At 70.2% G+C, this 110048-nt stretch carries 112 protein-coding genes and 2 tRNA genes (2 of these 114 running past the window's edge); 60 read left to right on the top strand and 54 right to left on the bottom strand.

The features are described from left to right. On the top strand, positions 1 to 244 hold the 3' end of the coding sequence (locus MRBLWS13_RS03550) for a heme o synthase (RefSeq protein WP_349427674.1). 722 nt of this gene lie to the left of the window's left edge; the window shows 244 of its 966 coding nt (coding positions 723-966); its start codon lies off the left edge, out of view; it ends in the stop codon at positions 242 to 244. A 94-nt stretch (positions 245 to 338) separates the two neighbouring features. On the opposite strand, the gene MRBLWS13_RS03545 is transcribed toward MRBLWS13_RS03550, so the two are convergent. After that, on the bottom strand, positions 339 to 755 hold the full coding sequence (locus tag MRBLWS13_RS03545) for a dinucleotide-utilizing enzyme (RefSeq protein WP_349427673.1): 417 nt from the start codon (positions 753 to 755) through the stop codon (positions 339 to 341). A gap of 94 nt (positions 756 to 849) precedes the next feature. Further along, entirely contained in the window at positions 850 to 1806 is a 957-nt protein-coding gene (locus MRBLWS13_RS03540; RefSeq protein WP_349427672.1) for a COX15/CtaA family protein, read from the bottom strand. Between the two features lie 258 nt (positions 1807 to 2064). Between MRBLWS13_RS03540 and sufB the strand changes: the two genes are divergently transcribed. The 7 genes from sufB (at position 2065) to MRBLWS13_RS03505 (ending at position 8740) form a co-directional block, all read left to right on the top strand. Continuing rightward, positions 2065 to 3483, top strand: coding sequence for a Fe-S cluster assembly protein SufB (gene sufB, locus MRBLWS13_RS03535; protein ID WP_308867416.1), 1419 nt, complete (start codon positions 2065 to 2067; stop codon positions 3481 to 3483). After that, positions 3484 to 4671, top strand: coding sequence for a Fe-S cluster assembly protein SufD (gene sufD / locus MRBLWS13_RS03530; protein WP_349427671.1), 1188 nt, complete (start codon positions 3484 to 3486; stop codon positions 4669 to 4671). Further along, complete coding sequence (locus MRBLWS13_RS03525; RefSeq protein WP_349427670.1) at positions 4668 to 4997, top strand: non-heme iron oxygenase ferredoxin subunit; 330 nt, start codon at positions 4668 to 4670, stop codon at positions 4995 to 4997. The genes sufD and MRBLWS13_RS03525 overlap by 4 nt, the downstream gene beginning before the upstream one ends. A 15-nt stretch (positions 4998 to 5012) precedes the next feature. Beyond that, positions 5013 to 5807, top strand: a complete 795-nt coding sequence (gene sufC / locus MRBLWS13_RS03520; RefSeq protein WP_308867413.1) for a Fe-S cluster assembly ATPase SufC — start codon at positions 5013 to 5015, stop codon at positions 5805 to 5807. A 9-nt stretch (positions 5808 to 5816) separates the two neighbouring features. Further along, positions 5817 to 6146, top strand: coding sequence for a metal-sulfur cluster assembly factor (locus tag MRBLWS13_RS03515; protein WP_349427669.1), 330 nt, complete (start codon positions 5817 to 5819; stop codon positions 6144 to 6146). Positions 6147 to 6212: 66 nt separating this feature from the next. After that, the gene (locus MRBLWS13_RS03510; protein ID WP_349427668.1) at positions 6213 to 7373 is read left to right on the top strand and encodes an aminotransferase class I/II-fold pyridoxal phosphate-dependent enzyme; all 1161 of its coding nucleotides are present in this window, start codon (positions 6213 to 6215) and stop codon (positions 7371 to 7373) included. Further along, the gene (locus tag MRBLWS13_RS03505) at positions 7370 to 8740 is read left to right on the top strand and encodes an MFS transporter (protein ID WP_349427667.1); all 1371 of its coding nucleotides are present in this window, start codon (positions 7370 to 7372) and stop codon (positions 8738 to 8740) included. Before MRBLWS13_RS03510 ends, MRBLWS13_RS03505 begins: the two co-directional genes overlap by 4 nt. A 28-nt stretch (positions 8741 to 8768) precedes the next feature. Here the strand turns inward: MRBLWS13_RS03505 and MRBLWS13_RS03500 are convergent, their stop codons facing one another. From MRBLWS13_RS03500 to MRBLWS13_RS03455, 10 genes are all read right to left on the bottom strand, one after another. Further along, on the bottom strand, positions 8769 to 9680 hold the full coding sequence (locus tag MRBLWS13_RS03500; protein WP_349427666.1) for a siderophore-interacting protein: 912 nt from the start codon (positions 9678 to 9680) through the stop codon (positions 8769 to 8771). Then, positions 9664 to 10515 carry an ABC transporter ATP-binding protein gene (locus tag MRBLWS13_RS03495; protein ID WP_349427665.1) on the bottom strand — a complete coding sequence of 284 codons (852 nt, stop codon included), beginning with the start codon at positions 10513 to 10515 and terminating at the stop codon, positions 9664 to 9666. The genes MRBLWS13_RS03500 and MRBLWS13_RS03495 overlap by 17 nt, the downstream gene beginning before the upstream one ends. Further along, complete coding sequence (locus tag MRBLWS13_RS03490) at positions 10512 to 11561, bottom strand: iron chelate uptake ABC transporter family permease subunit (protein ID WP_349427664.1); 1050 nt, start codon at positions 11559 to 11561, stop codon at positions 10512 to 10514. The genes MRBLWS13_RS03495 and MRBLWS13_RS03490 overlap by 4 nt, the downstream gene beginning before the upstream one ends. Next, complete coding sequence (locus MRBLWS13_RS03485) at positions 11558 to 12604, bottom strand: iron ABC transporter permease (protein ID WP_349427663.1); 1047 nt, start codon at positions 12602 to 12604, stop codon at positions 11558 to 11560. The genes MRBLWS13_RS03490 and MRBLWS13_RS03485 overlap by 4 nt, the downstream gene beginning before the upstream one ends. A 22-nt stretch (positions 12605 to 12626) precedes the next feature. After that, complete coding sequence (locus tag MRBLWS13_RS03480) at positions 12627 to 13658, bottom strand: iron-siderophore ABC transporter substrate-binding protein (RefSeq protein ID WP_349427662.1); 1032 nt, start codon at positions 13656 to 13658, stop codon at positions 12627 to 12629. 174 nt (positions 13659 to 13832) lie between these two features. Further along, the gene (locus tag MRBLWS13_RS03475) at positions 13833 to 14480 is read right to left on the bottom strand and encodes a biotin transporter BioY (protein ID WP_349427661.1); all 648 of its coding nucleotides are present in this window, start codon (positions 14478 to 14480) and stop codon (positions 13833 to 13835) included. 123 nt (positions 14481 to 14603) lie between these two features. After that, entirely contained in the window at positions 14604 to 15896 is a 1293-nt protein-coding gene (locus tag MRBLWS13_RS03470; RefSeq protein WP_349427660.1) for an acyltransferase, read from the bottom strand. A gap of 96 nt (positions 15897 to 15992) precedes the next feature. After that, positions 15993 to 16664, bottom strand: coding sequence for a response regulator transcription factor (locus MRBLWS13_RS03465; protein ID WP_349427659.1), 672 nt, complete (start codon positions 16662 to 16664; stop codon positions 15993 to 15995). Beyond that, positions 16661 to 17929, bottom strand: a complete 1269-nt coding sequence (locus tag MRBLWS13_RS03460; RefSeq protein WP_349427658.1) for a sensor histidine kinase — start codon at positions 17927 to 17929, stop codon at positions 16661 to 16663. Before MRBLWS13_RS03460 ends, MRBLWS13_RS03465 begins: the two co-directional genes overlap by 4 nt. A gap of 26 nt (positions 17930 to 17955) precedes the next feature. Further along, on the bottom strand, positions 17956 to 18564 hold the full coding sequence (locus MRBLWS13_RS03455; RefSeq protein WP_349427657.1) for a VTT domain-containing protein: 609 nt from the start codon (positions 18562 to 18564) through the stop codon (positions 17956 to 17958). Between the two features lie 164 nt (positions 18565 to 18728). On the opposite strand from MRBLWS13_RS03455, the gene MRBLWS13_RS03450 reads away from it, so the two are divergent. Further along, positions 18729 to 20327, top strand: a complete 1599-nt coding sequence (locus MRBLWS13_RS03450; protein WP_349427656.1) for an ABC-F family ATP-binding cassette domain-containing protein — start codon at positions 18729 to 18731, stop codon at positions 20325 to 20327. 109 nt (positions 20328 to 20436) lie between these two features. On the opposite strand, the gene MRBLWS13_RS03445 is transcribed toward MRBLWS13_RS03450, so the two are convergent. The 4 genes from MRBLWS13_RS03445 to MRBLWS13_RS03430 all read right to left on the bottom strand — a co-directional run bounded on the left by MRBLWS13_RS03445 (position 20437) and on the right by MRBLWS13_RS03430 (position 22502). Then, the gene (locus tag MRBLWS13_RS03445) at positions 20437 to 21333 is read right to left on the bottom strand and encodes an SURF1 family protein (RefSeq protein WP_349427655.1); all 897 of its coding nucleotides are present in this window, start codon (positions 21331 to 21333) and stop codon (positions 20437 to 20439) included. Continuing rightward, positions 21330 to 21560 (bottom strand): hypothetical protein, encoded by a 231-nt coding sequence (locus MRBLWS13_RS03440; RefSeq protein ID WP_349427654.1) that lies wholly within the window; start codon positions 21558 to 21560, stop codon positions 21330 to 21332. Before MRBLWS13_RS03440 ends, MRBLWS13_RS03445 begins: the two co-directional genes overlap by 4 nt. After that, positions 21557 to 21919, bottom strand: coding sequence for a DUF3099 domain-containing protein (locus MRBLWS13_RS03435; RefSeq protein WP_349427653.1), 363 nt, complete (start codon positions 21917 to 21919; stop codon positions 21557 to 21559). Before MRBLWS13_RS03435 ends, MRBLWS13_RS03440 begins: the two co-directional genes overlap by 4 nt. Positions 21920 to 21986: 67 nt before the next feature. Continuing rightward, a complete protein-coding gene (locus MRBLWS13_RS03430) occupies positions 21987 to 22502 on the bottom strand; it encodes a DUF4190 domain-containing protein (protein WP_349427652.1) in 516 nt (171 codons plus the stop codon). A gap of 126 nt (positions 22503 to 22628) precedes the next feature. Between MRBLWS13_RS03430 and fabG the strand changes: the two genes are divergently transcribed. Further along, positions 22629 to 23339 (top strand): 3-oxoacyl-ACP reductase FabG, encoded by a 711-nt coding sequence (fabG, locus tag MRBLWS13_RS03425; RefSeq protein WP_349427651.1) that lies wholly within the window; start codon positions 22629 to 22631, stop codon positions 23337 to 23339. Positions 23340 to 23410: 71 nt separating this feature from the next. On the opposite strand, the gene MRBLWS13_RS03420 is transcribed toward fabG, so the two are convergent. The 3 genes from MRBLWS13_RS03420 to MRBLWS13_RS03410 form a co-directional block, all read right to left on the bottom strand. Further along, positions 23411 to 24118, bottom strand: a complete 708-nt coding sequence (locus MRBLWS13_RS03420) for an alpha/beta hydrolase (protein WP_349427650.1) — start codon at positions 24116 to 24118, stop codon at positions 23411 to 23413. Positions 24119 to 24190: 72 nt separating this feature from the next. After that, on the bottom strand, positions 24191 to 24832 hold the full coding sequence (serB, locus tag MRBLWS13_RS03415) for a phosphoserine phosphatase SerB (protein WP_349427649.1): 642 nt from the start codon (positions 24830 to 24832) through the stop codon (positions 24191 to 24193). Between the two features lie 43 nt (positions 24833 to 24875). After that, entirely contained in the window at positions 24876 to 26120 is a 1245-nt protein-coding gene (locus MRBLWS13_RS03410; protein WP_349427648.1) for a glucose-1-phosphate adenylyltransferase, read from the bottom strand. A gap of 48 nt (positions 26121 to 26168) precedes the next feature. Here MRBLWS13_RS03410 and glgA point away from each other — a divergent pair, with 48 nt between their 5' ends. The 3 genes from glgA to MRBLWS13_RS03395 all read left to right on the top strand — a co-directional run bounded on the left by glgA (position 26169) and on the right by MRBLWS13_RS03395 (position 28536). Continuing rightward, on the top strand, positions 26169 to 27362 hold the full coding sequence (gene glgA / locus MRBLWS13_RS03405; protein WP_349427647.1) for a glycogen synthase: 1194 nt from the start codon (positions 26169 to 26171) through the stop codon (positions 27360 to 27362). Between the two features lie 9 nt (positions 27363 to 27371). After that, positions 27372 to 28157: an ABC transporter ATP-binding protein gene (locus MRBLWS13_RS03400; protein ID WP_349427646.1), complete on the top strand. Its 786-nt coding sequence runs from the start codon at positions 27372 to 27374 to the stop codon at positions 28155 to 28157. Positions 28158 to 28278: 121 nt separating this feature from the next. Continuing rightward, positions 28279 to 28536: a type B 50S ribosomal protein L31 gene (locus tag MRBLWS13_RS03395; RefSeq protein WP_194415598.1), complete on the top strand. Its 258-nt coding sequence runs from the start codon at positions 28279 to 28281 to the stop codon at positions 28534 to 28536. A gap of 116 nt (positions 28537 to 28652) precedes the next feature. Here the strand turns inward: MRBLWS13_RS03395 and MRBLWS13_RS03390 are convergent, their stop codons facing one another. Further along, a complete protein-coding gene (locus MRBLWS13_RS03390; RefSeq protein ID WP_349427645.1) occupies positions 28653 to 29384 on the bottom strand; it encodes an exonuclease domain-containing protein in 732 nt (243 codons plus the stop codon). An 88-nt stretch (positions 29385 to 29472) separates the two neighbouring features. Between MRBLWS13_RS03390 and MRBLWS13_RS03385 the strand changes: the two genes are divergently transcribed. Next, positions 29473 to 30372 carry an alpha/beta hydrolase gene (locus MRBLWS13_RS03385; protein ID WP_349427644.1) on the top strand — a complete coding sequence of 300 codons (900 nt, stop codon included), beginning with the start codon at positions 29473 to 29475 and terminating at the stop codon, positions 30370 to 30372. On the opposite strand, the gene MRBLWS13_RS03380 is transcribed toward MRBLWS13_RS03385, so the two are convergent. Further along, positions 30332 to 30886, bottom strand: a complete 555-nt coding sequence (locus MRBLWS13_RS03380) for a CGNR zinc finger domain-containing protein (protein ID WP_349427643.1) — start codon at positions 30884 to 30886, stop codon at positions 30332 to 30334. The genes MRBLWS13_RS03385 and MRBLWS13_RS03380 overlap by 41 nt on opposite strands. A gap of 75 nt (positions 30887 to 30961) precedes the next feature. Here MRBLWS13_RS03380 and MRBLWS13_RS03375 point away from each other — a divergent pair, with 75 nt between their 5' ends. Beyond that, complete coding sequence (locus MRBLWS13_RS03375) at positions 30962 to 31954, top strand: DMT family transporter (RefSeq protein WP_349427642.1); 993 nt, start codon at positions 30962 to 30964, stop codon at positions 31952 to 31954. Positions 31955 to 31979: 25 nt separating this feature from the next. On the opposite strand, the gene MRBLWS13_RS03370 is transcribed toward MRBLWS13_RS03375, so the two are convergent. Both MRBLWS13_RS03370 and MRBLWS13_RS03365 read right to left on the bottom strand, forming a co-directional pair. Then, complete coding sequence (locus MRBLWS13_RS03370; RefSeq protein WP_349427641.1) at positions 31980 to 32804, bottom strand: alpha/beta hydrolase; 825 nt, start codon at positions 32802 to 32804, stop codon at positions 31980 to 31982. A 94-nt stretch (positions 32805 to 32898) separates the two neighbouring features. Beyond that, a complete protein-coding gene (locus MRBLWS13_RS03365) occupies positions 32899 to 33369 on the bottom strand; it encodes an Lrp/AsnC family transcriptional regulator (protein WP_331907206.1) in 471 nt (156 codons plus the stop codon). Positions 33370 to 33534: 165 nt separating this feature from the next. On the opposite strand from MRBLWS13_RS03365, the gene pdhA reads away from it, so the two are divergent. Genes pdhA through MRBLWS13_RS03350 form a run of 3 tightly spaced genes read left to right on the top strand, consistent with a single transcriptional unit; the run spans position 33535 to position 37090 of the window. After that, positions 33535 to 34665: a pyruvate dehydrogenase (acetyl-transferring) E1 component subunit alpha gene (gene pdhA / locus MRBLWS13_RS03360; RefSeq protein WP_349427640.1), complete on the top strand. Its 1131-nt coding sequence runs from the start codon at positions 33535 to 33537 to the stop codon at positions 34663 to 34665. 2 nt (positions 34666 to 34667) lie between these two features. Further along, on the top strand, positions 34668 to 35678 hold the full coding sequence (locus MRBLWS13_RS03355) for an alpha-ketoacid dehydrogenase subunit beta (RefSeq protein WP_349427639.1): 1011 nt from the start codon (positions 34668 to 34670) through the stop codon (positions 35676 to 35678). Then, complete coding sequence (locus MRBLWS13_RS03350; protein ID WP_349427638.1) at positions 35678 to 37090, top strand: dihydrolipoamide acetyltransferase family protein; 1413 nt, start codon at positions 35678 to 35680, stop codon at positions 37088 to 37090. Before MRBLWS13_RS03355 ends, MRBLWS13_RS03350 begins: the two co-directional genes overlap by 1 nt. Positions 37091 to 37128: 38 nt before the next feature. On the opposite strand, the gene MRBLWS13_RS03345 is transcribed toward MRBLWS13_RS03350, so the two are convergent. Together MRBLWS13_RS03345 and MRBLWS13_RS03340 are read right to left on the bottom strand one after the other, a co-directional pair. Then, complete coding sequence (locus MRBLWS13_RS03345; RefSeq protein WP_349427637.1) at positions 37129 to 38877, bottom strand: alkaline phosphatase family protein; 1749 nt, start codon at positions 38875 to 38877, stop codon at positions 37129 to 37131. Between the two features lie 93 nt (positions 38878 to 38970). Then, positions 38971 to 39567 (bottom strand): TetR/AcrR family transcriptional regulator, encoded by a 597-nt coding sequence (locus tag MRBLWS13_RS03340; RefSeq protein ID WP_349427636.1) that lies wholly within the window; start codon positions 39565 to 39567, stop codon positions 38971 to 38973. Between the two features lie 138 nt (positions 39568 to 39705). Between MRBLWS13_RS03340 and MRBLWS13_RS03335 the strand changes: the two genes are divergently transcribed. From MRBLWS13_RS03335 to MRBLWS13_RS03315, 5 genes are all read left to right on the top strand, one after another. Continuing rightward, the gene (locus MRBLWS13_RS03335; RefSeq protein WP_349427635.1) at positions 39706 to 41310 is read left to right on the top strand and encodes a carboxyl transferase domain-containing protein; all 1605 of its coding nucleotides are present in this window, start codon (positions 39706 to 39708) and stop codon (positions 41308 to 41310) included. Positions 41311 to 41357: 47 nt separating this feature from the next. Further along, entirely contained in the window at positions 41358 to 43436 is a 2079-nt protein-coding gene (locus MRBLWS13_RS03330) for a biotin carboxylase N-terminal domain-containing protein (RefSeq protein WP_349428973.1), read from the top strand. A 14-nt stretch (positions 43437 to 43450) separates the two neighbouring features. After that, entirely contained in the window at positions 43451 to 44602 is a 1152-nt protein-coding gene (locus MRBLWS13_RS03325; RefSeq protein ID WP_349427634.1) for an acyl-CoA dehydrogenase family protein, read from the top strand. 100 nt (positions 44603 to 44702) lie between these two features. Further along, positions 44703 to 45143, top strand: coding sequence for a MaoC family dehydratase (locus MRBLWS13_RS03320; RefSeq protein ID WP_349428972.1), 441 nt, complete (start codon positions 44703 to 44705; stop codon positions 45141 to 45143). Further along, on the top strand, positions 45140 to 45949 hold the full coding sequence (locus tag MRBLWS13_RS03315; RefSeq protein WP_349427633.1) for a CoA ester lyase: 810 nt from the start codon (positions 45140 to 45142) through the stop codon (positions 45947 to 45949). The genes MRBLWS13_RS03320 and MRBLWS13_RS03315 overlap by 4 nt, the downstream gene beginning before the upstream one ends. Before the next feature lie 18 nt (positions 45950 to 45967). Here the strand turns inward: MRBLWS13_RS03315 and MRBLWS13_RS03310 are convergent, their stop codons facing one another. Then, on the bottom strand, positions 45968 to 46591 hold the full coding sequence (locus tag MRBLWS13_RS03310; protein WP_349427632.1) for a histidine phosphatase family protein: 624 nt from the start codon (positions 46589 to 46591) through the stop codon (positions 45968 to 45970). A gap of 38 nt (positions 46592 to 46629) precedes the next feature. Continuing rightward, on the bottom strand, positions 46630 to 47475 hold the full coding sequence (locus tag MRBLWS13_RS03305; RefSeq protein ID WP_349428971.1) for a Sir2 family NAD-dependent protein deacetylase: 846 nt from the start codon (positions 47473 to 47475) through the stop codon (positions 46630 to 46632). Between the two features lie 90 nt (positions 47476 to 47565). Between MRBLWS13_RS03305 and MRBLWS13_RS03300 the strand changes: the two genes are divergently transcribed. Together MRBLWS13_RS03300 and MRBLWS13_RS03295 are read left to right on the top strand one after the other, a co-directional pair. After that, complete coding sequence (locus MRBLWS13_RS03300; protein ID WP_349427631.1) at positions 47566 to 48339, top strand: methyltransferase domain-containing protein; 774 nt, start codon at positions 47566 to 47568, stop codon at positions 48337 to 48339. Positions 48340 to 48368: 29 nt separating this feature from the next. Then, positions 48369 to 49172, top strand: a complete 804-nt coding sequence (locus MRBLWS13_RS03295; RefSeq protein ID WP_349427630.1) for an RNA methyltransferase — start codon at positions 48369 to 48371, stop codon at positions 49170 to 49172. A 41-nt stretch (positions 49173 to 49213) separates the two neighbouring features. Here MRBLWS13_RS03295 and MRBLWS13_RS03290 read toward each other — a convergent pair whose 3' ends face one another. Both MRBLWS13_RS03290 and MRBLWS13_RS03285 read right to left on the bottom strand, forming a co-directional pair. Continuing rightward, entirely contained in the window at positions 49214 to 49903 is a 690-nt protein-coding gene (locus tag MRBLWS13_RS03290) for an SDR family oxidoreductase (protein WP_349427629.1), read from the bottom strand. 1 nt (position 49904) lies between these two features. After that, positions 49905 to 50795 (bottom strand): SGNH/GDSL hydrolase family protein, encoded by an 891-nt coding sequence (locus MRBLWS13_RS03285; protein WP_349427628.1) that lies wholly within the window; start codon positions 50793 to 50795, stop codon positions 49905 to 49907. Between the two features lie 227 nt (positions 50796 to 51022). On the opposite strand from MRBLWS13_RS03285, the gene MRBLWS13_RS03280 reads away from it, so the two are divergent. From MRBLWS13_RS03280 to MRBLWS13_RS03270, 3 genes are all read left to right on the top strand, one after another. Beyond that, positions 51023 to 52858: a DEAD/DEAH box helicase gene (locus tag MRBLWS13_RS03280; RefSeq protein WP_349428970.1), complete on the top strand. Its 1836-nt coding sequence runs from the start codon at positions 51023 to 51025 to the stop codon at positions 52856 to 52858. Between the two features lie 179 nt (positions 52859 to 53037). Beyond that, on the top strand, positions 53038 to 54126 hold the full coding sequence (locus MRBLWS13_RS03275; RefSeq protein ID WP_349427627.1) for a VIT1/CCC1 family protein: 1089 nt from the start codon (positions 53038 to 53040) through the stop codon (positions 54124 to 54126). 81 nt (positions 54127 to 54207) lie between these two features. Beyond that, a tRNA-Leu gene (locus MRBLWS13_RS03270) sits at positions 54208 to 54292 on the top strand. A gap of 59 nt (positions 54293 to 54351) precedes the next feature. On the opposite strand, the gene MRBLWS13_RS03265 is transcribed toward MRBLWS13_RS03270, so the two are convergent. Both MRBLWS13_RS03265 and MRBLWS13_RS03260 read right to left on the bottom strand, forming a co-directional pair. After that, a complete protein-coding gene (locus tag MRBLWS13_RS03265; RefSeq protein WP_349427626.1) occupies positions 54352 to 54954 on the bottom strand; it encodes a response regulator transcription factor in 603 nt (200 codons plus the stop codon). After that, entirely contained in the window at positions 54951 to 56162 is a 1212-nt protein-coding gene (locus MRBLWS13_RS03260; protein ID WP_349427625.1) for a histidine kinase, read from the bottom strand. The genes MRBLWS13_RS03265 and MRBLWS13_RS03260 overlap by 4 nt, the downstream gene beginning before the upstream one ends. A 178-nt stretch (positions 56163 to 56340) precedes the next feature. Here MRBLWS13_RS03260 and MRBLWS13_RS03255 point away from each other — a divergent pair, with 178 nt between their 5' ends. From MRBLWS13_RS03255 to MRBLWS13_RS03245, 3 genes are all read left to right on the top strand, one after another. Then, positions 56341 to 56883, top strand: coding sequence for a small multidrug efflux protein (locus MRBLWS13_RS03255; RefSeq protein ID WP_349427624.1), 543 nt, complete (start codon positions 56341 to 56343; stop codon positions 56881 to 56883). A gap of 87 nt (positions 56884 to 56970) precedes the next feature. Beyond that, positions 56971 to 58272, top strand: coding sequence for a M20/M25/M40 family metallo-hydrolase (locus tag MRBLWS13_RS03250; protein ID WP_349427623.1), 1302 nt, complete (start codon positions 56971 to 56973; stop codon positions 58270 to 58272). 58 nt (positions 58273 to 58330) lie between these two features. After that, complete coding sequence (locus tag MRBLWS13_RS03245) at positions 58331 to 59152, top strand: undecaprenyl-diphosphate phosphatase (RefSeq protein ID WP_308867361.1); 822 nt, start codon at positions 58331 to 58333, stop codon at positions 59150 to 59152. A 140-nt stretch (positions 59153 to 59292) separates the two neighbouring features. On the opposite strand, the gene MRBLWS13_RS03240 is transcribed toward MRBLWS13_RS03245, so the two are convergent. Then, positions 59293 to 60168 carry a PAC2 family protein gene (locus MRBLWS13_RS03240; RefSeq protein WP_349427622.1) on the bottom strand — a complete coding sequence of 292 codons (876 nt, stop codon included), beginning with the start codon at positions 60166 to 60168 and terminating at the stop codon, positions 59293 to 59295. A gap of 91 nt (positions 60169 to 60259) precedes the next feature. On the opposite strand from MRBLWS13_RS03240, the gene MRBLWS13_RS03235 reads away from it, so the two are divergent. The 9 genes from MRBLWS13_RS03235 (at position 60260) to lnt (ending at position 70258) form a co-directional block, all read left to right on the top strand. Then, complete coding sequence (locus MRBLWS13_RS03235) at positions 60260 to 60967, top strand: HAD family phosphatase (RefSeq protein ID WP_349427621.1); 708 nt, start codon at positions 60260 to 60262, stop codon at positions 60965 to 60967. After that, positions 60964 to 61989 (top strand): tRNA (adenine-N1)-methyltransferase, encoded by a 1026-nt coding sequence (locus MRBLWS13_RS03230; protein WP_349427620.1) that lies wholly within the window; start codon positions 60964 to 60966, stop codon positions 61987 to 61989. The genes MRBLWS13_RS03235 and MRBLWS13_RS03230 overlap by 4 nt, the downstream gene beginning before the upstream one ends. A gap of 9 nt (positions 61990 to 61998) precedes the next feature. Continuing rightward, positions 61999 to 62964 (top strand): FKBP-type peptidyl-prolyl cis-trans isomerase, encoded by a 966-nt coding sequence (locus MRBLWS13_RS03225; RefSeq protein WP_349427619.1) that lies wholly within the window; start codon positions 61999 to 62001, stop codon positions 62962 to 62964. A gap of 44 nt (positions 62965 to 63008) precedes the next feature. Further along, entirely contained in the window at positions 63009 to 64025 is a 1017-nt protein-coding gene (locus tag MRBLWS13_RS03220) for a WYL domain-containing protein (protein WP_349427618.1), read from the top strand. After that, positions 64022 to 64984, top strand: a complete 963-nt coding sequence (locus MRBLWS13_RS03215) for a WYL domain-containing protein (protein ID WP_349427617.1) — start codon at positions 64022 to 64024, stop codon at positions 64982 to 64984. Before MRBLWS13_RS03220 ends, MRBLWS13_RS03215 begins: the two co-directional genes overlap by 4 nt. 67 nt (positions 64985 to 65051) lie before the next feature. Continuing rightward, entirely contained in the window at positions 65052 to 65297 is a 246-nt protein-coding gene (gene tatA / locus MRBLWS13_RS03210) for a Sec-independent protein translocase subunit TatA (RefSeq protein WP_349427616.1), read from the top strand. A 66-nt stretch (positions 65298 to 65363) separates the two neighbouring features. Beyond that, complete coding sequence (tatC, locus tag MRBLWS13_RS03205; RefSeq protein ID WP_308867689.1) at positions 65364 to 66125, top strand: twin-arginine translocase subunit TatC; 762 nt, start codon at positions 65364 to 65366, stop codon at positions 66123 to 66125. Beyond that, the gene (locus MRBLWS13_RS03200) at positions 66122 to 68644 is read left to right on the top strand and encodes a DEAD/DEAH box helicase (protein ID WP_349427615.1); all 2523 of its coding nucleotides are present in this window, start codon (positions 66122 to 66124) and stop codon (positions 68642 to 68644) included. Before tatC ends, MRBLWS13_RS03200 begins: the two co-directional genes overlap by 4 nt. Positions 68645 to 68692: 48 nt before the next feature. Next, positions 68693 to 70258: an apolipoprotein N-acyltransferase gene (lnt, locus tag MRBLWS13_RS03195; protein WP_349427614.1), complete on the top strand. Its 1566-nt coding sequence runs from the start codon at positions 68693 to 68695 to the stop codon at positions 70256 to 70258. 23 nt (positions 70259 to 70281) lie between these two features. On the opposite strand, the gene MRBLWS13_RS03190 is transcribed toward lnt, so the two are convergent. The 4 genes from MRBLWS13_RS03190 to MRBLWS13_RS03175 form a co-directional block, all read right to left on the bottom strand. Next, positions 70282 to 70665: an RNA polymerase-binding protein RbpA gene (locus MRBLWS13_RS03190; protein ID WP_349427613.1), complete on the bottom strand. Its 384-nt coding sequence runs from the start codon at positions 70663 to 70665 to the stop codon at positions 70282 to 70284. A 126-nt stretch (positions 70666 to 70791) separates the two neighbouring features. Next, on the bottom strand, positions 70792 to 71568 hold the full coding sequence (locus MRBLWS13_RS03185) for a glycerophosphodiester phosphodiesterase family protein (RefSeq protein WP_349427612.1): 777 nt from the start codon (positions 71566 to 71568) through the stop codon (positions 70792 to 70794). After that, positions 71565 to 72563: an SPFH domain-containing protein gene (locus tag MRBLWS13_RS03180; RefSeq protein ID WP_349427611.1), complete on the bottom strand. Its 999-nt coding sequence runs from the start codon at positions 72561 to 72563 to the stop codon at positions 71565 to 71567. Before MRBLWS13_RS03180 ends, MRBLWS13_RS03185 begins: the two co-directional genes overlap by 4 nt. Next, positions 72560 to 73054, bottom strand: coding sequence for an NfeD family protein (locus tag MRBLWS13_RS03175; RefSeq protein WP_349427610.1), 495 nt, complete (start codon positions 73052 to 73054; stop codon positions 72560 to 72562). The genes MRBLWS13_RS03180 and MRBLWS13_RS03175 overlap by 4 nt, the downstream gene beginning before the upstream one ends. A gap of 42 nt (positions 73055 to 73096) precedes the next feature. Here MRBLWS13_RS03175 and MRBLWS13_RS03170 point away from each other — a divergent pair, with 42 nt between their 5' ends. Together MRBLWS13_RS03170 and MRBLWS13_RS03165 are read left to right on the top strand one after the other, a co-directional pair. Further along, the gene (locus tag MRBLWS13_RS03170; RefSeq protein ID WP_349427609.1) at positions 73097 to 73870 is read left to right on the top strand and encodes an SDR family oxidoreductase; all 774 of its coding nucleotides are present in this window, start codon (positions 73097 to 73099) and stop codon (positions 73868 to 73870) included. A 3-nt stretch (positions 73871 to 73873) separates the two neighbouring features. Next, a complete protein-coding gene (locus MRBLWS13_RS03165) occupies positions 73874 to 75859 on the top strand; it encodes a S9 family peptidase (RefSeq protein WP_349427608.1) in 1986 nt (661 codons plus the stop codon). Positions 75860 to 75929: 70 nt separating this feature from the next. Here MRBLWS13_RS03165 and MRBLWS13_RS03160 read toward each other — a convergent pair whose 3' ends face one another. Then, a complete protein-coding gene (locus MRBLWS13_RS03160) occupies positions 75930 to 76487 on the bottom strand; it encodes a DUF308 domain-containing protein (protein ID WP_194415527.1) in 558 nt (185 codons plus the stop codon). Positions 76488 to 76672: 185 nt separating this feature from the next. On the opposite strand from MRBLWS13_RS03160, the gene MRBLWS13_RS03155 reads away from it, so the two are divergent. Genes MRBLWS13_RS03155 through MRBLWS13_RS03145 form a run of 3 tightly spaced genes read left to right on the top strand, consistent with a single transcriptional unit; the run spans position 76673 to position 78257 of the window. Then, positions 76673 to 77266 carry a sulfite oxidase-like oxidoreductase gene (locus MRBLWS13_RS03155; RefSeq protein ID WP_349427607.1) on the top strand — a complete coding sequence of 198 codons (594 nt, stop codon included), beginning with the start codon at positions 76673 to 76675 and terminating at the stop codon, positions 77264 to 77266. After that, on the top strand, positions 77263 to 77988 hold the full coding sequence (locus MRBLWS13_RS03150; protein WP_349427606.1) for a ferredoxin reductase: 726 nt from the start codon (positions 77263 to 77265) through the stop codon (positions 77986 to 77988). The genes MRBLWS13_RS03155 and MRBLWS13_RS03150 overlap by 4 nt, the downstream gene beginning before the upstream one ends. Beyond that, on the top strand, positions 77988 to 78257 hold the full coding sequence (locus MRBLWS13_RS03145; protein WP_349427605.1) for a DUF6510 family protein: 270 nt from the start codon (positions 77988 to 77990) through the stop codon (positions 78255 to 78257). Before MRBLWS13_RS03150 ends, MRBLWS13_RS03145 begins: the two co-directional genes overlap by 1 nt. An 18-nt stretch (positions 78258 to 78275) precedes the next feature. Here MRBLWS13_RS03145 and MRBLWS13_RS03140 read toward each other — a convergent pair whose 3' ends face one another. Continuing rightward, positions 78276 to 79196: an AEC family transporter gene (locus tag MRBLWS13_RS03140; protein ID WP_349427604.1), complete on the bottom strand. Its 921-nt coding sequence runs from the start codon at positions 79194 to 79196 to the stop codon at positions 78276 to 78278. A gap of 88 nt (positions 79197 to 79284) precedes the next feature. Here MRBLWS13_RS03140 and MRBLWS13_RS03135 point away from each other — a divergent pair, with 88 nt between their 5' ends. Further along, the gene (locus MRBLWS13_RS03135) at positions 79285 to 79731 is read left to right on the top strand and encodes a pyridoxamine 5'-phosphate oxidase family protein (protein WP_349427603.1); all 447 of its coding nucleotides are present in this window, start codon (positions 79285 to 79287) and stop codon (positions 79729 to 79731) included. A 46-nt stretch (positions 79732 to 79777) separates the two neighbouring features. On the opposite strand, the gene MRBLWS13_RS03130 is transcribed toward MRBLWS13_RS03135, so the two are convergent. Continuing rightward, positions 79778 to 80551 carry a DUF899 family protein gene (locus MRBLWS13_RS03130; RefSeq protein ID WP_349427602.1) on the bottom strand — a complete coding sequence of 258 codons (774 nt, stop codon included), beginning with the start codon at positions 80549 to 80551 and terminating at the stop codon, positions 79778 to 79780. A gap of 352 nt (positions 80552 to 80903) precedes the next feature. Continuing rightward, a complete protein-coding gene (locus MRBLWS13_RS03125) occupies positions 80904 to 81329 on the bottom strand; it encodes a MarR family transcriptional regulator (RefSeq protein ID WP_349427601.1) in 426 nt (141 codons plus the stop codon). Between the two features lie 74 nt (positions 81330 to 81403). On the opposite strand from MRBLWS13_RS03125, the gene MRBLWS13_RS03120 reads away from it, so the two are divergent. The 3 genes from MRBLWS13_RS03120 (at position 81404) to MRBLWS13_RS03110 (ending at position 83801) form a co-directional block, all read left to right on the top strand. Further along, positions 81404 to 81811 carry a hypothetical protein gene (locus MRBLWS13_RS03120; RefSeq protein ID WP_349427600.1) on the top strand — a complete coding sequence of 136 codons (408 nt, stop codon included), beginning with the start codon at positions 81404 to 81406 and terminating at the stop codon, positions 81809 to 81811. A 163-nt stretch (positions 81812 to 81974) separates the two neighbouring features. After that, a complete protein-coding gene (locus tag MRBLWS13_RS03115) occupies positions 81975 to 82937 on the top strand; it encodes a hypothetical protein (protein ID WP_349427599.1) in 963 nt (320 codons plus the stop codon). 156 nt (positions 82938 to 83093) lie between these two features. Then, positions 83094 to 83801, top strand: coding sequence for a GNAT family protein (locus tag MRBLWS13_RS03110; protein WP_349427598.1), 708 nt, complete (start codon positions 83094 to 83096; stop codon positions 83799 to 83801). Positions 83802 to 83840: 39 nt separating this feature from the next. Here the strand turns inward: MRBLWS13_RS03110 and MRBLWS13_RS03105 are convergent, their stop codons facing one another. Next, positions 83841 to 84104 carry a DUF6458 family protein gene (locus MRBLWS13_RS03105; protein ID WP_349427597.1) on the bottom strand — a complete coding sequence of 88 codons (264 nt, stop codon included), beginning with the start codon at positions 84102 to 84104 and terminating at the stop codon, positions 83841 to 83843. Between the two features lie 208 nt (positions 84105 to 84312). On the opposite strand from MRBLWS13_RS03105, the gene MRBLWS13_RS03100 reads away from it, so the two are divergent. From MRBLWS13_RS03100 to MRBLWS13_RS03090, 3 genes are all read left to right on the top strand, one after another. Beyond that, the gene (locus tag MRBLWS13_RS03100) at positions 84313 to 85650 is read left to right on the top strand and encodes an MFS transporter (protein WP_349427596.1); all 1338 of its coding nucleotides are present in this window, start codon (positions 84313 to 84315) and stop codon (positions 85648 to 85650) included. A gap of 100 nt (positions 85651 to 85750) precedes the next feature. Next, a complete protein-coding gene (locus MRBLWS13_RS03095; protein ID WP_349427595.1) occupies positions 85751 to 86674 on the top strand; it encodes a pseudouridine-5'-phosphate glycosidase in 924 nt (307 codons plus the stop codon). Continuing rightward, positions 86671 to 87507 (top strand): PfkB family carbohydrate kinase, encoded by an 837-nt coding sequence (locus MRBLWS13_RS03090; RefSeq protein WP_349427594.1) that lies wholly within the window; start codon positions 86671 to 86673, stop codon positions 87505 to 87507. Before MRBLWS13_RS03095 ends, MRBLWS13_RS03090 begins: the two co-directional genes overlap by 4 nt. Before the next feature lie 16 nt (positions 87508 to 87523). On the opposite strand, the gene MRBLWS13_RS03085 is transcribed toward MRBLWS13_RS03090, so the two are convergent. Continuing rightward, positions 87524 to 87970, bottom strand: coding sequence for an SRPBCC domain-containing protein (locus MRBLWS13_RS03085; protein WP_349427593.1), 447 nt, complete (start codon positions 87968 to 87970; stop codon positions 87524 to 87526). Beyond that, positions 87963 to 88352, bottom strand: a complete 390-nt coding sequence (locus MRBLWS13_RS03080; RefSeq protein WP_331905966.1) for a metalloregulator ArsR/SmtB family transcription factor — start codon at positions 88350 to 88352, stop codon at positions 87963 to 87965. Before MRBLWS13_RS03080 ends, MRBLWS13_RS03085 begins: the two co-directional genes overlap by 8 nt. An 88-nt stretch (positions 88353 to 88440) precedes the next feature. On the opposite strand from MRBLWS13_RS03080, the gene MRBLWS13_RS03075 reads away from it, so the two are divergent. Then, positions 88441 to 89010, top strand: a complete 570-nt coding sequence (locus MRBLWS13_RS03075) for a dihydrofolate reductase family protein (RefSeq protein ID WP_349427592.1) — start codon at positions 88441 to 88443, stop codon at positions 89008 to 89010. A 49-nt stretch (positions 89011 to 89059) separates the two neighbouring features. Here MRBLWS13_RS03075 and MRBLWS13_RS03070 read toward each other — a convergent pair whose 3' ends face one another. From MRBLWS13_RS03070 to MRBLWS13_RS03060, 3 genes are read right to left on the bottom strand one after another with little or no spacing between them, the layout of a single operon-like run. Beyond that, on the bottom strand, positions 89060 to 89824 hold the full coding sequence (locus MRBLWS13_RS03070) for an SGNH/GDSL hydrolase family protein (protein WP_349427591.1): 765 nt from the start codon (positions 89822 to 89824) through the stop codon (positions 89060 to 89062). A gap of 42 nt (positions 89825 to 89866) precedes the next feature. Continuing rightward, complete coding sequence (locus MRBLWS13_RS03065; protein WP_349427590.1) at positions 89867 to 91216, bottom strand: MFS transporter; 1350 nt, start codon at positions 91214 to 91216, stop codon at positions 89867 to 89869. Positions 91217 to 91252: 36 nt separating this feature from the next. Further along, positions 91253 to 92296 carry an LLM class flavin-dependent oxidoreductase gene (locus tag MRBLWS13_RS03060; protein ID WP_349427589.1) on the bottom strand — a complete coding sequence of 348 codons (1044 nt, stop codon included), beginning with the start codon at positions 92294 to 92296 and terminating at the stop codon, positions 91253 to 91255. Between the two features lie 91 nt (positions 92297 to 92387). Here MRBLWS13_RS03060 and MRBLWS13_RS03055 point away from each other — a divergent pair, with 91 nt between their 5' ends. After that, the gene (locus MRBLWS13_RS03055; protein ID WP_349427588.1) at positions 92388 to 93020 is read left to right on the top strand and encodes a phosphoribosyltransferase family protein; all 633 of its coding nucleotides are present in this window, start codon (positions 92388 to 92390) and stop codon (positions 93018 to 93020) included. Positions 93021 to 93139: 119 nt separating this feature from the next. Here MRBLWS13_RS03055 and MRBLWS13_RS03050 read toward each other — a convergent pair whose 3' ends face one another. Both MRBLWS13_RS03050 and polA read right to left on the bottom strand, forming a co-directional pair. Next, the gene (locus tag MRBLWS13_RS03050; RefSeq protein WP_349427587.1) at positions 93140 to 94813 is read right to left on the bottom strand and encodes a DUF885 domain-containing protein; all 1674 of its coding nucleotides are present in this window, start codon (positions 94811 to 94813) and stop codon (positions 93140 to 93142) included. Positions 94814 to 94892: 79 nt separating this feature from the next. Then, on the bottom strand, positions 94893 to 97550 hold the full coding sequence (gene polA, locus MRBLWS13_RS03045; protein WP_349427586.1) for a DNA polymerase I: 2658 nt from the start codon (positions 97548 to 97550) through the stop codon (positions 94893 to 94895). Positions 97551 to 97630: 80 nt separating this feature from the next. Here polA and MRBLWS13_RS03040 point away from each other — a divergent pair, with 80 nt between their 5' ends. Beyond that, a complete protein-coding gene (locus MRBLWS13_RS03040) occupies positions 97631 to 98065 on the top strand; it encodes a hotdog fold thioesterase (RefSeq protein ID WP_349427585.1) in 435 nt (144 codons plus the stop codon). A gap of 50 nt (positions 98066 to 98115) precedes the next feature. Here the strand turns inward: MRBLWS13_RS03040 and MRBLWS13_RS03035 are convergent, their stop codons facing one another. Next, on the bottom strand, positions 98116 to 98739 hold the full coding sequence (locus tag MRBLWS13_RS03035; protein WP_349427584.1) for a response regulator: 624 nt from the start codon (positions 98737 to 98739) through the stop codon (positions 98116 to 98118). Positions 98740 to 98786: 47 nt separating this feature from the next. On the opposite strand from MRBLWS13_RS03035, the gene MRBLWS13_RS03030 reads away from it, so the two are divergent. The 5 genes from MRBLWS13_RS03030 (at position 98787) to MRBLWS13_RS03010 (ending at position 101343) form a co-directional block, all read left to right on the top strand. Continuing rightward, positions 98787 to 98869 (top strand) — tRNA-Leu (locus MRBLWS13_RS03030). Positions 98870 to 99030: 161 nt separating this feature from the next. After that, positions 99031 to 99393, top strand: coding sequence for a PadR family transcriptional regulator (locus tag MRBLWS13_RS03025; RefSeq protein ID WP_349427583.1), 363 nt, complete (start codon positions 99031 to 99033; stop codon positions 99391 to 99393). A 2-nt stretch (positions 99394 to 99395) separates the two neighbouring features. Then, positions 99396 to 99764: a DUF1048 domain-containing protein gene (locus MRBLWS13_RS03020; RefSeq protein WP_349427582.1), complete on the top strand. Its 369-nt coding sequence runs from the start codon at positions 99396 to 99398 to the stop codon at positions 99762 to 99764. Further along, complete coding sequence (locus tag MRBLWS13_RS03015; RefSeq protein ID WP_349427581.1) at positions 99761 to 100576, top strand: ATP-binding cassette domain-containing protein; 816 nt, start codon at positions 99761 to 99763, stop codon at positions 100574 to 100576. Before MRBLWS13_RS03020 ends, MRBLWS13_RS03015 begins: the two co-directional genes overlap by 4 nt. Next, positions 100573 to 101343, top strand: a complete 771-nt coding sequence (locus MRBLWS13_RS03010; protein WP_349427580.1) for an ABC transporter permease — start codon at positions 100573 to 100575, stop codon at positions 101341 to 101343. The genes MRBLWS13_RS03015 and MRBLWS13_RS03010 overlap by 4 nt, the downstream gene beginning before the upstream one ends. A gap of 72 nt (positions 101344 to 101415) precedes the next feature. On the opposite strand, the gene MRBLWS13_RS03005 is transcribed toward MRBLWS13_RS03010, so the two are convergent. The 5 genes from MRBLWS13_RS03005 to lgt all read right to left on the bottom strand — a co-directional run. Further along, on the bottom strand, positions 101416 to 101805 hold the full coding sequence (locus MRBLWS13_RS03005) for an SHOCT domain-containing protein (RefSeq protein WP_349427579.1): 390 nt from the start codon (positions 101803 to 101805) through the stop codon (positions 101416 to 101418). A 78-nt stretch (positions 101806 to 101883) separates the two neighbouring features. Then, positions 101884 to 103332 carry a pyruvate kinase gene (pyk, locus tag MRBLWS13_RS03000; protein ID WP_308867311.1) on the bottom strand — a complete coding sequence of 483 codons (1449 nt, stop codon included), beginning with the start codon at positions 103330 to 103332 and terminating at the stop codon, positions 101884 to 101886. A gap of 47 nt (positions 103333 to 103379) precedes the next feature. Further along, the gene (locus MRBLWS13_RS02995; RefSeq protein ID WP_349427578.1) at positions 103380 to 104846 is read right to left on the bottom strand and encodes a glutamate synthase subunit beta; all 1467 of its coding nucleotides are present in this window, start codon (positions 104844 to 104846) and stop codon (positions 103380 to 103382) included. Beyond that, complete coding sequence (gene gltB, locus MRBLWS13_RS02990) at positions 104839 to 109359, bottom strand: glutamate synthase large subunit (protein WP_349428969.1); 4521 nt, start codon at positions 109357 to 109359, stop codon at positions 104839 to 104841. Before gltB ends, MRBLWS13_RS02995 begins: the two co-directional genes overlap by 8 nt. 164 nt (positions 109360 to 109523) lie before the next feature. Continuing rightward, a protein-coding gene (lgt, locus tag MRBLWS13_RS02985; RefSeq protein ID WP_349427577.1) for a prolipoprotein diacylglyceryl transferase crosses the window boundary here: on the bottom strand, positions 109524 to 110048 show its 3' portion. It continues 447 nt past the right edge of the window; 525 of the gene's 972 nt are visible here — the last part of the coding sequence; the start codon falls outside the window, past its right edge; the stop codon is at positions 109524 to 109526.

Below are 110048 nucleotides of genomic sequence, written 5' to 3'. Positions count from 1 at the left end.
CATCCTGTACGCGTGGGCCACCGTGGTGTGCTCGCTGCTGCTGATCCCCGTCGCCGGGATGGGCCTGGTCTACACGGTGTCGTCGCTCGTCTTCGGCGGCTGGTTCATCTACGAGTCGCACGTGCTCTACAACCGCGCGGTGCGCGGCACCGAGCCGCGCCCGATGCGCGTGTTCCACGCCTCGATCACGTACCTCACCCTGCTCTTCGTCGCGATCGCCGTCGATCCGCTGCTGCCGTTCTGACCTCGCGCGCTCGCAGGGCGAGCACTCGATCCATCGGATCCGATACGAGAAGAGGCCGCCCGGCGAACCGGGCGGCCTCTTCTCGTATCCGCGATCAGCGCGCGGCGACAGGTGCCTCGGCGTCGACCGGCTCCGCGTCGACGGCGGGCTCGGCGTCGGCCGCGGCCGGCTCGGTCGGCCGGGGCGCGTCCGCGGCGGTCTCCGCCTCGGAGTCCCAGTCGATGGGCTCGACGACCTCGACCGGCGCCTGCGGGCGCAGGGTCGAGATGGCGGCGATGCCGAGCGCGAGGAGGATGCCGACGATGCCGGCGCCGATGAGGATCCCGCCGAGCTGGGCGACGGACTGGCCGACGTAGACGTCGACACCGGTCGCGGTGCCGTCGGTCAGGGTCGTCGTCATCGAGGCGATCTTGTCGGTGGTGATGAACCAGCCGCCGGCGACGGTCGCCAGCGAGACGACGACGAGGCCCCAGAACGGGATGCTTTGGATGAGACGGGGACGGGTGGACATGTGTCGATCACTCCTCGGGATGCGCGACCCGTGGTGGCCGCGGCATCCCACCCTCGCAAAGGAGTCCGTGCGACGCCAATCGGGTTGCTATGGATCAGCTGTGGACGGCCGCGCGTGCCGGCGCCTTGAGATGCATGACGACGGCCGTCATCGCGGCGACCAGCCCGACGGCGAGCACCATGTGGATGTTGACGAGGACGATCGGCAGCCCGGTGCGCGCCTGCCAGAGTCCGACGACGATCTGCACGAGCTCGATTCCGAGCAGGAGCAGCGTCCACAGGCGCAGGCGCAGTGCCGGGGGAGTGCGCCACGAGCCGGCCACCAGCACGAGGGTGAGTGCGAACGTGATGTAGCCCGGCCACGCGTGGATGTGCTGCATCAGCTCCGGGTTGAGCCCGTTGCGCGCGGCGCCGCCGTCGCCGGCGTGCGGGCCGGAGCCGGTCACGAGGATGCCCACCACGATCGTGAGGAGCACGAACGCCGTCGTGACGTGGGTCACCGCCGCGTACCAGCGGGGGACGGCGAGCACGCGCGGACCCGGCTCGGCGTACACGCGCACCACGAGCACCGCCGACAGCGCCACCAGCAGCACAGAGGCGAAGTAGTGCAGGCCCACGACGTAGGGATTGAGGTTCGTCAGGACCGTGATGCCGCCGATGACCGCCTGCACCGGCACATAGAGGCCGATCAGCAGCGAGAGCCAGAACAGGTCGCGGCGCTCGCGGCGCATGCGGAGGACGAAGAGGAACATGATGATCGCGACGGCGACCAGCACGAAGGTCAGCAGGCGGTTGCCGAACTCGATGAAGCCGTGCACCCCCGAGACCTCGGGGACCGGGACGAATGAGTCCTCGTTGCACCGCGGCCACGTGTCGCAGCCGAGCCCGGAGCCGGTGAGGCGGACGAGGCCCCCGGTGGCGACGATGCCGATCTGCACCACCAGCGTCGCCCACGCGGCCGCGATCACGCGGCGGTCGACGCGATCCGGGAGCCACAGCCAGAAGCGCTGCCGGATTCCCGGGGCCGTCGTGGTGGACTCTTGCGCGGACATGCTGGTCGTCGCCTCCTGGCAGAGGCTCCTGGAACCGCGCGTGACGTACGGGGCGCGTCCGCGTCGGGGTGGAACCTGTAGAATCAAGGGGTCGGTTGCGGTGCAGTTCCCAGCGCCGCGCACCACTGACAGTCTAGGCGCGAAGATCGGCGCCGCTTGAGAGGGCCCGAGAAGCGGCATCCCCCCTCCGGTATCTCCACCGGAGAACACGGATGCCGGGGCGGATCACACCGCTAGGACCCGGAGGAGAACGTGACGATGTCTGATGTGCTGATCGATCGCCCGGAGCTGGACAGCCTGGGTGTCTACGAGTTCGGGTGGCATGATGCCGACGCCGCGGGAGCCGTGGCGAAACGAGGCATCGACGAGTCCGTGGTGCGTGGCATCTCGGCGCTCAAGAACGAACCCGAATGGATGCTGAAGACCCGGCTGAAGGGCTATCAGCTGTTCGGCCGCAAGCCGATGCCGACCTGGGGCGCCGACCTCAGCGAGATCGACTTCGACAACATCAAGTACTTCGTGCGCTCCACCGAGAAGCAGGCGGGGTCGTGGGAAGAGCTCCCCGAGGACATCCGCAACACGTACGAGAAGCTCGGCATCCCCGAGGCGGAGCGCCAGCGCCTGGTCGCGGGCGTCGCGGCACAGTACGAGTCCGAGGTCGTGTATCACCAGATCCGCGAGGACCTCGAGGCCCAGGGCGTCATCTTCATGGACACCGACACCGCGCTGCGCGAGCACCCCGAGTTCTTCGAGGAGTACTTCGGCACGGTCATCCCGGCCGGCGACAACAAGTTCGCGGCGCTCAACACCGCGGTGTGGTCGGGCGGCTCGTTCGTCTACGTGCCGCCGGGAGTGCACGTCGAGATCCCGCTGCAGGCGTACTTCCGCATCAACACCGAGAACATGGGACAGTTCGAGCGGACGCTCATCATCGCCGACGAGGGCTCGTACGTGCACTACATCGAGGGCTGCACGGCCCCGATCTACAAGAGCGACTCGCTGCACTCGGCCGTCGTCGAGATCATCGTGAAGAAGAACGCCCGTGTGCGCTACACGACGATCCAGAACTGGTCGAACAACGTCTACAACCTCGTCACCAAGCGCGCCGTGGCGCACGAGGGAGCGACGATGGAGTGGATCGACGGCAACATCGGCTCCAAGGTCACGATGAAGTACCCGTCGATCTTCCTGATGGGCGAGCACGCCAAGGGCGAGACGCTGTCGGTCGCGTTCGCCGGTCCGGGTCAACACCAGGACGCCGGCGCGAAAATGATCCACATGGCGCCGTACACGCAGTCGTCGATCGTGTCCAAGTCGATCGCCCGCGGCGGCGGCCGGGCCGGCTACCGCGGCGAGGTCCGCGTGGACGCGAACGCGCACCACTCGGCGAACACGGTGCGCTGCGACGCGCTGCTGGTCGATACGATCTCGCGCTCCGACACGTACCCGGCGATCGACATCCGCGTCGACGACGTGCAGCTCGGCCACGAGGCGACGGTCTCGAAGGTCAGCGAGGAGCAGCTCTTCTACCTCATGAGCCGCGGGATGCCGGAGGACGAGGCCATGGCGATGATCGTGCGCGGCTTCATCGAGCCGATCGCCCGCGAGCTGCCCATGGAGTACGCGCTCGAACTCAACAAGCTCATCGAGATGGGCATGGAAGGATCCGTCGGCTAGATGAGCCCCACCACTGAGGCCCCCACCATTCCCGGCGCGAAGGGCCACACCGATGGCGCCGGCGCGTTCGTGCCGGTTCAGACTCGCTCCGAGCGTCCCTGGTCGTTCGACCCCGCCGACTTCGAGGTGCCCACCGGCCGCGAGGTCAACTGGAAGCACACGCCGACCGCCAAGGTCCAGCCGCTGTTCGTCGACGAGGCCGGACCCCACGGCGTCATCGAGGTCGACGTCGACGCCCCGGCAGGACTCGTGCAGGAGCGCCTGACCCTCGGCACGGCGCCCCGCGGCGAGGTGTTCCGCCCCGAGGATCTGCCGAGCGCGATCGCCTGGAAGCAGGAGACCGAGGCGCCGCTGCTGCGCATACCGGCCGGCGCCGAGTACACCGAGCCGATCGTGGTGTCGCTGACCGGCACCGGCGGTCTGGCGCACGCGCACGTCGTCGTCGAGGCGCAGGCGAACTCGCACGCCACCGTCGTGTTCCGGCACACCGGCACCGCCCAGCACGCGCAGAACGTCGAGATCATCGTGCGGGAGGGCGCACACCTGGAGCTCGTGACCGTGCAGCGGTGGGACGACGACGCCGTGCACGTGGCCTCCCACCAGGCGCGCGTCGAGCGCGACGCGACCCTCCGCCACGTCGTCGTCAGCTTCGGCGGCGGCGTCGTGCGCGTCAACCCGACGGTGGAGCTCGCCGGCACCGGCTCGCGCGCCGAGCTGTACGGCCTCAGCTACTCCGACTCGGGGCAGCACCTCGAGAGCCAGGTGTACCTGCACCACAAGGGTGCCGAGACTTCCGGCGACGTGCTCTACAAGAGCGCGCTGCAGGGCGCGGCGGCGCGCACGGTGTGGATCGGCGACGTCCTCATCGGGGCGGATGCCGTGGGCACCGACTCGTACGAGGCCAACCGCAACCTCGTCCTGACCGAAGGCGCGCGCGCCGAGTCGATCCCCAACCTGGAGATCGAGACCGGTGACATCCGCGGCGCCGGTCACGCGAGCGCCACCGGGCGCTTCGACGACGAGCAGCTGTTCTACCTGCAGGCGCGCGGCATCGCCGAGGAGGAGGCGCGACGGCTCGTCGTGCTCGGCTTCCTCGCCGAGATCGTGCAGAAGATCGGTGTCGCAGACCTCGAGGCGGAGCTGTTCGCCGTGATCGAGGAAGAACTCGCCAAGGAGGCCGGCCGATGACCGCGCAGCGCGTGTGCGCCCTCAGCGACCTCGTCCCGGACGAAGCCCGCCGTGTCGAGGTGGACGGCGTCGCGATCGCCCTCGTGATGGACTCCAGCGGCGAGGTGCACGCCATCGGCGATGTCTGCACCCACGGCGACATCTCGCTGGCCGAGGGCTTCGTCGACGGCGAGTCGCTCGAGTGCTGGGCCCACGGCTCGGCGTTCTCGCTGCGCACCGGCAAGCCCCTCAATCTCCCCGCGTACGAGCCGGTCCCCGTGTTCGCGGTCACCGTCGACGGCGACGACGTGCTCGTCGACGCCACCGTCACGCTCGAAGTGAACTGAAGAAGGTACTGAAGAATGTCTGTTCTCGAGATCCGCGACCTCCATGTGACGGTCGAGACGGATGCCGGCACCACGCCGATCCTCAACGGTCTGTCGCTCACGATCCGCACGGGTGAGACCCACGCGATCATGGGCCCCAACGGCTCGGGCAAGTCGACGCTCGCCTACACGATCGCCGGTCACCCCAAGTACACCGTCACGAGCGGCTCGATCACGCTCGACGGCGAGGACGTCCTCGCGATGTCGGTGGACGAGCGGGCGCGTGCGGGCCTCTTCCTGGCGATGCAGTACCCGGTCGAGATCCCGGGTGTGACCGTCACGAACTTCCTCCGCACCGCGAAGACCGCGATCGACGGCGAGGCGCCCTCGATCCGCACGTGGACGAAGGACGTCAAGGCGTCGATGAAGAACCTGCGCATGGACCCCAAGTTCGCGCAGCGCAACGTCAACGAGGGTTTCTCGGGCGGCGAGAAGAAGCGCCACGAGATCCTCCAGCTCGAGCTCCTGCGTCCGCAGATCGCCGTGCTCGACGAGACCGACTCCGGTCTCGACGTCGACGCGCTGAAGATCGTGTCGGAGGGCGTCAACCGCGCCAAGGCGGACAACGACCTCGGTGTGCTGCTCATCACGCACTACACCCGCATCCTGCGCTACATCCACCCCGACTTCGTGCACGTGATGGTGCAGGGGCGCATCGTCGAGGAGGGCGGCCCCGAGCTGGCCGACCGCCTCGAGGACGAGGGCTACGACCGCTACCTGCCCGCGGGCGAAGAGGAGCCCGCCGAGGCTCCCGTCGCCAGCGAAGCGTAGGATCGACGTATGACGGCGACCCTCACCCCCGAGAAGTACGACGAGGTGACCGAGGCTCTCAAGGACGTCATGGACCCGGAGCTCGGGATCAATGTCGTCGACCTCGGCCTCATCTACGACCTCGCGTGGGACGACGAGAACGACGCCCTGGTCATCCACATGACCCTCACGTCGGCCGGCTGTCCGCTCACCGACGTGCTCGAGGAGCAGACCGCACAGGCGCTCGACGAGATCGTCGAGCGGTTCCGCATCAACTGGGTGTGGATGCCGCCGTGGGGTCCGGAGCGCATCACCGACGACGGGCGCGACATGATGCGCGCGCTCGGCTTCGCGATCTGAGGCCCGGCCGTTTCGCACGGTGACACGCGGCGTCGCCATGTCGCCGTCGCTCGATAGGGTCGAATGGTGAGCGTCACCCCCCTGAAAGCACTGCCCCTCGACGAGCTGCGCCAGCGCACGAGCACGAAGTGGCGGAAGTACGGGGAGGACGTGCTGCCGTTCTTCGTGGCCGAGACCGACTACGCGCTGGCACCCGAGATCATGCGGGTCCTGACGCGCGCGGTGCAGCTTGGCGACACCGGATACACCCCTCCCGACCCCGGCGTCCGCGAGGCCTTCGCCGGCTTCGCCGAGCGCCGCTGGGGGTGGAGCGTCGACCCGGCCGACGTGTTCTGGACGGGCGACGTGATGATGGGCGTCGTCGAGATCCTGCGCAAGGTCATCGAACCCGGTGACCGTGTCGTGGTCATGCCTCCCGTGTACCCGCCGTTCTACGACACCGTCGAGGAGGCAGGCGGCGTGGTCGAACGCGTGCCGCTCGCGGCGAGTGACGCCGGCTGGGAGATCGACCTGCTCGGTGTGGAGGCGGCGCTCGCGGGCGGCGCACGCGCCGTGCTGCTGTGCAACCCGCACAATCCCACGGGGAGCGTGCACACGCCCGAGAGCCTGGCCGCGCTGGCGGATGTCGCCGAGGGATTCGGCGCGACGGTGGTCAGCGACGAGATCCACGGACCGCTGACGTACGCGCCGACGGCGTTCACGCCGTTCCTGGCAGCCTCGGAGTTGGCCCGGCGGGTCGGCTATGCGGTGACCAGCGCGAGCAAGACCTTCAACCTCGCCGGCCTGAAGTGCGCGGTGATGGTCGCGGGCGGCGACGCCCAGCGCGCGGCGCTGCGCTCGCTGCCGTGGGAGGTCGAGTGGCGCACCGGCCTCTTCGGTGCGCTCTCGAACGTCGCGGCGTATTCGCCCGAGAGCGACGAGTGGCTGGAGAGCCTGCTGGCCACGCTCGACGCCAACCGACTGCTCCTGGCGGAGCTCCTCGCCGAGCACCTGCCGCAGGCGCGCTACCTGCCGCCCGACGCCGGCTTCCTCGCGTGGGTCGACCTGTCGGCGTACGGCTGGGGCGACAACCCCGCCGTGAAGGTGCTGCGCGACGCGAAGGTGGCGCTGCACCACGGACCCCTGTTCGGCGTCGAGGGCACGGGGCACGTCCGCATCAACTTCGGCTGCGCGCCCGAGCTGCTCCGCGAGGCGGTGGAGCGCATCGGCGCCCTGGCACGATCGTGACGACGGCATCCGAGCCCGCGACGAGCATCTGGCAGGGTCGGTTCGTCTGGGTGACGGTCGGTGCCGTCGCCCTGATCTTCCTGGCGGCGATCCAGTCGCTCGCGGTGACCACGGTGATGCCGGTGGTGAGCGCCGACCTCGACGGTGAGCGCCTCTACGCCGTGGCGTTCGCGGGAACGCTCGCCACGAGCGTCATCGGCATGGTCGCCGTCGGCGCGTGGTGCGACCGCGGCGGGGTTCTCGCGCCGCTGAGCACGGCCGTCGGACTGTTCGTCATCGGGCTGCTCATCTCGGGACTCGCCCTCACGATGCCGACCCTCGTCGCCGGGCGCCTGGTGCAGGGCCTCGGCACCGGCGGGCAGACGGTGGCCCTGTACGTGGTGGTCGCCCGCGTCTATCCGGGTGCGATGCACGGCCGCGTCTTCGCCGCGTTCTCCGCGGCGTGGGTCGTGCCGTCGCTGATCGGGCCGTTCCTGGCAGGAGCGGTGACGGAGTTCCTGCACTGGCGGTGGGTCTTCCTCGGCGTGGCCGCGCTCACGGTGGTCGCGTTCGCGCTGGTGGTGGCGCGCCTGCACGGACTCCCGCTCCACACCGATGAGCCGGCGACCTCGCGCATCGCGCCGCGGCTGGCCTGTGCCGTGGCCCTCGCCGTCGGTGCCCTCGGCCTCAGCCTCGCAGGCGAACTCGGAACGTGGGCGTGGGCGGCGGTGGCGGCATCCGTCGTCGTCATCGCGCTCGCATCGCGGCCGCTTCTTCCGCGCGGCACGCTGCTCGCCGCGCGCGGCCTGCCCAGCGTGGTGCTGATGCGCGGACTGATCGCGGGCGCGCTGTTCGGCGCAGAGATCTACGTGCCGTACCTGCTGATCGATGAGTACGGCTTCTCGCCGACCTGGGCGGGGCTCGGCCTCACCGCGGCCGCGGTGGCGTGGGCGACCGCGGCCGACGTGCAGGGCCGCATCGGCGACCGGATCGGCAACACGCGCATCACGCTGATCGGCACCGCGCTGCTCGTCGGAGCGCTCGTCTTCGCGGGGGCGACGGCTCTGTTCGGACTGCACCCCGCGGTGCTGATCGCGGGGTGGGGGCTCGCGGGTGGCGGAATGGGCCTCATGTACCCGCGTCTGACCGTGCTGACGCTGGCGTACTCGACGGCGCAGAACCAGGGGTTCAACTCATCGGCGCTGTCGATCTCGGACGCCGTCGGCTCGGCGTCGTCGATCGCCGTGATGGGGCTCGTCTTCACCGCGCTGGTGGGGACGGATGCCGGATTCCCGGCCGTGTTCGCCATCGCCATGGTGCTCGCCCTGAGCGCTCTGGTGCCGGGGCTGCGGCTCGGCCACGCGCACGAGGGCTCACGGCCGCGTTAACCGATGCGCGGCGCGGAGGGGTTTCGACTCAATTCTCGGCTCTGCCGAGGCGCCAGTAGCCCATGAAGGCGACGGCCCGGCGGTCGACGCCGCGCTCCGAGACGAGGTGCCGACGCAGCGCCTTGATGGCGCCGGCCTCGCCCGCGAGCCACGCATACAGGCGCGCGCTCTTGAGTGCCGCACCGCCCTTCGCGGTGCGCGGCACCTCCCACAGGATGTCGGTGTCGATGTCGATCTCCTCGACATCGGCGCCCCGGCCCTCCGGTGCGAGGACGGCCGCGGCATCCGTCACCGACGACACGAGGTAGCTGTTGCGGGCGGCGGCCGCGTCCCGCGCGCCGACCCGGTACTCGAACCCGGGGTGCTGCGGAAGGTAGGCGATGTCGTCGTCGTGGGGAACCTCGAGCGCGACGACGCCGCGTGCCTCGGGCGGCAGCTGCTCGAGGATCGCCGCGATCGCGGGGGCGGCCGTCTCGTCGCCGGCGAGCAGGATGCTGTCGACCCGCGCCGGCGGCACGAAGTCGATGCCGTAGCTCACGCCCTCGTGGGCCGTGGTGGGGGCGTAGATGAGGACCTCGTCGCCGACCGCGGCGCGCGCGATCCAGTCGGAGGCCGGTCCCAGCACGTCGTGCGAGACCATGTCGATGTCCACCTCGCACTGCTCGTTGCGAACGTAGCGCGTGGTGTAGGTGCGGAACGGCGGGCGGCCCGCCTCGGGCAGCTCACGCCACTGCGTGTACCAGTCCTCGCCCATCGGCATCGCGTCCAGACCGACGGTGTCGGTGGGAAACACGACCTTGATGCGCTGGTCGAGCCCCGGGTCGCCGTAGTGCGCCAGATCGTCGCCGGCGAAGGTGAAGCGTCGGAAGCTCGGGGTCAGGTCGGTGATCGCCGTCACCCGCACGCGGAAGAACTGGTGGGTGTCAACGGTCGTGGCCATCGGAGGCTCCTGTCTGAACGGGTTCTGGCTGAGCGGCGGTGACGTGATACCGGCCGCGCGGCAGGACGATGGGCGATCCCGACACAGGGTCGGGGACCACCAGTGCGTCGAGGTCGAAGACCTCGCGGATGAGCTCGCTCGTCAGCACGTCATGCGGGGCGCCGCTCGCGACGACCTGGCCCGCGCGCAGCGCGAAGAGGTGGTCGGCGTAGCGGGCGGCGAGATTCATGTCGTGCAGCACCATCACGATCGTGGTGCCGTGCTCGCGATTGAGGTCGGTGAGCAGGTCGAGCACCTCGACCTGGTGGGCGACATCGAGGAAGGTCGTCGGCTCGTCGAGCAGCAGGATGTCGGTCTCCTGCGCCAGGGCCATCGCGATCCACGCACGCTGACGCTGGCCCCCCGACAGTTCGTCCACCGAGCGGTCGGCGAGCTCCTCGATGCCGGTCGAGGCGAGCGCGCGCGCCACCACCTCGTAGTCGTGCGCGCTCCAGCGCGCCATCAGCTTCTGGTGGGGGTGGCGTCCGCGGCCGACGAGGTCTGCGACGGCGATGCCCTCGGGCGCGATCGGGCTCTGGGGGAGGAGTCCGAGCGTCCGCGCGATCTCCTTGGTGGGGCGGCCGTGGAGCGCCTTGCCGTCGAGGACCACCTGGCCCTCGCGCGCCGGGATGAGGCGCGCGAGCGCGCGGAGCAGCGTCGACTTGCCGCATCCGTTCGCGCCCACGATCGCCGTGATGCGTCCGGGAGGGACGACCAGGTCGAGTCGTTCCACGATCGTCCGATCGCCGTACGACAGCGTCAGGCCCTCCGCCGACAGGTTGTGGGATTCGGTCATAGCGAGCCTCCGGCTCGATTCGTCCTGATGAGGAGGTAGATGAGGAAGGGTGCGCCGAGCACGCCGGTCACGACGCCGACCGGGTAGCGGCTGTCGAACGCGAACTGGCCGAGCAGGTCGGCCAGCTGCACGAGCAGCGCGCCGACGAGCGCCGAGGGCAGCAGCAGCGACCCGCCGGGGCCGACGACGCGGGCCGCGATCGGGCCGGCCATGAAGGCGACGAAGGCGATCGGCCCGGTGGCGGCGGTCGCGAACGCGAGGAGTGCGACGGCCGCGACGATGACCATCACGCGCGTCCCCTGGATCCGCACCCCGAGGCTGGCGGCCGCGTCGTCGCCGAGGCGCATGACGTTCAGGTCGCGACCCCGCGACAGCAAGGCCGGCACCAGTACGAGACTCGCGGCCGCGAGCGGCAGCACGGCCGACCAGGTGGCGCCGTTGAGGCTTCCGGTGAGCCACCTCATGGCGGCCTGCAGGTCGTACGAGGGAGCCTTCGACAGGACGTACGTGATCGCGGCGTCGAGCATGGCCGCCACGCCGATGCCGATGAGGATCAGCCGCGTGCCCGCGAAGCCGCCCTTGTTCGAGAGCAGGTAGATCGCGAGGGCGGTCAGCAGGCCCCCCGCGACGGCGAGCACCGAGACGGCGGTCTCGCTGAGCGAGAGCACGACGATGCCGAAGACCGCGGCGGCGCTGGCGCCTGCGGTGATGCCGATGATGTCGGGCGACGCGAGCGGATTGCGCAGCATCGTCTGGAACGTCACGCCGGCGATGCCGAATGCGAATCCGGCGAGGATCGCCAGCACCGCACGGGGAAGGCGCAGCTCGCCGACGGTGAACGAGGCCCCGGGGACGGTCTCGCCGAGGATCACGCGCACGACCTCGTCGAGGCCGTAGAAGGTCTGGCCGATCATGAGCGATGCGGCGAAGACGAGCACCACTCCCACGGCGAGGGTGACCGTCACAATGGTGCGCCGGCGCGCACGTCGCCGACGGCCGCCGGCGACGGCCTGGGCGGTGATCGGAACGAGGGTGTCGGTGCTCACAGTTCCCGCACCTTCTGCCGGCGGACGATCCAGATGAAGAAAGGGGCGCCGATGAGCGCCGTCAGGATGCCGACCTCGATCTCGTCGGGACGCGCGATGACGCGGCCGAGGACGTCCGCGGCGACGAGCAGGCCGGCCCCCGCGACCGCGGAGAAGGGGAGCAGCCAGCGGTGATCGGTGCCGACCAGAAGCCGGCAGAGGTGCGGGATGATGAGGCCGACGAAGGCGATGGGGCCGGCGATGGCGGTCGCAGCGCCGCACAGGATGACGGCCCCCGCCGACGCGATCAGGCGGGTGCGCATCACGTGCTCGCCGAGTCCGGTGGCGACGTCGTCGCCGAGTGCGAGCGAGTTCATCCCGCGTGCACATGCGAGCGTGACGATGGCGCCGACCGCGAGCACGGGCAGGATCGTCGCGATGCGATCCCAGGTCGCGCCGCCGACCCCGCCGATCTGCCAGAACCGGAAGGTCTCGAGCAGATCGACGCGGGGGAGGAGCACCGCGCTCACCAGGGACATGAAGGCGGCGGAGGAAGCGGCCCCCGCGAGCGCGAGCTTGAGGGGTGTGGCGCCGCCGCGCCCGAGCGACCCGACGGTGTAGACGAACACCGCCGCGCCGCCGGCGCCGATGATCGACGCCGCGATGAAGGCGTAGGGGTCGGACATCCCGAAGAACGCGATGCCGATCACCACCGCGAGCGCCGCGCCGCCGGAGATCCCGAGGATGCCGGGGTCGGCGAGGGGATTTCGCGTCACGGCCTGCATCGCGGCGCCGGACAGGGCGAGGGCAGCACCCACGGCGATCGCGAGCACGGTGCGGGGCAGGCGGGCGACGACCGCGGCCTGCGCGACGCCGCTGGTGTCGCCGGAGAGCCCCGCGAGGATGTCGCCCACGCCGACATCGCGGACGCCGAACGCCACCGACGCGACGCAGAGCATCCCGAGCACCGCGAACGACACCGCGAGCCACCCCACTCGCACCGCTGCCGGACGCCGCAGGGCTGCGGCATCCGGCAACGGCGTGCGGGTCTCGGAGACGGTCACCCGATCAGACTTCCCGGAAGGATCAGCCGAGCGCGCCGGCGAGCAGCGCGAAGTACTCGTCGATGCCCCAGCCGATCGACAGCGGCGACGGGTTGGCCGACGCTGCGAGGGGGGTCGACTCCTCGAGGATCGCGATGTGCCCCTCGGCGATGGCAGGGATCTGCGACAGCAGCGGGTCTGCCTGCAGCTGCGCGATGATCGATCCGCTCGCGTCGCCGTACGTGACGAAGACGTCGACATCGGCGAAGCGGTCGGCCTGCTCGGCGCTCACCGAGGTGTAGAACTGGACGCCGTCCGACTCCTCGGCCACGACCGTCGGCACCGGGAGGCCGAGGCTCTCGAGGAAGCCGGGGCGCGTGTCGAGGCTCGTGTAGAAGCCGATCTGGCTGAAGTCCGACGGGTCGATGTACGAGAAGAGCACGCTGGCGTCGGCAAGCTCGGGGTGGTTCGCGAGCGCCGCGTCGACCTCGCCCTGCAGCTCCTCGATGAGCGCGTCGCCCTCGTCGGCGAGGCCGATGGCCTTCGAGTTCAGGCGGATCATGTCCTCGTAGGACGTGCCCCACGCGACCTCGGGGTAGGCGACGACGGGCGCGATCTTCGACAGCGTGTCGTACTCCTCCTGGGTGAGCCCGGAGTAGGCGGCGAGGATCACGTCGGGCTGCGTGTCGGCGACGGCCTCGAAGTCGATCCCGTCGGTCTCGTCGAACAGGACCGGCGTCTCCGCGCCGATCTCCTCGAGCTCGTCCTCGACCCACGGCAGCACGCCGTCTCCGTCGTCGTCGCCCCACGTGACCTCGGCCATGCCCACGGGAACCACGCCGAGGGCGATGGGAACCTCCTGGTTCGACCAGGCGACCGTCGCGACGCGCTCGGGCTTGGACTCGATGACCGTCTCGCCGTACGCGTGCTCGATCGTGACGGGGAAGCCGTCGCCGGACGAGGAGCCGCTCGCGGTGTCGTCGGTGTTTTCGGCTGCCGCGTTCGCGCACCCGACAAGGGCGATCGCGGCGATGGCGAGCATCGCGGTGGCAGCGGCGGTGCGGTTCGGGCGCACGGAATCCTCCGGAAGAATTAGGTAAGGATGCCCTTATTCGGGCGCAGTAAGGCCAACCTTACCCAGCCGGTTTCCAGATTGCCAATCCGTGTCGACACATACCGTGCGCACGCGACAGCCCCGGCCGATCGGCCGGGGCTGTCGATGGCGGATGCCTCGCGAGGAGGCATCCGGTCACCGCTTGGTCTTGTCCGCCGCGCGCACGAGCGCCCATGCCCCGGGGATGATCGCCGCGGCGAGCGCCGCCTTCACCAGGCCGCCGACGATGAAGGGGAGCAGGCCCACCTCGAGGAGGGCCTCGAACGAGTAGTCGAGACTCATGACCGCGTTCAGGATGAACGCCATGTACGGGATGCCGAATAGGAACGGCACGGCGCTCGCCGCCGCGAAGCCGAGGAACGCCAGCGCGGGACGGCGATCCCACGCTCGTTCGGCGAACCATCCGGCGACGAACGCAGAGAAGATGAAGCCGATCACGAACCCGAAGCTCGGCTTGCCGACGGCCGCGAGCGTGCCCGTGAACCCGGCGAACACCGGGAGCCCGGCGAGCCCCACGAGCATGTAGGTCGTGAGCGCGGCGGCGCCGCGCCACGCGCCGAGGGCGGCGCCCACGACGATCACACCGAGCGTCTGCCCCGTGATGGGGACGGGCCACAGCGGGATCTCCACCTGGGCGAGCAGGGCCACGATGCTCGCACCGGCGATGACGAGACCGGCGTCGAGGGCGAACGCGCGAGCGCGCGAGGACGGGCGGGCGATGACGTCGGCGAGCACGCGACGGGTCCCAGCGGAGGCGGTCGGGGCAGCGGCGATGGATGACATGGCACTCAGCCTAGAGGGACCCGCGCGGGGCTACTTGGACGCCGTCCACCAATGATCCGCCGATCCACTGTCCGCCTTCTACGACATCCGCTGTGCGCCGCGCCGCGGGGACGGAACCCTCGCTCACGCGAGTGCCAGGCGTCGCGCGGTCGGCGCCCGTCGGCATGCACCGTGGAGGGCGGCACCGAGGAGCGCGACGGCCACCAGCGCGGTGACGACAGACGTGCCGGCGACCAGCAGTATAGCGACGGCGGCCGTTCCCACGACGGCGGCGCTGCCCACACGCCAGGCGGAGCGCGCCGCCGCGGGCGCGGGCAGGGCCTCGATCGGCGCGAGCCACCGCGCGACGAGCGCCGTCGCGGTGAGCGCCAGGGCGAGCCAGAGCGGACGGGTGAGCCACCACGATGCGCTGTCGACGGCGGGCAGCGGTACCTCGGTGGCCGTCGCGCCCGCTGCCGTCAGCCCCGCGAGGCCCAGGAGGACGGGCATGTGCCACAGGTACACGGTCATCGCGCGCGGCGTCACGAAGTCGGTCAGCGCCGACGGGAGCCGCCACTCGGCAAGCCGCGCCAGCGGTCCGCGGGCGAGCGAGAACATGGCGGTGTGCGCGATGCCGACCAGCAGCAGCGCGGTGGTCGGAGGGTTGATGTTGGCGACCAGATCGGGGGAGTGGATGCCGCTCGTGAACGAGATCGCGAGCCCCGCGACCGCCCCGACCAGCCAGAATGCCCGCGCCCGTCGCGACAGCGCGTCGATCCGGCCGTCCGCGAGGAAGAAGCCGAGTTGCTGCATCGTCAGCCAGACGAATGCCAGGTTGAGGAAGCCGAGTCCTTCGATTCCCGTCGTGAGGCGCGCGACGTCGACTGCCGCCGCCGCCACGGCGAGCGCGGCGATGCTGCTGAGCGGCGCCCGCTCGTGGAGGCGCAGCAGTGCGGGCAGCAGCGCCTGGCAGACGAGGAAGACGCCGAGGAACCACAGCGGCTGCGCGAACCGGAATCCGGCCAGGGTCACGAGGTCGGCGGGCACCCCGGCCGCCGCGAGGAGCGCCAGCATGACGCCCGCGGCGCCGATCGTGACGAGCGCGGGAAGCAGCAGGCGGTGGATGCGACCGGCGACGAAGCCGACGCCGTCGACTCCCCGCGCCCGGGCTCTGCGGAACGCGGTCGCCCCGGAGAACCCGCCGATGACGAAGAACAGCGGCATGACCTGAAGAGCCCAGCTGAGCGGCACGATCCACGCGGTGCCTTCGCTCGCGTTGACGAACGACGGGCCGGCATCGGTCACGGTGACGCCGACCATCATCGCGTGCAGGACCACCACCGCGCTGATGCACAGGGCGCGGACCAGATCGATCGCGCGGTCTCTGGTGGCAGGTGCGGCCGCGGCCGCGGCGGCGGTGGGGCGGACGATGGTCATGAGGCCTCCTCGGGGGTACGTCCCGGAAGGCTATGGACGCGGCGACGCCCGGGGCATCGCCCCGTCGTGCCGTTGCCGTCTCACCCCGTGGGGTGATCAGGAAGCGGCTTCGACCAGACCCGCGTCATAGGCGAAGATGACCGCCTGCCCGCGGTCGCGCGCGCCCAGCTTGGCGAGCACCTTGCCCACGTGGGTCTTCACGGTCTGCTCCGAGATGAAGAGCTCGGCGGCGATCTCGGCGTTCGAGCGGCCGCGGCCGATGAGGGTGAGCACCTCCCGCTCGCGATCCGTGAGTTCGCGGAGCGTCGCGGTCGCTCGACCGGCCCGCGGCCGACGGGCGGCGAAGTGCTCGATCATGCGCCGGGTGACGCTCGGCGCGAGCAGTGCATCGCCCGCGGCCACGACCCGCACCGCGTGCACGAGGTCCTCCGGAAGGGCGTCCTTGAGGAGGAACCCGCTCGCACCGGCCTCGAGCGCGTCGTAGACGTAGTCGTCGATGTCGAACGTCGTGAGCATGAGGATGCGCGGAACGTGTGCGGCGGGATAGCCGGGGCCGAGGATGCGGCGCGTCGCGGCGATGCCGTCGAGCTCGGGCATCCGCACATCCATCAGCACGACATCGGGGTTCAGCCGGGCGGACAGCGAGGCCGCCTCGGCCCCGTCGGCGGCCTGGCCGACCACGCGGACGTCCTCCTGTGCGTCGAGCAGGGCGGCGAAGCCCGCCCGCACCATGGCCTGGTCGTCGGCGATGAGGACGGAGATCGTCACTGTGGGCCTTCCGTGGTCGGGATGGTGTCCGGTTCGGTCGCGATGCCGGCGCGGGGGAGCACGGCGTGCACCGTCCAGCCGCCGTCGGCGTCGCGTGCGGCACGGAGCTCGCCGCCGACGAGCGCGGCGCGCTCGCGCATGCCCAGCAGCCCGTGCCCGCGCTGCGACGGCAGCGCGGATGGCGGCTGCGCAGGGTCCGGTGGGCCGTTGCGGACGACGACGCGCACGGCCGCGGCATCCGCCTCCACCGACAGCGTGACCGGCGTGTGCGGGGCGTGTCGCACGGCGTTGCTCAGCGCTTCCTGCACGATGCGGAACACCGCGATGTCGACCGCGCTCGGCACGTTCACGGGCGCCGGCGGGACGCTCGCGTCGATCTCGGCGCCTGCGCGGCGGAGCGCCTGCACCAGGTCCGGGAGGTCGCGGAGCCCCTGCTGCGGGACCAGATCGGCCTGCTGGTCGTCGGTGCGCAGGACGCCGAGCAGCCGTCGCATCTCTGCCAGACCCTCGCGGGCGGTCTGTGCGATCTCGTCGAACTCGTGACGCGCCTCGTCGGAGAGGCCGGAGACGCGGTACCGTGCGGTCGACGCCTGCACCTGGATGAGCGACATCCCGTGCGCCACGACGTCGTGCAGCTCGCGCGCGATGCGGGTGCGCTCCTCGACCAACATGCGCCGGGACTGCTCGCTCGCGGTCAGCTCCCGTTCACGGCTCAGCTCGGCGCCCACGCGCAGGCGGCTGGCGACCAGCACGGCCACGAGCAGTGCAGCCCCCGAGACCGACGTCACGATCACCAGATTCACGATGCCCGCAGCCACGGGGAGGGCACCGGCCAGCCCGATGACCACGGTCAGCGTGCCCACGATGGCGAGCAGCCACGCGACGAGCGCGAGGCGCCAGTCGTGCGCGATGGCGAGCACGCCGACGAAGAGGATGAGCACGAGCATCGCCGGAACCGACCATGGCCACGGCCAGGTGGTGGCGACCGCCTCTGTGGCGGGCAGCGGCAGCGCGACCGCCGAGACGACGAACAGCGCGATCGACCACTGCGGGAACCAGACCGCGACGACAGGCGCCGCGCACAGCATCGCACCGAACAGGAACGCGAGCGGCGCCGGCTGCAGGTACAGCGCGATGTGCACCGGCACGAGCACGGAGAAGAGCGCGACCGACGCCAGCGCCAGCGCGCCGAACGCGAAGGTCCGCGGGCTCAGCCGGCGGCGCTTCGCGGACTCGGCAGGTGCCGGTGAGGGGGTCGCGCGCATTCTGTCATCCTGTCAGCCGACGGCGTTCACACGGGTGCCGCGACACGGCGCGCGCGCAGCGCGATGACGCGATCGACGACGAGTCCGATCGCGAGGGCCAGCACGATGCCCAGCACCGCGCTGAGGAGCGGCTGGTCCTTCAGCCAGGCGCCTGCGAGGAGGCCGATCGCGATGCTGTAAGCGGCCCAGCAGAGTCCTGCCGCCACGCTGAGAAGGGCGAATCGCCGCCAGCTGTACGGCAGCGCGCCCGCGGACAGATTCACGGCCACGCGCCCGACCGGGATGAATCGCGCGCCGAGGATGAGGCCCGCACCGCGACGGTCCAGCGCCGAGCCCGCCCACGCGAAGGCGCCGGCGACCCGCGGCCGCCGCATCCAGGCGAACCGGGTCGTGCCGGTGCGCCTGCCGATGGCGAAGGCGATGTTGTCGCCCACGGCGGCTCCGGCGGCGGCCACGACGCCGAGGAGCACCAGATCCGGTCGGCCGGTGGATGCCGCCACCGCCGCCGCGGCGACCAGCACGGTCTCGCTCGGGACCGGCGGGAAGAAGCCGTCGACGACGGCCACGACGAGCATCACGAGGTACAGCCACGGCGAGGAGACAGCCTGCAGGACGAGGTCGGTGATGAGATCCACCCCGGAAAACTATGCGCGGGGCGTGCGGCACGGCATCCCTCTGCGGTATCGACCGGGTCCCTCTGCGGAGGTATTCCGTCGATCGGGCGGGGACGGCGCCCCGTATACTGGATGGCTGGCCATTCGGTCACCACCCCTCTCCACCGACGGAACGGACATCCGCTGTGCTCGCCGTGCACGACCTCGAGATCCGCGTGGGCGCTCGCGTGCTCATGTCGGACGTCTCCTTCCGCGTGTCGGACGGGGACAAGATCGGACTGGTCGGCCGCAACGGCGCCGGCAAGACGACGCTGACCAAGGTGCTCGCAGGAGACCTCATCCCCGCCGACGGCAGGGTGGAGCGCTCCGGCGAGCTCGGCTACCTGCCACAGGACCCCCGCTCCGGCGACCCCGAGATGCTCGCCCGCACCCGCATCCTCGATGCCCGCGGTCTGGGCACGCTCGCGATCGGCATGCACGACGCCTCGCTCGCCATGGCCAGCGATGACGAGGCGGTGGCAGCCCGCGCGATGCGCAAGTACGCCAACCTCACCGAGCGCTTCGAAGCGCTCGGCGGCTACGCGGCCGAGGCGGAGGCGGCATCGATCGCGCACAACCTGTCGCTGCCGGACCGCATCCTCGACCAGCCGCTGAAGACCCTGTCGGGCGGTCAGCGCCGTCGCATCGAACTCGCCCGCATCCTGTTCTCGGATGCCCAGACGATGATCCTCGACGAGCCGACCAACCACCTCGACGCCGACAGCGTCGTGTGGCTGCGCGAGTTCCTGAAGGGGTACAAGGGCGGCCTGATCGTCATCAGCCACGACGTGGAGCTCGTCGGCGAGACGGTGAACCGCGTGTTCTACCTCGACGCGAACCGCCAGATCATCGACGTCTACAACATGAACTGGAAGAACTACCTGCGCCAGCGGGTGGCCGACGAGGAGCGCCGCAAGAAGGAGCGCGCCAACGTCGAGAAGAAGGCCACGGTGCTCCAGCAGCAGGCGGCCCGATTCGGTGCCAAGGCGTCGAAGGCGGCAGCCGCTCACCAGATGGTGGCGCGCGCCGAAAAGATGCTCGCCGGGCTCGACGAGGTGCGCCAGGTGGAGCGTGTGGCCAAGCTGCGCTTCCCGAAGCCGGCGCCCTGCGGCAAGACGCCGCTCATGGCCTCGGGACTGTCGAAGTCGTACGGCTCGCTCGAGATCTTCACCGACGTCGACCTCGCGATCGACCGCGGCTCGAAGGTCGTCATCCTCGGGCTCAACGGCGCCGGCAAGACGACGCTGCTGCGCATCCTCGCCGGTGTCGATCAGCCCGACACCGGGCAGCTCGAGCCGGGTCACGGCCTGAAGATCGGCTATTACGCGCAGGAGCACGAGAACCTCGACGTCTCGCGGTCGGTGCTCGAGAACATGATGTCGGCCGCGCCCGACATCACCGCCACCGAGGCGCGCAAGGTGCTCGGCTCGTTCCTGTTCACCGGCGACGACGTACTCAAGCCCGCCGGCGTGCTGTCCGGCGGCGAGAAGACGCGCCTCTCGCTCGCGACGCTGGTGGTGTCGTCGGCGAACATGCTCCTGCTCGACGAGCCGACGAACAACCTCGACCCGGCGTCGCGCGAGGAGATCCTCGGTGCGCTCGCGCACTACGAGGGAGCCGTCGTGCTGGTGTCGCACGACGAGGGGGCCGTCGAGGCGCTCAACCCCGAGCGCGTGCTCATCCTGCCCGACGGTGTCGAAGACATCTGGGGCCGCGATTACGTCGACCTCGTCACCCTCGCCTGACGCCAGCGCGCACAGAAGCGGAGTTGCGGCGCGACGCGACGGAGACGGATGCCGCGACCCGGCGTATCGTCGAGCAGCCCGACTGTCCTCCCCGCCAGCTTGCGCGCGGTCAGCGGCCGGCGGCGTCCAGCAGGGCGTCCTCGTCCTCGGCATCGCGGTCGCGGCGACGGCGGGGGGCCGGCGGAGCCGGGGGAGCGGCATCCGCCGATTCGTCCCGGGCGCTCTCGGCCTCCTCGGCGTCCTCGCGGCGGTGCCGACGCTCGGTGCGGATGACGTAGCCGATGAAGACGAAGCCCATCACCGCGAAGAGGATCCACTGGATCGCGTACGACAGGTGCGGGCCCGGGTCGTCCGACGGCGGCTCGAGTGCGCTCGGCGCGGTGGCGGGCGCCGGGTCCTCCGAGACCATCACGCCGTACGCGCTCTGCTCCAGGGCGTCGCCCGCGTCGGCGGGGATCGCGTCGGCGATCAGCCCGAGGTTGATGGTCGGAACCTGTCCCTCGGGCGCCGAGCGCCCGGATGACGGCAGCGCCTCGCCCGGCCGCAGCCGCACGACGACGGTCGCCTCGCCGGACGGCGGGGCGGGCACCGCATCGGGGACGGGCTGGTCCTGCCCGGGCGCCACCCAGCCGCGGTCGACGAGGAGCACCCGGCCGTCGTCCAGGCGGAACGGCACGAGAACCTCGAAGGCCGAGGTGCCGCCGTGCGGCCGGTTGCGGGCGAGGAGCCCGTCATCGGCGAGGTAGGTCCCGGTCAGGACGACCGGACGCCACTCGTCCTGCGGGTCCAGTTCGCCGCCGGCCGGGATGAGGTCGGCGAGCGGCACTGCCGGCGCGTCGTAGTTCTCGGCGACGAGGGCGAGCTGCCCCGAGCGCTCCTGGTTGCGCGTGAACTGCCAGTTCGACAGGAACGCGCACGCGATGGCGAAGACGACGGCGAGTGCGAGGTAGATCGCCCAGCGACCGGCGCGGGGCAGGTGCTGCATGCTGACGGAGCGACGGCTCATCGTGCGGTCTCCGTGGGAACGAGCGGCGCCACCCAGACCGGGAAATCGCGGGCGGTGAGGAAGTCGCGCAGGTAGCCGACGTGCTCGTCACACGCGACCCAGGTCTTGCGGCGGTCTTCGGCGTGGATGCGGGGGTTGCGCCAGTCGATGCGCCAGCCCGCCGCCGCGCGGCATCCCGCCCGCGAGCAGGTCGCGTCGACGGCCGGCTCGGGTCCGACCTCGTTCATTCGGCCTCGTCGGGAGTGTCTCGAGTTCCGGGGTGCGTCTCTTCGATGCGGATCACGCGGGACTCCGGCGTCGGGGGTGCCGAGGGCGCTGCCGGAAGGGCTGCCTCGGGGTCTTCCCGGCGGTTGCGGCGCCCCTCCTGGCCCACATTGGCGGAGACGACGGCGATGTACGGAAGGAAGATCGCGGCGGCGCCGAATACCCATGTGTACCAGCCGTACGGGGTGATGACGACCATGAGGACGAAGCACGCGACGCGGATCCCCATGGTCACGAGATAACGGATCGAGCGCGCGTCGACGTCGTCGCGCGGTGCGCGCGGCAGGGACGTGGCCGACGGGGCGTGGCTCGAACTCTTCACGGTACTTCCAGGGTACGCCGGTTGCACAGCCCAGGAGCCCCGGGGACGATTCCCGGGGCTCCGCGATTCAGTACGTGCCGCCGGTCTGCTGATAGACCGAGACGAAGAACGCGAAGAACGCGATCGCCGCGATGATGCCGAGGATCGCGAGGCCGAGACCCACCCAGCCGACGATGGTGCCGGCGAGGGCCATGCCGCGTCCCTGCTCGCCGCTCGTCTTGAGCTGGCTGAGCGACATGTGGCCGGTGATGACGCCGACGACCGAGCCGATGAACGGCAGGATGACGAAGCCCGAGATGGAGGCGATGAGCGAGACGATCGCGAGCGTGTTCGTCTTGGCCGGTGCGCCGTAGCCGGGCGTGGACCCGTAGGCGGGCGCGGCACCGTATGCGGGCGCGGTCCCGTACGGCGGGGCAGCGCCGGGCGCAGGAGCGCCGTACGCCGGGGGATACGCGCCCTGGGCGGGCGGCGGGTACGCGCCGGGGGTGGCCTGGGGCGCCGGCTGCGCGGCTCCCGGGGCGGGCGGAACGGGCGGGTAGGCGCCCGGCTCCGGTGCGGGGTTCTGAGGAGTGGAGTCGCTCACGGCGGGCCTTTCGTCGGTGTCTGGACCCAGCGTCCCAGCGGGCACCGAGGGTGTCAAACGGGCCGGGGGCGCTGCGCCCACGCCGATAGGCTGGTGCGGATCCGCCACAACCCCGGGAGTGCCACCATGTCCACCGATCGCGTCGTCCTCGTCACCGGCGGAAATCGCGGCATCGGCCGCGCCATCGCGGAGCGCTTCGTCGCCGAGGGGCACAGGGTCGCGGTCACCGCACGCTCCGGCGAGGGCCCCGCCGGCACGCTGACCGTACGAGCGGACGTGACGGATGCCGCATCCGTCGACGCCGCGTTCACCGAGGTCGAGAACGCGCTCGGCCCCGTCGAGATCGTCGTCGCGAACGCCGGCATCACGAAGGACACGCTGCTGCTGCGCATGACCGAGGACGACTTCGACAGCGTCGTCGCCACGAACCTCGGCGGCGCCTTCCGCGTCGTCAAGCGCGCGTCGAAGGGCATGCTGCGCGCGCGATGGGGTCGCGTCGTCCTCATCTCGAGCGTCGTCGGCCTGTACGGCTCCGCCGGCCAGATCAACTACGCCGCGTCCAAGAGCGCCCTCGTGGGCTTCGCCCGTTCGCTCACCCGCGAGCTCGGCGGACGCGGCATCACCGCGAACGTCGTGGCGCCCGGCTTCATCGAGACCGACATGACGGCGGAGCTCCCGGCGGACACGCAGGCGGAGTACAAGAAGAACATCCCCGCTGGGCGTTTCGCATCGGCCGACGAGGTGGCCGGCGTGGTGACGTGGATCTCGTCGGACGACGCGGCCTACATCTCCGGCGCCGTCATCCCCGTCGACGGTGGTCTCGGCATGGGGCACTGACCCGCTCCCACACGCGCGCACCCGCGCCGTCCTGCGCGCGGCGGGCGGCCCGACCGGCTCGGCGACCGGCGTCAGCCGATCGCGCGGAGGATCGCCTCGGCGACCGCGCCGGGACGGGAGAACTGCGGCCAGTGGCCGGTGGGATCGCCCGGTGCCCCGAGCTCGATCACCTCGAGCTTCTCGAGCGCGGCCAGTTCTGCCGCCCACGACGGAGCCTTTTCGACGATCTCTCTGATCTGCGCCTCGGGCACCGTGCCGGTGATGATCGTGGCGGGCACCGCGCGGCGCCGTTCGTCGGAGAGCCGGATGGGATCGGTCGGCACCCGCTCGGGCACCGACTTCGCACGAGCTGCGACATCGGCCCGTGTCTGCGGATCGAGGTCGGCCACGTCGGAGTCGTCGAAGAAGTCCCAGCCGGGGAACGGGATCACGCCGTCCACCACGGGGAACTCCGAGATGGAGCCGCCTTCGCCCGGCGGGAAGGTGTCGAGGAACACCACGTGGTCGACGCGGTCGGGGCGCGCGTCCACCGCTCCATAGGCGACGTTGCCGCCGCCGGAGTGTCCGACGACGGCCACCGGACCGTCGAGGCGATCGAGTGCGTCGACGGTCGCGGCGACCCAGTCGGCGATGCCGATGCCTACCGACTCGGCGCCGGACGCGCCGACCCCCGGCATCGTCAGCGCGTGGGTGCGGTGCCCGGCTGATTCGAGGGCAGGGGCGACCTCGCCCCAGGAAGACGCGTCGAGCCACAGCCCGGGAACGAGGATGATGTGCATCCTCCGACCGTAGCGACGGCGACCGACATCCGGACCCCTGCGCGCGAGGCGAGCGGAGCGGTGAGCCGCCGCCTACGGCAGCAGTGCGATGACCTCGGCGAGGTCGACCGGCCCGACGACCACGTCGGCGCGAGCTCGGACCGCGGGCTTGGCGTTGAACGCGACGCCCAGCCCGGCGACCGCCATCATCTCGAGGTCGTTGGCTCCGTCGCCGATGGCGATCGTGGAGGCGATCGGTACGCCGCGCTCGGCGGCCCATTCGCGCAGCGCCGCCGCCTTGCCCGCGGCATCCACGATCCCGCCGTCGACGCGCCCGCTCAACGCGCCGTCGCGCGTCGCCAGCCGGTTCGCGCGCCAGACGTCCACGCCCAGGTCGGGGGCGACGGTGTCGAGGATCTCGTGGAACCCGCCCGAAACGACGCCCACGGCGCCGCCGCGGTCGTGCACGGCGGCGATGAGCTCGCGCACCCCGGGGGTGGGCTCGATGCGCGCCAGCACGCGTGCGAACGCGGCGACTGGCACGCCCTGGAGGGCCTCGACGCGCGAGCGCAGGCTGCTCGCGAAGTCGACCTCGCCGCGCATGGCGGCCTCCGTCGCGGCCGCGACCTCGGCGCCGCGCCCGGCCTCGTCGGCGATCAGCTCGATGACCTCGTTGCGGATGAGGGTCGAGTCGGCGTCGAGCACGACGAGGAAGCGGGCGGCAGGGGCAGGCACCCTTCCACGCTAGCGGGATGCGGTCCCCGCGCCCGACCGCGTGTCATCGCTCGACGCGGAACCCCTTGCCGACGACCGTGATGCCGGTGTCGGTGATCGTGAAGCCGCGCGCCAGATCCTTCTCGCGATCGACGCCGACGGTGGCACCGTCGTCGAGGACCACGTTCTTGTCGAGGATCGCGCGATGCACGCGGGCGCCCGCACCGACGTGCACGTGGTCGAAGAGCACCGAGTCGGTGATCGTCGAGCCGCCGCCGGCGAGCGTCCAGGGGCCGACCACACTGCGCTCCAGGTGGGTGCCCGACAGCACTGATCCGAGCGAGACGATCGAGTCGATCGCATTGCCGATGCGGCCGACCGAGTCGCGCACGAACTTCGCGGGCGGCGAGTTCACGGACTGCGAGTGGATCGGCCAGTCGGTGTTGTACAGGTTGAAGATCGGCAGCGTGGAGATGAGATCGCGGTGCGCGTCGAAGAACGAGTCGATCGTTCCGACGTCGCGCCAGTAGTACCGGTCGCGAGGCGTCGATCCGGGCACGTCGTTGCGGTTCATGTCGTAGACGCCGGCCTCGCCGCGATCGACGAAGTAGGGGATGATGTCGCCGCCCATGTCGTGGTTCGACGTCGGCAGCTCGCCGTCGGACTCGACCGCCTCGATCAGCGCGTCGGTGTCGAAGATGTAGTTGCCCATCGAGGCCAGCACCTGGTCGGGGGCGTCGCCGAGTCCGACGGGGTTCTGGGGCTTCTCGAGGAACTCGCGGATGCGCACCGGGTCCTCGGGGTCGACGTCGATGACGCCGAACTGGTTCGCCAGCGAGATCGGCTGACGGATGCCGGCGACCGTGGCCCGCGCGCCCGACTCGATGTGCGCGGCGAGCATCTGCCGAAAGTCCATCCGGTAGACGTGATCGGCCCCGATCACGATCACGATGTCGGGCTGCTCGTCGTTGATGAGGTTGAGGCTCTGCAGGATCGCATCGGCCGAGCCCGAGAACCAGCGCTTGCCGAGGCGCTGCTGCGCGGGCACCGAGGTGACGTAAGAATCCAGGAGCGCCGACATCCGCCAGGTCTGCGAGATGTGACGGTCGAGGCTGTGGGACTTGTACTGCGTGAGCACGACGATCTGCCGCAGGCCCGAGTTGATGAGGTTCGAGATCGCGAAGTCGATGAGCCGGTACTGGCCGCCGAAGGGGACCGCGGGCTTGGCGCGATCCGCGGTCAACGGCATCAGCCGCTTCCCTTCGCCGCCGGCGAGGATGATTCCGAAGACCTTGGGTGCAGCTGGCATGGCCCCCACACTATGACGCGTTCCGGCCCGTGTACTAGCGTTCGACACATGCGAGTCGACATCGTCACCAAGGAGTACCCGCCGGAGATCTACGGCGGCGCCGGCGTGCACGTGACGGAGCTCGTGAAGGCGCTCCGCTCCCGCATGGACGTCCGGGTGCGCGCGTTCGGCGCCGAGCGCGACGAGGAGGGGACGAGGTCGTACGGAGTGCCCGCCGAGCTCTCCGGCGCGAACGCGGCGGTGCAGACGCTGGGCACCGACCTCGAGATCGTCTCGGATGTCGCAGGCGCGGACGTCGTGCACAGTCACACCTGGTACGCGAACCTCGCCGGGCAGCTGGCGTCGCTGCTCCACGGCATCCCGCACATCGTGACGGCCCACAGCCTGGAGCCGCTGCGACCGTGGAAGGCGGAACAGCTCGGCGGCGGCTACGCCGTATCGAGCTGGATCGAGAAGTCGGCCTACGAGGGCGCGGCGGCGATCGTCGCGGTCAGCAACGGCATGCGGGAGGACATCCTCCGCAGCTATCCGGCACTGGACCCCGACCGCGTGCGCGTGATCTACAACGGCATAGACGTCGACGCGTGGCACCCCGTCGAGGACCCGGCGCTGCTGGGGGAGCTCGGCATCGACCCCGCGCGGCCCTCGGTCGTCTTCGTCGGCCGGATCACCCGGCAGAAGGGCCTGCCCTACTTCCTGCGTGCCGCCGAGCGCCTTCCGGCCGACGTGCAGGTGATCCTCGCCGCCGGCGCGCCCGACACGCCCCAGATCATGGCGGAGGTGGAAGACCTCGTGCGCGGCCTGCAGGAGACCCGCGACGGCGTCGTCTGGCTCGACCGGATGCTGTCGCGCCACGAGCTGTGCACCATCCTCAGCGCCGCGACGACCTTCGTGTGCCCGTCGGTGTACGAGCCGCTCGGCATCGTGAACCTCGAGGCCATGGCCTGCGGCGCCGCCGTAGTCGGCACGGCGACCGGCGGCATCCCGGAGGTGGTCGTCGACGGCGTCACCGGGCGCCTCGTGCCCATCGAGCAGGTGCAGGACGGCACCGGAACGCCGACGGATCCCGAGCGGTACGTCGCGGATCTCGCGCGCGTGCTCACCGAGGTGGTCAGCGATCCGGAGCGCGCCCGGGAGTACGGTGCGGCGGGCCGCCGGCGTGCGACGGAGGACTTCAGCTGGCAGCGCATCGCCGACCAGACGGCCGAGCTCTACGCGGAGGTCGTCGCCGACGGCCGATAGGCTGTGAGCATGCCACAGGTGCTCGAGTTCTCCGACGTCGTCGTCCGCCGAAACGCCCGGAACATCGTCGATCACCTGAACTGGACCATCAACGACGACGAGCGCTGGGTGGTGCTCGGACCGAACGGCGCCGGCAAGACGACCGTGCTCCAGATGGCCGACACGCTCCTTCACCCGACCTCGGGAACCGTGACGATCCTCGGTGAGCGGCTGGGCCGCACCGACGTCTTCGACCTGCGGCCGCGGATCGGATTCGCGTCCTCCGCGATGGCGCGTCGCGTGCCGCCCGAGGAGACGGTCCTGAACGTCGTCCTGACGGCCGCGTACTCGGTGCTGGGCCGCTGGCGCGAGGACTACGAGGACATCGACGAGCGGCGCGCCCTGCGGGTGCTGGCCGAGTGGAAGCTCGACCACCTCGCCGATCGCACGTTCGGCACCCTCAGCGACGGCGAGCAGAAGCGCGTGCAGATAGCCCGCGCCGTCATGACCGACCCTGAGCTGCTTCTCCTCGACGAGCCCACGGCGAGCCTCGACCTCGGCGCGCGCGAAGAGCTGTTGATCCTGCTGAGCGGCTACGCCCAGGCGCCCACGACCCCCGCGATGATCATGGTCACCCATCACGTGGAGGAGATCCCGATTGGCTTCACGCACGTGCTGCTGCTGCGCGACGGCCAGGCGGTGGCGTCCGGCCCGATCCGCGAGACGCTCACGGCCGAGGCGCTGACCGACACGTTCGGCGTTCCGATCCGCCTCACCGAGGACAGCGGCCGCTTCGCCGCGCGCGCCGCGCACTGAGGCCCCCGAGGGCCGGTTCGGCAAGCGCGCCCGAGACTGATAGAATCCTTCTTTGGTGCGCTCGCACCCCAGACTTTGACCGCCCTGGCAAAATCCAGGGCACCACCCTCAAAGGACCATCATGAAGACTGACCTCCACCCGGACTACCAGGCCGTCGTGTTCCGTGACCTCGGCTCGGGCGAGACCTTCCTCACCCGCTCGACGGTGACCAGCGACAAGACGATCGAGCTCGACGGTGTCGAGTACCCCGTCATCGACGTCGAGATCTCGTCGGCCTCGCACCCGTTCTACACGGGCAAGCAGCGCATCATGGACTCGGCCGGTCGTGTCGAGAAGTTCAACCAGCGCTTCAAGAACTTCGGCGGCGCTTCCAAGTAAGCCCGCCCGCTCCGGCGCCGATCGATCACCGGCCCGCCCCGGATCAGAAGACCCCGCTTCGGCGGGGTCTTCTGCGTTTCTCGGACCGCCCGGCGATCGCGCGATCCTGGGACGGATCAGCGGATCGGCCAGCGGCCGTCGAGCCGCTCGTCGGGATCCAGCCGGCCGATGCCGATGAAGTACTCGGTGAGGCTCTCGGCCTGCGCCCGCGCCCAGCCGATCTGCCGAGTGTGCAGTTCGTGCACGGTGTCGGGAAGCCACGGGGCGAAGCGCTCGGCGAGCGCCTGTGCGACGCGTCCGGCGGCGACGGCATCGGCCGACGCCTCGTGCGCCGCATCCAGCGGCACCGCGTAGTGCGCCGCGACGACCTGGAGAGTGCGCTTGCCCTTGCGCCACCGGTCGTACGCCTTGTCGACGACGAGCGGGTCGATGACCGGCGAAGGGTTCTCGATCGGCACGACGCCATGGCGCAGCGACTCGTACTTCAGCAGCGAGAAGTCGAACGGCGCGTTGTAGGCGACGACCGGGATGCCGGCGTCCAGAAGAGCACGGACGGCCTCGACCACTTCGGCCACGACGTCGACCGCCGGGCGTCCCTTGGCACGCGCCTGTGCGGTGGAGATGCCGTGGATCGCGCTCGCGCCCTCGGGGATCTCGACGCCGGGATCGGCGAGCCAGTCGCGCGCGCGGATGACCCGGCCGGCGGCATCCAGCAGTCCGACGTGCGCCGTGACGATGCGATCCGCGGTGACATCGACGCCGGTCGTCTCGAGATCGAACACCCCGATCATGCGCACCCAGTCCGGCACATCCCACAGCGGCAGCTGTTCGGGATGCGGGCGGCTCATGCCGATCACGGTATGCGTCGCCTCCGACATCGGAGCACAGGCGCACCGCGCACAGGCGAGGCCCGGGTGCGACTCGTAGACTCGATGGGTGACCGCGCCGAACCCGTACGCACCTCTCCTCGACGAGATCCCTGTCGAGCGCCGCGAGGTCGGCGTGCTGGGCGGCGTCACGGCGTACTGGGTCTACGGCCCCGCCGATGCGGCCGTCACGATCGTCGCGGTGCACGGCTTCCGGGGCGAGCATCACGGACTCGAGCCGGTGGTCGCGCACCTTCCGGCGGTGCGCGTGATCTCGCCCGACCTCCCGGGATTCGGCGAGACCGCGCCGGTGCCGGGGCGACGGCACGACCTCGGCCTCTTCGCGGAGTGGCTGCGCGAATTCGCCGGGGCGGTCGCGCCGGGCGCGGTGATCCTGGGCCATTCCTTCGGCTCCATCGTCGTGGCGGCCGCGGTCGCGGGCGGCCTCGAGACGCCGCGGGTCATCCTGGTCAACCCCATCGGAGCGCCTGCGCTCGAGGGTCCTCGGGGGGTGCTCACCCGGCTCGCCGTCTTCTACTACTGGGCAGGGGCGAGGCTTCCGAAGCGGCTCGGCGACGCGCTGCTGCGCAACGGCCTCATCGTGCGCGTGATGAGCGTGTCGATGGCGAAGACCAAGGACCCCGGCATCCGACGATTCGTGCACGACCAGCACGACACCTACTTCTCGCGCTTCGCCGACCGCGACGTGCTGCACGACGCGTTCCTCGCGTCGGTGTCGAACGACGTGCGCGCGTTCGCGCCGCGCATTGCCCAGCCGACCCTGCTGGTGGCCGCGCAGCGCGACGACATCACGCCCATCGAGGCGGAGCGACGCCTGGCGACGATGTTCGCGGACGCGCAGCTCGTGGAGATCCCCGACGTCGGGCACCTGATCCACTACGAGACGCCGGCGGCCGCCGCCGGCGCGATCACGCGGTTCGTCGCGCCTTCCGCTGCCGATACGCGTTGACGTTCATGCGGTTGCCGCAGTTGCCGATGTCGCAGTAGCGCTTCGAGCCGTTCTTCGAGAAGTCGACGTAGACGCCGTCGCAGTCGTCCGCGGCGCAGATCCGCACGCGGTCGTACTCGTCGGCGCGGATGACGTCGACGAACGCCAGCGCCGCCTCGACGAGCACCCGGGTTGCCAGCGGAGCGTCGTCGCTGGTCGCATGGATGTGCCAGTCGAATCCGTCGTGGATGACCAGGCGGGGGAGTGCCCTGCCGTCGCGGAGCATCTCGTTGACCAGCGGCACGGCGCCGTCGCGGTCGACCTCCCATAGCTGCCGCAGGCGCGGCCGGACGTCGCGGAGGGCGGCGAGCTCGGCGGCGTCGCGCCGGATCAGCCCGGTGTACGGGTTGACGCGCAGGTAGTCCTCGAAGTCCTCGAGGGTGGTGAGGGTGTCCTCGTCGTCGTAGCCGGGCAGCGTGTTCACCAGGTACGACGCCGCGCGCAGGTTCTGCTCCGTGTCATGAATGAAAACCACGTTGACTCCTGACAAGCCGGTCCGGTACTGTCACCAGTGTAAACACCTTTCACTCCTGACAGTCGGATGCCGCCCATGACCTCGACCGCGTCGCTTCCCGTTGCCCCTCCGAGCTCGGCGCCCGGCTCGAGCGCACGACTGCGCACCACCGGCCTGATCATGGGCGTCGCCTCGGCGCTCGCGTTCTCGTCGAGCGGGCCGTTCATCAAGCCGCTCCTCGAAGCCGGCTGGTCGCTCGGTGCGGCGCTGCTCGTACGCATGGGTGTCGCCGGCCTCGTGCTGTCGCCGGCGCTCTTCCTGGCGATGAAGCGGCAGCGCGGCTTCCTGCGCCGGCACTGGCGGCTCATCGTCGGCTTCGGTCTCATGCCCGTGCTCGGCTGCCAGCTCTTCTTCTTCTCCGCGATGCAGCGGATGCCGGTGGCCGTGGCGCTGCTGATCCAGTACCTCGCGCCGGTCATGCTGGTGGTCGCCGTGTGGGTGCGCACCCGGCGGGCACCGTCCGCGCTCGTGCTGTGGGGATCGCTGGTCGCGATCGTCGGCCTCGTGCTCGTCGTCGACATCTCGGGCGCGTCGTTCGATCTGATCGGCACCCTGCTGGCACTCGCGGCGGCCGTCTGCGTGTGCGCCTATTTCGTGATCTCCGAGCGCGCCGGCGACGACCTGCCACCGCTGGCGCTGGCGGCGAGCGGCCTGCTGACCGGCGCGCTCGTGATGGGGGTGCTCTGCGCCACCGGCATCATGCCGTTCCAGGCCCCCGCCGTCTCGGTCGTGCTGGCCGGCACCGCGGTGCCATGGTGGATGCCGCTGCTCTGGGTGGCCGCCGTCGCCACGACGCTCGGCTACGCGCTCGGCGTGATGGCGGTTCCGCGCATCGGCTCTCGTGTGGCGTCGTTCGTCGGGCTGTCAGAGGTGCTGTTCGCCCTCATGTTCGCGTGGATCTTCCTCGCCGAGGTGCCCGCACCGATCCAGTTCGCCGGTGGGGCGCTGATCCTCGTGGGCGTCGTGCTCGTGCGTGCCGACGCATCGTCGACCGCGAACCCACGCGGTGAGGCGGCTGTGCTCTCCTGAGGGGGAGCCCTGGGCCTCAACGCTGTCATCGCCCGCGCGCGGCAGTTGTCGAACTGTGCCGGCGAAGAAACTGGACAACAGCGCGCCCGCCTGGTTCAGGCTCTTGTTCAAGTGGGTAGTGACCGGAGTCGTCGAGAACGAGACTCGTCACGTCCCTGGCGATGGGACGCGCACCGTCGGCAACGGCGGAGCCCAATGCGAAGCGCCCGCCGATCGCGAGCACGGGTGTTGCGACCTGGTTCGTGACGAGGACCTGGACGTCGCTGAGATCTTCACTCCGGGTGCGATAGTAGCCGAGGCCTGCTTCGAGAACGCCCCGTGCGGAGTATGCGTCGACGTACGAACGCATCGTGGCGGGATCGAGTCCCGCCGGGCCTGCGCTCTGCTGGAGGAACACGCCGTAGTAGGCGGCTTCGCGTCCGGGGACGAGGCGTTCTGCGAGACCGGCTGCACGGTTGAAGGGTCCGTGCCATGTCGGGTAATGGTCACGTCCCGGCGCGGGGATGTCGATGTCGATCCCGGGGAGGATCTCTTCCTCGACGACAAGCGCGGTCACTGCGGAAGCCAGCTCGGCGGCGAGAAACACGGCAACCGTGGCGCCCCAGTCATGGCCGATCAACGCGAAACGCGTGATCCCGCGTCGAGCGAGCACATCCCTCAGCCAGTGCGCAAGGTCGGCCTTGCGGAAGCTCGGGCGCTGGTCGGGTATCGCGCCGAGACCTGGCAGGGTGATCGGAACGGTGGTGAAGCCCGCCTGGTCGAGGAGGGGGAGCAGGTGTCGCCAATGCTCCTCGGTGACCGGCCAGCCATGCAGCAGCACGACCGGCAGACGATCCGATCGGGCGCTCATCGTTCCATGATGCCCGCATCCTCAGACGTTGAGTGATCGAGGTGGCGGTCCTGAACGTCGCCATCGTTCAGGCGGAGGATTTGTCAGACACGCCCTAGTCGCGTCGAGCCAGGTCCATCAGGGGCGTGACGCGGTGGGCGATGACCTCGCCCATCACCAGTGACGTCTCGGTGCGCTCGACGCCCTCGATGGCGAGGATGCGCGCGTCGGTGTCGAACAGGTGCTGCGTGTCACGGCAGGCGACCCGCACCAGCAGATCCACCTGACCCGACAGGCCGTGCGCCTGCACGACCTCGGGCACCCGGGCGAGTTCGACGGCGATGCGCGGGAGATCCGCCTGGCGCACGATGACGCTGATGAACGCCTCGATCGGAAACCCCAACGAGGCCGAAGAGATCGCCCGCTCGTACGACAGGAACACTCCCGCCTTCTCCAGCCGTGACATGCGCGCCTGCACCGTGTTGCGTGAGAGGCCGAGCCGTTCGGCGAGTGCGACGACGGTCGCGCGGGGATCGGCGGAGAGCGCTGCCAGCAGCTCCAGGTCGACGTGATCGAGGGCACTCATAGTGCGAAACGTTAGCACGGTCTGGGTGGTCATGACTTATCAACATGCTCAAGCAGAGCACGGATGCTTGAGCGAGGTGCGATGCAGACGTAGCCTCGAGGTAGCCGGCGACGAAGCCGGCGGACGCGAAGCGGCTCCTCACGAGGGAGCCCGCAACGAGGAGTGATGACGATGACGCACACCCTGACCCCGACAGCGGATCTCGCCACCGACATCGACGATGTCGCGCGACTGCTGACACCCGACGGCGAGCGCATCGCCGACCCCGAGCTCGATCGCTGGGTCGCCGACGTCGACGCCATCACACTGCGCGGTCTGTACCGCGACATGGTGCTGCTGCGACGCATCGACACCGAGGGCGTCGCACTCCAGCGGCAGGGCCAGCTCGGCCTCTGGCCGCCCTGCCAGGGGCAGGAGGCGACCCAGATCGGCACCGCGCGGGCGCTGCGCGCCGACGACTTCGCGTTCCCGAGCTACCGCGAGACGGGTGTGGTCTACGCGCGTGGTGGCAAGCCCTCGGACTTCGTGCTCGCCTGGCGGGGCGAGGAGCACTCGACGTACAACCCCTACGACATCAACACAGCCACGCAGCAGATCATCATCGGCGCGCAGGCGCTGCACGCCGTCGGCTACGCCATGGGCGTGCAGCGCGACGGCACCGACCAGGTGTCGGTCGCCTATTTCGGCGACGGTGCCTCCAGCCAGGGCGACGTCAACGAGGCGATGGTCTTCGCCGCCTCCTTCGGGGCGCCCGTCGTCTTCGTGTGCACCAACAACCAGTGGGCGATCTCGGAGCCCGTCTCGGTGCAGGCGAAGTTCCCGATCGCCGGCCGGGCGCCCGGGTTCGGCATCCCCAGCATGCGCGTGGACGGCAATGACGTGCTCGCGTGCTTCGCAGCGATGCGCTGGGCGCTGGACATGGCCCGCCGCGGCGAGGGCCCCGCCTTCATCGAGGCCGTGACGTACCGCATGGGCCCGCACACCACCTCCGACGACCCCACGCGCTATCGCGACAAGGAGGAGGTCGAGAAGTGGCGTCGCCGCGACCCGATCACGCGGCTCGAGGCCCTGCTGCGCGCACGCGGCGAGTTCGACGAGGCGTTCATCGGCACGGTCGAGGATGATGCCGATGCGCTGGCCGCCGGGGTCCGCGAAGCCGCGATGACCGCCACGACCCGCGCACCGCTGACGGTGCTCGACAACGTCTACGCCGAGCCCCACTCGGGGATCGACGAGCAGCGCGAGTGGTTCGGTGCGTACCTCGACGGGTTCGCCCCCGCCCCCGAGGAGGTGTGACGATGGCGCAGCTCACGATGGCGAAGGCCATCAACGAAGGACTCCGCCGCGCGATGGCCGACGATCCGAAGGTGCTCGTCATGGGCGAGGACATCGGCAAGCTCGGCGGTGTGTTCCGCATCACCGACGGACTGCTCGGCGAGTTCGGCGCGCAGCGGGTGGTCGACACCCCGCTCGCCGAGGCGGGCATCATGGGCACCGCCGTCGGACTCGCCTTCCGCGGCTACCGGCCCGTCGTCGAGATCCAGTTCGACGGATTCGTGTACCCCGCGTTCGACCAGATCGTGTGCCAGGTCGCGAAGCTTCGCTACCGCACGCGCGGCAACGTCACGATGCCGATCACGATCCGCATCCCGTGGGCCGGTGGCGTCGGCGCGGCCGAGCATCACTCCGAGTCGCCGGAGGCCTACTTCGTCCACACCTCGGGGCTCCGCGTCGTCGCGGTGTCGAACCCGCAGGACGCGTACGTGATGCTGCGTCAGGCCATCGCGTCGAACGACCCGGTGGTCTTCTTCGAACCCAAGCGGCTCTACCACTCCAAGGGCGAGGTCGATCTCGACGTGCAGCTGGCCGACGCGCCGCCGATGGGTCTCGCCCGCGTCGCGCGTGAGGGCAGCGACGTGACGCTCCTGACCTACGGCTCGCAGGTCGGCACTGCTCTGGATGCCGCCACCGCGGCCGAGGACGACGGCGTCTCGATCGAGGTGATCGATCTGCGCTCCATCTCGCCCGTGGACTACCGCACGGTGACGGCATCCGTCCGCAAGACCGGCAGGGTCGTCGTGACGCACGAGGCTGCTCGGGAGGCCGGGGTGGGCGCCGAACTCATCGCGAGCGTCACCGAGCGGTGCTTCAACTATCTCGAGGCCGCGCCCCAGCGGGTCACCGGCCACGACATCCCGTACCCGCCTGCGAAGCTCGAGAAGCATCATCTGCCCGACCTCGACCGCATCCTCGACGCCGTCGATCGTGTCATGGACCGGCCGAACAGCCTGAGCGGGGTGCGCGACTGATGGCACAGGACTTCCGTCTCCCCGACCTCGGCGAGGGCCTTCCCGAGGCCGAGCTCGTGCAGTGGCTGGTCGCCGTGGGTGACACCGTCGCACTCAACCAGACGATCGCGGAGGTCGAGACCGCCAAGGCCGTCGTCGAGCTGCCGTCGCCGCACGCCGGCACCGTGACCGCCCTGCACGCCGCCCCCGGTGACGTCGTGGCGGTCGGCTCGGTGCTGATCTCGTTCGACACCGCCGCGACCGCCCCCACCCCCACGCCCGCTCCCGCCGCGGTTCCGCCGTCGGCCGAAGCCGCCTCCGCCTCGGTGAGCGCGGCTGCGGCCCCGGCGTCCGAGCCGAACCTCGTCGGCTACGGCGCCGCGCCCCGAAGTGCCGCACGGCCGCAGCGTCGCGCACGCGTCGCGGGAACCGTGGCTGCAGCATCCGACACCGCGGTGCTCGAAGCGGCTCCGCACGACGCGATCCAGTTCGCGGATGTCGTGGAGCGTGCGGTCGAGCGCCCCCGTTCGACTCCGCCGGTGCGCAAGCTCGCCAAGCAGCTCGGTGTGGACCTCGCACTCGTCGAGGCCACCGGCGCGTCCGGCGTGATCTCGCGTGCCGACGTGGAGGCGTACGCGGAGCGCGTCGGAGCGGTCACGGTCGCCCCGGTGGCCGCGGAGTCCGCCGAGCCGGTGGAGACGTTCGAGCTGCCGCGATCGGGTGAGGCCGGCGAGCGCACGACGCGCACGCCGATCCGGGGCGTGAGGCGCGTGACCGCGGAGGCCATGGTGCGCAGCGCCTTCACGGCGCCGCACGTGACCACGTTCCTGACGGTCGACGTCACGGCGACCAGCGAGCTGATCGCGTCGCTGCGCGCGGACCGCGCCCTCCAGGAGCACCGGATCGGCATCATGGCGGTGGCCGCCAAAGCCGTATGCCTCGCGCTCGCGCGCCACCCGGGCCTCAACTCGAAGTGGGACGATGCGGCGGGCGAGATCGTCGAGCACCACTACGTCAACCTGGGCATCGCCGCGGCGACCGGGCGGGGCCTCGTCGTGCCCAACATCCGCGACGCGCAGGAGCTCACCCTGGTCGAGCTCGCCGACGCCATCCGCGGCCTCGCCGAGACCGCGCGGTCGGGCAGGACGGCGCCGGCGGACATGATGGGCGGCACGTTCTCGATCACGAACGTCGGCGTGTTCGGCGTCGACGCCGGTACGCCGATCATCAACCCGGGGGAGGCAGGCATCCTCGCCCTCGGAGCCGTGCGGCGCCAGCCGTGGGAGCACCGCGGCGAGATCGCGCTGCGCGACGTGATGACGCTCGCTCTCTCGTTCGACCACCGCCTCGTGGACGGCGAGCAGGGGTCACGCTTCCTCGTCGACGTCGCCGACATCCTGCGCGAGCCCGGGCGGGCGATGCTGCTGCAATAGAAGGCCGTTGGCCGGCCGGCACCTTGGGGGTCGGCCGGTCAGCTCTTCTTCGGGTAGAAGAGGCCGAGCCCGTGCTTCTGGAGCACCTCGTACGCCTCGGCGTAGGTCTCGGGCTCGGGTGCACCGGGCGGCGCGTAGCGCGCGAGCAGCAGACCCAGCAGCCCGCGTCCGGGCGGGCTGAGCGGCTTTGTCCTGTGCTTGCTGTCGCGCAGGTCGATCCTCTCGTCCTCGTGCGAGTTGGGCGGCACGTACATCGGGTGCACGACGGGCCAGGTCGACGGATCTCTGGGAGCGTCGAGGTTGATCACCGAGAACAGGTCGCGCGCCGTCGCGTCGCGACGGGTGAGCGGACGCAGGCCGTGCAGGCGTGCGAGCGTCGCGATCACGGCGCCATGGTGCAGCTCATCGTGGACGATGGTGCCGCTGCGTGTGTAGGCCGAGACGGCGATCGCGGGCACGCGCAGCCCCAGCCGGTCGAACGTGAAGCCCATCTCGCCGGGTGCGTCGTCGGCGACCGGTGGGACCGCGGCCGGGGGAGGGACGTGGTCGTACGTGCCGCCGTGCTCGTCGAAGGTGATCAGCAGCAGCGTGTTGAGCGCGTTGGAGCCGTCTGGCGTGGCGCTGTCCTTGATGGCGTTGTACACATCGGCGATGAGCTTCTCGCCGGCACGCACGTCCGAGATGGCGGAATCCAGCACGGGCGTGCCGTCGATGTCGCTCTCGCGGTACACGCCGAAGGGCGGGTGGAAGTCGTTGTGGTTGTAGACCATCCGCGGCTCGATGAACGCGTAGGCCGGCAGACGCCCGGCCGCGGCATCCTCGGCGAACTCCGACATGTGGCCGAAGCGGCCGGTGCGCCAGTACTGCTCCAGCACGGGGGCGTGCATCATGCCCGTGAGCGACACCAGCTGCATCTCGTCGAAGTAGATCTTCCACGAGATGCCGGCCTCCTCGAGCCGGTTGAAGATCGTCGGCGTCGCGGGCGCGTCGAGCCACTTGTCGTAGCCGCCGCCGTGCTTGTTCGTGACGAAGCCGTGCGAGGTCGACGCGTGGAAGAACGACCGGTTGCAGTAGGTCTGCGACGGGACGGCGGCGAACCACGCGTCGAAGACGGCGAAGCCTTTGGCGAGGGTGGAGAGCACCGGCAGCTGCTCGGGGGAGAAGCTTCCCATGATGTGGGTGGCCTCCTCCAGCGTGGGTGCCTGCCCGCGGCGCAGCCGCTCGACGTTGTTCCAGTAGTCGCGGACGAATCCGTCCATCGTCGGCACGGTGCCGGAGGGCGGTGCGTTGAAGGGCGCCGTCATGTCGCCGATCTGGCTGGTCGCATTGGCGGCGGGCGCCACCGTGCCGAACAGCTGCGTGTTGACGTGCGGGAACTCCTCGCCGGGGTCGGGGTTCGGCCGGCCCATCACCTCGTCGGTGGGACCGCTGTAGGTGTGCGCCGCGATCCGCTCGCCGGTCGGGGCGGTGTTGGCATAGTCCCCGAAGGCGAGCCCGTCGAACGTCGCGCCGTCGGGGAGCGTGTCGGGCGTGTACAGCCAGCCGAGCAGGTTGTCGAACGAGCGGTTCTCGCCCATGACGACGACCACATGATCGAAGCCGGGCTCCGAGCGCGCGGGCAGAGCGGCCAGATCGAGTGATCCCTCGCGGAAGCCGAGCTCGTGGCCGATGGTGGCGCCTGCCGCAGCGCCGACCGCGCCGCCGACCACGAGCCCTGCGGTCGCGATGCCGCCGAGCTTCAGGAAGTCGCGGCGCGAGCTGTCGGTGCCCTCCGCACGCGGTCGCATGACTCTTTCCGCGTCGCCGTGATCCTCCGGCTGCGCGTCGTCCGTGTGGCCATCCCCCGACATGGTCCGTCCAGATTAGGCCACCCAGACAGTTCAGGCGGTGAGCGAAGCGCGGGCCATCGCGCGGAGGATGCCGCGCACGTCGCGCTCCCCGGGGCGCGACCGCGAGGCGCGCACGGTGTGGGGCGTCGAGTTGATGAGGCCGAAGCACGCGTGGGCGCGCACGCGCAGGTCGTCCTCGTCCCGCTCGGGATGGATCGTCGAGAGGATGCCGATCCACACCTCGACGTACTCGCGCTGGAGGCGTCGGACGGTGTGGCGGTCGTCGTCGCTGAGGCTGGCGAGATCGCGGTCCTGGACGCGGATAACGTCGGCATCGCGGAGCGCGAACTCGACGTGGAAGGCGATGATCGCGTCGAGCTGGTCGGCGGGGGTTTCATGGGCCGTCAGCACGGTCCGGCCTCCGGCCAGCAACCGCTCGCTCACCTCGACGAGGATGGCGCCCAGCAGCGCCTGCTTGTTGGCGAAGTGCCGGTAGAGGGCCGGACCGCTCACGCCGACCGCACCGCCGATGTCTTCGAGACTGACGCCGCTGAAGCCGCGTTCGGCGAACAGGGCGGCCGCCTCGCGGAGGATCGCTGCGTGGCGGTCGGCCTTCGCACGATCGCGGTCGGTGGCGGCGCTTGTCATTCCGGTTCCCCGCTTGTGATTCCAGTTAATGGTCGCTAACCTGAAGCTCAGTTAGTGAACACTAACCAATCCGATCGCGTCAGGACAACGGACGTGATCCGATCGTGACGTCGACGGAGATGACACGGGAGGGCGCAGATGGGCGTGCTGAGCACCGCCGCGGTGCACGACGAGACCTTCGTGCGCATCCACGAGGCGCAGCAGGGGCTGGCTCGAGAGCTGCGCGACCGGCTGGCAGCGGCATCCTTCGGCGGGCCTGCGGCCTCACGGGAGCGCCATGTCGCACGCGGCAAGCTGCTGCCCCGTGACCGCGTGACGCGGCTTCTCGACGAGGGGAGCCCCTTCCTCGAGATCGCACCGCTCGCCGCCGACGGGCTGTACGGCGGGGATGCCCCGGCCGCCGGTGTCATCGCCGGCATCGGCCTCGTCCACGGCCGTCAGGTGATGGTGGTCTGCAACGACGCGACCGTCAAGGGCGGCACGTACTACCCGCTGACGGTGAAGAAGCACCTCCGTGCCCAGGAGATCGCGTTCGAGAACCGCCTGCCGTGTGTCTATCTGGTCGACTCGGGTGGCGCGTTCCTGCCCATGCAGGACGAGGTGTTCCCCGACCGCGACCACTTCGGGCGCATCTTCTTCAACCAGGCCCGCCTCTCGGCAGCCGGTATCCCGCAGATCGCCGCGGTCCTCGGCTCCTGCACCGCCGGCGGCGCGTACGTGCCTGCCATGAGCGACGAGACCGTCATCGTGCGCAACCAGGGCACGATCTTCCTCGGCGGCCCGCCGCTCGTGAAAGCCGCGATCGGCGAGGTCGTCACCGCCGAGGAGCTCGGCGGGGGAGAGCTGCATGCCCGACGCTCGGGCGTCGTCGATCACCTCGCCGAGGACGACGAGCACGCCCTCGAGATCGTCCGCGACATCGTCGCCACCCTGCCGCTTCCCGCCGCGCCCGCATGGGATGTCGTGCCGAGCGTCCCGCCCGTCGTCGAACCGTCCGACCTGTACGGGGTCGTCCCCGTCGACGTCAACCAGCCGTACGACGTGCGGGAGGTCCTCGCCCGCCTCGTCGACGGCAGCGAGTTCCATGAGTTCAAGCGCGAGTACGGCGACACGCTCGTGACCGGTTTCGCCCGCATCCACGGCCACCCCGTCGGCGTCGTCGCGAACAACGGCGTGCTGTTCAGCGAATCCGCGCAGAAGGGCGCGCACTTCATCGAGCTGTGCGACCAGCGCGGCACGCCGCTGCTGTTCCTGCAGAACATCTCCGGCTTCATGGTGGGACGGGATGCCGAGGCAGGCGGCATCGCGAAGGACGGCGCCAAGATGGTCACCGCCGTCGCCACCACGCGCGTCCCCAAGCTCACCGTCGTGATCGGCGGCTCGTTCGGCGCCGGCAACTACTCGATGTGCGGCCGTGCGTACTCTCCGCGGTTCCTGTGGACCTGGCCCGCGAGCCGCATCTCGGTGATGGGCGGGAATCAGGCCGCGTCGGTGCTCTCGACCGTCAAGCGCGACCATCTGGAGGCACGGGGCCAGGAGTGGTCGCAGACGGACCAGGCGGCGTTCGAGGCGCCGATCCGCGCCCAGTACGAGGAGCAGGGGAGCCCCTACTACGCCACCGCCCGGCTCTGGGACGACGGCGTGGTCGATCCGCTCGACACCCGCGACCTACTCGGATTCGCGCTGGACGTCGTCTCGCGCACACCCCTGCCCGAACCGCGCTTCGGCGTCTTCCGGATGTGATCCCCGTGACCTCTTCTCCCACCTCGGTCCGCGAGGCAACGCCCGCGATCGTCGATCCCGTCGACGGCCCCCCGTTCGGGACCGTCCTCGTCGCCAACCGCGGCGAGATCGCACGCCGGGTGATCCGCACGCTGCGGCGGCTCGGCATCCGCTCGGTCGCCGTCTACAGCGACGCCGACGCCGACGCGCCGCACGTGCGGGAGGCCGACGTCGCGGTGCGCATCGGACCGGCGGCCGCGTCCGCGTCGTACCTCGACATCCAGGCGGTGATCGGCGCCGCGCGCGAGACCGGCTCCGAGGCCGTCCATCCGGGCTACGGGTTCCTGTCTGAGAACGCCGGCTTCGCGCGCGCGTGCGCCGACGCCGGGATCGTGTTCATCGGCCCGGGGGAGCGTGCCCTCGACGTGATGGGCGACAAGATCCGCGCGAAGGAGCACGTAACGGCGCACGACGTCCCGACGGTCCCCGGCTTCAGCGCCGTCGGGATGACGGACGCCGAGATCGCCGGGGCGGCGGCCGAGACGGGCTATCCGCTGCTGGTCAAGCCCTCGGCCGGTGGGGGCGGCAAGGGCATGCAGGTGGTGCGCGGGGCGTCCGAGCTGCCGCAGGCGCTGGCGACGGCCCGGCGCGTGGCCGCCGCGGCGTTCGGCGACGACACGCTGCTGCTGGAGCGTCTCATCGAGCGCCCGCGCCACATCGAGGTGCAGGTGCTGGCCGACGCGCACGGCAGCGTCATCCATCTCGGCGAGCGTGAGTGCACACTGCAGCGCCGGCACCAGAAGGTCATCGAGGAAGCCCCCTCGCCGGTGGTGGATGCCGCCACCCGTGCGCGCCTCGGAGCCGCGGCGTGCGCGGCCGCCGCGAGCGTGGACTACCGCGGCGCCGGCACCGTCGAGTTCCTCGTGGCCGGCGATCGCCCCGACGAGTTCTTCTTCATCGAGATGAACACGCGACTGCAGGTCGAGCACCCGGTGACCGAGCTCGTGACCGGCGTCGACCTCGTCGAGCAGCAGCTCCTGGTCGCGGCGGGCCGTAGGCTCGCGGTCGCGCAGGACGACATCCGCCTCGACGGGCACGCGATCGAGGCCCGCGTGTACGCCGAGAGCCCCGAGCGCGGCTTCCTGCCGGCGACCGGCGACGTGCTGGTGTGGCGCGAGCCTGCCGGGGTGCGGACGGACGCCGCGGTCGAGTCGGGCAGCGTCGTCTCGTCCGACTACGACCCGATGATCGCGAAGGTGATCGCCCACGCCGGCGATCGCGCCCAGGCGATCGAGCGGCTCGGCGCCGCGCTCGCCGAGACCGTGCTGCTCGGCGTCGACAGCAACCTCGGCTTCCTGCGGGCGCTGCTGGCCGATCCGGGCGTCCGCGCCGGCGATATGGACACCGGACTGATCGACCGGATGCCGCCGTACACCGCCGCGGAGCCGGGGGACGCGGCGCTCGCCGCCGCAGCCGTGGCCGGAGAGCTCGCGCGCGTGCGCGGCGCCGAGCCGGTCCGAGCGGCGGCAGGCCCGCTGTGGCTCGCCGGCACCGGCTGGCGCGCGGGGAGCGCACCGGTCGGCCGCACGGTCGCGGTCGAGGAGGAGCACGGCGCCATCGTCGTCGTGGCCGCTCCCGACCTCGCACCGGCTTCCTTCTCCGCCATGGACCCACGACAGGCCCCGGAGCGGTCGGCATCCGGCCGCGCCGGCTTCGTTCCGCACGGCGGATCGCACGCCACTGCGAAGGCGCCCGCCCCGGGCGTGACGGTGGCCACGGATGCCGCAGGGTGGATCTGGGTCCACGCCGGCGCCGAGACACATCGGCTGCGCGCCCTCACCCGCCGGCAGGCGATGGAGAAGCGCCTCGCCGCCCGCGAGCGCGATGCCGCCGCCACCGATCCGGAACTGCGCGCCCCGATGCCGGGCGCGGTCGTCGCGCTCCACGTGTCCGACGGCGCGGCCGTCGCCGCCGGCGACCGGATCGTGACCATCGAGGCCATGAAGATGGAGCACCCCGTCGTCGCGCCCCACGCGGGCGTCGTGCGACTCGACGTCACCACCGGCGACCAGGTGCGCCGCGACCAGGTGCTCGCGCACGTCACCGCCGCAGAACCCGCCCACGAGGCATCCGACACCCCCTCCTGAGACCCGAGGCAGCCATGGACCACTTCAACCTCACCGAAGACGAGCGAGAGCTCGCCCGCATGGTGCGCGACTTCGCCGACGAGGTCGTCGCCCCGCAGGCCTACGAGGCCGACCGCACGAAGACCCTGCCGATGGACGTCGTCGCCCAGATGGGCGAGCTGGGCCTGTTCGGCCTGCCGTTCCCCGAGGAGTACGGCGGGCAGGGCGGCGACTACTTCGCGCTCTGCCTCGCGATCGAGGCGCTCGGCCGCGTCGATCAGTCCATCGCCATCACGCTCGAGGCCGGCGTCAGTCTCGGTGCGATGCCGGTGTTCCGCTTCGGCACCGAGGAGCAGAAGCAGGCGCTGCTGCCCGATCTGCTCACGGGCAAGGCGCTCGCCGGTTTCGGGCTCACCGAGCCGGAAGCAGGCTCCGATGCCGGCGCGACGCGTACGACGGCGAGGCTGGAGGACGACGAGTGGGTGATCAACGGCTCGAAGCAGTTCATCACCAACTCGGGCACGTCCATCACCCGGTTCGTGACCGTCACGGCGGTCACCGGGGAGCAGGACGGCCGCAAGCAGATCTCGACGATCATCGTGCCGTCCGGCACCCCCGGCTTCACGGTCGAGCCGCGCTACGACAAGGTCGGCTGGCACGCCTCCGACACGCATCCGCTGACGTTCCAGGACGCGCGCGTACCCGAGGCGAACCTGCTCGGCGAGCGCGGTCGCGGGTTCGCCAACTTCCTCCACATCCTCGACGAGGGTCGCATCGCCATCGCGGCGCTGTCGACGGGTGCGGCGGAGGGATGCCTGGAGGCCGCCGTCGACTACGCCAAGAAGCGCACGGTGTTCGGCGATGCGCTCGCGACGAGGCAGGGCATCCAGTTCCTGCTCGCCCGCATGCAGCTTCGCGTGCACAACGCGCGCCTCGCGTGGCACCACGCCGCGCGGCTGCGCGACGCGGGAAAGCCGTTCAAGACCGACGCGGCGATCGCCAAGCTCACCGCGAGCGATGCGGCGATGGACAACGCGCGCGACGCGACGCAGGTGTTCGGCGGCAACGGGTTCATGAACGAGTACCCGGTCGCACGCCACTACCGCGACTCGAAGATCCTCGAGATCGGCGAGGGCACGAACGAGGTGCAGCTGCTCGTCATCGCCCGGGCACTGGGCGTGGCGTGAGGGTAGCGTGACAGACGTGACGCCCGACGCTGCCGACGACCCCGCCGCCGGCGGCTCCGCCGAGATCGTGCAGCGGGGGCTCTGGTACGACGAGCTCGAGATGGGTGCGACGTACCTGCATCGCCCCGGTCGCACGGCCACCGAGGCGGACAACGTGCTGTTCTCCTCGCTCACGATGAACACGCAGGCGCTGCACCTGGATGCCGCGTTCTCCGAGTCGCAGCCGTTCGGTCAGCGCCTCATGAACTCGATGTGGACGCTGGCGACGATGGTCGGGGCATCCGTCTCGCAGATCACGCAGGGCACGCTCGTCGCCCAGCTCGGCCTCACCGACATCTCGTTCCCGGCGCCCCTGTTCCACGGCGACACGCTGTACACCGAGACCGAGGTCCTCGACAAGCGGCTCTCAGCCTCGCGGCCCGGGCAGGGCATCGTGACGCTTCGTCACACCGGACGCAACCAGCGCGGCGACGTCGTCGCGGTGGCCACGCGGACCGCCCTGATGTGGTGCGCGCCGCAGACCCCCGAGAGGACCCCATGAGCTTCGACCTCGGCCCCGCGCTGCTGTTCTGCCCCGCAGACCGGCCAGAGCGGTACGCGAAGGCGTTCGACCGTGCGGATGCCGTCATCCTCGACCTGGAGGACGCGGTGACGCCCGCCGACAAGACGGCGGCCCGGGGTCACCTCATCGAGTCCGAGCTGGACCCGGCCCGCGTCATCGTGCGCGTCAATCCGCCCGAGACCGACGCGTTCGCCGCCGATCTCGCCACCCTCTCGCAGACCGACTACCGGCGCATCATGGTCGCCAAGTCCGAGTCGCCCAAGCGCATCAAGCGCATCGACGCCCGGTTCGAGGTCATCGCGCTGTGCGAGACCGCGAAGGGAGTCGCCCAGGCCGACCGGATCGCGGCGCTCGACAACGTGGGCGCGCTGATGTGGGGCGCGGAGGACCTGGTCGCCAGCCTCGCCGGCACATCCAGCCGCAAGCCGAACGGCCGCTATCGCGACATCGCGCGCTACGCCCGCTCGCACGTGCTGGTCGCGGCGGGCGCACGCGGCAAGGCGGCGATCGACGCGGTGCACCTCGACATCGACGACGCGAAGCGCCTGGGCATCGAGGCGGCGGATGCCGCGGCATCCGGATTCCGCGCGACGGCGTGCATCCACCCGAGCCAGGTGGCCGTGATCCGGGCCGCCTATCAGCCCGACGAGAAGACGGTGGCGTGGGCGCGCGCCGTGCTCGCCGCCGCCGAGCACGAGCGCGGGGTGTTCTCGTACGAGGGGCGCATGGTCGACGAGCCCGTGCTGCGGCACGCCCGCGCGCTGCTCGCGCGCGCGGACGGCTGAGTCGCGACGCCGTCGGCGTCAGACCGCGAGACCCGCGTAGGCGATGAGCCGCAGGTGGTCGCGCTCGTAGACGAAGTCGTGCGTCGACCCGTTGGCGAGGCGTTCGCCCGCCGGCGGCAGCTCGCCGGCCGTGGCGTGGCGGAGCAGCTCCCGGATCAGCGCGCCGTGACTCACGACGATGAGGTTCGCGGCCCCAGGCGCCGTCTCGCGGCGATGATCGCGGACCACGCGGCCGAGAGCCGCGATGCCCCGCCTGCGCAGGTCCGGCCACGGCTCGGCTCCGGGAACCTCGGCGCTGTGCCAGTCGCCCCAGCGGGTGCGGAACTCCTCCACGTCGATGCCCTCTGCCTCTCCGTACGAGCGCTCGCGCAGTCCGCGATAGGTCCGCGGTGCGGCGAGGTCCAGTTCGGCGGCGATGATCTCGGCCGTCTCGCGGGCACGGGCGAGATCGCTCGAGACGATCGTCGCCGGCACGACCCCCGCCCGTCGATCAACACCGCCGAGGCGCTCGCGCAGCACGGCCGCGGTGGCGCGGGCCTGCGAGCGGCCCGTGTCGTTGAGGGGGATGTCGGTCGCACCCTGGATCCGCCGATCGCGGTTCCAGTCGGTCTCGCCGTGGCGGATCAGGGTGAGAGCGGTCATGCGACGACCCTACCCGGGCCGCCTGAACGCGAGATGCGTCAGGCGAGGGACGGGAGGCCGTCGGCCAGTGCCCGGAGGACCTCACTCGTGCCGGCGTCGATCTTGACCGACGCTCGGGCGTCGGCCCGGGTGACGCCGCGGTTCACGATCACGACCGGCAGGCGCCGGCGGCGCGCACGCTCGAGGAGTCGGATGCCGGAGTTCACGACGAGCGAGGAACCGGCGATGAGGAGGGCTCCGCTCGTGTGTACCAGCTGTTCGGCTTCCCGGAACTTCTCTGCCGGGATGAACTCTCCGAAGAAGACGACGTCGGGCTTCAGCATCCCGCCGCACACGCTGCAGGCCGGGATGCGGAATCCTTCGGTGCTCTCGGGGAGCACGTCGCCGTCAGGCCCCAGCGCGACGTTCTCGGGGACGCGGATCCACGGATTGTCGTCTTCGACGCGGCGGGCGAGGTCGCGGCGGTCGAACACCTGCCCGCAGTGCGTGCAGAAGATGCGGCGCATCGTGCCGTGCAGCTCCACCACGCGCCGGCTGCCGGCCCGGACGTGAAGGCCGTCGACATTCTGCGTGACGACACCGGTGGCGAGTCCGCGCGCCTCGAGGCCGGCGATCGCCCGATGACCGGGGTTGGGCTCGGCCGCCGCGAACGCCTTCCAGCCGAGGTGGCTGCCCACCCAGTACCGCCGCCGAGAGGTGTCGCTGGAGAGGAACTGCTCGACCGTCATTGGCGTCCGAACCGGTGCGCCCGCGCCGCGATAGTCGGGGATGCCGGAATCCGTGGAGACGCCGGCGCCGGTCAGCACCGCGATGCGGCGGCCCGAGAGCGTGGCGATCGCCTCAGCCACGGCATCCGTCGTCCGGGCGTCCAGTCCGGGCGAAATCGTCGTCACGGCGCACCCCCTTCGCGTCGAGTGTAGGCCTCTCGGTTTTCCGGGATGTTACGGCGGCCCCCCGCGTGCCAGGATGAGCGCGTGGGCAGCTTCGGCGGTGTCAGCGCGGAGTCATACGCGCGGTTCATGGGCCGCTTCTCTGCGCCGCTGGCCGTGTCGTTCGCCACGGTGGGGCTCGAAGGCGTGCACCCCGGGACACGTGTGCTGGACGTCGGCTGCGGACCGGGCATGCTCACGCTCGAGCTCGCGCGACGCCGGGGAGCGGCGGCAGTGAGCGCGGTGGATCCCGAGCCGGTGTTCGCAGCGGCGACCGCCGAGGCCTGCCCCGGCGCGGATGTGCGCGTGGCCGCCGCCGAGGACCTCCCGTTCGGCGACGGGGAGTTCGGGGCAGCGCTCGCGCAGCTCGTCGTGCACTTCATGACCGATCCGGTGCGGGGCGTCGGTCAGATGGCGCGCGTGACCGCCGTCGGCGGACGTGTCTCGGCGTGCGTGTGGGATCACGCCGGGGGCGGTGGGCCCCTCTCGGACTTCTGGCGCATCGCGCGCCGTCTCGACGCCGGTGTACGCGGCGAGGCTTCCCTCAGCGGTGCCGCCGAAGGACAGCTGGTCGAGATCTTCGAGCGCGCGGGCCTCGGGGACGTGACGCAGACGGTCGTCGAGAGCACCGTGGCGCTGCGCGGCTTCGACGACTGGTGGCAGCCTTTCCTCCTCGGCGTCGGGCCGGCGGGGCGTTATGTCGCGACACTCGATGCGGTCGGCGTGGCCCGGCTGGAGCGCGCCCTGCGCGAGGAGCTCGGCGACGGGCCCTTCGCGGTGACGGCTCGGGCCTGGACGGCGGTCGGCACGCGCGTCTGAGCCGTCGGCGCGTGCGACGATGGGACCCGATGCACGCGATCCACATCACCGACGCCGCGGATGAACGACTCGCGGACTACCGCGATCTCACCGATGTCGCGCTCCGGCGCGTGCTCGAGCCCGAAGGCGGCCTGTACATCGCCGAGTCCGCCAAGGTCATCGCGCGCGCGCTCCGGGCGGGGCATCGCCCGCGATCGGTGCTCGTGCAGGAGAAGTGGCTCGGCGATATCGAGCAGGTGCTCGCCGACACAGCGGTGCCGGTCTACGTCGTCGCTCCGGAGATCGCCGAAGCCCTCACCGGCTACGCCGTGCACCGGGGCGCCCTCGCGTCGATGCATCGGCCGGAGCTGCCGACCGTCGCCGAGGTTGTCGCCGGCGCACGGCTCGTCGTCGTGCTCGAGGACATCGTCGACCACACCAATGTCGGCGCCATCTTCCGCGCGGCCGCCGGGCTCGGCGCCGATGCGGTGCTCGTCAGCCCGCGCTGCGCCGACCCGCTGTACCGGCGCAGTGTGCGGGTGAGCATGGGGACGGTGTTCCAGGTGCCGTGGACGAGGCTGCCCGAGTGGAGAGAAGCGGGTGCCGTGCTGCACGAGTCCGGGTTCACGCTCGCAGCCCTCGCGCTCGCCCACGACGCCGTCGCGCTCGACGAGTTCAGCGCTCGGCGGCCCGAGCGGGTCGCGCTGATGCTGGGCGCTGAGGGGAACGGCCTGTCCCGCAGCGCGCTCCAGGTCGCCGACACGGTCGTCACGATTCCGATGACCGCGGGCGTGGACTCGCTCAACGTGGCTGCGGCGAGCGCGGTCGCGCTGTGGGAGCTGCGGACGCGCTGACCTGCGTCGCGCCGAGGTCACGCCGGCGGGGCGGCGTCCGCTCAGGCGCCCGGGCGGATCGTCAGCTCGGTGAGGTCCGCATCCCGTGGCAGATCCAGCGCTGCGAGGATCGCGGAGACGACCGACGCCGGCTCGATCCACTGGGAGGCGTCATAATCCGCGCCCTCCTGCTGGTGCACCTTCTCCTGCATGGGCGTCGCCGTGCGTCCCGGGTACACCGTCGTCACGCGCACGCCGTGGGCGCGCTCCTCCTCACGGAGCGCATCGGCGATGGCGCGGACCGCGAACTTGCTCGCGGCGTACGAGCTCCATTCGGGACTCACCCGCAGCCCGGCGCCCGAGTTCACGAATACCACGCGCCCGCGCGCGGCGCGCAGGGCGGGAAGCATCAGCCGCGTCAGCTCGGCGGGCGAGACGGCGTTCACGTTCAGCTGATGCTGCCAGGTCGCGACGGGCGTCTCGCCGACGGCGCCGAGCTCGACGACGCCGGCCACGTGGATCAGCGAGTCGAGCTGCGGCGGCACGCTCTGGTGACTGAACGCCCACGACAGGCGTGCCGGGTCGGAGAGGTCGCCCACGAGAGTCTGCGCGTCGGGAAAGCGTTCGCGCAGCTGTACGGCGCGACCGGCATCGCGCACGAGCAGCCAGAGGTCGTCACCGCGCTCGGCGAGCCGCTCGGCGAGCGCCGCACCGATCCCGGATCCCGCTCCGGTGACGAGATGGGTCGCCACCTCAGACCTCCTCGGGGCGGTCCGCGAGGTCCGCGTCGCCCGTGGGCGCCGAACGGGAACCCTGCTGCCCGGGCGCCAGCGTGATGACCGGCAGCGGGTCGGGGCGCTTGGCCGTCACATGATCGCCCGACGACTGGTGACGCACGCGCCGCAGCACCCACGGCACCAAGTACTCCCGCGCCCACACCAGGTCGACCGCGCGCGCCTCGCGCCACGTGCGGAGGGGGAGCGGGTCGGGCTGCATCGGCTGCAGGTCGTTCGGGACGTTCAGCGCCCGCAGCACCATGCGCGCCACCTCGTGATGGCCGAGGGTGTTGTAGTGCAGACGGTCGTCATCGAAGAAGCGCATGTCCTGCACCTCTTTCAGCGCCCACTGGTCCGCCACGATGCAGTCGTACCGGTCGGCTATCGCACGGATGTTCTCGTTGTAGATGGCGACCTTGCCCCGGATACCGCGGAAGACCGGCGTGAACGCGGTGTCGATGCCCGTGAAGACGACCACCGTGGCGTGGTCGCGCGAGAGCCGCACGACGGCGTCCTCGAAGAGTTGCGCGACCCGGTCGGGGTCGCCGTTCGGGCGGATGACGTCGTTGCCGCCCGCCGAGAACGTCACGAGGTCGGGCTTGAGGGCGATGGCCGGCTCCACCTGTTCGTGGACGATCTGCGAGATGAGGCGCCCGCGGACGGCGAGATTGGCGTACGCGAAGTCGTCCACCTGCTCCGACAGCACCTCGGCGACCCGGTCCGCCCACCCCCGGACGCCGTTCGGCGCCGCCGGCTCGCGATCGCCCACCCCCTCGGTGAACGAGTCGCCCAGGGCGACATAGCGCCGCCAGGGGTGCGTCTCGGCGTTCTCGGCGTAGGGAGCGCGGGGATCTTCTGTCGTGGGCATCCGTCTTCCGTTCCTCGGCTCGTGACCGAGAATCAGGCTACCCCCGGTCGCCGACCCTCGATGTCGTGCCGGTCGTCTATCGTGGTGACTCGTTGTCTACGGGGGAGGTGCATTCGGTGACGGACGAAACGACGATCGAAGCGCACGTCGCGTCCCCCTCGACCCCGATCGCCGATCCGCACAGCGCCGATCCGCACAGCGCCGAGCCGCACAGCGCCGAGCCGCACATCGCCGAGCCGCACATCGGCAGCTTCGCAGCCGAGCACCTGTCGCCGACCTACCCGCAGCGCGCACCGTGGGGCACCGCCCAGCGCCTGCGTGCTTGGCAGGCCGAGGCGCTCGACCTGTACTTCGGGATGGACGGCCCCGACGGACCCGGCGGCGGTCCGCGCGACTTCCTCGCGGCGGCGACGCCGGGCGCCGGCAAGACGACGTTCGCCCTGCGCCTGGCGAGCGAGCTCCTGCGGCGCCGCATCGTCAACCGCGTCGTCGTGGTCGCGCCGACCGAGCACCTCAAGACCCAGTGGGCGGATGCCGCGGCCCGCGTCGGCATCCGCCTCGACCCCGCCTTCAGCAACCGTCACGTCGCCCCGGCACGCCAGTACCACGGCGTCGCCGTGACGTACGCGCAGGTCGCGGTGAAGGCATCCGTCCATCAGCGTCTGACGATGGACGCGCGCACGCTGGTGATCCTCGACGAGGTGCACCATGGCGGCGACGCGCTGAGCTGGGGCGACGCGCTGCGCGAGGCCTACGCACGCGCGACCCGGCGTCTGCTCCTCAGCGGAACACCGTTCCGCAGCGACACCGCGCCGATCCCGTTCGTCGAGTACCACCCTGATCCCAAGGGCATCCGGGTCTCGCGCAGCGACTACGCGTACGGCTACCGCCGCGCGCTCGAGGACGGCGTGGTCCGCCCTGTGATCTTCCTCGTGTACGCGGGCCACATGCGGTGGCGCACCAAGACCGGCGACGAGATGGAGGCGCATCTCGGGCAGGACAACACCAAGGACATCACCTCGCAGGCCTGGCGCACCGCGCTCGACCCGGAGGGCGACTGGATTCCCGCGGTACTCCGATCGGCCGACCGGCGCCTCACCGAAGTGCGCGAGCACGTGCCGGATGCCGGCGGACTGGTGATCGCGACGGACCAGACCGCCGCGCGCGCGTACGCCGCGATCCTGCGCGAGATCAGCGGCGAGGCTCCGACGGTGGTGCTGTCGGACGAGGCCGAGGCGTCGAGCCGCATCGAGGAGTTCTCCGCCTCGACGAGCCGGTGGATGGTCGCTGTGCGGATGGTGTCGGAAGGCGTGGACGTGCCCCGCCTCGCCGTCGGCGTCTACGCCACGAGCGCGTCGACTCCGCTCTTCTTCGCCCAGGCGATCGGCCGCTTCGTGCGCGCCCGCCGCCGTGGCGAGACCGCGAGCGTGTTCCTTCCCAACGTGCCGCAGCTGCTCGGCCTCGCCAACGAGATGGAGCGGCATCGCGATCACGCGCTCGACCGCGACAGTGCCGGCGAGGACGAATGGAACGCCGAAGAAGACCTGATGGACGCGGCCGAGCGCGAAGACAAGGCGTCGGACGCGCTCACCGAGGAGTTCACGTACCAGGCGCTCGGCTCGCTCGCACACTTCGACCGGGTGCTGTTCGACGGCAAGGAGTTCGGTCAGCTCGCCGTTCCCGGCACGCCCGAGGAGGAGGAGTTCCTGGGCATCCCCGGCCTGCTCGAACCCGAACACGTGCACGAGCTGCTCATGCAGCGGCAGTCCCGCCAGACCCGCCACCGCCACGCCCGTGAAGCGCATGATCGCCAGGCTGAGCAGGCGGGGTCGGAAGGCGCTCCGGAGCAGCCCGCTCTGCCTCAGGCCCTGCACCGCACACTCAAGGAGCAGCGGCAGCTGCTCAACAGCCTCGTCGGCCTCTATGCCCGCCAGACCGGCGAGGCGCACGGGCTGGTGCACGCCGAGCTGCGGCGCATCTGCGGCGGCCCCGCGGTGTCGCACGCCACTGTCGCGCAGCTGCAGTCGCGGATCGACGTGCTGCGCAAGCGCGTCCGCTCCTGACGCGGGCGCCCGCCCGCACCACCAGCCCCATCCCGGGTGGACCCGTGCCGAGCGCGCGTGCACGGGCCGATCACGCAGCCGTTCGGAGCCCCGAAATGCTGGCAATCCTCGATTTCGGCGCGGACGCCCTCGGAACGATGGCTAGCGTTGACGGGTCCCGCACCTCGACTGGAGGCTCCGTGAGCACGCCCGCCGCACCCACCGATCGCGATCGGCGCCGCTGGGCGACGTATCTCGTCAACGAGCGCGCCGAGGCACGCGTGTACCGCGAGCTCGCGGGTCGGCGCACCGGCGAGGAGCGCGAGATCCTCCTCGCGCTCGCCGAGGCGGAGGGCCGCCACGAGGCGCACTGGCTCGGGCTGCTGGGGGCGGAGCCCGCCCGGCTGCCGCGACCCGACGTGCGCACGCGACTGCTCGGCTGGATGGCGAAGAGTTTCGGGTCGATCTTCGTGCTGGCCCTCGCGCAGAACGCCGAGGCGCGCTCGCCGTACGACGACGAGCCGTTCGCGACCGCCACGATGGCGGCGGACGAGAAGGTGCACCACGAGGTCGTGCGCGGCCTCGCCGCGCGCGGCCGCCGCCGTCTGTCGGGGACCTTCCGGGCGGCGGTCTTCGGCGCGAACGACGGCCTGGTGTCGAACCTCGCCCTCGTGATGGGCATCGGAGCGACCGGCGTATCGAGCCAGTTCGTGCTCTTCAGCGGCATCGCCGGCCTCCTCGCGGGCGCGTTGTCGATGGGCGCGGGCGAGTTCGTCTCGGTGCGGTCGCAGCGCGAGCTCCTGGCCGCCGCCGAACCGAGCGACTTCGCCGACAGCGGGATCCCGCATCTCGACATCGACGCCAACGAGCTGGCGCTCGTGTACCGGACGCGCGGGATGCCGGAGGCCGAAGCATTCGCTCGCGCGAGGCGCGTCGTGGAGGCGGCGCGGTCCGCCGGGCGGGGCAGCGCGGACACCGGGCCGATCGTCGTCGCCGATCACGGCGAGGTCGTCGGCAGCGCGTGGGCCGCGGCGGTGTCGAGCTTCCTCTTCTTCGCGTCCGGCGCGATCATCCCGGTGCTGCCCTGGATCTTCGGGCTCTCGGGCCTCGCCGCCGTCATTGTCGCGCTGGTGCTCGTCGGAATCGCTCTCATGTCGACCGGCGCAGCGGTGGGCCTGCTGTCAGGCGCTCCGCCGCTCCGCCGGGCGCTGCGGCAGCTGGCCATCGGATTCGGCGCCGCCGCCGTCACGTACCTCCTCGGGCTGCTCTTCGGCGTCTCGATGGGGTGACGCGCCCGGGTGCCGAGCGATTCGTTGAACCTCGGGTGACGTGGTAATGTCATTCCTCGGTTGCGAAACCGGAAACCACTTGCGCGGGTGGCGGAATAGGTAGACGCGCTAGCTTGAGGTGCTAGTGCCCGTATAGGGCGTGGGGGTTCAAGTCCCCCCTCGCGCACAGAACGACGAAGGCCCCCGAACGGGGGCCTTCGTCGTTGCGGAGGCGCGCCGGCCGGTTCAGATCCAGCCGCGCTCCTCGGCGAGCAGGACGGCCTGCTGGCGCGTGCTCACGGCGAGCTTGCTCAGCACCGCCGACACGTGGTTGCGCACGGTTCCGGGCGCGAGCGAGAGCGTGCGAGCGATCTGCCCGGTGGTCTCTCCGCGCCGTCCGGCGCGCAGAACGTCGAGTTCGCGGTCGGTCAGCGGGCAGCGTTCGTCGCTCAGCGCGTCGGCGGCGACCTCGGGGTCGACGTAGCGTCCGCCGGCCGCGACTCGTCGGATGACCTCCGCCACCTCGTCGGCCCCGCGAGACTTGGGGATGAACCCCGACACGCCCGACGCAAGTGCTCGCCGCAGTACGCCGGGGCGCGCGTGCCGCGTCACCACGATGCAGCGCGTGGCGACGCTGCGCGTCACCCGTGCGGCGACCTCGACGCCGTCCAGGCCCGGCATCTCGAGATCGAGCAGGCAGACGTCGGGGGAGAGGCGCAGTGCTGCGCTCACCGCTTCGTCTCCGTCGGCGCACTCCGCGACGACCTCGATGTCGGGCTCGAGGCGCAGGAGGGCGGCCAGAGCGGAGCGGATCATCGCCTCGTCGTCCGCGAGAAGCACCCGGATCACCGGGACTCCTCCGTCGACACAGGGACGCGCACGGCGACGGCGAACTCCTGCGGGCGGCGCCGTATCTCGACGGACCCGCCGCCGTCCTCGACCCGACGGCCGATCCCCTCCAGCCCCGCGCCGTCGGCACTGGGCGAGGCATCCGCGGCATCGTTCTCGATCTCGTAGCGCCAGGCGTCCGCGTCGCGCGTCAGCGAGAGGCGCGCCCACCGGCCGCCACCGTGGCGCAGCGCGTTGGTGGTGGTCTCACGGATGACGGGACCGAGAACGGATGCCGGAGCCCGGTCCGCGTCAGCATGCACCGTCACCTGCACCGACGTGCCCGCCGCGCGCAGCAGATCTGCGGCGTTCGCGATCTCGACCGTCAAGGGCACGGAGCGGAAGCGCAGAGCGAGGTCTCGCGTGCCCTGGCGCGCCTCGTCGACGCTCTGCCGCGCGGCCCGCAGTTGGGTGAGGGCCGCATCCGGATCGTTCGGCATGAGGCGTTCGGCGAGTTCCAGCTGGAGTGCGATCACCTGCAGGTGGTGACCCTGAAGGTCGTGGACGTCGGTGGCGACGCGCAGCCGCTCCTGCGTCGCTGCGAGGCGGGACTCGGAGGCGCGGGCGCGGTCGACTGTCATGAGAACGTCCCACCACCACAGCGACAACACCGTCATGCCGGGGAGAGTGACGGAGAAGAACCCGAGCAGCCACCAGGTCGAGCTCGCGTCGGGAGGCATGGTCGCACGGCTGTCGACGAACCACAGGGCGGCGAGGAGCGCCGTCGCGGCGATCACGGCGCGCCCCCGGACTCCAGCCGGCCAGTTGAGGAGCACCAGGGCCTGGATGAGCGGAAGGACGCCCATCAGCCACAGCCCCGACACCAGACCCGCGAGCAGACCGAAGCACCCGGCGACCAGCAGCGGCGCGAGCGCCCTCGGCCACCGCGCGAGCGGACTCTGCTCGGTCCGCTGCCGGTAGTCGTGCAGCAGGAGGAACGTCGAGAGCCACCACACGAGCCCGCTGAGGCCGACCGTCGCCACCGTGGCGGCAGCTCGGCCCGCCTCGACGAGCGCGCCGGTCCAGACGACCACGATCATGAACTCCAGGAACACGACCGCCGAAACGGTGTACCACCAGGTAGCGGTGATCCCGCGCGACAGGCGCAGCCGTCCGTGTCGTTGCGCCGCCGTCTCGGTGTCCGCCGCCGGCACGGGGGAGGTGCTCATGGGTCCCACCCTAGGTCCATGACACATGTCATGGCCGGGGCGTGCGAACCGTCCGGAAAGCGGTGACAGCCCGGCACTTCCGGCATCCGCGGTGCGCCGATGGACTGGTCTTGCGACGGAGGAACCCCGGGCACCGTCGCCATCAGGATCGGCCCGCATCGACCATCAGGAGCACATCATGAGTCTCGTCGACACCTTCCAGGACCTCGTCGCCCAGGTGCCCGACCTCGTCCAGCCGCTCATCGTCGCCGCAGCGGGCGCCGTCCCGTTCATCGAGGGCGAGGGCGCGGCCGTGATCGGAATCATCGGCGGCATCCATCCTGCGATCGCCGCCGCGGCCGGCATCGTCGGCAATTTCGTGTGCGTCACCGTGCTCGTGCTGCTGACGGCGCGGACACGCTCGGCGGTCGTCACACGCACCCGCACGCGCCGGCTCGTCGCGGCCGGTGGAGGCTATATCGCCGACGTCTCGTCGCCTCCCGTCGGCGATGAGCGCGGTTCGGCGCGCAAGGCCAAGTTCCAGCGGGCGCTCGAGCGCTACGGCGTTCCCGGCGTCAGCCTGCTCGGACCGCTGCTGCTGCCCACACAGTTCACGGCGACGATGCTCGCCGGTGCGGGCGTGAAGACCGCACGCATCCTCTTCTGGCAGGGCCTGGCGATCGTCGCGTGGACGACCCTGCTGACGTTCGTCGTGGGTGGCGCGATGTATGTCGTGCACTGAGCGGCGACGCGCGAGGTGGTTTCGGGGCGGCGCGACAGGCGACCGCCCGGAAGCGCGTCGGTCACACGGTCGGGTAGGTTTGTCCGCATGCCCTCACCCGATCTCGGCCTCCCCGAAGTCGCTTCGGTGGCACGGGATCTGATCCGCTTCGACACGACGAACCACGGTGGCGGGCGCGCCGCGGGGGAGCGCGAGGCCGCGGAGTACGTCGGCGCGTACCTGTCGGACCTCGGACTGGCCCCGGAGTACTACGAGCCGATCCCGCGCCGCACCAACGTCATGGCGCGCGTGCCGGGGCGCAATCGCGACAAGCCGGCGCTCGTGCTGCACGGCCACCTCGACGTCGTCCCGGCCATCGCCGAGCACTGGAGCGTCGACCCGTTCGAGGGCGTCGTCCGCGACGGGATGCTGTGGGGCCGCGGTGCGGTGGACATGAAGGACATGGATGCCATGATCCTGACCTCGGTCGCCGACATCCTCCGCTCCGGCGGGCAGCCGGAGCGGGACCTCGTGCTGGCGTTCTTCGCCGACGAAGAGAACGGCGGCGTCGAGGGGTCCGCGCTCGTCGTCGAGGACCGCCCAGGCTGGTTCGAGGGTGCGACGGAGGCGATCAGCGAGGTGGGCGGCTACTCCATCCCGCTCGGTGATCGTCACGCGTACCTCCTCCAGGTGGGGGAGAAGGCCCTGGTGTGGATCCGGCTCGTCGCCCGCGGCCGCGCGGCCCACGGCTCCAGCTTCCACTCCGACAACGCGGTGACACGCCTCGCCGAGGCCGTCGCGGCCCTCGGCCGCACCGCGTGGCCGGTGACGCTCACCGACACCACCCGCGAGATGACCGCGCGACTGGCGGAGCTCACGGGCCAGCCCGCCGGTGACCCCGACGCTGTCGCGGCTGCTGCGGGTGCGGCATCCGGATTCCTCCGCTCGACGCTGCGCACCACGACGAATCCGACCGGACTGATCGCCGGCTACAAGCACAATGTGATCCCCGACCGCGCCGAGGCGCTGGTCGACGTCCGCGTGCTGCCCGGCACCGAGCAGGCCGCCCTCGCCGACATCCGCCGCATCGTCGGCGACGGCGTGGACGTCGAGGTGGTCCACCAGGATATCGGTCTCGAGGTCCCGTTCTCGGGAGACCTCGTCGACGCGATGGTGGCGGCGCTGGGCCGCCACGACCCCGGCGCGCCGGTCGTGCCGTACCTCATGGGCGGCGGCACCGACAACAAGGCACTGGCCGCGCTCGGCATCTCGGGCTACGGCTTCGCCCCGCTCCGCCTCCCGGCCGATCTCGACTTCACCGGCATGTTCCACGGCGTCGACGAGCGCGTCCCGATCGACGCGCTGGTCTTCGGCCAAGCTGTGCTCACCGACCTGCTCCGCACCTACTGAAGTCCCCGTCGGGCGCCGCGACTGCGCGGCATCCGTCAGGCCCGTCTGAAAGGCGCCCATGCTTCTCGAAGCGATCATCCTCGGCTTCGTCCAGGGACTGACCGAATTCCTGCCGATCTCCTCGAGCGCCCACCTGCGCATCCTCGGCGAGTTCCTGCCGTCGGCGCAGGATCCCGGCGCCGCGTTCACCGCGATCACGCAGATCGGCACGGAGGCTGCGGTCGTGGTGTTCTTCTGGCGCGACATCGTGAGGATCATCGGACACTGGTTCCGCGCCCTGTTCGGCCGGATCCCGCGCAACGACCCCGACGCGAAACTCGGCTGGCTCATCATCATCGGCAGCATCCCGATCGTCGTGCTCGGTCTTCTCTTCCAGGACCAGATCGAGACCGTGCTGCGGTCGCTGTGGATCACCGCCGGCATGCTGATCTTCTTCGGCGTGCTGCTCGGTATCGCCGATCACGTCGGAGCCAAGAAGCGCAAGCTCCAGGACATCACGATCGGCCACGGCGTGATCTACGGCTTCGCCCAGTCGCTCGCGCTCATCCCCGGCGTGTCGCGGTCGGGCGGCACCATCACGGCCGGTCTCTTCATGGGATACGAGCGCGCGGCCGCCGCCCGCTACGCGTTCCTGCTCGCGATCCCCGCCGTGTTCGGCAGCGGCTTCTTCCAGCTCTTCAAGAGCCTCGACGAGCCGGGCGTGTTCACGCTCGGCGAGACCGCCGTGGCGACGGGCGTCGCGTTCATCGTGGCGCTGGGAGTGATCGCGTTCTTCATGAGCTGGATCTCCAAGCACAGCTTCCTGCCGTTCGTGGTGTACCGCGTCGCGTTGGGCTCGCTGCTCCTCGTACTGCTCAGCATGGGCGTCATCAACCCCTGACCTTCAGTCCGTCGTCGAGCGAGCTTGCGAGACGAAACGTCGCCGATCCGCGCTGATCGTGAGTCCGTGGCGTTTCGTCTCGCTCGTTCCTCGCTCGCTCAACGACCCGGCCTCAGCGACCGCGCGACGGACGATGCCGCTCAGCGGCGCGGGTCGTCGCGGCCGGGCTTGCTGGGGCCGTCGCCCGGCTTTCCGTCGGTGCGGCGCAGATAGCGCTCGAACTCCTGTGCGATCGCATCGCCCGACGCCTCGGGGGAGTCCCATGTGTCGCGCGTGCGCTCGAGCTGGTGGATGTACTCCGTCATCTCCTCGTCGTCGGCCGCGGCCGCGTCGATGGAGGCCTCCCAGGCCGCCGCCTCGGTGGCCAGATCGCCGCGGGGGACCGGCGCGCCGGTGAGGTCTTCGAGCTTGTCGAGGAGCGCGAGCGTCGCCTTGGGCGACGGCGTGTGTCCGGCGACGTAATGCGGGACGCTCGCCCACAGGCTGGCCGTCGGGATGCCGGCGCGCTCCGCCGCGTCGCCGAGCACGCTCAGGATGCCGACGGGCCCCTCGTACGAGCTACGCTCCAGCTCGAGGGCACCGCGCAGGTTCTCGTTGTCGCTGCCCGCGAAGACGGAGATCGGGCGCGTGTGCGGCACGTCCGACATCATGGAGCCGATCGCGACGAAGCCCGTGATGTCCTCCCGCAGCGCCATGTCGATGAACTCGGACGAGAAGGCCTGCCACGCGCGGGCCGGCTCGACTCCCGTGAGCAGCCACAGCTGCGTGCCGCGGGTCGTGCGTGCCGGGCGCAGCAGCGAGGCCTCCGGCCAGCGGAGCGTGCGTCGTCCGTCGCCGTCCGCGGCGATGTGCGGGCGCGTGTACTGGTAGTCGAAGTAGAGCTCGGGATCCACCGAGAAGACGGTCTCGTACGATCCGCCCTCGCGCAGTTGCGTGATGGCGGACGACGCGGCTTCGCCAGCGTCGTTCCATCCATCGAATGCGGCGACGAGAACACGACGACCCAGTCCGTCCACGGGACCCCCTCCGCCCGCATCGTCCGCGGGCTCCATCCAGGATATGCCCCCCTCTCCACGGAGGGCCGGAGCCCTCTCGTAGGATTGCACGGTGAATGAGCCCCGCCTCTCGGCCGTCCTGTGGGATATGGACGGCACCCTCGTCGACACCGAGCCGTACTGGATGGCGGCGGAGACGCCGCTCATCGAGAGCTTCGGCGGGACGTGGTCGCACGAGCAGGCGCTCGGCCTGGTGGGCCTCGGACTTGAGGATTCCGCGCGCATCCTGCAGGGGACCGGGGTGCGCATGAGCACCGACGCCATCATCGATCACCTCACCGACGACGTCATGGGCCAGCTGAACGTCACCGGGGTGCCGTTCCGTCCCGGCGCGCGCGAGCTGCTCGCGGACCTTCGCGATGCCGGCATCAAGACGGGCCTGGTGACGATGTCGATGCGGCGCATGGCGCAGACGGTCGTCGACCTCATCGACTTCGAGGCGTTCGACGTCGTGATCGCGGGCGACGACGCGACGCGCCCGAAGCCCTTCCCCGACCCGTACCTGCAGGCGTGCGAGGTACTGGGCGTCGCTCCGCACGAGACGGTGGCGATCGAGGACTCCCCGAACGGCCTGCGTTCGGCCGTGGCCTCCGGCGCCGCCGTGATCGGCGTGCCGCTCATGGTCTCGCTCACCGGCGCCGGCGCGCACATCCTCTGGGACACGCTCGACGGACGCACCGCCGACGACGTCATCGCCTTCCACGCGGCGCACCGCGCACGCGTCCACGCCTCCGACCCGGCCGAGGAGATCGCCCGATGACCGACAACCTCGCCGCCGCCGAACGACCGAGTGGTCCCTTCCGCCTCGGTGACCGCGTCCAGCTCACCGGTCCCAAGGGCCGGCTCCACACCATCACGCTGCGCGCGGACGGCGAGCTGCACACGCACCACGGCGTCCTCAAGCACACGCAGCTGATCGGCCAGCCGGACGGGTCCGTCGTCGCCAACAGCGGCGGCCACGAGTACCTCGCGCTGCGGCCGCTGCTGCGGGACTTCGTGATGTCGATGCCGCGCGGCGCCGCCATCGTCTACCCGAAGGATGCCGCCCAGATCCTCGCCGAGGCCGACATCTTCCCGGGCGCCACCGTGGTCGAGGCCGGGGTCGGATCGGGAGCCCTGTCACTGTGGCTCCTGCGGGCGATCGGCGGCTACGGACGCCTGGTGTCGTTCGAGCGCCGTGACGACTTCGCCGCCGTCGCCCGCGCGAACGTCGAGACTTTCATCGGCGAGGTCCCCGCGAACTGGGACGTGGTCGTCGGAGACCTGGCCGAGGAGCTCACCGACACCGTGGCTCCGGCATCCGTCGACCGCATCGTCCTCGACATGCTGGCGCCGTGGGAATGCATCGACGTCGTCGCCGAGGCCCTCACGCCCGGCGGCGTCGTCGTCTGCTACGTCGCGACCGCGACGCAGCTGAGCCGCGTCGCGGAGTACATCCGCGGCACCGGCCTGTTCACCGAGCCCGACGCGAACGAGACGATGGTGCGCGGCTGGCACGTCGAAGGCCTCGCCGTGCGTCCTGACCACCGCATGGTCGCGCACACGGGCTTCCTGATCTGGGCGCGCCGCCTGGCACCCGGCGCCATCGCACCGGAGGTCAAGCGCCGGGCCTCGAAGTCCAGTTACGGCGACGAGGACGTCGAGCTGTGGACGCCGGGCGCGGTCGGCGACCGGCAGATCACCGACAAGAACCTGCGCAAGCGCGTCCGCGAGGCCGAGCGCGCGGCGGAGGGCGCCCGTCAGGCGTCGGGACGCGCGGGCGAGCCCGACGGCACCGCCTAGACTGTTGCGGTGCGCAAGATCCCCGCTGCCCTCGCCGTCCTGGGACTGGTGACCGTCGGCCTGGCCGGATGCTCGATGCCCGGCTCGTCGTCAGACTGCTCCCGTCCTGCCGTGTCCGACGCCGACGTCATGGACCTCATCGAAGTCACCGGCGACACCGAGGACCAGCCCGAGGTCGACGTGTACACGCCGCTGCACGCGCCGCACCTCGCCTTCGAGGACGTCGTCTCGGGCGACGGCACGCCGATCACCGCGCAGAACCAGCTCATGGTGGTCGACGTCGCGCTCTTCAGCGGTACGACCGGTGAGCCGATCGTGGCGACCGCGTACGACGGCGACCTGTCGCGCGTCTCGTCGCCGGATCAGTGGACGACGAACTTCCCCGGCTTCGAAGAGTCCCTGCAGTGCGCCACCGAGGGCTCGCGCGTCGCAGTCGCGATGTCGCCGGACGACATGTCGCCCGACGTCTCGGTCGGCTTCGGCCTGGACGAGGAGGACACCGTCGTGGCGGTGATCGACCTGCGCAAGGTGTATCTCCCCGCCGCCGACGGGCAGAACCAGTTCAACAGCGGCTTCGGCCTGCCCACCGTCGTGCGTGCGCCCGACGGCCAGCCGGGCCTGATCATCCCCGACGGCGCCCCGCCCACCGACCTCGTCGTCCAGACCCTGAAGAAGGGCACCGGAGAGACGGTGACCGGCGACCAGCCGGTGCGCGTCCACTACAGCGGTGTCGTCTGGGGCGAGGACGAGACGTTCGACAGCACATGGGGCGATCAGCCCGCGTCGGTCACGGCCGACGCGGTCGTCCCCGGTTTCGCGAAGGCGCTCGAGGGCCAGAGCGTCGGCTCGCAGGTGCTGGTCGTCGTCCCGCCCGACCAGGGCTACGGCGACGACGCCAACGGCGCCGTCCCGCCCGGCTCGACGCTCGTCTACGTCATCGACATCCTCGGCGTCGACGTCCCGCCGGCGGAGTGACCGGGTTCCGCGACCCGGGTCGCGGGCTGCCCTAAGATAGGCGGGTGCCTGCCACTGCCGCCGCGAAGATCCCGCCCGAGGAGCGCCTTGTCAACCTCGTGGTGGCCCTCATCGCGACCGACCAGGGGCTGACGAAGGACACGATCCTGACCTCGGTCGCCGGCTACCGCGAGCAGAGCGAGGCGGGCGCGTCGAAAGACGCGCTCGAGAAGATGTTCGAGCGCGACAAGGAGTCGCTGCGCGGCCTCGGCGTGCCGATCGAGACGATCGGCGACTGGGCCGATCCCGACGACCTGCGCGAGGCGCGCTATCGCGTGCCGAGCGCCGAGTACGAGCTGCCCGAGGACATCGAGTTCACCCCGGCCGAGCAGGCGCTCCTCACACTTGCCGGAGGCGTGTGGAGCCAGAGCTCGATGTCGGACGATGCCCGCAGCGGTCTGCGGAAGATCCGCGCGCTCGGCGACCTCGTCGACGAGCCCATCATCGGATTCTCGCCGCGCCTCAGCATGCACGATCCCGCCTTCCCGGGGCTGCAGCAGGCGATCGAGTCGAGCCGCGTCGTCACCTTCCCGTACCTCAAGCCGGGGGAGGAGGCTCCTCGCACGCGCCGGGTGCAGCCCCTGGCCCTCATCGAGTACGAGGGCCGCTGGCACGTGTTCGGCATCGATCTCGACGTGCGGGCCGATCGCACGTTCCTCCTCCAGCGGATCGTCGGGCCCGTCACCCTCGCACGCGCCTCGTTCGACCCGGCCTTGCGCGAGGGCGCAGGAGAGCGGGCGCTGGCCGGCCTCGACGAGGTCGCCGCCCGGAACTCGGCCCTCCTCGAGGTCAACCCCGGCACCGAGGCCGCGCTCCGGCTCGCCCGCCGGGCGCAGCCTGCCGAGCAGGGCATCCGCGTGCCGTACGTCGACGCCCACATCTTCGCCGACGAGCTCGCCTCCTACGGACCCGAGGTGCGTGTCGTCGCTCCGGCGGAGCTGCGGGACCGCGTGATCGACCGCCTCGCGGCCACACGCGACCTGCACGAGGCAGCGTCGACCAACGCGAGGAGCCAGTCATGACGGCGCGCAGGCCACTGGTGGCGACGGACCGCGCCGCCCTCATGCTGCAACTCGTGCCGTACCTCATCGGCAAGGGCGAGGTCTCGCTCGCCGAGGCCGCCGACGAGTTCGACGTCGCGCCCGAGCAGATGCGGTCGATGGTCGAGAAGCTGACGGTCATCGGCCTTCCCGGCGACCGGGGCTACTGGCAGATGTCGAACGACCTGTTCGACATCGATTGGGACCTCCTCGACGAACGCGACCTGATCGTCATCACGAACTCGGTCGGCCTGGAGCGGTCGCCGAAGCTGACGGCCCGCGAAGCCGCCGCGCTGCTCGCGGGTCTGCAGCTGGCGCGTTCCATCCCGGGCGTGGGCGACACCGAGCTCTACTCAGGGCTGCTGGCCAAGCTGGCACGCGGAGCGTCCGCCACGCCGGCAGAGGTGATCCTGGCTCCTGAGCCGGTCGACGCCGTGCGCGACCTCGTCGCCGACGCGCTGCGTCGCGGCGTCGCCGTCTCGTTCACCTACAAGGCGCCCGACGCCGCACCCACGACCCGCACCGTCGATCCGGTCAAGGTGCACATCGCGAGCGGGCAGTGGTATCTGCAGGGCTGGTGCCATCTGCGCGAGGCGATGCGCACCTTCCACCTGGACCGCGTCAGCGACCTCGAGCTCACCAGCATCCCCAGCACGCACGCGGGAGAGCAGGCGCCCGACTGGTTCGACACCGACGCCGGTGACATCGTCGCCCGCATCCGCTTCCCCGAAGAGGTCGCACCACTGCTCGGCGACTACCTCGACCGCGCGACGCTCGAGACCTCCGGCGGCGTCACGATCGCCACCATGCGGGTCGCCGACGAACTGAGCCTGCGCCGTCTCGCGGCACGCCGCGGAGGCGCCGTCGAGGTGCTCGAGCCCGCCGGCGCGCGCAAGGCTGTGGCAGAGTGGGCTGAAGCCGGCTTGGCGCAATACCGCTGAGGGCGACTCCGAGTCATCGTCACAGGGTTACACTGGAGCCACATCCGCACCGACAAGGAGACTCCGTATGGGCGCATTCGGATGGCCGCATCTTCTGATCATCCTCGCGGTGATCCTGCTCCTCTTCGGGGCTGCAAAGCTGCCGGCTCTCGCCAAGAGCCTCGGTCAGTCCGCCCGGGTGTTCAAGGGTGAGATGAAGGCGATGAAGGAGGACGACTCCTCGGCCAAGTCCAAGGCCGAGAACGTGTCGTCGGATGCTCCGAAGGCCGATACTCCGGCGAGCTCGAGCAGCACCGCAGACCCGTCCTCCTGACCCGGCGTGGTCACCACGGATCCACCGCGCATCGAGGAGCCCGAGCAGCCTCGGCGCGATAAGCGGATGTCCCTCGGCGGGCATCTGCGCGAGCTGCGGAAGCGATTCTTCATCGCGGCGGCCGGTCTCGTCGTCGGCATGGTGGTCGCGTTCCTCATCAGCGGCTGGGTGATCGATCTGCTCTCGCAGCCGATCGTGGAGATCGCGGGGGAGCGGGGCGACCAGTACATCGCCCTGAACTTCACGACCGTCTCGAGCGGCTTCGATCTGCACATGCGCATCGCCTTTGCGATCGGCCTTCTCATCTCGGCGCCGGTGTGGCTGTGGCAGATCTGGGCGTTCATCATGCCCGGGCTCACGCGCAAGGAGGTCCAGTACACCGTCGGCTTCCTGGCCGCGGCGATCCCGCTCTTCATGGCGGGCCTCTACGTCGGCTGGCTGATCATGCCGCACATGGTCGTGCTGATGTCGAACTTCGTGCCGAACGACCAGGGCATCGCGCAGTTCTACGACTACGCCACGTATTACGACTTCGTCTTCAAGCTGCTGCTCGTGATCGGCGTGTCCTTCGTGACTCCGGTGTTCCTCGTCGCCCTCAACCTCGCGGGCGTGGTGTCGGGCCGCGACATCCTCAAGGGCTGGCGCGTCGCGATCATCATCATCACCGTCTTCGCCGCCGCGGCGACTCCCGCCGCCGATGTCACCTCGATGCTGCTTCTCGCGGGGATCCTGTGCGTGCTGTACTTCGCCGCGGTCGGGCTGTCCATGCTCTTCGACCGCCGCAAGGCGAAGCGCGCGGCCACGCTCCTCCCGCCCGAGGCGCCGTGAGCGACCCCGCTCCTGCCGAGCGCTATGCACGAGCGAGCGAGACCGCTCGGCTCGATCGCACCCACCCCCTCACCGCCGCGTTCGCGGCGTCCCAGCGATTCACCCTCGACCCATTCCAGATCGAGGGATGCCGCTCGCTCGAGGACGGCCGGAGCGTCCTGGTCGCCGCGCCCACCGGCGCGGGCAAGACGATCGTCGGCGAGTTCGCCGTGCATCTGGCGATGCAGACGCCCGGCGACAAGGCGTTCTACACGACGCCGATGAAGGCGCTGTCGAACCAGAAGTTCCGGGAGCTCCAGGACGTCTACGGCGCCGATGAGGTCGGTCTTCTCACCGGCGACACGAACATCAACGGCAACGCGCGCATCGTCGTCATGACGACCGAGGTGCTGCGCAACATGCTCTATGCCGACTCTCCGGCGCTGCGCGGCCTCCGGTACGTGGTGATGGACGAGGTGCACTACCTCGCCGACCGGTTCCGTGGCGCCGTGTGGGAAGAGGTCATCATCCACCTCGCGCCCAGCGTGCGACTGGTGTCGCTGTCGGCGACGGTGTCGAACGCCGAGGAGTTCGGCGACTGGCTCGACACCGTGCGCGGCGACACCGAGGTGATCGTCTCCGAGACCCGCCCGGTGCCCCTCGAACAGCACGTGCTGGTGCGGGGGGACCTCCTGCCCCTGTTCGACGACCGCGCCGGCATCGCGACGGCGCAGGTCAACCAGGAGCTCATGCGCATCCGGTCGTTCAAGGGGCCGAACTTCGAGAACAACAGGCGCGCGCAGCAGCTGCGCAGCGGCGACCGCGGTGAACGCGCTCACTACGCGGGCGGCGGGTACGAGGCATCCCGCCGTCGTCCGAGCCGGGGCGGGACGCGACCGGTGCGCTCGGCGAACGTGCAGCGCATCGAGCGCCTCGATCGCCCGGACGTCGTCGAGCTGCTGTCGCGGGCGAACCTGCTGCCGGCGATCTTCTTCATCTTCAGCCGCGTGGGCTGCGACGCAGCCGTGCAGCAGGTCCGGCGTGCCGGCGTGCGCCTGACGTCGCACGAGGAACGACGCGAGATCCGCGCCGTGATCGAAGAGCGCACCCGCACCCTTCTCGAGGAGGATCTCGCCGTCCTGGGCTTCTGGGAGTGGCGCGAGAACCTCGAGCGGGGTGTCGCCTCCCACCATGCGGGTCTGCTGCCGGCCTTCAAAGAGGTGGTCGAGGAGCTCTTCCAGCGCAAGCTCGTGAAGGTGGTGTTCGCGACCGAGACCCTCGCACTCGGCATCAACATGCCCGCCCGCACCGTGGTCCTCGAGAAGCTCGAGAAGTTCAACGGCGAGGCGCGCGTCGCGATCACGTCGGGGGAGTACACGCAACTCACCGGGCGGGCGGGGCGTCGCGGCATCGACGTCGAGGGCCACGCCGTGATCCAGTGGACCGAGGCGCTCGACCCGCAGGCGGTCGCCGCCCTGGCGTCGCGGCGCACGTATCCGCTGAACTCCAGCTTCCGACCGACCTACAACATGGCCGTCAACCTCATCGACCAGTTCGGCCGGGCGCGGGCGCGCGAGATCCTCGAGTCGTCGTTCGCCCAGTTCCAGGCGGACCGCGCGGTGGTGGGCCTTGCCCGCCAGGTCCGCGAGCAGGAGGAATCGCTCGCGGGATACGAGAAGGCGATGACGTGCGACCGGGGCGACTTCGCGGAGTACTCGGGCATCCGCCGCGAGCTGAGCGATCTCGAGAAGGTGAACCGCAAGGATGTCAGCGCCGCGCGGCGCACGCGCGACGAGCGGCAGCGCCAGATCTCGAGTCTGCGCAAGCGCATGCAGCGGCATCCGTGTCATCAGTGCCCCGACCGCGAGCACCACGCCCGCTGGGCCGAGCGCTACTGGAAGCTCAAGCGCGAGATCGACAAGATGCGGCGCCAGATCGACACCCGCACCGGAACAGTGGCGCGGATCTTCGACCGCGTCGTCGACGTGCTGGGGGCACTCGAATACGTGGCGATCGCCGACGACGGAGTCACGACGCTCACTCCTGCCGGACGTACGATGCGGCGCATCTACGGGGAGCGCGACCTGCTGGTCGCCGAGTCGCTGCGCCGCGGGATCTGGAAGGACCTGGATGCCGCGTCCCTCGCCGCTCTCGCCTGCTCGCTGGTCTACGAGCCGCGCCGCGACGACGCCGGGCCGGGGGAGCGCGGACTGCCGCGCGGAGCGTTCCGGTCCGCCTTCGAGGCGACGACGTCGCTGTGGCAGGAACTCGACGATCTCGAGCGCGAGCACCGGCTCCCAGGATCCGAGCCCGTCTCTGCGGGCCTGGCGCAGGCGATGCACACGTGGGCGCGCGGCGGCATGCTCGATCGCGTGCTGACCGAGGCCGATATGGCGGCGGGCGACTTCGTCCGCTGGGCGAAGCAGACGATCGACCTGCTCGACCAGCTGTCGATCGTCGCCGACCAGCCGATAGCCGGCACCGCCCGCAAGGCGCTGGATGCCGTCCGCCGCGGCATCGTCGCCTATTCGGCCGTCTGACCCCGCGGCCGAAGAGCATCGTCGTCCGGCTCGCCTAGGGTGGATTCCGTGCCACCCGACGCGCCGTCCCGCCCACCGCTGCCGCGCCCGCTCCTGCCCCTGTGGGCGGCGGTCATCGCGGCGGCCGTCGGCGGACTCGCCCTCACGACGGCCTTCCCGGCGCTGGCGTGGTGGCCGATGGTGTTCGTGGCGATCCCGCTGACACTGATCAGCCTCATCGGCCGGCGGGTCTGGGGCGCCGTCCTGGTCGGGCTGGTCTTCGGACTGGCGTTCTTCCTGGTGAACGTGTCGTTCACCGCGCGGTATCTCGGCCCTGTCCCGTGGATCGCTCTTGCGACCCTCGAGGCGCTCCTCACGGCGGTGACGGCCGTGCCGATCGCGCTGGCCTACCGGTGGCTCCCGCGCGTGCGGACGGGCGCCTGGGCGCGCCTGGTGGCCCTCCCCGCGATCGTGGCCGCCCTGTGGGTGCTGCGTGAGCAGCTGCTCGGCACGTGGCCGTACGGAGGGTTCCCGTGGGGCCGTGTCGGCATCTCGCAGGCCGACAGCCCGCTTGCGAGCGTCGCGTCCTGGGTGGGCGTCGCGGGGCTGTCGTTCTTCGTCGTCATGGTGTGCGCGAGTGCGGTCGAGTGGGCGCGGATGCGCCGGTACCGCGACCTCCGCACGGCTCTCCCTGTCGCCGTCGTCGCGATCCTGCTGTTCGCGCTGCCGCAGTTCCCTACGACGGACGCCGGCACCATGCGCGTCGGGGCGGTCCAGGGCAACGGACCGGCGGGCTACTTCGACGAGCGCGGCCGGAACGACGTGCTGAACGCCCAGCTGCAGGCCACGGCTCCGCTGTTCGGCGAGGATCTCGACGTGCTGCTGTGGCCGGAGGGCGGCGTCGACTCCGATCCGACAGCGAATGCGAGCACCGCCGCGACGCTGGATGCGCTGGCGGGTCGGCTCGATGCGCCACTCGTCGTCGCGGCGGTCACGCAGCGCGGTGACGAGTACTTCAACTCATCCCTGCTGTGGGAGCAGGATGCCGAGAATCCGGTCGACGTGTACGACAAGCGGCATCCCGTGCCGTTCGGCGAATACGTCCCCGATCGCTGGCTCTACCGGCTGTTCGCGCCGGATCTCATCGATCTGGTGCAGCGGCAGTACACGCAGGGCGGCTCCCGCCCGTTCTTCGACGTGGACGGCGTCGGCGTCGGCCTGGCGATCTGCTTCGACGTCATCTACGACGACGTGATCTGGGACGGCGCGCAGGACGGCGCCGAGATCTACATGTTCCAGACGAACAACGCGGACTTCCGCGGCACCGACGAGAATCTCCAGCAGCTCGCCTTCGCCCGCATGCGCGCAGTCGAGACGGGACGCTCGGTCGTCAACATCTCGACGGTCGGGACGAGCCAGATCATCGCCCCCGACGGGTCGGAGATCGCCGGGATCCCCGCGGACACCGCCGGCCACATGCTGGAGGACGTGCCGCTGCGCACCGGGCTCACGCCCGCTGTCACCTTCGGGGGTGCGATCCAGCTGCTGCTCGTATGGGGCGGAGTGATCGCCCTCGTCTGCCTGGGCGTGCTCGGCCGCCTGCGCCCGGGGAACGCGAAAACGCCGGCCCCGTAGGGCCGGCGTCGCGCGGATGCGGGTCAGGCGCTGAGCTTGTCCGCCGTGACGCTCTCACCGGCTCCGCGGCGGGCGCGGATGTAGGCGAGACGCTCCTCCAGAAGCTCTTCGAGCTCCGGAAGGGTGCGGCGCTCCAGGAGCATGTCCCAGTGGCTGCGCGGGGTCTTGTCGCCCGAGTGATCGACGGTCGCGGTGCCGTCGCCCACCCGCAGCAGCGCCTCGGCACCGCACGTGCGGCACTCCCAGGCGGGCGGAACCTCGGCGTCAACCGCGAAGGTCAAAGTCGTGTCACGTCCACACGACGTGCACGTGTAGATGTGTTGTGCGCGCTCATGGAACACGACGCCCTCTTCGCTCTGTAGGCTCTGGGCGCCGAGTCGGATGCCGCGCAGACTGCGGTCTGCCATTTTGTGGTCCTCTCGTCGCTGTACAGGTATAACGAAGTGACCTGTGCGGATCATCCGAAGGAGCCCTGTTCATCGACCTTTCACAGTGGATGCACAGCGGGACTCGCGGTCGGTCACATGGGCGTGCTATGTCAGTGCGGAGAGCGCGACGTCGGCGCGATCGGTGACGATGCCGTCGACGCCCATCGAGACGAGACGCCTCATGTCGTCGGGCTCGTTCACCGTCCATACGTGGACCTCGACATCGTGCCGGTGCGCGGCGGCGACGAGTCGAGGCGTGACGATGCGGAGGCGCCCCTGACGTTCGGGCACCTGCAGGGCGTCGATGCCCGCCAGCGCCCGGGCCAGCAGCCGGTCCGACCGTGACGCCACGGCGGTCAGCACGCGCCCGATGGTGCTGCGGCCCGCAGACGTCGCAGGGCGAACGCCTCGGCCCATCGCCGCGGCGGCATCGAGGGCGGCACGCCGCCGCGCGTCGGAGAAGCTGGTCAGCAGCACGCGATCGCCGAAGGACGCGACCGTCCTGCCGACGGCGGACGCGGCAGCCGTCGCCTTCACGTCGAGGTTGAACCTCGTCGCCGGGAACGCGTCCAGCGCCTGGGCGAGCGTGATGAGCCCGCCGCGACCTTTCATGAGGTCTTCGAGTTCGCGCACGGGGACGTCGGCGACCTTGCGAGGGTCACCGGTGACGCGCGACAGGTCGTCGTCGTGGAACAGCACCACCACGCCGTCCGCAGTGAGGTGGCAGTCCGACTCGACGTAGTGCGCCCCGGCGGAGTGGGCAGCGGCCACCGCGGCGAAGGAGTTCTCCACCATGCCGCCGCGGGCGGCATCCGATGTCACGAGCCCGCGGTGCGCGAGGATGCGCGGCGTCGCGACGCCGCTGAACCACGGGTGGGTCACGGGGTGGGCGGGGTGACTGCGGGCGGCGGGCCGCCCAGTGCGGAGCCGCCTGAGGCGGTGCCCGTGCTCTGCGCGCGACCCTTGGCCGCGGCATCCGTCATCACACCGGCGAACGAGCCGGTCAGACCTTTGAGCGCCTCGGTGAACTCGCTCGGGATGATCCAGAGCTTGCTCGATGCGCTGTCGGCGATCTTGGGGAGCGTCTGCAGATACTGGTACGCCAGCAGCTTGTCGTCGGGGTTGCCGGAGTGGATCGCGTCGAACACGGTCTGGATCGCCTCGGCCTCGCCCTGCGCCCGCAGCACCGCGGCCTGTTTGTCGCCTTCGGCCTTGAGGATCTCGGCCTGCCGACGGCCCTCCGCCTCGAGGATCTGAGACTGCTTCGAGCCCTCGGCGGTCAGGATCGTCGCGCGACGCTCGCGCTCGGCACGCATCTGCTTCTCCATCGAGTCCTGGATCGAGTGCGGCGGGTCGATGGCCTTCAGCTCGACACGGGAGACGCGGATGCCCCACTTGCCGGTGGCCTCGTCGAGCACCACGCGCAGCTGACCGTTGATGTTGTCGCGGCTGGTGAGTGCCTCTTCGAGGTTCAGCCCGCCGACCACGTTGCGGAGGGTGGTCGTCGTCAGCTGCTCGACCGCACCGAGGTAGTTCGCGATCTCGTACGTGGCGGCACGCGCGTCGGTGACCTGGAAGTACACGACCGTGTCGATCGACACCACCAGGTTGTCCTCGGTGATCACGGGCTGCGGCGGGAATGAGACGACCTGCTCGCGCATGTCGATGAGCGGACGCAGCCGGTCGATGAAGGGGACCAGCAGGTTCAGGCCCGGCATGAGGGTCTTGTGGTAGCGGCCAAGACGCTCGACGATGCCGGCATTGGCCTGCGGGATGATGCGGATCGAGCGGAATATCACGACCAGCACGAAGATGAAGACCGCGATCGCGAGGATCCAGCCGATCGCGGTCGGGATGGCCGAGCTGATGTCGTTCATGCGAGCGGGTCCTCAGATGCCGGGGGCAGGGGAGTGGGGAAGTCGGAGCGGACCACCGCGGTCGCGCCGTCGATGCGGCTCACGCGCACCGGCGTGCCCGGGTCGAGGTCGCCGGATTCGGTCCGGGCGGTCCAGATGTCGCCGTTGGCGAGCTTGACCTGCCCGGCGTGGGCGCCCACCGACGAGACGACGGTGCCGCGCAGCCCGATGAGGGCGTCGACGTTGGAGGGCGTCGGATCTTCGCCGCGCCGCAGGCGGCGCAGCAAGGGTGGCCGCAGGACCAGCACGAGGATCGCGGCGACGGCGGCGGCGATGATCACCTGAAGCCAGATCGGGGCGCCCAGCAGGTCCGTCATCAGACCGGCCAGACCGCCGATGCTGAGCATCAGGAAGGTGAAATCGAGAGTGAGCATCTCGATCACGAGGAACACCAGGATCAGCACCAGCCAGCCGATCCACGCCCACTGCTCGACGGTCTCGATGAGCTCCACGGTGCGCCTCCTCAGCTCGAACCTAGCAGGTAGGGTCTACACGTGACTGAGACATCCACCCCGCTTCCCGAGAGTTCCCTGAGCGGCAAGACCGCACTCGTGACGGGCTCGTCGCGCGGCATCGGCGCCGACACCGCGCGCTACCTCGCACAGGCCGGCGCGAACGTCGTCATCAACTACCGCAACAAGGCTCCGAGGGCCGAGAAACTCGCGACCCAGCTGCGTGAACTCGGGGTGCAGGTCCTCGTCGTCGGCGCGGATCTCACCGACCCGGCATCCGTCCAGGCGATGTTCGACGAGGTCGCCCGCACGTTCGGAGCACTCGACGTCCTCGTGCTCAACGCTTCGGGCGGCATGGAGTCCGGCATGGCCGAGGACTACGCGCTGCTGCTCAACCGCGACGCGCAGGTGAGCGTGCTCGAGACCGCCCTGCCGCTTCTCGGTGAAGGCTCGCGGGTCGTGTTCGTCACGAGCCACCAGGCCCACTTCATCCGGACGACGCCGACGATGCCCGAGTACGAGCCGGTCGCCCTCTCCAAGCGCGCCGGCGAGGACGCGCTGCGCGAGCGGATCCCTGCGCTGACCGAGCGCGGTGTCGAGTTCGTGGTCGTCTCGGGCGACATGATCGAGGGCACCATCACCGCAACACTGCTCGAGCGTGCGAACCCGGGCGCGATCGCCGCCCGCCGCGAAGACGCCGGCAAGCTCTACAACGTCTCCGAGTTCGCGGCCGAGGTCGCCCTCGCCGCGCTCGAGCCGGTGCCCGCCGACAACACGCGTCTGGTCGGCGACGTCTCGTCGTTCGGGACGGAGTGATCGATGCGGGCTCAGGACATCGAGACCCTCGTCTCCGTCGGACGCCCCGAGATCGCCGCTGACGGCTCGTTCGCCGTCTTCGCGTCCTCGCGCCCCGACATCGCCGCGAACCGGGCCGTCGGCCAGCTCTGGCGCGTCGACCTTCCCGACGGCGCCCCGCGCCGCCTCACGCGCGGCGTCGCCGACGGCTCTCCGAAGCTCTCGCCCGACGACTCCCGCATCGCCTTCGTGCGCGCCGACGCCAAGGGCAAGGCGCAGGTCCACGTCGTGGCGGCGGGCGGCGGCGAGCCGGTGCAGGCCACCGACGCGACGCTCGGCGTCGAGGACTTCGCGTGGTCGCCCGACGGCGCCACGATCGCCTACCTCGCGCGCGTGCCCGAGAAGGGCCGCTACGGCAGCGTGGAGGGGCTGGATGCCGCGGCCGAGGCGCCGCGTCACATCACGGGCATCCGCTGGCACGCGAACGGTCTCGGCTACATCGGCGACCGGCCCGCGCACGTCTTCGTGATCGCGGCCCCGGAGCCGGATTCCGAGCCGTTCTACGAGCCCGCCGCGGCCGTGCGCCCCGACGATGCGACGCCGCCGAAGCAGATCGTGGTGGCCGCAGAGGCGCGTGCACTGACCGAAGGCGCGGCGTCCCACGGCGGTCTGGCGTTCACCGCCGACGGCCGCGAGGTGCTGACCGTCCCCGACGACATCGAGGCGGACCGCCGCGACCTGCGCAACCGCCTCCTGGCGATCTCCGTCGACGGCTCGGGTGAGCGTGAGCTGCTGTCAGCCGACGCCGGTCTCTCGCTATCGGGGCTGGATGTCGCCGACGACGGCACCATCGCACTGCTCGCCAACGAGGTCGGCGACGGCGTCGACTTCGTCGCACCGGCTGTCGGCCTGTGGCTGCTGGAAGAGGGCGGTCCGGTCCGGATCACGGATGCCGAGACGATCGACCTCGGTGAGGCCGGCAGCCACATCACGGCGGTCGGCGACGGATTCCTGGTGCAGGACCGCACACGTGGCCGCGTGCGGCTGATCCGCGTCGGCCGCGACGGCGCCCTCTCCGAGGTCCTCGGCGGCGACGTCGAAGTGACCGGTCACGCCGCCGCAGGTGACCACGTCGTCGCCGCCGTGGTGCGCCCCGACTCGTTCGGCGAGCTCGTGCTCGTCGAGGCCGGCGCCGCCCGCACCTTGACCGCGTTCGGAGCGCCTGCCGCGGCATCCGGCATCGCTCTTCCGCGCGAGCTGACCGTGGCGGGTCGCGATGGCTACCCGGTGCACGGCTGGATCGCCGCACCCGAGGGCGAAGGACCGTTCCCGGTCATCCTGCAGATCCACGGCGGACCGTTCGCGTCGTATGGGGTGCACCTGTTCGACGAGACGCAGGTGCTCGTGGATGCCGGCTATGCGGTGGTCTACTCGAACCCCCGCGGCTCGGCGGGCTATGGACGAGCGCACGGTCGCAGCATCCGCCAGCAGATGGGCACCGTCGACTTCGCCGACGTCATCGACTTCCTCGACGGAGCCATCGCCGACGACGCACGTCTGGACGGCGAGCGGGTCGGCGTGATGGGCGGCTCGTACGGCGGCTACCTCACCGCCTGGGTCATCGCGCACGACCACCGCTTCGCCGGCGCGATCGTGGAGCGCGGCTTCCTCGAGCCGCTGTCATTCCAGGGGACGAGCGACATCGGCTCGTTCTTCGGCGACGAGTACGTCGGGATCTCGGCCGACGACATCGCGCGACAGAGCCCGATGGCGGTCGTCGGCCAGGTGAAGACGCCGACGCTCGTGATGCACTCGGAACTCGACTTCCGCTGCCCGCTCGAGCAGGCGACACGGTACTACTCGGCGCTCAAGCGCCAGGGCACCGAAGCCGAGCTGCTGGTGTTCCCCGGCGAGAACCACGAGCTCACGCGCTCAGGACGGCCGCGCCACCGCATCGAGCGTTTCGACGCTGTGCTCGACTGGTGGCGCCGGCATCTGCCGGTCGACTGACCAAGGTCGTACAGAAGACGCCGGCCCCGGGAGCGATCGCTCCCGGGGCCGGCGTCTGATCGGGCTCGGATCAGATGTCGCCCTTGAAGGTGAAAGCGCGGACGATGTTGATGATGCCGAGGACGATGAGCGAGATGCCCAGAATCCACCAGAGCACGATGACGCCCCAGATCGGCGAGAACAGCACGATGATGCCCGCGATGATGCTCAGGATGGCGAAGAAGATCGACCAGCCCTTCGAGGCGGCGTCACCGAGTGTCGACAGCGCGACGATGCCTTCGACGATCCACATGATTCCGATGAGGATGCCGAGGAACAGCGCGAGCCACGCGGTCGTCTGACCGATGTTGAACAGCGCCACGACGCCGGCGATGATGAACAGGATGCCGAGGGCGATGTGGCCGACACGCGCCCACCCGCCCTTCGTCTTCGAGAAGATCCCGAGACCGGCGTAGACGAGCCCGGCGGCGATCGCGTAGATCGCGATGATGACGGTGACCACGGCGGCGGTCTTTCCCGGCCAGACCAGGATCAGGATGCCGACGATGAGTGCGAGGACGCCGCCGACGCCGAGCGCCGTGCGGATCCCGTTGACGGCCGACTTCTCGGCTTCGGATGCAGTGGACATGGGCGCCTTTCTGAGAGTTCCCTGTACGTGGTGCGGCTAAAGCTTAGACCCCTTGTCGAACATGCAGGCGACCGTGAACGTGTGTTGCCGGATGCCCATCGCCCCGACGGGCCGCACCGCGCTACCGTGAGCGGAGCGTATCCGTGATCATGCGCGTCCGTTCGGAGCGCAGGAGGAGGGTTTCGATGGCCGTCGTGTCGAGGGGTTTCGGAGCACGGCGTCGCGAAAGCGATCCGCGACTGCCGCCCGGCCAGTACCTGACCGAGGACTTCCCGGTGCTGTCGGCGGGGCCCACGCCCCGTATCGACCTGGGGGAGTGGCGGTTCGGCATCCGCACCGAGGGAGGCGCGGAGACCTGCTGGACGTGGGAGGAGTTCCAGGCGCTGCCCATCGAGGACGTCGACACCGACATCCACTGCGTCACGCGCTGGTCGAAGCTCGGCACGTCGTGGCGGGGCGTGTCGCTGGACACCCTCCTCGACGAGGTCGAGACGGATGCGGCCTACGCCATGGCGCACTCGTACGGCGGCTACACGACGAACATCCCGCTCGACGAGCTGCGCGAGGGCCGGGCGTGGGTCGCGTTCGAGTTCGACGGCGAACCGCTCGACCCCGAGCACGGCGGCCCGGCGCGACTGCTCGTGCCGCACCTCTACTTCTGGAAGAGCGCGAAATGGGTGCGCGGACTCACACTGATGGACGACGACGAACCCGGCTTCTGGGAGCAGAACGGCTACAACATGCACGGTGACCCCTGGACCGAGGAGCGATATTGGTGACGGTGGGAGGCTGGCAGCCGGCTCGTGTGGTCGAGGCCGTCGGTACGACGCCGTCCGCGCGCCTGCTGCATCTCCAGGTTCCCGGTTGGCCCGGGAACGAGGCCGGACAGCATGTCGACATCCGGCTCACGGCCGAGGACGGCTATCAGGCCGTGCGGTCGTACTCGATCGGCTCGTACGGACCCGGCGAGACCATCGAGCTCGCCGTGGACGAGATCCCCGACGGAGAGGTGTCGCCCTACCTCGTGCGCGACGTGCTGCCCGGCGACGAGCTCGAAGTCAAGGGTCCGCTCGGCGGCTACTTCGTCTGGCGGCCCGGGGGAGCGGAGCCGGTGCAGCTGATCGCGGGCGGCTCGGGCATCGTGCCGCTGATGGCGATCGTACGGGCGGCGACGGATGCCCGAGCCGCGGCATCTGTCCGGCTCCTGTATTCGGTGCGCACGGCGGAAGACGCGATATATCGCGACGAGCTGGAGCGCCAGGCGAGCAACGGGGGAGTGGCCCTCACCTGGAGGTACACGCGCGGCGCACCCGGCGGCTGGCAGGGACGCGTGGGACGTGTCGACGATGACGTGCTCCGTGCCGCCACGTGGGAGCCGGGTCGGGAGCCGATCGTCTACGTGTGCGGCCCGACGGGTTTCGTCGAGCACGTCGCGGACGCGCTCGTCGGGCTGGGGCATCCGCCTGCCCGGATCAGGACCGAACGTTTCGGAGGTGCGTGATGCGCGCGGAGATCGCGACCAGCACGGTCGACGGCAATGCGGCCGCAGGGCTGCTGTGGGATGTGTTCGAGGCCGACGTCACGGCTCTGATCGCGGTATGCGGCGGATGTCGGGAAGGCGCCCCGGTCGCCGAGGCGATCGTCGAGATCGATGAGGCGGCGGCCATCGTGCGCTGCCGCACCTGCACGCACACGCTGTTCACCGTGCTCCGGCACGAGGGCGGGGTGCGGCTCGTGGTGGGAACCCTGCACGAGATCGTCCGCCCCTGATCCGGCGATCAGCGCACGCTAACCCAGCAGCAGCGTCACGAGAATGAGGACGGGGACGCAGCCGATCGTCGTCAGGAAGACGGTGTCGCGCGAGATCGTCTCGCCCACGTCGTAGCGCTGCGAGTAGTTGAACACGTTCTGCGCTGTCGGCAGGGCGGCGAGCACCGTGACCACCAGTACGTCGTGCGCGGAGAGGCCGAAGACGAACTCCGCCACGGCCCAGGCGATGACCGGCATCGCCACGAGCTTCAGGGTGCTGGCGAGCACGATGTCGCGCCGGCGGCCCGAGGGCGCCAGCACGCGCTGCCCGTGCAGCGAGATGCCGTAGGCGATCAGGAGGATCGGCACGCACGCGTTCGCGATGAGCACCGTGGGCTCCATCACGATCGGCGGCAGCTCGATGCCCGAGACCGAGACGAGGGTGCCGAGCACGGAGCCGAGCACGATCGGGTTCGTGGCTACGCGCGCGATGGCGCGCCACAGCGACGCGCGGGCGGTGGTGACGGCATCCAGGATCGCCATCGTGATGGGGGTGAACACGAGGAGCTGCATCAGGATCACCGGCGCCGGATATGCGGCGCTGCCGAGCAGGTACAGCGACAGCGGGATGCCGATGTTGTTGGAGTTCACCTGGCCGGCGCTCAGTGCGCCGATCACGGTCTCGCCGACCGAGCGCCGCCAGGCGATGCGCGCAATGAAGGCGTGCGCGAGGATCACCGCCACGGCGGCGATCGCCGACACGGGCAGCAGCGCCGAGAAGAGGGTCTTCACATCCGCCTGCGCCAGCACGACGAACAGCAGGAAAGGCGAGAGCACGAAGAACGTCAGCCGCGCGAGCACCGGCCGCGCGTGCTCGCCGAGGAGGTCGATGCGGCCCAGGATCCACCCGACGAGGATCGCCACGCCCACCACGACGAACCCGGTGAGCGACTCCAGCATGGTCCGAGCCTAGGAAATCGTTCTCTCGGGTGCCAATCGCGCGTCGCCGTCTGACAGACTGGCACGCGCCGAACCAAGGGAGCCATGGATGCCTGAACCCCGTGACCGCGCGACCCGCAAGGTCGATCTGCTCACCGCGCTGACAGCGCCGGCAGCCGATGTCTGGGTGGCGACCGCGTCGCCGGACGCGGCGGCGCACCTCGTTCCGCTGTCGCTCGCGTGGATCGACGACCGTGCGGTCATCGCGCTCGAGGAGCGTTCGGTGACGGCCCGCAACATCGCGGTATCAGGGATAGCTCGCCTGGCGATCGGACCCACCCGCGACGTCGCGATGATCGACGCCGTACTCGAGCGGTCGGCGGGTGTCGACGACGAGTCGCTGGGCGGCGCGTACGCGGCACAGGCCGACTGGGATCCGCGCGGACTCGCCGGATACGTGTTCCTCGTCCTGCGACCGACGCGCATCCAGGCGTGGCGCGAGTCGAACGAGCTGGCCGGACGCGTCCTCATGCGGGACGGTGCCTGGGTGGTCTGAGCGGGACCTCGGCGGCGGATGGTCCTCGGGCATCGGCCACCGGATGTCAGTGGTGATGAGCGTGCTCCGGGGAGCTCTCCGCCGCCTCGCCGAGATCGTCGCCGTGGCCGGCGCGGATACGGGGCCACTGCGCCGTCGGACGGCCCTTGAGACTCATCTGCTGTCCGCGTGTGTCGAACTGCTTCGGCCAGCCGGCGGGGGAGTCCTCCCAGAACTCCTGCCTGCCGTACACGGTGAGGTCCATCAGCGCGTATGACGGTGCCATGCGCTCGTTGCCGCGACCGGTCGTCCAGTACGTCTCGTAGACGCGGTCGCCGTCGCGCAGGTAGCAGACCAGCATCCCGAAATCCCGCCCGGCGACCAATTGGTCGAGCGACTCCACGGGCACGGCGTACCAGGGCATCGTCCAGCCCATGAAGTCCCGGTAGCGCGAGCTCGCCTCGTAGGGGCCCTCGCAGAACGTCGCGTAAGTGATGTCGCGCGAGTTCAGATACGACAACTCGTTCATGTGGCTGGTCGAGAACGTGCACCCGACACACTGCCGGGCCGCAGGCTTCCCGTCATGCCACATGTGGAAGTACGCGATCAGCTGGGAACGCCCCTCGAAGACCTCGATGAGCGGGATCGGACCATCGGCGCCGATCACCGGCGTCGTCGGATCGACCTCGACCATCGGCAGCCGGCGACGTTCTGCAGCGAGTTCGTCACCGGCGCGCGTGTGCGCCTTTTCTTTTACAAGCAGGTCATCGAGTCGGCTCTGCCACTCGGCGCGGTCGGTGGTCTCCGGCAGCGGCCGGGCGCCGGAAGGGGTTTCTGTCATGGCCTATCTCTAGTGCCGGGCCGGAAGGGGCGCAATGGGCTGGACTTCCTTCATGTGCCGATAATGCACATTATGTCAGCTTGAACAGATCCTACGTGCGGAATTCGCACATAGATCGGACACGGGTACCGTCCACCGCTCCCCTCGAATCTCCTGGCTGGCGAGCAACATCTAGGCAACTGGGCAACATACCGGAGGATGCCGGCTGCTGCATCATCGCGGCGAGCAGCGCATCCGCTCCGTCGAAGCTGAGCCAGCAGCGCGTGAGAACCGCGAGCTTCCACCACAGCATCGCTCGACGTGGTCGCCCCTGTTGCGGGGTCTGCGAGGTCGCCTGCGACCCGGGCGGCGACTACCTCGCAGAGGGCTGCAGCTTCCTGAGTAGCGCGACCAGCCTCTCCCCCTCTTCGCCGGACAGCGGCGCGACGACGTCCCGCTGTGCAGCTGCCAGTGCTTCCTCCAGCCGCGGCAGGAGTTCTCGGCCCGCATCGGTCACGTTGACGATGTTGCGGCGCCCGTCTGCCGGATCCGGCTCACGTCGGACCAGCTGATGGGCCGACAGGTTGTCCAGTGCGACAGCGACGTCCTTGCGGTCGAGATCGAGATGGCGACCGATCTCGACCTGACTCACTCCCCCGTGCTCGTCGAGCACCGCCAGCGTGCGGTAGTGCACGGGCCGCAGCTCGAAGGGTGCGAAGGCGCGCTGCAGGAGCTCCTGCGCGCGCGCGTTCGCTCGGCTGAGCAGCCAGGTGGGCAGGTCGACGACTCGAGTCAGCACGCGATCCAGCATAGGGGTTGTTGGAATGGCCAACAATGGATATCGTTGGGAAACCCAACGAAAGAGGAGCACTCATGACGCCTTTCGGACCACAGCTGCTGGGCGAGACGGAAAAGGCCCTCGGCGCCGTGCTCGCCCGCGTCCTCGACAGCACCGGCCTCACCGAACAGCAATGGGTCACCCTCCGCCTTGCCGGCCAGAACGACGGCCGGGCCGAATTGGTCGGGTTCATCGCCGATCGCGCGCATTCCGCCGACGCCGAGCGGATCGTGGCTTCGCTCACCGCCCGGGGGCTCATCACCGGCAATCGTCTCTCCCCGGCGGGGCAAACCCTGCTCGATGATCTCCGCGCCAGGGTCGACTCGGCGGCGGCGCCGATCTGGCGCGACCTTCCGGCGAGCGACGTGGCGGCGGCAGAGCGGCTGCTCAACACCGTGGCGGGCAGGGCGCGGAGCGTCCTCGCCGAATGGCCGTCCTCGTGACGGCCCGGCGGGCTGCGCCGCGTCGAGCCAGGAAGACCCTGGCAACCGCGGCGCGGGCTCTGGGTGAACGATCGTCGTGGGTCCAAAGACTCTGTCACCGCGACGGTCCCCGCACTAGCTTGTGAGCGTCGACGTCTCTGCGGCGGCGTGGAAGGAGGGCGTCATGGACACGCTGACCGACCGTTACGTGTGGGCGGTGACCCGCGGGGTTCCGCATGACCGCCGGAAGGACGTCGGCGAACAGCTGCGTGCAGACGTTGCGGCGAACGTCGCGGGCAGACGTGCGGCCGGTGCGGACGCGCGAACCGCTGAGACGGCCGCGATCACCGACCTCGGCGACCCCGATCGTCGTGCCGCCGAGGCGTCCGGGCGACCGGGGTACCTGATCGGCCCTGCCTACTTCTTCGACTACCGCCGCATCCTGATCATCGTTCTGTCCGCGGTGACGCCGAGTGTCTTCGGCGCTCTGCTGCTCGTGGAGGCGATGGCCGGGACGGACCTCTGGAGGGCGCTGCTCTCCGCGCTCACGGTCGCCGTCACGGTGGCGGTGCAGGTAGCGTTCTGGATGACGGTCGCCTTCGCGGTGATCGACCGGATGTCGGGGGGCCGGCGGCGGACGCCGACCACATGGAATCCCGCGGACCTTCCCGAGCTGCCGATGGCACGGGTGGGGCTGGGTGAGACGATCTTCGCCCTTCTGGCCTACCTGCTGATCATTGGTCTGATCGTGTGGCAGCAGAACATCTGGGTCGTCGAATCGGCGGGTGGCACAGCGATTCCGCTGCTTGATCCGGCCCTGTGGTCGTTCTGGCTCCCCTGGTTCATCGTTCTCGCAGTACTCGAGATGGCGTTCGCCCTCACGCTGTACGCGGTCGGCCGCTGGACCTGGGCCCTGGCGTGGGTCAACGTCCTGCTCAATCTTGCGTTCGCCGTGCCGGCGGTGATGCTCGTGGTGACCGATCAGTTGCTCAGCGCGCAATTCCGCGAGGTGTTCGCCGACGTGATGCCGCTGCTGGAGGTGTTCCTTCGGATCATTCCATACATCATCGTGGGTGCCACCGTGCTCGACGCCGTCGGCGGATTCCGCAAGGCGTACCGCGGGCGCTCGCCGGCATCCGTCCGCTGAACACGCCGCGGGGCCGGTACTCCACGCAAGCGCCCGGGGCCGAGACGCGTCGATACTGCGTGGATGCGTCACCGGCTGCACGGGAGGAGACCCACTCCAGGGGGCCGGGAGGGATGCCGGCCGATCATAGGAGGCGCCGTCTGGCAGACTTCCGGGATGCCGCACCCCGACATCCTCACCCGTCTCTGGCCCGCGTCCGCCGTTCGCGTGAGTGCCGGCGACCTCGAGCTGCGCTGGATCGATGACGACCTCCTGCTCGAGCTCGCCGACCTGGCCGGGCGCGGCATCCATGATCCCGAGGCGATGCCGTTCGAGCACCCGTGGTCGCGTGGCTCGGCGGACGAGATCGCGCGCAGCGTGCTCGCCTACCAATGGGGAATCCGCAATCGGATCTCGCCGGAGGCCTTCGTCCTCGAACTGGCCGTCCTGCACGGCGGGGTGCCCGTGGGGATCCAGGGGCTCACCGCTCAGGACTGGCCGGTGCTGCGGAGCGTCACGACGGGATCGTGGCTCGGCCGCGCCCACCAGGGACGCGGCATCGGCACCCGGATGCGGATGCTGGCGCTGCACCTGGCCTTCGAGGGGCTCGATGCGCGCGAGGCGATGTCGGGGGCGTTCGTAGACAACGGTGCCTCGAACGCGGTCTCCAAGCGTGTGGGTTACGACCGGGATGGCGCGTTCCACGTGGCCCGTGAAGGCGCCGCCGTCGTTCACAATCGCTATGTCATGTCGCGCGAGCGATGGGAGTCCGTTCGGTCGGACCACACCGAGCGCCTGGGCGCCGCTGTCGAGCTTCACGGGATAGAGGGCCTCCGGGCACAGCTGGAGCCAGTCCCACCCGGCGCGGGGGCCGGACAGCACTGACCGCGGGCGCGCCATCGCGCCCGCGGTCAGGCGTGTCCGTCAGAGTCCGGCTGCGTCGTCCGTCGTGCTCGTGCTCTGGCGGGTCACACGCTCGTTGACGGTCGGGTCGACCGCCGTGTGCGTGACGGAGTCCGACCGGCGGCGGCGGGCCAGCAGAACGATGCCGACGATGAAGATGACGGCTCCGGCACCCATGAGGATGTAGCCGATCATGTCGAGATTCACCCACTCGACTTCGACGTTCACCGCGAACGCGAGGATCGCGCCGATGGCGAAGAGGGCGATGCCTGCTCCGATACTCATGCGAGGTGTCCTTTCCGGGGCGCGGCGATCAGCCCTCCCCTAGCTCGGGACGCGTTGTCCCACCCCCCACGCTGGCGCATCGGCGCGTGACGGAAGAGGGGGTTGACAGACGACGGATGCGTCCCCTGGTGTGACAGCGGTTCCGCGTGCGCTGTCCGAGCCGCTCGGTCTCGATCGCGGCATCCACGGCGGTGACTACTGTGGAATGGTGCACAGTCTGTCCCGTCCCCGAGCGACGGGGCCGGGACTGCGAGCCTGGGCGATCTGGACGGTCGGGGTCGCCGCGTACGTCCTCGCGATCACCAACCGCTCGTCACTGAGCGCGGTCGGCGTCGACGCGGCCGCCCGCTTCGACGCCGACGCGGCCACCCTGTCACTGTTCGCTGTCGTGCAGCTGGCGGTCTACGGCGGCATGCAGATCCCCATCGGGGTGCTGCTGGACCGTTATGGCGCGCGCCCGATAATGACGGTGGGGATGCTGCTGATGGCGGTGGGCCAGCTCACCATGGCCATCTCCCCCAGCGTCGGGGTCGCGATCCTGGCGCGCATGCTGCTGGGCGCCGGCGACGCCGCGATCTTCCCTGGCGTGCTGCGTCTCATCGCCACCTGGTTCCCCGCCCAGCGAGGACCCATCATGGTGCAGCTCACCGGCATCGTCGGGCAGTCCGGCCAGCTGGTCGCGCTGATCCCCCTCGCCGCGCTGCTGCACGCCACGTCGTGGACGATCACGTTCGGCAGCATCGCCGGTCTCGGCGTGCTGTTCGCGATCCTCGTGTTCCTCCTCATCCGCAATCACCCACCCGACCGCGACGAGGACGTGTCGGTCGACACCGACACCGGTGCGATACGGGTCGTGACATCGTCCGTCGACACCGGGGTCGGCATCCGTGCCGCCTGGGCTCACCCGGGCACGCGACTCGCGTTCTGGTCGCACTTCACGACTCCGTTCGCCGGCACCGCGTTCGTGCTGCTGTGGGGCATGCCGTTCCTCACCGCGGGCGAAGGGCGCACGACGGCAGAGGCCGCCTCGATCATGTCGCTGTACGTCGTGGTGGGCATGGCGCTGGGACCGATCATGGGTGAGATCTCGCGCCGAGTGCCGCACCTGCGCTCGCGCGCCCTCGTGCTGCCGACGGTGGCCGTGCAGGCCGTCGCCTGGCTCGCGGTGATCGCGTATCCGGGACCGGCGCCGCTCTGGCTGCTGCTCGCCTTGGCGGTCGCGTTGGCGACCGGCGGACCCGCCTCCATGATCGCGTTCGACCACGCGCGCACCCACAACCCATCGCATCGCCTCAGCACCGCCACAGGTGTGACGAACGCGGGCGGCTTCCTCGCCGCACTGCTGGCGATCCTGCTCATCGGCCTCGCGCTCGACCTGCAGGGCGCCGGCACGCCGGCGACCTATAACCTCGACGCCTTCCGGATCGCCTTCCTGATGCAGGTGCCGCTGTGGCTCCTCGGCGGCACGTTCATCGTGATCGAGCGCAAGCGCACCCGTATCCGGCTCGGGCTGGTGCCGCCCCGCGCGCCGCGTCGTCGGCGCTGACCGCTTCCGGCGCGATGTCGAACAGAACGTCTCGGCGAGTCGCGGCGTCAGATCGGTACTGTGACCTTGTCCGGGTCCGCAGCTGGTCCGGATCGAAAGGATGCCCGTGTCCGCTCCCCTCTTCATCGCCGCAGAGGTCCGGGAGGCTATCGCGGCCGGTGAGCCGGTTCTCGCGCTCGAGTCCACGATCTTCACGCACGGGCTTCCCCGCCCGCGGAACCTGGACGTCGCCCTCGAAGCGGAAGCGCGTGTGCGCGCGTTCGGCGTCGTGCCGGCGACCATCGGGGTGGTGGACGGCCGCCCCACCGTGGGGCTGTCCCCCGACGAGATCGAGCAGCTCTCGACCGCGGACGACGTGGTCAAGGCGAGCGTCCGCGACATCCCCGTCGTCGCCGTGAAGGGGCTGAGCGCCGGCACCACGGTTGCAGCGACCGGATACCTCGCGGCGCGCGCCGGTCTGCGCGTCTTCGCGACGGGGGGCCTCGGCGGCGTCCACCGCGGTGCCCCGCAGACCTTCGACGAGTCCGCGGATCTGCTGACCCTGGCGGGCCTGCCGCTCGTGGTCGTCAGCGCAGGCGTCAAGTCGATCCTCGACATCCCGCTCACACTCGAGCGGCTCGAGACGCTCAACCTCGCCGTCGTCGGCTACCGCACCACCGACTATCCCGGCTTCTACATCGCCGACTCGGGGCACGACATCGAGTACTCGGTCGACTCCCCCGCCGAGATCGCGGCCATCGCGCGTGTGCGCGACGGCCTCGGCATCTCGTCCACGCTGCTCGTCGCCAACCCCGTCGCCGCCGAGCGCCAGCTGGATCCGGCCCTGCACGACGATGTGCTCGCGCGCGCGCTCTCCGCCGCGAATGCGAGCGGCGTCTCCGGCCACGACACGACGCCGTTCCTGCTCGACTTCCTCCAGCGCGAGACCGGTGGTCGCAGCCTCGACGTCAACGTGGAGGTGTACCGAGGCAACGTGGGTCTCGGTGCGCGCATCGCACTGGCCCTCGCGGACACCACCAGATGATCGTGGTGATCGGCGACCTCGTCGCCGACCTGATCGTGCTGGGCGGGGCGGCGCTCGAGCGCGGCACCGACAATCCTGCCGAGGTGCGCCTCACGCGAGGAGGCAGCGCCGCCAACGTCGCCGCTGCCGCGGCGCCGCGGCATCCGTCGCGCTTCATCGGCTGCGTGGGAGACGACACGCTCGGGCACGCGCTCGTCGGCGAGCTCGTGGCCGCGGACATCGACGTCAAGGTGCAGCGCGGGGGCCGCACCGGCTCGATCGTCGTTCTCGTCGATGCCGCCGGCGAGCGCACGATGATCACCGACCGCGGTGCGGCGGCGGAGCTCGGCCCGGTCGATCCCGCGTGGACGGCCGGCGCCGAGTGGGTTCATCTGCCGCTGTACGGCTTCGCATCGCCACGCTCTCGAGACGCGGTGACGGATGCCGCGACGCGCGCCGCTGCCGATGGCGCCCGTGTCAGTCTCGATCTGTCGAGCGTGGCGACGCTGCGGGATCTCGGCAGCGCGGAGCTGCAGGGCATCCTCGCGCAGGTCCGCCCCGATGTCGTCTTCGCCAACGAGGATGAGGCACGCCTGACGGCCGAACTCGGTGTCGAGCCGGAGGGTGTGTACGTGGTGAAGCGCGGCGCCCAACCGGTGCTCGTCCGCGTGGACGGGCAGTCGCACGCTGTGGCCGTCGAGCGAGCCGATGACGTGCTGGACTCGACCGGAGCCGGGGACGCCTTCGCGGCAGGCTACATCGTAGCGGCGCTCGGCGGCGCCGACGCATGCGAGTGCGCCCGGGCGGGCAGCGCGCTCGCGATGAGCGCACTGCGCCGTCCGGGCGCACTCTGATCCGGGCGCTGTGGCCTCAGACGCTCTGGAGCTGCGCCAGCACGTCCTCGATGTCGTCGATGAACGCGTTGTAGCCGGCGATGGTGGCAGCGACCTGCTCGTCCGAGAAGTCGCTGCGGTCCTGACGGATGGTCAGCACGGTGCCGTCGCCTGTCTCTTCCAGGTCGAACAGCACGGGCAGTCCGGCGTCGTCGCCCGGCTGGTCGGTGAGCGTCATCGCCAGGTGCGAGGGCGGTTCGACCACCTGGTACTCCCCCGCCCAGTCGATCCGGTTGCCGTCCGGCAGCAGCATGACCGCACGGAAGGCGCCGCCCGGGCGCACGTCCATCGTCAAAGTGTCCTGCGGCACCTCGACGGCCGCCGTGCCGAACCATACGGCGAAGTGCTCGGGCTTCGTCAGCGTCTCGAACACGAGCTCGCGCGGCGCCTGCAGTGTGCGCGTGACGGTGAAGTACTCAGTCATGGTCGTTCTCCTTCTCGGTGGGTGCGGCGTCGCCGCCTGTCGGAGTGTCGGTACGGGTGCCCAGCTGCTGCAGGGCGTTGAGATAGTGATCGAGGGCGCCCAGGCTGTCTTCCCAGAACTGCGCGTAGCCGCCGATCCAATCGGATGCCGCCGCCAGCGGACGTGCGTCGAGCCGAGCCGGCCGGTACTGGGCGTTGCGGCCCCGCGTGACCAGCCCCGCTCCCTCCAGCACACGCAGGTGCTTCGACACGGCGGCGAAAGTCATGTCGAACGGTGCGGCGAGCTCCCCCACCGTGGCCTCGCCTTCGCTCAGCCGGGCGAGGATCGCCCGCCGCGTCGGATCGGCAAGCGCCGAGAACGTCAGGCTCAGTGCGTCCGTCATCTCGCCTCCTTGTTCAACTAATCAGTACAATACCGAACGGTTGAATACGTGTCAACAATCTGTCCGAGGTGGCGAGTACGGTGACGGCATGCCCCGAGTGATCTTCTACACCGCCACTACGCTCAACGGCTTCCTCGCCGACGATCAGGACTCGCTCGAGTGGCTCTTCGCCGCACCGGGCGGCGAAGGCGGTGATGACGGCTTCCAGCGCTTCCTCTCGGGCATCGGTGTGCTCGTGCAGGGCTCGTCGACCTACCGCTGGGTGCTGGAGCACGAGGACCTCGTGGCACACCCCGAGAAATGGCCGTCGTACTACGGCAGCCGGCCGACATGGGTGTTCTCCCGCAAGGAGCAGCCGGTGGTGCCGGGCGTCGACATCCGTTTCGCCTCCGGAGAGGTCCGCGACGTCTGGCCGGCGATCCGCGAGGCGGCGGGTGAGCTTGATGTCTGGGTCGTGGGCGGCGGCGATCTCGCCGGCCAGTTCGCCGACGCGGGCCTGCTCGACGAGATCCGGGTCTCCGTCGCGCCGGCGACCCTGTCTTCGGGCAAGCCGCTGTTTCCCCGCAACCTGCGCCCGGACCGCCTCGAATTGACGTCGGTGCGCCAGGCCGGTGCCTTCGCCGAGCTGACCTACGCGGTGACCGGCAAGGCGGCCTGAGCAAGGGGCGCTGCGCAGAGCCCGCCGCACTGGTGAGTCGCGTTGTCGGTCAGTGCGCGCGGGGTGCGAACTCGGTCCACTGCCCGAACTTCGCCTCGCGGCCATCGCCCGACGACGTGCCGGTCAGGCGACGGCGCACCCAGGGGCCGACGTGCTCGCGATAGTACGCCGCGCCACGGGTGCCCCGGGGTGGCAACGGTGGCAGCGACCACCATTCCCGCGGGACGGGCTCCACGCCCAGCGCGTCCAGGACGCGGGCGGCGACGCGATGATGGCCACGCGCGTTCATGTGCAGGCGATCCTCCGACCAGTACGGCGGAGTCGCGAGCTCCTCGTCGAACCAGTTGTACGCCTGAACGACGTCGGTGCGCGATGCGAGGCGCTTCTCGACGGCGTGAGACAGCAGGTCGCCGCGCCGCTGGATGACCCGCCGCAGCGGCAGTTGCCCCGTGGGATTCGCGCCCGACAGGACGATGAGGTGCACGCCCTCCTCATCGCACCGGCGGACCACCGTCTCGAACGCGGCGAGGACGTGCGCGATGCTCGTCCGTGGCCGCAGCATGTCGTTGCCACCGCCGTTGAACGACAGGTGGGTCGGCTTCAGGGCGAGCGCCGGTTCCAGCTGCTGCTCGACGATCGGCCACACGAGCTTGCCCCGGATCGCCAGGTTGGCGTATTCGATCGGCTCGCCTGCGGCGTCGGCCCAGCCCTGTGCCACAAGGTCGGCCCAGCCGCGCACGTGCCCGTCGGGGAGCTCGTCGCCCACACCTTCGGTGAAGGAGTCGCCGATTGCGACGTATCGAACGGATGCCACGGGCTCCAGCCTACGGCCGGCCGAGCGAGCGTCCGGCCACGGTCACCGGTCGTCGAGCGCGACGCCGCGACGATCGACGAGTCCCCACGCGGCTGCGGCCGCGATGGCGAAGAAGACGGCGAACACGACGAAGAGCACGGGGGCACCGCCGGCGAGCAGCAGCGGCGGCACGACGAGCGGCGCGACGATGGACGCGATGCGTCCGACACCCGCAGCAAATCCCGTGCCGGTCGCCCGCAGCGAGGTGGGGTACATCTCCGGTGTCACGGCGTACAGCGCGCCCCAGGCGCCGAGATTGAAGAACGACAGCGCCATACCCGCCGCGATGATCGCCCCCGGCCCCGCGGCGGTGCCGAAGAAGACGGCCGACACCGCCGAGCCGACGAGGAACACCGAGAGCGTGAGCCGCCGCCCCCACACCTCGATCAGCCAGGCGGCCACCGCGTACCCCGGCAGCTGAGCGAGCGTGATCACCAGGGTGAAGCCGAACGAGCGCACGAGGTCGTACCCCTGCGCCACCAGGATCGAGGGGATCCAGATGAAGGCGCCGTAGTACGAGAAGTTGACGCAGAACCAGACGAGCCACAGGCACGCGGTGCGCACGCGGAACTCGCGGGCCCACAGCGCGCCCAGGCGCTGTCGAAGGGAGGTCGCCGCCGCGGGGGGCACATCGGCGCGTGCCGGCGCTGCCGCCGCGGAGGAGCCCGCCGCCACCTCGAACGTCCGGACCACGGACTCGGCCTCGGCGAAGCGGCCACGACGCTCCAGCCAGCGCGCCGATTCGGGCAGCCCCCAGCGCACGATGAGCGCGTACACCGCCGGGATCGCCCCGAGCGCGAACGCCCAGCGCCACCCGTTCTCGGACGCCGGGATCACGAAGTAGCCGATGAGTGCCGCGAGCGTCCAGCCGACCGCCCAGAACGCCTCGAGGATCACGATGAGCCGGCCGCGCATTCGGGCGGGGGCGAACTCGCTGACGTAGGTGCTCGCGACCGGCAGCTCGGCGCCGAGGCCCAGCCCGACGAGGAAGCGAAGCACCAGGAGCGCCGCGAGACCGCCGACCAGCGCACTCGCGCCCGTCGCGACGCCGTAGACGAGAAGCGTCAGCGCGAACACCTGTCGTCGCCCGAAGCGGTCTGCGAGGAGACCGCCGACACTCGCCCCGATGGCCATGCCGACGAAGCCGATCGACGCGATCCACGCCGTCTCGCTCGGAACCAGGTTCCACTGCGCGGCGAGTGCGGCGATCACGAACGAGATGAGGCCGACGTCCATCGCGTCCAGCGCCCAGCCGATCCCCGAACCGGTGAGCACGCGCAGGTGCACGCGGGTGAACGGCAGTCGGTCGAGCCGCTCCGAGAGCGTCGACGTGCGGGTTCCGGCATCCGTCATAGCGTCATGCTACGGATGCCGGAGCCCGAGTGGGCGCTACGACAGCATGTCGCGGACGCGCGGTGCGACCTCGGTGCCGAACAGCTCGATCGAGCGAAGCATCTTCTCGTGCGACAGCGTTCCCGTCGAGAACTTCATGTCGAAGCGCGACGCGCCCAGCGTCTGCACGGTGTCGGCGATCTTGCGGGCGACCGTCTCCGGTGAGCCGACGTACAGCGCGCCCTCGGGGCCGACGTCGTGCTGGAAGCGAAGGCGGTTATAGGTCGGCCAGCCGCGCTCGCGGCCGATCGAATTGTTCATCGCCTCGAAACCCTCGTATGCCTCGTCCCACGCCTGCTGGTCGGTCTCGGCGATGTGGCCCGGTGAGTGCACCCCGACCGGAAGCTGCGGCTGGTCGAAGGTGTCGAGCGACCGGCGATAGAGGTCGGCGAACGGCCGGAAGCGAGCGGCGGGACCGCCGATGATGGCGAGCATGAGTCCGTATCCGTACCGGGCGGCGCGGACGGCCGACTCGGGCGTGCCACCGACACCGACCCACGCGCGCAGTCCGCTCTCCGTCTTGGGGAACACATCCGCGGCGTCCAGCGAAGCGCGCAAAGTGCCGCTCCACGTGACGGGCTTCTCGGTCAGCAGCTGCGAGAAGAGGTCGAGCTTCTCGTCGAAGAGCGCCTCGTAGTCGCGCAGGTCGTAGCCGAACAGCGGGAACGACTCGATGAACGATCCCCGCCCGAGGATGACCTCGGCTCGGCCGTTCGACACCGCATCGAGCGTCGAGAACCGTTCGAACACGCGCACCGGGTCGTCGCTCGAGAGCACGGTGACGGCTGTGCCGAGATGGATCCGCTCGGTGCGCGCGGCTGCGGCGGCCAGCACGATCTCGGGGCTGGAGACGGCGAACTCGCGGCGGTGGTGCTCCCCCACCCCGAAGAAAGACAGGCCGACGCGATCGGCCAGGACGGCCTGCTCGACGACGTTGCGGATCGTCTGCGCGCCGCTGATCATCTCGCCGGAGACGTCGCGCGTGACGTCGCCGAAGGTGTCGAGTCCGAGCTCGAGGCTCGCGGGGTCGATGGAAGTCATGGCCCTCTCCTTCTATTCGCTTGCATGAACCTGCGACGCGGCTACGGCATTCCCCGACACGCACGGCCGCGGCGAGCGTAGCGTGGTGGGCATGGCCCTCTTCGCGGATCGCCGCGCCGCCGGACGAGAGCTCGCCATTGCGCTCGTGGAGTGGCGAGGAACGGATGCTGTGGTCCTGGGCATCCCTCGCGGGGGCGTCGTCGTCGCCGCGGCGGTCGCCGAAGCGCTGGGACTGGAGCTGGATGCCGTCGTCGTGCGCAAGCTCGGAGCGGCCGGGCACGAGGAGTTCGCCGTCGGAGCGATCGCCGAAGGTGTACGGATCGTCACGCCCGACGCCCTGCGCTGGGCCGGCATGTCACAGACGGATCTGGAGCGGGTCGAGGCGGCAGAGCGCGACGAGCTGGCGCGGCGGACGGATGTCTATGGGTCTCGCGTCGTGGACCTGACGGGGCGGACCGCCCTCGTGGTGGACGACGGCGTGGCGACGGGCGCGAGCGCCGTCGCCGCCTGCCGGGCGGTGCGGGCTCGCCATCCGGACCGGGTCGTGCTCGCCGTCCCCGTCGCGCCCGAGCGTTTCATCGCACCGGCGGACGCCGTCGACGATTTCGTGTGCCCCCACCGCGAATCCGACTTCTGGGCCGTGGGCGAATACTACGACCACTTCGGTCAGACGAGCGACCGTGAGGTGCTGCGACTGCTGGGCGCCGCCGGTTCCGGTCGTTGAGCGAGGGAGCGCCACAGCGACCGAGACGAAACGCATCAGGCCGACGGGCTGCGCCGGGTCTGGGGCGAATCGTCTCTGCGTTTCGACTCGCAAGCTCGCTCAACGACCGGGACGCGGACTCAGCGCGAGAGCGCCATGCGCAGCGTGTCGAGTCCTACTCCGCCGAGATCCAGCGCGCGCTTGTGGAACTGCTTGATGGAGAAGTCGGCGCCCTCGCGCTCGGCGACCTCGTCGCGCAGCTGCTCCCAGATGCGCTGGCCGACCTTGTAGGACGGCGCCTGACCCGGCCAGCCGAGGTAGCGGTTCACCTCGAACCGGACGAACTCATCGGGCATGTTGACGTTGCGCAGCATGAACTCGAGCGCGAAGTCGGCGTCCCACGGTCCCTGACCGTCGGGGCGCTGCTTCTCGAGGTGCACGCCGATGTCGAGCACGACGCGGGCCGCGCGCATGCGCTGGCCGTCGAGCATGCCGAGCCGGTCTGCGGGATCGGAGAGATAGCCCAGCTGCTCCATGAGCCGCTCCGCGTACAGGGCCCAGCCTTCGGCGTGCCCCGAGGTCCCGGCGAGGAGGCGGCGGTAGGTGTTCAGCTGCGCGCGGTTGTACACGGCCTGCGCGATCTGCAGGTGGTGTCCCGGGACGCCCTCGTGGTACACCGTCGTGAGCTCGCGCCACGTGTCGAACTCCTCGACGCCCTCCGGCACCGACCACCACATGCGGCCGGGGCGCGAGAAGTCGTCGGTCGGGCCGGTGTAGTAGATCCCGCCTTCCTTCGTCGGCGCGATCATGCACTCGAGGCTGCGGATCGGCTCGGCGATGTCGAAGTGGGTCTTGCCGAGCTCGGCGATCGCGCGATCGCTGGTCTCCTGCATCCACTTCTGCAGCGCGTCCGTGCCGTAGAGCTTGCGGCTCGCGTCCTCTTCGAGGAATGCGACGGCCTCTTCGACCGTGGCGCCGGCCTTGATCTCGTCGGCGATCGACTCCTGCTCGGCGACCATGCGGGCGAGCTCTTCGACACCCCACTCGTATGTCTCATCGAGGTCGATCGTCGCTCCGAGGAACCGGCGCGAGTGCAGCGCGTAAAGCTCGCGGCCGACCGCGTCCTTCTCCCCCGCCGTCGGTGCCAGCTCACCGCTCAGGAACGACGCGAGCTCGTCGTAGGCGACCCGCGCGGCGTTGGCGTTGTCGGCCAGTTCGCGGGCGAGGGATGCCGGGAGCTGACCCTCCTCGGGAGCCGCCTCGGCCGCGAACGTCGCGAAGAATCCGCCGTCGGCGGTGTAGCGGGCGATCTGCGTGGCGACCTCGACCACCTGGCGCCGCGCGGGCACGACGCCCTGGTCGATCCCCTCGCGGAGGGTGGCGATGTATCCGTCGATCGCACCGGAGACCGCGCCGAGACGCGTGGCGATCACCGACCAGTCGTCGGGGGTGGCGGTCGGCATGAGATCGAACGCGGAACGGATGTTCTGCGCGTGCGAGGCGATCACGTTGATGTCGCGCAGATGCCACTTCGCATCGTGCAGGTCGAGCTCCAGCTGGATCTCTCGCGAGAGGTCGTCCTTCGTCACGGCGTCGACGTCGTCGGCGACGGCCGAGGCCTCGAGGGCGGCCAGCGTCTTGCGTCCCTCTTCCACGAGGCGCTCCTGACCGGCCGGGCTGTAGTCGCCGAATCGGTCGTTGTACTCGGACCGGCCGATGTAGGTCGCGAGCGTCGGCTCGAGTTCGGCGAGGGTGTCGACCCACGCATCAGCGATCTTGTCGATCTGCGTGGGCGTGCGGGTTTCGTCTGTCATGGCTCCGAGCCTAGGCATGAGACGCGATGCCGACAAACGAGAATCCCGGTCCGATCGCGGATCGCGCCGCGCCGCCCGATCAGTGGCCGGCGGCGTTCCAGTCGTCGCCGCGGCCGATCTGCACGTCGAGCGGCACCGACAGCTGCGCCGCATCGCCCATGCGCGTGCGGACGATGTGCTCGGCGGCATCCCACTCCCCCGGTGCCACCTCGATCACGAGCTCGTCGTGGATCTGCAGCAGCACCCGGGACCGCAGCTGCTCATCCGCGAAGTCGTCGTGGATGTGGAACAGTGCGATCTTCATGATGTCGGCCGCGCTGCCCTGGATCGGGGCGTTGAGCGCGGCGCGCTCCGCATTCTCGCGCAGCACGCGGTTGGGGCTGGCGAGATCGGGGAACGGGCGCCGGCGTCCGAAGATCGTCTCGGTGTAGCCGTCGATGCGGGCCTGCTCGACCGACGAGCGGAGGTAGTCCCGTACGGCGCCGAAGCGGGCGAAGTACTCCATCATCAGCTGCTTCGCCTCGGCCTGCTCGATGCGCAGCTGCTTCGAGAGCCCGAACGCGGAGAGGCCGTAGACGAGGCCGTACGACATCGCCTTCACCTTCGTGCGCATCGCCGGGGTGACGTCTTCGGGAGCGACCCCGAACACCCGCGAGCCCACGAACCGGTGCGTGTCTTCGCCCGAGTTGAACGCCTCGATCAGGCCGGGATCCTCTGAGAGGTGCGCCATGATGCGCATCTCGATCTGCGAGTAGTCGGCGGTGAGCAGCGTCTCGTACCCCTCGCCCACCATGAACGCGGAGCGGATGCGGCGGCTCTCCTCAGTGCGGATAGGGATGTTCTGGAGGTTCGGGTCGGTGCTCGAGAGCCGGCCGGTCTGGCTGCCGGTCTGCACGTACGTGGTGTGGATGCGTCCGTCCGCGCCGGTGGTGCGGTCACCGCCGATCGCACTGTCGAGGGACTCGATGATCTGGCGCAGCTTCGTCGCCTCGCGGTGCTGGAGCAGCAGATCGAGGAACGGGTGCGGGTTGGTCTCCTGCATGTCGGCCAGGACTGCGGCATCCGTCGAGTACCCGGTCTTGGTCTTGCGCGTCTTCGGCAGCTGCAGCTCGTCGAACAGGACCTCCTGCAGCTGCTTCGGCGAGCCGAGGTTGACCTCGCGGCCGATGGCGGCGTACGCCTGCAGGGCGAGGGCGTCCGCACGCGCGCCGAGCTCGCCGGAGAACGCCGACAGCCTCTCGTGCGAGACGGCGACGCCGGCGAGCTCCATGTCGGCGAGCGTGTGCAGGGTCGGCAGTTCGATGTCGGTGAGCACGGCCGCGACGCTGTCGGGCAGTTCGGCCCGCACCGCGCGTACGACGCGCACCAGGTACCACGACAACTGGCCGGTGGTGGCGCCCTCGGTCTCTGGCACGAGCTGTGCGGGGTCGGCCTCGGGCAGCTTCTCGTCGAGGTAGCGGTCGACCAGATCGGCGAGCGTCTTGTCGGGGAAGCTCGGCCGCAGCAGCCAGCCGGCGATGATCACATCGAAGGCCAGGCCGCCCACTCGCAGGCCGGCGCGGCGGAGCGCCTTCACCTGGGGCTTCGCGTCGGCGAACGCCTTCGGCGCGTCGGACCCCAGCCAGGGCTCGAGCTCGGCGGCGAGTTCCGCGCTCCACGGCGCCTCGGCCGCGGCATCCGCCGTCGCCACGCCGATGCGTGCCGGCAGACCGCCCTCGACGGCGATGGTCACGCCGACCTCGCCGTCGCGGTTCGCGAGCCACGCGGCGAAGTCTGCCGGCGCGAGCTCGGTCGCGATCGGCGCGAGCTCGGCCGCGGCCGAGGTGACCGCGGCCATCTGCTGCTCGATGCCGGCGAGCTCGGCGACGCGCGGGATCAGCGTCTTGAACTCGAGCCGCGAGAAGATGTCGCGCACCGCTTGCGCGTCCATCGGCTGGACTTCGAGGTCGTCGGGGCCGAGCGGCAGCTCGACGTCGGTCATGAGGCGGTTGAGACGGCGGTTGCGGCGGACGTCTTCGATGTGGTCTCGCAGATTGCCGCCGACGACGCCCTTGATGGCGTCCGCGCCGTCGAGGAGGGCGTCGAGCGAGCCGAACTGGTTCAGCCACTTCACGGCGGTCTTCTCGCCCACCTTCGGCACGCCCGGCAGGTTGTCGCTGGTCTCGCCGACGAGCGCCGCCACGTCGGGGTACATCTCGGGCGGCACGCCGTAGCGCTCGATGACCGCGTCGCGGTCGTAGCGCTTCAGTTGCGAGACGCCCTGCACGTTCGGGTAAAGCAGGACGACGTCGTCGTTGACGAGTTGGATGGTGTCGCGGTCGCCCGAGCACACGAGCACGCGGAAGCCGTTGGCGACGCCCTGCGTGGCGAGCGTGGCGAGGATGTCGTCGGCCTCGATGTCCTCCTGCTGGAGCACTCGGATGCTCATCGCCGCGAGGCAGTCCTGCAGCAGCGGGATCTGGCCCTTGAACTCGGAGGGCGTCTCGGAGCGATTGGCCTTGTACTCGGTGTACTCGCGGGTGCGGAAGGACTGGCGCGACGTGTCGAAGGCGACCGCGAGGTGCGTCGGCTTCTCGGCCTTGATCAGGTTGATCAGCATCGCGAGGAACCCGTAGATCCCGTTCGTGTGCTGCCCGTCCCTCGTCGAGAAGTTGTCGACCGGGAGTGCGTAGAACGCCCGATATGCCAGCGAATGGCCGTCAACGACGAGAAGGGTAGGCTTTGCGGAGTCCGTCACCCTGCAAGCCTAGTCAGGGCCGACGACAGTCGATTTCCGCGTCGCGGCGCCCCACTGCCGACCCGATCCGAAGGTGAGCCATGCCCGACCACTCCCCCGCCGCGGTCGACGGAGTCGAATGGGCGCTGGGCCGTGGGATCGGCGCTCTCGCCGAGAAGATGGGCTTCGAATGGCTGGAGTTCACGCCCGAGCGCGCCGTGGCCCGCATGCCGGTCGAGGGCAACACGCAGCCCGTCGGTCTGTTCCACGGCGGCGCCTACGTGGTGCTGGGCGAGTCGCTCGGATCGATGCACGCGAACTTCCATGCCGGTCCGGGACGCCTCGCCGTGGGCGTCGACATCAACGCCACGCACACGCGCTCGGCGACCTCCGGCTACGTCACGGGCGTGTGCACGCCGATCCACCTCGGTCGCAGCCTCACCGTCCACGAGATCGTCATGACCGACGATCAGGGCCGCCGCTGCTCGACCGTGCGCATCACGAACCACATCAAGGCGCTGTCGCCGGCGACATGAGAAGAGCGGATGCCTCGATCGAGGCATCCGCTCTTGCAAGAGGTGTGTGGTCAGCCCTTCTTGGGCGCGAGCTGCTCGATGATCGCCTTGGCGACGTCCTGCATCGTGAGGCGGCGGTCCATCGAGGCCTTCTGGATCCAGCGGAAGGCCTCGGGCTCGCTGAGCCCCATCTTCTCGTTGAGCAGGCCCTTGGCCCGGTCGACGAGCTTGCGGGTCTCGAAGCGCTCGACCATGTCGGCGACCTCGGCCTCGAGCGTGATGATCTGCTCGTAGCGGGCGAGGGCGATCTCGATGGCCGGCAGCAGGTCGTTCGGCGTGAACGGCTTGACGACGTAGGCGAGGGCGCCCGCCTCGCTCGCGCGCTCGACGAGCTCCTTCTGGCTGAAGGCGGTCAGCAGCACGACCGGGGCGATGTGGTTCTTGCTGAGCTTCTCAGCGGCCGAGATGCCGTCGAGCTGCGGCATCTTCACGTCCATGATCACCAGATCGGGGCGCAGTTCGGTGGCCAGCGCCACCGCGGTCTCACCGTCTCCTGCCTCTCCGACCACGTCGAAGCCGTTGTCGCGGAGGATCTCGACGATGTCGAGTCGGATGAGCGACTCGTCCTCGGCGACCACGACGCGGCGGGGGGTGGATGCCGTCGATGCGGCGGGCTGCTCCTGCTCAGTCACCATTGAATCCTACGGTATGGTCGTTCGCGGACGCGCGGCATGCCGCGCGGGCCGGTGTGGCGGAATGGCAGACGCGACCGACTCAAACTCGGTTGCCCGCAAGGGCGTGTGGGTTCGACTCCCACCACCGGCACCTCCAACATCCCGCAGAGCGGATGCCTCGATCGCGAGGCATCCGCTCTTCTGCGTTCGCGGCGCCTTCGAGGAAGTTTGGTATTCGGTGTTGCTAAGTACCGGTACCTAGTGTTACTGTCTACCAGTAGTCAACAACACTGAGTACTGAGGAGGTGCGAGATGGGCAAGCAGGAGACCGAGATGCTCAAGGGCACGCTGGAGGGGATCGTCCTGGCGATCCTGTCCGGCCGGTCCGCTTACGGGTACGAGATCACCTCGTGGCTGCGCGACCAGGGCTTCTCAGACATCGCCGAAGGCACGGTGTACGCCCTGCTGGTCAGGGTCGAGCAGCGCGGCCTCGTCGACGTCGAGAAGGTCCCTTCGGAGAAGGGTCCGCCGCGAAAGGTGTACTCCCTCAACACGCAGGGCCGCGAGCAGCTCGCGGAGTTCTGGAGGACATGGAGCTTCCTCGCAGAACGCATCGAACAGCTCCACCACCAGAACGCAGACAACGAACCCCACAACCTGAAGGAAGAGAACTGATCATGGCCGCCAAGTGGTACGAGATCGTCACCGGCTCGCTCGAGCAGAAGAAGCAGTACCGGCAGTACAAGGCGCGCATCGAGGCTCTCCCCGAGCCCTACCGCGCAGCCGCCAAGGCGCTGGATCGGTACTTCATGTACTCCGGCGGGATGACCGACGGCGACACGATGATGCAGATGCTCAGCGACTCGGCGGATCTCTGGGAGCGCGCCGCAGCAGACGGCACGCCCGTGCGCGACATCGTCGGCGACGAGCCCTCGACATTCGCCGAGGACTTCACCGCCGCGTACTCCGGCAAGCAGTGGATCGACAAGGAGCGCGCTCGCCTGAACAAGGCGATCGACGAGGCAGAGAAGGGAGAAGGGAAATGACTACCGACACCGCCATCAAGGTCCAGGGGCTCGAGAGATCGTACAAGGACCTGCACGTGCTGCGCGGCGTCGACTTCGAGGTGGCGCGCGGAAGCATCTTCGCGCTCCTCGGATCGAACGGCGCCGGCAAGACCACGGTCGTGCGGATCCTGGCGACGCTTCTCAAGGCGGATGCCGGCACGGCAGCCGTCGCGGGGTTCGACGTCGTCGCCCAGGCGCAGAAGGTGCGTGAGACCATCAGCCTCACCGGCCAGTTCGCCGCTGTCGACGAGGTCCTGACCGGACGCGAGAACCTGGTGCTCATCGCCCAGCTGCGGCACCTCCCCGACCCCGGCGGGATCGCCGACGGGCTCCTCGCCCGTTTCTCGCTCACCGAGGCCGGCTCCCGCAGGGCGTCGACCTACTCCGGTGGCATGCGCCGCCGGCTCGACATCGCGATGAGCCTCATCGGCAACCCGCCGGTGATCTTCCTGGACGAGCCGACGACCGGCCTCGACCCGGCGGCGCGCATCGAAGTGTGGGACGCCGTCAAGGAGCTCACCCGCGGCGGCACGACCGTGCTGCTGACGACGCAGTATCTGGACGAGGCCGAGCAGCTCGCCGACCGCATCGCGATCCTCCACAAGGGGCGCATCATCGTCAACGGCACCCTGCAGGAGCTCAAGAAGCTGCTGCCGCCCGCGAAGGTCGAGTACGTCGAGAAGCAGCCGAGCCTCGAGGACGTGTACTTCGCGCTGACCGGCGAGGAAGAGCCCGCAGAACCCGGAGACGCCGAGGCCGGCGCTCCCACGACACGGAAGGAAGGACGATGACCGCTCACACCATCCGCGACACCGCGGTTCTGACCAGCCGGTCGCTGCGGCACATCCTGCGCAGCCCCGACACCATCATCACCACCGCGGTCACCCCGATCGCCCTGATGCTGCTGTTCGTCTACGTCTTCGGCGGGGCGATCGACACGGGCACCCTCACCACGGGGTCGTACATCGACTACATGCTGCCCGGCATCCTGCTCATCACGATCGCCTCCGGCATCGCGTACACGGCGTACCGGCTGTTCCTCGACATGCAGGGCGGGATCTTCGAGCGCTTCCAGTCGCTGCCCATCGCACGGTCGGGAGTGCTCTGGGCGCATGTGCTGACCTCGCTCGTGTCGATCATGGTCTCCCTGGCCGTCGTGATCGGCGTGGCGCTGCTCATGGGCTTCCGCACGGGCGCCGGCTTCGGCGCCTGGCTGGGGGTCATCGGCATGCTCGTCCTGTTCACGGTGGCGCTCACGTGGCTCGCGGTGATCGCGGGACTGTCGGCGAAGACGGTGGACGGCGCGAGTGCGTTCTCGTATCCGCTCATCTTCCTCCCGTTCATCAGCTCCGCCTTCGTCCCGACCGAGAGCATGCCGGGACCTGTGCAGTGGTTCGCCGAGAACCAGCCGGTGACCTCGATCGTCGACACGATGCGCGCACTGTTCGCGGGTGAGCCCGTCGGCAGCGACATCTGGGTCGCGATGGCGTGGCTGGTCGGCATCCTGGTCGTCGGCTACGTGATCTCGATGTCGATCTATCGCAAGAAGATCAGCTGAGCCTGTACCCGCCGCACACACAGCAGAGCGGATGCCTCGACCTGAGGCATCCGCTCTGCTGGCGTTGCGGGCTTACGCGCCGAAGTACTGGTGGCCGAGCGCCTTGCTCTTGAGGGCGTCGAACTCGCCCTGAGAGATCGTGCCGGCGTCGAGGAGGGCCTTCGCTTTCGCGATGTCCTCCGCCGGGCTCGACGATGCGGCCGGGTGGTAGTCGTCGGACTCGGGCACGACTCCCCCGCGGGCGGCCTGGGCACGGGCGGCCATCCCCTTGCCGCGGGCGATGATGTAGACGATCGCCGTGAGGAACGGCACGAACACGAGGGCGATGATCCACAGCGCCTTGAGCCAGCCGTTGAGGTTCTCGTCGCGGAACAGGTCCGTGATGATCACGATCACCACGTACAGGTAGGCGATGAAGTAGAAGCTCCACAGCAGGAACCACCAGAAGTCACCGAAGAACATCGGCGCCACCTTTCTCGAAGAAATGCCGGGACGGCTGCGACCACAGTAGTGGTCGCAGCCGTCCGGTGGAGGGAGGTGTCAGTCCCGTGTCTTGTAGATCGGCGCCTTGCCGTGCACCGCATCGCCCACCTTGTGGATGCGGATGTCGTTCGTGGAGCCGATGATCCCGGGAGGCGATCCCGAGATCACGACGACCTTGTCGCCGACCTTCGCGAGGTCGTTCGACAGCAGGTAGTCGTCGACCTGGATGAACATCAGGTCGGTGTGCGCGACATGCTCGACGAGCGTCGACTGCACGCCCCACGTGATCGCCATGCGACGACGGATCGCCGGCTCGGGTGCGAAGCCGATCATCGGGATGCGCGGGCGCAGCCGCGACATGCGACGGGCGGTGTCGCCCGACTCGGTGAAGATGCAGAGGAACTTCGCGTCGACGAACTCCGCGACCTCCATCGCGGCCAGCGTGATGGCGCCGCCCTGGGTGCGCGGCTTCGTCGTGAGCGGCAGGATGCGGTCCAGGCCGTGCTCCTCGGTGGAGTCGACGATGCGCGCCATGGTCTCGACGACGCCGACCGGGTACTTGCCGACGCTGGTCTCGCCCGAGAGCATGACCGCGTCCGCGCCGTCGAGCACGGCGTTGGCCACGTCACTCGTCTCGGCGCGGGTCGGGACCGGGTTCTCGATCATCGACTCGAGCATCTGCGTCGCGACGATGACGGGCTTCGCCATGCGGCGGCAGAGCTCCACCGCGCGCTTCTGCACGATCGGGACGGCCTCGAGCGGCAGCTCGACGCCCAGGTCGCCACGGGCGACCATGATGCCGTCGAACGCGTCGATGATCTCCTCGAGATTGTCGACCGCCTGGGGCTTCTCGATCTTGGCGATGACCGGGACGTGTCGTCCCTCCTCGGCCATGATGACGTGGACGCGCTGGACGTCCTTCGCGTCGCGGACGAACGACAGCGCGATGAGGTCGGCGCCGGCGCGCAGGCCCCAGCGGAGGTCGGCTTCGTCCTTCTCGGACAGCGCCGGCACGTTCACGGCGACGCCGGGGAGGTTGATGCCCTTGTTGTTGGAGACCGGGCCGGCGACGATCACCTTGGTGGTGACGACGGTGTCGTCAGTCTCGACGACCTCGACGCGCACCTTGCCGTCGTCGATCAGGAGGAAGTCGCCCGGCTTGACGTCGTTCGGGAGGCCCTTGAACGTGGTGCTGACGATCTCCTTGGTGCCCAGGATGTCGTCGGTGGTGATCTTGAAGATGTCGCCGACCGCGAGCTCGTGCGGTCCGTTCTCGAACTTGCCGAGGCGGATCTTCGGACCCTGCAGGTCGACGAGGATCGCGACCGCTCGCCCCGCGTCGTCGGCGGCCTTGCGCACGTTGGCGAAGTTGTTGTCGTGGACCGAGTAGTCCCCGTGGCTCAGATTGAAGCGGGCGACGTCGACGCCGGCATCGATGATCGCGCGGACCATCTCATATGTCGACGTGGCGGGCCCAAGGGTGGCGACGATCTTGGCGCGTCTCATCCGTGGTATCTCCGGGTGGGTTGAAGGTGGCGAGTGCCTCGGCAAGCCTACGCGGGCTGCAAGCCGATGGCGACATCGGTCGGGCGGACCGGAGCAGGCAGCTCCGTCTCCCCCATCAGGAAGCGGTCGACGCTGGCTGCGGCGGCACGTCCCTCGGCGATCGCCCACACGATGAGCGACTGCCCGCGGCCGGCGTCGCCGGCCACGAACACGCCCGGGGCGGTCGTCTGGTAGTCGTCCTCGCGGCGCACGTTGCCCCGCTCGGTGAAGCGGGCGCCGAGCTGCTCCTCGAGGAGCGCGCGCTCGGGACCGGTGAAGCCCATCGCGATGAGCACCAGGTCGGCGGGGATCTCGCGCTCGGTGCCGCTCTTGGGCACGCGGCGGCCGTCGACGAACTCGGTCTCGGCCACGCGCAGGGCGCGCACCTCGCCCGCGCCGTTCGCGAGGAACTCGACGGTCGAGGCGAGGTAGGTGCGCTCGCCGCCCTCTTCGTGAGCCGACTGCATCTCGAACACGAGGGGGTCCATCGGCCACGGCTGGTGCTCGGGACGCTCGCCGGGAGGGCGGCGGCCGATCGCGAGGTTCGTCACGCTCAGCGCGCCGTGACGGTGGGCCGTGCCGATGCAGTCGGCGCCCGTGTCACCGCCGCCGATCACGACGACGTGTTTGCCCTCGGCCGTGATCTGGTTCGGCACGGCATCGCCGGCGACGGCCTTGTTCGACTCGACGAGGTACTCCATGGCGAAGTGCACGCCGGCGAGGTCACGCCCGGGGATGGCCAGCTCGCGCGGCACCGTCGAGCCGGTCGCGATGACGACCGCGTCGTAGCGGGCACGGAGGTCGGCCCACGAGATGTCGCGGCCGATCTCGACACCGGCGCGGAACCGCGTGCCCTCGTCCTGCATCTGGCGAAGACGCGACTCGAGGTGCTTCTTCTCCATCTTGAAGTCCGGGATGCCGTAGCGCAGGAGTCCGCCGATGCGGTCGTCGCGCTCGAACACGGCCACGGTGTGACCGGCGCGGGTGAGCTGCTGCGCGGCGGCGAGTCCGGCGGGACCGGATCCGACGACCGCGACCGTCTTGCCGGTCAGGCGCCCCGGCGGCTCGGGCTCGATCCAGCCGTTCGCGAACGCCTCGTCGGCGATCGACACCTCGACCTGCTTGATCGTCACGGCCGGCTGGTTGATGCCCAGGACGCACGAGCTCTCGCAGGGCGCCGGGCACAGGCGTCCCGTGAACTCCGGGAAGTTGTTCGTCGCGTGCAGACGCTCGCTGGCGGCACGGCCTTCGCCGCGCCACGTGAGGTCGTTCCACTCCGGGATCAGGTTGCCGAGCGGGCAGCCCTTGTGGCAGAACGGCACGCCGCAGTCCATGCAGCGCCCGGCCTGGCGCCGGAGCACCGCACCGTCGCCCGGCTCATAGACCTCTTTCCAGTCCATGATGCGCACCGGCACCGGCCGCCGCGAGGGCAGCTCGCGCTCGGTGACCTTGAGAAAGCCTTTCGGGTCAGCCACCCGTCACCTCCAGAATGCGGTTCCAGACGACGTCGCCGTCGGGGTCGAGACCCTCCGCGACGGCCGCCTGACGGGTCTCGAGCACCGCGGCGTAGTCGCGCGGCATGACCCTGACGAAGTTCGCCAGCTCGGCCTCGAAGTCGTCGAGGAGAGCCTGCGCGAGAGTCGATTCGGTCTCGGCGACGTGCTGCTCGAGCAGGTCGCGGAGGATCTCCGCGTCTCCCGAGCCGAGTTCGCCGAGCTCCAGCTCGCCCGAGGCGAGCGCCTCGCGGTTGACGAGCTTGCTGTCGAGCCGGTACACGTAGGCGGTGCCACCCGACATCCCCGCGCCCAGGTTGCGTCCGGTCGCGCCGAGGATGACGGCGAGGCCGCCGGTCATGTACTCGAGGGCGTGGTCTCCGACGCCCTCCACGACCGCGGTGGCACCGGAGTTGCGGACGAAGAAGCGCTCGCCCACCACACCGCGCAGGAACATCGTGCCCAGGGTCGCGCCGTAGCCGATCACGTTGCCCGCGATGACGTTCTTCGACGCGTCGAAGGTGGCGCCGCGCGGCGGCCGCACGACGATCTGACCGCCCGAGAGGCCCTTGCCGACGTAGTCGTTGGAGTCGCCCTCGAGACGCAGCGTGATGCCCGAGGGCATGAATGCGCCGAACGACTGGCCCGCCGACCCGGTGAGGTTCACGACGATGCTGCCCGACCGGAGGCCGTTCTCGCCGCGCTCCTTCGTCACGTGGTGACCGAGGAGCGTGCCGACGGCGCGCTCGGTGTTGCGGATCGGCAGGTCGATGGTCACCTCGCCGCCGTTCGCGATGACGTCCTGAGCGCGCTCAATGAGCGCGACGTCGAAGTGCTCATCGAGCTCGTGCAGCTGCGCGGTGGTGTTGCGGCGCGGCTCGTCCTCGGCGAAGACGGGGCCCTCGAGCACCGGGGCGAGGTCGAGGCCGTTCGCCTTCCAGTGGTTGACCGCGCCGTTGACGTCGAGCAGGTCGCTGCGACCGATCGCCTCGTCGAGCGAGCGGAAGCCGAGCTCGGCGAGGTACTCCCGCACCTCTTCGGCGATGAACTCCATGAAGTTCACGACGAACTCGGGCTTGCCGTTGAAGCGCTGGCGCAGGACCGGATTCTGCGTCGCGACGCCCACGGGACAGGTGTCGAGGTGGCAGACCCGCATCATGATGCAGCCCGACACCACGAGGGGCGCCGTCGCGAAGCCGAACTCCTCGGCGCCGAGCAGGGCGCCGATGATGACGTCGCGGCCGGTCTTGAGCTGGCCGTCGACCTGCACGACGACACGGTCGCGCATGCCGTTGAGCATGAGCGTCTGCTGCGTCTCGGCGAGCCCGAGCTCCCACGGGGTCCCGGCGTGCTTGAGCGAGTTGAGCGGGCTCGCGCCGGTGCCGCCGTCGTGGCCCGACACCAGGATGACGTCGGCCAGCGCCTTGGCGGTGCCGGCCGCGACCGCGCCGATGCCCGACTGGCTCACGAGCTTCACGTGCACCCGCGCGCCGGGGTTGGCGCGCTTCAGGTCGAAGATCAGCTGCTTCAGGTCTTCGATCGAGTAGATGTCGTGGTGCGGCGGCGGCGAGATCAGGCCGACGCCCGCGGTCGCGTGGCGGGTGCGCGCGACCCACGGGTACACCTTGGTCGGCGGCAGCTGCCCGCCCTCGCCGGGCTTGGCGCCCTGCGCGAGCTTGATCTGGATGTCGTCGGCCTGGGTGAGGTACAGGCTCGTGACGCCGAAGCGACCCGAGGCGACCTGCTTGATGGAACTCCGGCGCTCCGGGTCGAGCAGGCGGTCGGTGTCTTCGCCACCCTCGCCGGTGTTGGACTTGCCGCCGATGCGGTTCATCGCGATCGCCAGGGTCTCGTGCGCCTCGCGCGAGATCGACCCGTAGCTCATGGCCCCGGTCGAGAAGCGCTTGACGATCGACGAGACCGACTCGACCTCGTCGATCGGCACCGGCGTACGGCCCTCGGTCTTGAGGGCGAACAGCCCGCGCAGCGTCTTGAGCTCGCTCGCCTGGTCGTCCACCAGCTTCGTGTACTCGCGGAAGATGTCGTACCGGCGGGTGCGCGTCGAGTGCTGCAGCCGGAACACCGTGTCGGGGTTGAACAGGTGCGGCGAGCCGTCGCGCCGCCACTGGTACTCGCCGCCGGTCCACAGGCGCTCGTGCGCGCGGACGGCCGCATCCTCGGGGTAGGCGTACGTGTGGCGCGCAGCGTTCTCCGCCGCGACGACGTCGAGCCCGACGCCGCCGAGCTTGGACTCGGTGCCGGTGAAGTACGTGTCGACGAAGTCCTGCGACAGGCCGACGGCCTCGAAGACCTGCGCGCCCGCGTACGACGACACGGTCGAGATGCCCATCTTCGACATGATCTTCAGGACGCCCTTGCCGAGGGCGTAGATGAGGTTCTTGACGGCCTTCTCGGGCGAGATCCCGGTGATGAAGCCCGCGCGCACCAGGTACTCGACGGTCTCCATGGCGAGGTACGGGTTGACGGCGGATGCGCCGTATCCGATCAGCGTCGCCACGTGGTGCACCTCGCGCACGTCGCCGGCCTCGACCACGAGGCCGCACTTCATGCGCGTCTCCTTGCGGATGAGGTGGTGGTGCACGGCGGCCAGCATGAGCAGCGACGGGATGGGCGCGAGGTCCTTGTTGGAGTCGCGGTCGGAGAGCACGATGAACTCCGCGCCGTCCTCGATCGCCTGGTCGACCTCCTGGCACATCTGCTCGAGGCGCTTCTTCATGCCCTTGTGACCGGCCTCGACGCGGTACAGGCCGCGGATCGTGACCGATGTCCGGCCGGGAAGGGCGGTGTCGATGTGCTGGATCTTGGCGAGCTCGTCGTTGTCGATCACCGGGAAGTCGAGCGTCACGACCCGCGTGTGCTCGGCGCCCCACTCGAGGAGGTTGCGCTCGGGACCGAGCCCGAGGCCCAGCGACGTGACGACCTCCTCGCGGATCGAGTCCAGCGGCGGGTTCGTGACCTGCGCGAACTGCTGCGTGAAGTAGTCGAACAGCAGGCGGGGGCGCTCGCTGAGCACGGCGACGGGGGTGTCGGAGCCCATCGCGCCGAGCGGCTCGGCACCGTTCTGACCCATCGGGGTCAGGAGGATCTTGACCTCTTCCTCGGTGTAGCCGAAGGTGCGCTGACGGCGCGTGATCGAGGCGATCGGGTGCACGATGTGCTCGCGCTCCGGGAGCTCGGCGAGGCGCACCCGCCCGGCGTCGAGCCACTCCTGCCACGGCTCCTGCTCGGCGAGCTGCGCCTTGATCTCATCGTCCTCGATGATGCGGCGCTGCGCCGTGTCGACGAGGAACATGCGGCCGGGGCGCAGACGCCCGCGACGCTTGATGCGCTCGGGCTCGAAGTCCAGCACGCCGGTCTCACTGCCGATGACGATGAGGCCGTCGGTCGTCTCCGTCCAGCGCCCGGGACGCAGGCCGTTGCGGTCGAGCGTGGCGCCGACGAGCGTGCCGTCGGTGAAGATCAGCGCGGCGGGGCCGTCCCACGGCTCCATCTGCATGGAGTGGAACTCGTAGAACGCCCGCAGCTTCGGGTCGATGTCGGCCTGCTTCTCGTACGCCTCCGGCACCATCATCATGATGGCGTGCGGCAGGCTGCGGCCGGTCAGCGTGAGGAGCTCCAGCACCTCGTCGAACGACGCGGAGTCGCTGGCGCCGGTGGTGCAGATCGGCAGCAGCGGGCGGATGTCGCCGAGCAACTCGGACTGGAGCTGGGACTGCCGCGCGCGCATCCAGTTGCGGTTGCCGTTGACGGTGTTGATCTCGCCGTTGTGCGCGAGCATGCGCAGCGGCTGTGCGAGGGGCCACGACGGGAACGTGTTGGTCGAGTAACGGGAGTGCACGACGGCGAGCTCCGACGCGAAGCGCTCGTCCTGCAGGTCGGGGTAGAACGGCTCCAGCTGCAGCGTCGTGACCATGCCCTTGTACCCGAGCGTGCGCGCCGACAGCGACACGAAGTACGCGTCCAGTTCGGTGCGCGCACGGGTGCGCAGGCGATAGGCGCGCCGGTCCAGCGCGATGCCCGACAGGGCCGGCTGGTCGCCCGAGGCCGGGTGCGACACGAAGACCTGCTCGAAGACCGGGCGCGCCGCGAAGGCGAGCTTGCCCAGGTGATCGTCGGAGGTCGGCACCTCGCGCCAGCCCAGGACGGTCATGCCCTCGGACGCCGCGATCCGCTCGATGCCCGTCTTCTGGGCCGCGCGCGCGTCGGCGTCGCGGGGCAGGAACACCATGCCCGCGGCGTACTCGCCGACCGGCGGCAGCTCGAAGCCGGCCACCGCGCGCAGGAACGCGTCGGGCATCTGCGTGAGGATGCCCGCACCGTCGCCGGTGCCGGCGTCCGAGCCGATCGCGCCCCGGTGCTCGAGGTTGCGAAGGGCCGTCAGGGCCAGATCGATGATGTCGTGACCGGCCTCGCCGCGCAGCGTCGCGACCATGGCCAGTCCGCAGGCGTCCTTCTCGAAGGCAGGGTTGTACATCCCCTGCTTCGGCGGGAAGCCGGCGCGGCCGGACGAAGCGGGGAAGTTCGCCTCCGAAGAGACGACGTGACGGGGGCTCGAAGCCATACCTACCGTCCTCACGTTGATAGTCAAGATGGGACGACGTCGGCCCTGGGCGCACGCTCCTCGGGAACTGAGCGGCGTTATTTGGTGGCAGGAGTGCTTGTGGCGCTGACCTCTTCGACCTCGGACGTCGGGGGTTCGCTGACGTCGACGAAGTCGTCGGTGTTCTGCGATTGTACAGCCTGTCCGGCGTTCCACTCGCGGCCGGACACATAGGGCGACGGCTCGAGACCCGGGTGGCGGCGCTTCTGCACGAAGAAGATCGCCAGACCGACGACGACGCCCAGGATGGCCGCCCAGACGTTGGTGCGCAGGCCCAGGAAGATGTCGCTGGGGTCGATGCGGATCGACTCCCACACGATGCGTCCGGCGCTGTACCACATGAGGTATACGGCGAACAGGCGCCCCCACTGCAGGCGGAAGCGGCGGCCGACCCACACGATCACCAGGACGCCCAGCGCGTTCCAGAGAACCTCGTAGAGGAAGGTGGGGTGGAAGAGCGTCCCCTCCGGCAGGCCGATCGGCCACGCGGGGTTCGGGTAGTCGATCTCGAGGCCCCACGGCACATCGGTCGGCAGGCCGTACAGCTCCTGGTTGAACCAGTT

The organism is Microbacterium sp. LWS13-1.2 (genome assembly GCF_040144835.1).
Lineage (GTDB): Bacteria > Actinomycetota > Actinomycetes > Actinomycetales > Microbacteriaceae > Microbacterium.
The sequence above is the reverse complement of the archived record's forward strand: the minus strand, read 5'-3'. Positions and strand labels throughout refer to the sequence as shown.

What these genes read in the sequence shown, in the direction of transcription:
- MRBLWS13_RS03110 (WP_349427598.1), top strand. Translation starts at nt 83,094, where the DNA reads ATGCCGCACCCCGACATCCTCACCCGTCTCTGGCCCGCGTCCGCCGTT.
- MRBLWS13_RS03255 (WP_349427624.1), top strand. Translation starts at nt 56,341, where the DNA reads ATGAGTCTCGTCGACACCTTCCAGGACCTCGTCGCCCAGGTGCCCGAC.
- MRBLWS13_RS03230 (WP_349427620.1), top strand. Translation starts at nt 60,964, where the DNA reads ATGACCGACAACCTCGCCGCCGCCGAACGACCGAGTGGTCCCTTCCGC.
- MRBLWS13_RS03130 (WP_349427602.1), bottom strand. Translation starts at nt 80,551, where the DNA reads ATGACAGAAACCCCTTCCGGCGCCCGGCCGCTGCCGGAGACCACCGAC.
- MRBLWS13_RS03410 (WP_349427648.1), bottom strand. Translation starts at nt 26,120, where the DNA reads ATGCCAGCTGCACCCAAGGTCTTCGGAATCATCCTCGCCGGCGGCGAA.
- MRBLWS13_RS03540 (WP_349427672.1), bottom strand. Translation starts at nt 1,806, where the DNA reads ATGTCCGCGCAAGAGTCCACCACGACGGCCCCGGGAATCCGGCAGCGC.
- MRBLWS13_RS03420 (WP_349427650.1), bottom strand. Translation starts at nt 24,118, where the DNA reads ATGCACATCATCCTCGTTCCCGGGCTGTGGCTCGACGCGTCTTCCTGG.
- MRBLWS13_RS03295 (WP_349427630.1), top strand. Translation starts at nt 48,369, where the DNA reads ATGCACGCGATCCACATCACCGACGCCGCGGATGAACGACTCGCGGAC.
- MRBLWS13_RS03035 (WP_349427584.1), bottom strand. Translation starts at nt 98,739, where the DNA reads ATGGTGACTGAGCAGGAGCAGCCCGCCGCATCGACGGCATCCACCCCC.
- MRBLWS13_RS03365 (WP_331907206.1), bottom strand. Translation starts at nt 33,369, where the DNA reads ATGAGTGCCCTCGATCACGTCGACCTGGAGCTGCTGGCAGCGCTCTCC.
- MRBLWS13_RS03470 (WP_349427660.1), bottom strand. Translation starts at nt 15,896, where the DNA reads ATGACCATCGTCCGCCCCACCGCCGCCGCGGCCGCGGCCGCACCTGCC.
- MRBLWS13_RS03395 (WP_194415598.1), top strand. Translation starts at nt 28,279, where the DNA reads ATGAAGACTGACCTCCACCCGGACTACCAGGCCGTCGTGTTCCGTGAC.
- tatA (WP_349427616.1), top strand. Translation starts at nt 65,052, where the DNA reads ATGGGCGCATTCGGATGGCCGCATCTTCTGATCATCCTCGCGGTGATC.
- MRBLWS13_RS03120 (WP_349427600.1), top strand. Translation starts at nt 81,404, where the DNA reads ATGACGCCTTTCGGACCACAGCTGCTGGGCGAGACGGAAAAGGCCCTC.
- MRBLWS13_RS03165 (WP_349427608.1), top strand. Translation starts at nt 73,874, where the DNA reads ATGCGGGCTCAGGACATCGAGACCCTCGTCTCCGTCGGACGCCCCGAG.
- MRBLWS13_RS03095 (WP_349427595.1), top strand. Translation starts at nt 85,751, where the DNA reads ATGCCCGTGTCCGCTCCCCTCTTCATCGCCGCAGAGGTCCGGGAGGCT.
- glgA (WP_349427647.1), top strand. Translation starts at nt 26,169, where the DNA reads ATGCGAGTCGACATCGTCACCAAGGAGTACCCGCCGGAGATCTACGGC.
- MRBLWS13_RS03060 (WP_349427589.1), bottom strand. Translation starts at nt 92,296, where the DNA reads ATGACTTCCATCGACCCCGCGAGCCTCGAGCTCGGACTCGACACCTTC.
- MRBLWS13_RS03375 (WP_349427642.1), top strand. Translation starts at nt 30,962, where the DNA reads ATGACCTCGACCGCGTCGCTTCCCGTTGCCCCTCCGAGCTCGGCGCCC.
- MRBLWS13_RS03075 (WP_349427592.1), top strand. Translation starts at nt 88,441, where the DNA reads ATGCCCCGAGTGATCTTCTACACCGCCACTACGCTCAACGGCTTCCTC.
- gltB (WP_349428969.1), bottom strand. Translation starts at nt 109,359, where the DNA reads ATGTACAACCCTGCCTTCGAGAAGGACGCCTGCGGACTGGCCATGGTC.
- MRBLWS13_RS03525 (WP_349427670.1), top strand. Translation starts at nt 4,668, where the DNA reads ATGACCGCGCAGCGCGTGTGCGCCCTCAGCGACCTCGTCCCGGACGAA.
- MRBLWS13_RS03260 (WP_349427625.1), bottom strand. Translation starts at nt 56,162, where the DNA reads ATGAGCACCTCCCCCGTGCCGGCGGCGGACACCGAGACGGCGGCGCAA.
- MRBLWS13_RS03160 (WP_194415527.1), bottom strand. Translation starts at nt 76,487, where the DNA reads ATGTCCACTGCATCCGAAGCCGAGAAGTCGGCCGTCAACGGGATCCGC.
- MRBLWS13_RS03025 (WP_349427583.1), top strand. Translation starts at nt 99,031, where the DNA reads ATGGGCAAGCAGGAGACCGAGATGCTCAAGGGCACGCTGGAGGGGATC.
- MRBLWS13_RS03015 (WP_349427581.1), top strand. Translation starts at nt 99,761, where the DNA reads ATGACTACCGACACCGCCATCAAGGTCCAGGGGCTCGAGAGATCGTAC.
- MRBLWS13_RS03325 (WP_349427634.1), top strand. Translation starts at nt 43,451, where the DNA reads ATGGACCACTTCAACCTCACCGAAGACGAGCGAGAGCTCGCCCGCATG.
- sufB (WP_308867416.1), top strand. Translation starts at nt 2,065, where the DNA reads ATGTCTGATGTGCTGATCGATCGCCCGGAGCTGGACAGCCTGGGTGTC.
- fabG (WP_349427651.1), top strand. Translation starts at nt 22,629, where the DNA reads ATGTCCACCGATCGCGTCGTCCTCGTCACCGGCGGAAATCGCGGCATC.
- MRBLWS13_RS03285 (WP_349427628.1), bottom strand. Translation starts at nt 50,795, where the DNA reads ATGCCCACGACAGAAGATCCCCGCGCTCCCTACGCCGAGAACGCCGAG.
- tatC (WP_308867689.1), top strand. Translation starts at nt 65,364, where the DNA reads ATGTCCCTCGGCGGGCATCTGCGCGAGCTGCGGAAGCGATTCTTCATC.
- MRBLWS13_RS03010 (WP_349427580.1), top strand. Translation starts at nt 100,573, where the DNA reads ATGACCGCTCACACCATCCGCGACACCGCGGTTCTGACCAGCCGGTCG.
- MRBLWS13_RS03545 (WP_349427673.1), bottom strand. Translation starts at nt 755, where the DNA reads ATGTCCACCCGTCCCCGTCTCATCCAAAGCATCCCGTTCTGGGGCCTC.
- MRBLWS13_RS03515 (WP_349427669.1), top strand. Translation starts at nt 5,817, where the DNA reads ATGACGGCGACCCTCACCCCCGAGAAGTACGACGAGGTGACCGAGGCT.
- MRBLWS13_RS03340 (WP_349427636.1), bottom strand. Translation starts at nt 39,567, where the DNA reads ATGACAAGCGCCGCCACCGACCGCGATCGTGCGAAGGCCGACCGCCAC.
- MRBLWS13_RS03460 (WP_349427658.1), bottom strand. Translation starts at nt 17,929, where the DNA reads ATGCGCGCGACCCCCTCACCGGCACCTGCCGAGTCCGCGAAGCGCCGC.
- MRBLWS13_RS03445 (WP_349427655.1), bottom strand. Translation starts at nt 21,333, where the DNA reads ATGAGCCGTCGCTCCGTCAGCATGCAGCACCTGCCCCGCGCCGGTCGC.
- MRBLWS13_RS03400 (WP_349427646.1), top strand. Translation starts at nt 27,372, where the DNA reads ATGCCACAGGTGCTCGAGTTCTCCGACGTCGTCGTCCGCCGAAACGCC.
- MRBLWS13_RS03390 (WP_349427645.1), bottom strand. Translation starts at nt 29,384, where the DNA reads ATGAGCCGCCCGCATCCCGAACAGCTGCCGCTGTGGGATGTGCCGGAC.
- MRBLWS13_RS03050 (WP_349427587.1), bottom strand. Translation starts at nt 94,813, where the DNA reads ATGACAGACGAAACCCGCACGCCCACGCAGATCGACAAGATCGCTGAT.
- sufC (WP_308867413.1), top strand. Translation starts at nt 5,013, where the DNA reads ATGTCTGTTCTCGAGATCCGCGACCTCCATGTGACGGTCGAGACGGAT.
- MRBLWS13_RS03180 (WP_349427611.1), bottom strand. Translation starts at nt 72,563, where the DNA reads ATGAACGACATCAGCTCGGCCATCCCGACCGCGATCGGCTGGATCCTC.
- MRBLWS13_RS03245 (WP_308867361.1), top strand. Translation starts at nt 58,331, where the DNA reads ATGCTTCTCGAAGCGATCATCCTCGGCTTCGTCCAGGGACTGACCGAA.
- MRBLWS13_RS03140 (WP_349427604.1), bottom strand. Translation starts at nt 79,196, where the DNA reads ATGCTGGAGTCGCTCACCGGGTTCGTCGTGGTGGGCGTGGCGATCCTC.
- MRBLWS13_RS03350 (WP_349427638.1), top strand. Translation starts at nt 35,678, where the DNA reads ATGGCACAGGACTTCCGTCTCCCCGACCTCGGCGAGGGCCTTCCCGAG.
- MRBLWS13_RS03250 (WP_349427623.1), top strand. Translation starts at nt 56,971, where the DNA reads ATGCCCTCACCCGATCTCGGCCTCCCCGAAGTCGCTTCGGTGGCACGG.
- MRBLWS13_RS03155 (WP_349427607.1), top strand. Translation starts at nt 76,673, where the DNA reads ATGGCCGTCGTGTCGAGGGGTTTCGGAGCACGGCGTCGCGAAAGCGAT.
- MRBLWS13_RS03115 (WP_349427599.1), top strand. Translation starts at nt 81,975, where the DNA reads ATGGACACGCTGACCGACCGTTACGTGTGGGCGGTGACCCGCGGGGTT.
- sufD (WP_349427671.1), top strand. Translation starts at nt 3,484, where the DNA reads ATGAGCCCCACCACTGAGGCCCCCACCATTCCCGGCGCGAAGGGCCAC.
- MRBLWS13_RS03500 (WP_349427666.1), bottom strand. Translation starts at nt 9,680, where the DNA reads ATGGCCACGACCGTTGACACCCACCAGTTCTTCCGCGTGCGGGTGACG.
- MRBLWS13_RS03090 (WP_349427594.1), top strand. Translation starts at nt 86,671, where the DNA reads ATGATCGTGGTGATCGGCGACCTCGTCGCCGACCTGATCGTGCTGGGC.
- MRBLWS13_RS03440 (WP_349427654.1), bottom strand. Translation starts at nt 21,560, where the DNA reads ATGAACGAGGTCGGACCCGAGCCGGCCGTCGACGCGACCTGCTCGCGG.
- MRBLWS13_RS03040 (WP_349427585.1), top strand. Translation starts at nt 97,631, where the DNA reads ATGCCCGACCACTCCCCCGCCGCGGTCGACGGAGTCGAATGGGCGCTG.
- MRBLWS13_RS03055 (WP_349427588.1), top strand. Translation starts at nt 92,388, where the DNA reads ATGGCCCTCTTCGCGGATCGCCGCGCCGCCGGACGAGAGCTCGCCATT.
- MRBLWS13_RS03310 (WP_349427632.1), bottom strand. Translation starts at nt 46,591, where the DNA reads ATGACCGCTCTCACCCTGATCCGCCACGGCGAGACCGACTGGAACCGC.
- MRBLWS13_RS03005 (WP_349427579.1), bottom strand. Translation starts at nt 101,805, where the DNA reads ATGTTCTTCGGTGACTTCTGGTGGTTCCTGCTGTGGAGCTTCTACTTC.
- MRBLWS13_RS03370 (WP_349427641.1), bottom strand. Translation starts at nt 32,804, where the DNA reads ATGAGCGCCCGATCGGATCGTCTGCCGGTCGTGCTGCTGCATGGCTGG.
- MRBLWS13_RS03105 (WP_349427597.1), bottom strand. Translation starts at nt 84,104, where the DNA reads ATGAGTATCGGAGCAGGCATCGCCCTCTTCGCCATCGGCGCGATCCTC.
- MRBLWS13_RS03215 (WP_349427617.1), top strand. Translation starts at nt 64,022, where the DNA reads ATGACGGCGCGCAGGCCACTGGTGGCGACGGACCGCGCCGCCCTCATG.
- MRBLWS13_RS03355 (WP_349427639.1), top strand. Translation starts at nt 34,668, where the DNA reads ATGGCGCAGCTCACGATGGCGAAGGCCATCAACGAAGGACTCCGCCGC.
- MRBLWS13_RS03085 (WP_349427593.1), bottom strand. Translation starts at nt 87,970, where the DNA reads ATGACTGAGTACTTCACCGTCACGCGCACACTGCAGGCGCCGCGCGAG.
- MRBLWS13_RS03320 (WP_349428972.1), top strand. Translation starts at nt 44,703, where the DNA reads ATGGGTGCGACGTACCTGCATCGCCCCGGTCGCACGGCCACCGAGGCG.
- pyk (WP_308867311.1), bottom strand. Translation starts at nt 103,332, where the DNA reads ATGAGACGCGCCAAGATCGTCGCCACCCTTGGGCCCGCCACGTCGACA.
- MRBLWS13_RS03315 (WP_349427633.1), top strand. Translation starts at nt 45,140, where the DNA reads ATGAGCTTCGACCTCGGCCCCGCGCTGCTGTTCTGCCCCGCAGACCGG.
- MRBLWS13_RS03495 (WP_349427665.1), bottom strand. Translation starts at nt 10,515, where the DNA reads ATGACCGAATCCCACAACCTGTCGGCGGAGGGCCTGACGCTGTCGTAC.
- MRBLWS13_RS03080 (WP_331905966.1), bottom strand. Translation starts at nt 88,352, where the DNA reads ATGACGGACGCACTGAGCCTGACGTTCTCGGCGCTTGCCGATCCGACG.
- MRBLWS13_RS03475 (WP_349427661.1), bottom strand. Translation starts at nt 14,480, where the DNA reads ATGTCATCCATCGCCGCTGCCCCGACCGCCTCCGCTGGGACCCGTCGC.
- MRBLWS13_RS03345 (WP_349427637.1), bottom strand. Translation starts at nt 38,877, where the DNA reads ATGCGACCGCGTGCGGAGGGCACCGACAGCTCGCGCCGCGACTTCCTG.
- MRBLWS13_RS03145 (WP_349427605.1), top strand. Translation starts at nt 77,988, where the DNA reads ATGCGCGCGGAGATCGCGACCAGCACGGTCGACGGCAATGCGGCCGCA.
- MRBLWS13_RS03065 (WP_349427590.1), bottom strand. Translation starts at nt 91,216, where the DNA reads ATGACGGATGCCGGAACCCGCACGTCGACGCTCTCGGAGCGGCTCGAC.
- MRBLWS13_RS03335 (WP_349427635.1), top strand. Translation starts at nt 39,706, where the DNA reads ATGGGCGTGCTGAGCACCGCCGCGGTGCACGACGAGACCTTCGTGCGC.
- MRBLWS13_RS03020 (WP_349427582.1), top strand. Translation starts at nt 99,396, where the DNA reads ATGGCCGCCAAGTGGTACGAGATCGTCACCGGCTCGCTCGAGCAGAAG.
- MRBLWS13_RS03190 (WP_349427613.1), bottom strand. Translation starts at nt 70,665, where the DNA reads ATGGCAGACCGCAGTCTGCGCGGCATCCGACTCGGCGCCCAGAGCCTA.
- MRBLWS13_RS03135 (WP_349427603.1), top strand. Translation starts at nt 79,285, where the DNA reads ATGCCTGAACCCCGTGACCGCGCGACCCGCAAGGTCGATCTGCTCACC.
- pdhA (WP_349427640.1), top strand. Translation starts at nt 33,535, where the DNA reads ATGACGATGACGCACACCCTGACCCCGACAGCGGATCTCGCCACCGAC.